The 115,343-nt window shown below is 71.7% G+C and carries 91 protein-coding genes and 2 tRNA genes (1 of these 93 only partly in view); 47 read left to right on the top strand and 46 right to left on the bottom strand.

The features are described from left to right. Together ACZ499_RS03790 and ACZ499_RS03785 are read left to right on the top strand one after the other, a co-directional pair. A protein-coding gene (locus ACZ499_RS03790) for a L,D-transpeptidase (RefSeq protein ID WP_468671881.1) crosses the window boundary here: on the top strand, positions 1-203 show its 3' end. 1,078 nt of this gene lie to the left of the window's left edge; only the last 203 of its 1,281 coding nucleotides appear in the window; its start codon lies off the left edge, out of view; it ends in the stop codon at positions 201-203. Between the two features lie 170 nt (positions 204-373). Further along, positions 374-1,123, top strand: a complete 750-nt coding sequence (locus ACZ499_RS03785) for a DUF6227 family protein (protein ID WP_468671879.1) — start codon at positions 374-376, stop codon at positions 1,121-1,123. A gap of 114 nt (positions 1,124-1,237) precedes the next feature. Here ACZ499_RS03785 and ACZ499_RS03780 read toward each other — a convergent pair whose 3' ends face one another. Next, the gene (locus tag ACZ499_RS03780; protein ID WP_468671877.1) at positions 1,238-2,776 is read right to left on the bottom strand and encodes an MFS transporter; all 1,539 of its coding nucleotides are present in this window, start codon (positions 2,774-2,776) and stop codon (positions 1,238-1,240) included. A gap of 62 nt (positions 2,777-2,838) precedes the next feature. Here ACZ499_RS03780 and ACZ499_RS03775 point away from each other — a divergent pair, with 62 nt between their 5' ends. Beyond that, positions 2,839-3,819 carry a helix-turn-helix transcriptional regulator gene (locus tag ACZ499_RS03775; RefSeq protein WP_468409822.1) on the top strand — a complete coding sequence of 327 codons (981 nt, stop codon included), beginning with the start codon at positions 2,839-2,841 and terminating at the stop codon, positions 3,817-3,819. A gap of 79 nt (positions 3,820-3,898) precedes the next feature. On the opposite strand, the gene ACZ499_RS03770 is transcribed toward ACZ499_RS03775, so the two are convergent. Beyond that, on the bottom strand, positions 3,899-4,894 hold the full coding sequence (locus ACZ499_RS03770) for a sigma-70 family RNA polymerase sigma factor (protein WP_468671874.1): 996 nt from the start codon (positions 4,892-4,894) through the stop codon (positions 3,899-3,901). 370 nt (positions 4,895-5,264) lie between these two features. Further along, on the bottom strand, positions 5,265-6,023 hold the full coding sequence (locus ACZ499_RS03765; RefSeq protein ID WP_468672096.1) for a dioxygenase family protein: 759 nt from the start codon (positions 6,021-6,023) through the stop codon (positions 5,265-5,267). 168 nt (positions 6,024-6,191) lie between these two features. Here ACZ499_RS03765 and ACZ499_RS03760 point away from each other — a divergent pair, with 168 nt between their 5' ends. Further along, positions 6,192-6,704, top strand: a complete 513-nt coding sequence (locus ACZ499_RS03760; protein ID WP_468409820.1) for a MarR family winged helix-turn-helix transcriptional regulator — start codon at positions 6,192-6,194, stop codon at positions 6,702-6,704. A 69-nt stretch (positions 6,705-6,773) separates the two neighbouring features. On the opposite strand, the gene ACZ499_RS03755 is transcribed toward ACZ499_RS03760, so the two are convergent. Continuing rightward, entirely contained in the window at positions 6,774-8,315 is a 1,542-nt protein-coding gene (locus ACZ499_RS03755; RefSeq protein WP_468671871.1) for an MFS transporter, read from the bottom strand. A gap of 91 nt (positions 8,316-8,406) precedes the next feature. Then, positions 8,407-9,063, bottom strand: coding sequence for a TetR/AcrR family transcriptional regulator (locus ACZ499_RS03750; RefSeq protein ID WP_067160152.1), 657 nt, complete (start codon positions 9,061-9,063; stop codon positions 8,407-8,409). A 272-nt stretch (positions 9,064-9,335) separates the two neighbouring features. On the opposite strand from ACZ499_RS03750, the gene ACZ499_RS03745 reads away from it, so the two are divergent. Continuing rightward, a complete protein-coding gene (locus ACZ499_RS03745) occupies positions 9,336-10,646 on the top strand; it encodes a M6 family metalloprotease domain-containing protein (RefSeq protein WP_468671868.1) in 1,311 nt (436 codons plus the stop codon). A 208-nt stretch (positions 10,647-10,854) separates the two neighbouring features. On the opposite strand, the gene ACZ499_RS03740 is transcribed toward ACZ499_RS03745, so the two are convergent. The 4 genes from ACZ499_RS03740 to ACZ499_RS03725 form a co-directional block, all read right to left on the bottom strand. Beyond that, a complete protein-coding gene (locus ACZ499_RS03740; protein WP_468671866.1) occupies positions 10,855-12,567 on the bottom strand; it encodes a class I adenylate-forming enzyme family protein in 1,713 nt (570 codons plus the stop codon). A gap of 64 nt (positions 12,568-12,631) precedes the next feature. Then, positions 12,632-14,584, bottom strand: coding sequence for an anthranilate synthase family protein (locus ACZ499_RS03735; RefSeq protein ID WP_468671864.1), 1,953 nt, complete (start codon positions 14,582-14,584; stop codon positions 12,632-12,634). After that, positions 14,581-15,240: an isochorismatase family protein gene (locus tag ACZ499_RS03730; RefSeq protein ID WP_468671862.1), complete on the bottom strand. Its 660-nt coding sequence runs from the start codon at positions 15,238-15,240 to the stop codon at positions 14,581-14,583. Before ACZ499_RS03730 ends, ACZ499_RS03735 begins: the two co-directional genes overlap by 4 nt. A gap of 203 nt (positions 15,241-15,443) precedes the next feature. Beyond that, on the bottom strand, positions 15,444-16,616 hold the full coding sequence (locus tag ACZ499_RS03725) for a 3-deoxy-7-phosphoheptulonate synthase (protein WP_468671860.1): 1,173 nt from the start codon (positions 16,614-16,616) through the stop codon (positions 15,444-15,446). A 464-nt stretch (positions 16,617-17,080) separates the two neighbouring features. On the opposite strand from ACZ499_RS03725, the gene ACZ499_RS03720 reads away from it, so the two are divergent. Next, positions 17,081-18,310, top strand: coding sequence for an IS701 family transposase (locus ACZ499_RS03720; protein WP_468671858.1), 1,230 nt, complete (start codon positions 17,081-17,083; stop codon positions 18,308-18,310). Here ACZ499_RS03720 and ACZ499_RS03715 read toward each other — a convergent pair. Then, positions 18,289-20,256, bottom strand: coding sequence for a helix-turn-helix domain-containing protein (locus ACZ499_RS03715; protein WP_468671856.1), 1,968 nt, complete (start codon positions 20,254-20,256; stop codon positions 18,289-18,291). The genes ACZ499_RS03720 and ACZ499_RS03715 overlap by 22 nt on opposite strands. 137 nt (positions 20,257-20,393) lie before the next feature. Here ACZ499_RS03715 and ACZ499_RS03710 point away from each other — a divergent pair, with 137 nt between their 5' ends. After that, entirely contained in the window at positions 20,394-21,101 is a 708-nt protein-coding gene (locus ACZ499_RS03710) for a 50S ribosomal protein L11 methyltransferase (protein WP_468671854.1), read from the top strand. 8 nt (positions 21,102-21,109) lie between these two features. Next, positions 21,110-23,200 (top strand): aminodeoxychorismate synthase component I, encoded by a 2,091-nt coding sequence (pabB, locus tag ACZ499_RS03705; protein WP_468672094.1) that lies wholly within the window; start codon positions 21,110-21,112, stop codon positions 23,198-23,200. Here pabB and ACZ499_RS03700 read toward each other — a convergent pair. From ACZ499_RS03700 to ACZ499_RS03680, 5 genes are all read right to left on the bottom strand, one after another. Next, complete coding sequence (locus ACZ499_RS03700) at positions 23,197-24,708, bottom strand: FAD/NAD(P)-binding protein (RefSeq protein WP_468671852.1); 1,512 nt, start codon at positions 24,706-24,708, stop codon at positions 23,197-23,199. The two genes, pabB and ACZ499_RS03700, sit on opposite strands and share 4 nt — an antisense overlap. A 33-nt stretch (positions 24,709-24,741) precedes the next feature. Continuing rightward, complete coding sequence (locus ACZ499_RS03695) at positions 24,742-26,124, bottom strand: FAD-binding oxidoreductase (protein WP_468671849.1); 1,383 nt, start codon at positions 26,122-26,124, stop codon at positions 24,742-24,744. A gap of 12 nt (positions 26,125-26,136) precedes the next feature. Further along, the gene (locus ACZ499_RS03690; protein WP_468671847.1) at positions 26,137-26,970 is read right to left on the bottom strand and encodes a PhzF family phenazine biosynthesis protein; all 834 of its coding nucleotides are present in this window, start codon (positions 26,968-26,970) and stop codon (positions 26,137-26,139) included. Further along, on the bottom strand, positions 26,970-27,458 hold the full coding sequence (locus ACZ499_RS03685) for a PhzA/PhzB family protein (RefSeq protein WP_385540216.1): 489 nt from the start codon (positions 27,456-27,458) through the stop codon (positions 26,970-26,972). The genes ACZ499_RS03690 and ACZ499_RS03685 overlap by 1 nt, the downstream gene beginning before the upstream one ends. Positions 27,459-27,645: 187 nt before the next feature. Continuing rightward, entirely contained in the window at positions 27,646-28,539 is an 894-nt protein-coding gene (locus ACZ499_RS03680; protein WP_468671845.1) for a LysR family transcriptional regulator, read from the bottom strand. Positions 28,540-28,677: 138 nt separating this feature from the next. Here ACZ499_RS03680 and ACZ499_RS03675 point away from each other — a divergent pair, with 138 nt between their 5' ends. From ACZ499_RS03675 to ACZ499_RS03665, 3 genes are all read left to right on the top strand, one after another. After that, positions 28,678-29,061 carry a nuclear transport factor 2 family protein gene (locus tag ACZ499_RS03675; RefSeq protein ID WP_371653242.1) on the top strand — a complete coding sequence of 128 codons (384 nt, stop codon included), beginning with the start codon at positions 28,678-28,680 and terminating at the stop codon, positions 29,059-29,061. A gap of 173 nt (positions 29,062-29,234) precedes the next feature. After that, on the top strand, positions 29,235-30,833 hold the full coding sequence (locus ACZ499_RS03670) for a DHA2 family efflux MFS transporter permease subunit (protein ID WP_468671843.1): 1,599 nt from the start codon (positions 29,235-29,237) through the stop codon (positions 30,831-30,833). 212 nt (positions 30,834-31,045) lie between these two features. After that, positions 31,046-31,118: transfer RNA gene (locus ACZ499_RS03665), tRNA-Arg, on the top strand. A gap of 397 nt (positions 31,119-31,515) precedes the next feature. On the opposite strand, the gene ACZ499_RS03660 is transcribed toward ACZ499_RS03665, so the two are convergent. Further along, positions 31,516-31,797 (bottom strand): SHOCT domain-containing protein, encoded by a 282-nt coding sequence (locus tag ACZ499_RS03660; protein ID WP_468671840.1) that lies wholly within the window; start codon positions 31,795-31,797, stop codon positions 31,516-31,518. 28 nt (positions 31,798-31,825) lie between these two features. After that, positions 31,826-32,290: a DUF6325 family protein gene (locus ACZ499_RS03655; RefSeq protein WP_468671838.1), complete on the bottom strand. Its 465-nt coding sequence runs from the start codon at positions 32,288-32,290 to the stop codon at positions 31,826-31,828. Between the two features lie 1,234 nt (positions 32,291-33,524). Between ACZ499_RS03655 and ACZ499_RS03650 the strand changes: the two genes are divergently transcribed. The 4 genes from ACZ499_RS03650 to ACZ499_RS03635 all read left to right on the top strand — a co-directional run bounded on the left by ACZ499_RS03650 (position 33,525) and on the right by ACZ499_RS03635 (position 38,947). Continuing rightward, positions 33,525-33,869 carry a carboxymuconolactone decarboxylase family protein gene (locus tag ACZ499_RS03650; protein ID WP_468671836.1) on the top strand — a complete coding sequence of 115 codons (345 nt, stop codon included), beginning with the start codon at positions 33,525-33,527 and terminating at the stop codon, positions 33,867-33,869. A 103-nt stretch (positions 33,870-33,972) separates the two neighbouring features. Further along, entirely contained in the window at positions 33,973-34,392 is a 420-nt protein-coding gene (locus ACZ499_RS03645) for an SHOCT domain-containing protein (protein ID WP_468671834.1), read from the top strand. A 368-nt stretch (positions 34,393-34,760) separates the two neighbouring features. Beyond that, the gene (locus ACZ499_RS03640) at positions 34,761-36,056 is read left to right on the top strand and encodes a cation:proton antiporter (RefSeq protein ID WP_468671832.1); all 1,296 of its coding nucleotides are present in this window, start codon (positions 34,761-34,763) and stop codon (positions 36,054-36,056) included. Positions 36,057-36,685: 629 nt separating this feature from the next. Continuing rightward, the gene (locus ACZ499_RS03635; protein WP_468671830.1) at positions 36,686-38,947 is read left to right on the top strand and encodes an arylsulfatase; all 2,262 of its coding nucleotides are present in this window, start codon (positions 36,686-36,688) and stop codon (positions 38,945-38,947) included. A gap of 27 nt (positions 38,948-38,974) precedes the next feature. Here the strand turns inward: ACZ499_RS03635 and ACZ499_RS03630 are convergent, their stop codons facing one another. Next, positions 38,975-39,298: a hypothetical protein gene (locus ACZ499_RS03630; RefSeq protein ID WP_468671828.1), complete on the bottom strand. Its 324-nt coding sequence runs from the start codon at positions 39,296-39,298 to the stop codon at positions 38,975-38,977. 620 nt (positions 39,299-39,918) lie between these two features. Between ACZ499_RS03630 and ACZ499_RS03625 the strand changes: the two genes are divergently transcribed. Together ACZ499_RS03625 and ACZ499_RS03620 are read left to right on the top strand one after the other, a co-directional pair. Then, complete coding sequence (locus ACZ499_RS03625; protein WP_468671824.1) at positions 39,919-40,143, top strand: hypothetical protein; 225 nt, start codon at positions 39,919-39,921, stop codon at positions 40,141-40,143. Positions 40,144-40,323: 180 nt separating this feature from the next. Further along, complete coding sequence (locus tag ACZ499_RS03620; RefSeq protein WP_468671822.1) at positions 40,324-40,560, top strand: hypothetical protein; 237 nt, start codon at positions 40,324-40,326, stop codon at positions 40,558-40,560. A 41-nt stretch (positions 40,561-40,601) separates the two neighbouring features. On the opposite strand, the gene ACZ499_RS03615 is transcribed toward ACZ499_RS03620, so the two are convergent. Continuing rightward, the gene (locus tag ACZ499_RS03615) at positions 40,602-41,804 is read right to left on the bottom strand and encodes a GAF domain-containing protein (protein WP_468671820.1); all 1,203 of its coding nucleotides are present in this window, start codon (positions 41,802-41,804) and stop codon (positions 40,602-40,604) included. 250 nt (positions 41,805-42,054) lie between these two features. Beyond that, positions 42,055-43,182 carry a LuxR C-terminal-related transcriptional regulator gene (locus ACZ499_RS03610; protein ID WP_468671818.1) on the bottom strand — a complete coding sequence of 376 codons (1,128 nt, stop codon included), beginning with the start codon at positions 43,180-43,182 and terminating at the stop codon, positions 42,055-42,057. 419 nt (positions 43,183-43,601) lie between these two features. On the opposite strand from ACZ499_RS03610, the gene ACZ499_RS03605 reads away from it, so the two are divergent. From ACZ499_RS03605 to ACZ499_RS03555, 11 genes are all read left to right on the top strand, one after another. Continuing rightward, positions 43,602-45,017 carry an FAD-binding oxidoreductase gene (locus tag ACZ499_RS03605; RefSeq protein WP_468671816.1) on the top strand — a complete coding sequence of 472 codons (1,416 nt, stop codon included), beginning with the start codon at positions 43,602-43,604 and terminating at the stop codon, positions 45,015-45,017. Continuing rightward, positions 45,014-45,655, top strand: a complete 642-nt coding sequence (locus ACZ499_RS03600) for an NADPH-dependent F420 reductase (RefSeq protein WP_468671814.1) — start codon at positions 45,014-45,016, stop codon at positions 45,653-45,655. The genes ACZ499_RS03605 and ACZ499_RS03600 overlap by 4 nt, the downstream gene beginning before the upstream one ends. Positions 45,656-45,712: 57 nt before the next feature. Next, on the top strand, positions 45,713-46,900 hold the full coding sequence (locus ACZ499_RS03595) for an MFS transporter (RefSeq protein ID WP_468409766.1): 1,188 nt from the start codon (positions 45,713-45,715) through the stop codon (positions 46,898-46,900). 217 nt (positions 46,901-47,117) lie between these two features. Then, positions 47,118-48,011, top strand: a complete 894-nt coding sequence (locus tag ACZ499_RS03590; protein WP_468671812.1) for a BTAD domain-containing putative transcriptional regulator — start codon at positions 47,118-47,120, stop codon at positions 48,009-48,011. A 221-nt stretch (positions 48,012-48,232) separates the two neighbouring features. After that, positions 48,233-49,549: an aspartate kinase gene (locus ACZ499_RS03585; RefSeq protein ID WP_468671810.1), complete on the top strand. Its 1,317-nt coding sequence runs from the start codon at positions 48,233-48,235 to the stop codon at positions 49,547-49,549. A 19-nt stretch (positions 49,550-49,568) separates the two neighbouring features. Continuing rightward, on the top strand, positions 49,569-50,408 hold the full coding sequence (locus tag ACZ499_RS03580) for a 2-amino-3,7-dideoxy-D-threo-hept-6-ulosonate synthase (protein WP_371653256.1): 840 nt from the start codon (positions 49,569-49,571) through the stop codon (positions 50,406-50,408). Positions 50,409-50,422: 14 nt separating this feature from the next. After that, positions 50,423-51,529: a 3-amino-4-hydroxybenzoic acid synthase gene (gene griH, locus ACZ499_RS03575; protein ID WP_468671807.1), complete on the top strand. Its 1,107-nt coding sequence runs from the start codon at positions 50,423-50,425 to the stop codon at positions 51,527-51,529. A gap of 178 nt (positions 51,530-51,707) precedes the next feature. After that, positions 51,708-52,088, top strand: a complete 381-nt coding sequence (locus ACZ499_RS03570; RefSeq protein WP_468671805.1) for a tyrosinase family oxidase copper chaperone — start codon at positions 51,708-51,710, stop codon at positions 52,086-52,088. 25 nt (positions 52,089-52,113) lie between these two features. Beyond that, entirely contained in the window at positions 52,114-53,031 is a 918-nt protein-coding gene (locus ACZ499_RS03565) for a tyrosinase family protein (RefSeq protein ID WP_468671803.1), read from the top strand. Positions 53,032-53,049: 18 nt separating this feature from the next. Further along, on the top strand, positions 53,050-54,909 hold the full coding sequence (gene asnB, locus ACZ499_RS03560; protein ID WP_468671801.1) for an asparagine synthase (glutamine-hydrolyzing): 1,860 nt from the start codon (positions 53,050-53,052) through the stop codon (positions 54,907-54,909). 1 nt (position 54,910) lies between these two features. Further along, entirely contained in the window at positions 54,911-56,593 is a 1,683-nt protein-coding gene (locus ACZ499_RS03555) for a carboxylesterase/lipase family protein (protein WP_468671799.1), read from the top strand. On the opposite strand, the gene ACZ499_RS03550 is transcribed toward ACZ499_RS03555, so the two are convergent. Further along, positions 56,559-57,530, bottom strand: a complete 972-nt coding sequence (locus ACZ499_RS03550; protein ID WP_468671797.1) for a LacI family DNA-binding transcriptional regulator — start codon at positions 57,528-57,530, stop codon at positions 56,559-56,561. The genes ACZ499_RS03555 and ACZ499_RS03550 overlap by 35 nt on opposite strands. A 137-nt stretch (positions 57,531-57,667) precedes the next feature. Between ACZ499_RS03550 and ACZ499_RS03545 the strand changes: the two genes are divergently transcribed. Continuing rightward, positions 57,668-59,557, top strand: coding sequence for an amidohydrolase (locus tag ACZ499_RS03545; protein WP_468671793.1), 1,890 nt, complete (start codon positions 57,668-57,670; stop codon positions 59,555-59,557). 768 nt (positions 59,558-60,325) lie between these two features. Here the strand turns inward: ACZ499_RS03545 and ACZ499_RS03540 are convergent. Together ACZ499_RS03540 and ACZ499_RS03535 are read right to left on the bottom strand one after the other, a co-directional pair. Then, entirely contained in the window at positions 60,326-62,074 is a 1,749-nt protein-coding gene (locus tag ACZ499_RS03540; protein ID WP_468672092.1) for an MFS transporter, read from the bottom strand. 491 nt (positions 62,075-62,565) lie between these two features. Beyond that, positions 62,566-64,968: a D-alanyl-D-alanine carboxypeptidase gene (locus ACZ499_RS03535; RefSeq protein WP_468671791.1), complete on the bottom strand. Its 2,403-nt coding sequence runs from the start codon at positions 64,966-64,968 to the stop codon at positions 62,566-62,568. Positions 64,969-65,394: 426 nt separating this feature from the next. Here ACZ499_RS03535 and ACZ499_RS03530 point away from each other — a divergent pair, with 426 nt between their 5' ends. The 3 genes from ACZ499_RS03530 to ACZ499_RS03520 all read left to right on the top strand — a co-directional run bounded on the left by ACZ499_RS03530 (position 65,395) and on the right by ACZ499_RS03520 (position 67,761). Beyond that, complete coding sequence (locus tag ACZ499_RS03530; protein WP_468671789.1) at positions 65,395-66,147, top strand: GOLPH3/VPS74 family protein; 753 nt, start codon at positions 65,395-65,397, stop codon at positions 66,145-66,147. A 335-nt stretch (positions 66,148-66,482) separates the two neighbouring features. Next, entirely contained in the window at positions 66,483-67,340 is an 858-nt protein-coding gene (locus ACZ499_RS03525) for a helix-turn-helix domain-containing protein (protein WP_358836841.1), read from the top strand. Positions 67,341-67,551: 211 nt separating this feature from the next. Beyond that, positions 67,552-67,761: a DUF397 domain-containing protein gene (locus ACZ499_RS03520; protein WP_468671787.1), complete on the top strand. Its 210-nt coding sequence runs from the start codon at positions 67,552-67,554 to the stop codon at positions 67,759-67,761. Positions 67,762-67,858: 97 nt separating this feature from the next. Here the strand turns inward: ACZ499_RS03520 and ACZ499_RS03515 are convergent, their stop codons facing one another. After that, a complete protein-coding gene (locus ACZ499_RS03515; protein ID WP_468671785.1) occupies positions 67,859-68,701 on the bottom strand; it encodes a hypothetical protein in 843 nt (280 codons plus the stop codon). An 81-nt stretch (positions 68,702-68,782) separates the two neighbouring features. On the opposite strand from ACZ499_RS03515, the gene ACZ499_RS03510 reads away from it, so the two are divergent. Together ACZ499_RS03510 and ACZ499_RS03505 are read left to right on the top strand one after the other, a co-directional pair. Next, entirely contained in the window at positions 68,783-69,565 is a 783-nt protein-coding gene (locus tag ACZ499_RS03510) for an SDR family oxidoreductase (RefSeq protein WP_468671783.1), read from the top strand. A gap of 349 nt (positions 69,566-69,914) precedes the next feature. After that, the gene (locus ACZ499_RS03505) at positions 69,915-71,480 is read left to right on the top strand and encodes a sodium:solute symporter family protein (protein ID WP_468671781.1); all 1,566 of its coding nucleotides are present in this window, start codon (positions 69,915-69,917) and stop codon (positions 71,478-71,480) included. Positions 71,481-71,495: 15 nt separating this feature from the next. Here the strand turns inward: ACZ499_RS03505 and ACZ499_RS03500 are convergent, their stop codons facing one another. The 4 genes from ACZ499_RS03500 to ACZ499_RS03485 all read right to left on the bottom strand — a co-directional run bounded on the left by ACZ499_RS03500 (position 71,496) and on the right by ACZ499_RS03485 (position 80,379). Further along, complete coding sequence (locus ACZ499_RS03500) at positions 71,496-72,623, bottom strand: ADP-ribosylglycohydrolase family protein (protein ID WP_468671779.1); 1,128 nt, start codon at positions 72,621-72,623, stop codon at positions 71,496-71,498. A 390-nt stretch (positions 72,624-73,013) separates the two neighbouring features. Then, entirely contained in the window at positions 73,014-76,442 is a 3,429-nt protein-coding gene (locus ACZ499_RS03495; protein WP_468671777.1) for a tetratricopeptide repeat protein, read from the bottom strand. A gap of 37 nt (positions 76,443-76,479) precedes the next feature. Continuing rightward, positions 76,480-79,089: a bifunctional FO biosynthesis protein CofGH gene (locus tag ACZ499_RS03490; RefSeq protein ID WP_468671774.1), complete on the bottom strand. Its 2,610-nt coding sequence runs from the start codon at positions 79,087-79,089 to the stop codon at positions 76,480-76,482. A 444-nt stretch (positions 79,090-79,533) separates the two neighbouring features. After that, positions 79,534-80,379: an LLM class F420-dependent oxidoreductase gene (locus tag ACZ499_RS03485; RefSeq protein WP_468671772.1), complete on the bottom strand. Its 846-nt coding sequence runs from the start codon at positions 80,377-80,379 to the stop codon at positions 79,534-79,536. 191 nt (positions 80,380-80,570) lie between these two features. On the opposite strand from ACZ499_RS03485, the gene ACZ499_RS03480 reads away from it, so the two are divergent. Next, positions 80,571-82,130, top strand: coding sequence for a CehA/McbA family metallohydrolase (locus ACZ499_RS03480; RefSeq protein ID WP_468671770.1), 1,560 nt, complete (start codon positions 80,571-80,573; stop codon positions 82,128-82,130). Positions 82,131-82,333: 203 nt separating this feature from the next. Here the strand turns inward: ACZ499_RS03480 and ACZ499_RS03475 are convergent, their stop codons facing one another. The 6 genes from ACZ499_RS03475 to ACZ499_RS03450 form a co-directional block, all read right to left on the bottom strand. Next, positions 82,334-83,794, bottom strand: a complete 1,461-nt coding sequence (locus ACZ499_RS03475) for an aldehyde dehydrogenase family protein (protein ID WP_468671768.1) — start codon at positions 83,792-83,794, stop codon at positions 82,334-82,336. Further along, positions 83,791-85,533 carry an N-acyl-D-amino-acid deacylase family protein gene (locus ACZ499_RS03470; protein WP_468671766.1) on the bottom strand — a complete coding sequence of 581 codons (1,743 nt, stop codon included), beginning with the start codon at positions 85,531-85,533 and terminating at the stop codon, positions 83,791-83,793. The genes ACZ499_RS03475 and ACZ499_RS03470 overlap by 4 nt, the downstream gene beginning before the upstream one ends. A 622-nt stretch (positions 85,534-86,155) precedes the next feature. After that, a complete protein-coding gene (locus ACZ499_RS03465) occupies positions 86,156-87,283 on the bottom strand; it encodes an LLM class flavin-dependent oxidoreductase (RefSeq protein WP_468409720.1) in 1,128 nt (375 codons plus the stop codon). Between the two features lie 135 nt (positions 87,284-87,418). Further along, positions 87,419-88,204: an SDR family NAD(P)-dependent oxidoreductase gene (locus ACZ499_RS03460; protein ID WP_468671764.1), complete on the bottom strand. Its 786-nt coding sequence runs from the start codon at positions 88,202-88,204 to the stop codon at positions 87,419-87,421. An 11-nt stretch (positions 88,205-88,215) separates the two neighbouring features. After that, positions 88,216-89,121 (bottom strand): LLM class F420-dependent oxidoreductase, encoded by a 906-nt coding sequence (locus ACZ499_RS03455; protein ID WP_468672089.1) that lies wholly within the window; start codon positions 89,119-89,121, stop codon positions 88,216-88,218. Between the two features lie 156 nt (positions 89,122-89,277). After that, the gene (locus tag ACZ499_RS03450) at positions 89,278-89,685 is read right to left on the bottom strand and encodes a PaaI family thioesterase (protein WP_468671762.1); all 408 of its coding nucleotides are present in this window, start codon (positions 89,683-89,685) and stop codon (positions 89,278-89,280) included. Between ACZ499_RS03450 and ACZ499_RS03445 the strand changes: the two genes are divergently transcribed. Next, the gene (locus tag ACZ499_RS03445; RefSeq protein WP_468671761.1) at positions 89,667-90,317 is read left to right on the top strand and encodes a GntR family transcriptional regulator; all 651 of its coding nucleotides are present in this window, start codon (positions 89,667-89,669) and stop codon (positions 90,315-90,317) included. The genes ACZ499_RS03450 and ACZ499_RS03445 overlap by 19 nt on opposite strands. 361 nt (positions 90,318-90,678) lie before the next feature. Here the strand turns inward: ACZ499_RS03445 and ACZ499_RS03440 are convergent, their stop codons facing one another. From ACZ499_RS03440 to ACZ499_RS03430, 3 genes are all read right to left on the bottom strand, one after another. After that, positions 90,679-91,188, bottom strand: a complete 510-nt coding sequence (locus tag ACZ499_RS03440) for a glycine-rich domain-containing protein (RefSeq protein WP_468671759.1) — start codon at positions 91,186-91,188, stop codon at positions 90,679-90,681. 143 nt (positions 91,189-91,331) lie between these two features. After that, complete coding sequence (locus ACZ499_RS03435; protein WP_468671756.1) at positions 91,332-91,649, bottom strand: hypothetical protein; 318 nt, start codon at positions 91,647-91,649, stop codon at positions 91,332-91,334. A 202-nt stretch (positions 91,650-91,851) separates the two neighbouring features. After that, the gene (locus ACZ499_RS03430; protein WP_468671754.1) at positions 91,852-92,073 is read right to left on the bottom strand and encodes a hypothetical protein; all 222 of its coding nucleotides are present in this window, start codon (positions 92,071-92,073) and stop codon (positions 91,852-91,854) included. Between the two features lie 139 nt (positions 92,074-92,212). Here ACZ499_RS03430 and ACZ499_RS03425 point away from each other — a divergent pair, with 139 nt between their 5' ends. Both ACZ499_RS03425 and ACZ499_RS03420 read left to right on the top strand, forming a co-directional pair. Beyond that, positions 92,213-93,328: a helix-turn-helix domain-containing protein gene (locus ACZ499_RS03425; RefSeq protein WP_468671752.1), complete on the top strand. Its 1,116-nt coding sequence runs from the start codon at positions 92,213-92,215 to the stop codon at positions 93,326-93,328. 432 nt (positions 93,329-93,760) lie between these two features. Further along, positions 93,761-94,165: a hypothetical protein gene (locus ACZ499_RS03420; RefSeq protein WP_468672108.1), complete on the top strand. Its 405-nt coding sequence runs from the start codon at positions 93,761-93,763 to the stop codon at positions 94,163-94,165. Here the strand turns inward: ACZ499_RS03420 and ACZ499_RS03415 are convergent. From ACZ499_RS03415 to ACZ499_RS03405, 3 genes are all read right to left on the bottom strand, one after another. Then, on the bottom strand, positions 94,106-94,306 hold the full coding sequence (locus ACZ499_RS03415) for an HNH endonuclease (protein WP_468671750.1): 201 nt from the start codon (positions 94,304-94,306) through the stop codon (positions 94,106-94,108). The two genes, ACZ499_RS03420 and ACZ499_RS03415, sit on opposite strands and share 60 nt — an antisense overlap. Positions 94,307-94,528: 222 nt before the next feature. Then, positions 94,529-94,602 (bottom strand) — tRNA-Leu (locus ACZ499_RS03410). Between the two features lie 822 nt (positions 94,603-95,424). Then, positions 95,425-96,642: an amidohydrolase family protein gene (locus ACZ499_RS03405; RefSeq protein WP_468672087.1), complete on the bottom strand. Its 1,218-nt coding sequence runs from the start codon at positions 96,640-96,642 to the stop codon at positions 95,425-95,427. Between the two features lie 376 nt (positions 96,643-97,018). Between ACZ499_RS03405 and afsR the strand changes: the two genes are divergently transcribed. Continuing rightward, positions 97,019-99,985, top strand: coding sequence for an SARP-family global regulator AfsR (gene afsR, locus ACZ499_RS03400; protein ID WP_468671748.1), 2,967 nt, complete (start codon positions 97,019-97,021; stop codon positions 99,983-99,985). Between the two features lie 304 nt (positions 99,986-100,289). Continuing rightward, entirely contained in the window at positions 100,290-100,616 is a 327-nt protein-coding gene (locus tag ACZ499_RS03395) for a hypothetical protein (RefSeq protein ID WP_468671745.1), read from the top strand. Positions 100,617-100,966: 350 nt separating this feature from the next. Here the strand turns inward: ACZ499_RS03395 and ACZ499_RS03390 are convergent, their stop codons facing one another. Continuing rightward, positions 100,967-101,692, bottom strand: coding sequence for a helix-turn-helix domain-containing protein (locus tag ACZ499_RS03390; protein WP_468671741.1), 726 nt, complete (start codon positions 101,690-101,692; stop codon positions 100,967-100,969). 222 nt (positions 101,693-101,914) lie between these two features. Here ACZ499_RS03390 and ACZ499_RS03385 point away from each other — a divergent pair, with 222 nt between their 5' ends. The 3 genes from ACZ499_RS03385 to ACZ499_RS03375 are packed head-to-tail and all read left to right on the top strand — an operon-like array spanning position 101,915 to position 104,374. Next, a complete protein-coding gene (locus ACZ499_RS03385) occupies positions 101,915-102,583 on the top strand; it encodes a DUF4097 family beta strand repeat-containing protein (protein WP_468671738.1) in 669 nt (222 codons plus the stop codon). Between the two features lie 46 nt (positions 102,584-102,629). Next, positions 102,630-103,592, top strand: coding sequence for an ATP-binding cassette domain-containing protein (locus ACZ499_RS03380; RefSeq protein ID WP_468671736.1), 963 nt, complete (start codon positions 102,630-102,632; stop codon positions 103,590-103,592). Then, the gene (locus ACZ499_RS03375; protein ID WP_468671734.1) at positions 103,589-104,374 is read left to right on the top strand and encodes an ABC transporter permease; all 786 of its coding nucleotides are present in this window, start codon (positions 103,589-103,591) and stop codon (positions 104,372-104,374) included. Before ACZ499_RS03380 ends, ACZ499_RS03375 begins: the two co-directional genes overlap by 4 nt. 316 nt (positions 104,375-104,690) lie before the next feature. On the opposite strand, the gene ACZ499_RS03370 is transcribed toward ACZ499_RS03375, so the two are convergent. Beyond that, positions 104,691-106,292, bottom strand: coding sequence for a FadD3 family acyl-CoA ligase (locus ACZ499_RS03370; protein ID WP_468671730.1), 1,602 nt, complete (start codon positions 106,290-106,292; stop codon positions 104,691-104,693). Positions 106,293-106,424: 132 nt separating this feature from the next. Between ACZ499_RS03370 and ACZ499_RS03365 the strand changes: the two genes are divergently transcribed. From ACZ499_RS03365 to ACZ499_RS03355, 3 genes are read left to right on the top strand one after another with little or no spacing between them, the layout of a single operon-like run. Further along, positions 106,425-107,567: a lipid-transfer protein gene (locus ACZ499_RS03365; RefSeq protein WP_468410064.1), complete on the top strand. Its 1,143-nt coding sequence runs from the start codon at positions 106,425-106,427 to the stop codon at positions 107,565-107,567. Position 107,568: 1 nt separating this feature from the next. Beyond that, entirely contained in the window at positions 107,569-108,012 is a 444-nt protein-coding gene (locus ACZ499_RS03360) for a Zn-ribbon domain-containing OB-fold protein (protein WP_468409691.1), read from the top strand. Next, positions 108,009-108,779 (top strand): enoyl-CoA hydratase/isomerase family protein, encoded by a 771-nt coding sequence (locus ACZ499_RS03355; RefSeq protein ID WP_468671725.1) that lies wholly within the window; start codon positions 108,009-108,011, stop codon positions 108,777-108,779. Before ACZ499_RS03360 ends, ACZ499_RS03355 begins: the two co-directional genes overlap by 4 nt. A gap of 332 nt (positions 108,780-109,111) precedes the next feature. On the opposite strand, the gene ACZ499_RS03350 is transcribed toward ACZ499_RS03355, so the two are convergent. Beyond that, entirely contained in the window at positions 109,112-109,777 is a 666-nt protein-coding gene (locus ACZ499_RS03350) for a TetR/AcrR family transcriptional regulator (RefSeq protein ID WP_468671723.1), read from the bottom strand. A 171-nt stretch (positions 109,778-109,948) separates the two neighbouring features. Between ACZ499_RS03350 and ACZ499_RS03345 the strand changes: the two genes are divergently transcribed. Beyond that, a complete protein-coding gene (locus ACZ499_RS03345) occupies positions 109,949-110,521 on the top strand; it encodes an NADPH-dependent FMN reductase (RefSeq protein ID WP_468671721.1) in 573 nt (190 codons plus the stop codon). 12 nt (positions 110,522-110,533) lie between these two features. Here ACZ499_RS03345 and ACZ499_RS03340 read toward each other — a convergent pair whose 3' ends face one another. The 3 genes from ACZ499_RS03340 to kbpA form a co-directional block, all read right to left on the bottom strand. Then, positions 110,534-111,058: a hypothetical protein gene (locus ACZ499_RS03340; RefSeq protein WP_468671718.1), complete on the bottom strand. Its 525-nt coding sequence runs from the start codon at positions 111,056-111,058 to the stop codon at positions 110,534-110,536. Between the two features lie 614 nt (positions 111,059-111,672). Continuing rightward, positions 111,673-114,009, bottom strand: coding sequence for a serine/threonine-protein kinase (locus tag ACZ499_RS03335; RefSeq protein ID WP_468671716.1), 2,337 nt, complete (start codon positions 114,007-114,009; stop codon positions 111,673-111,675). A gap of 181 nt (positions 114,010-114,190) precedes the next feature. Then, positions 114,191-114,967, bottom strand: a complete 777-nt coding sequence (gene kbpA, locus ACZ499_RS03330) for an AfsK-binding protein KbpA (protein ID WP_468671714.1) — start codon at positions 114,965-114,967, stop codon at positions 114,191-114,193. Positions 114,968-115,343 lie beyond the last annotated feature (376 nt).

The raw sequence follows: 115,343 nt of genomic DNA, 5'->3' as shown, positions 1-115,343 counted from the left end.
CGGGAACCAGCCACGGCTGTGTGGGACTCCGGGACGTCCGGGGCGCCCAGGGAGACACCCCCGCCAAGTGGTTCTTCGATCACTCGCTGATCGGTGACGTGGTGACGGTCAAGGGCTCGCCGGACAAGACGATCGCCCCCGACAACGGCCTGAACGGCTGGAACATGTCGTGGACCGAATGGCAGGCGGGCAGCGCCGGCTGACCGTCCGTCGGAGCGCGGCCCGGCGCACCGCCCCGGGCCGCCTTCCCGTCCGCTGCGAGCCGTTCCAAGCCTATGAGAATGTTTCGGCCATGCCCGCTGCGCGAAGCGCACGCAGGGGCTACGTTGAGCACCCTCTACGTGACGAACAGCTACGGCGGGGAGACGCCTTGGTGCCCAACGAGTGCGAGTACGAGACGGCCGAGGAGCACCTCGCCGGCCTGCTCGGCCGCGCGCTGAACTCGTTCGACCTGCCGGACGAGCTGGTCGAGAGCCTCGACTCGGCCCTCGCGTACACCACTTCGCTGCACTCCTCACTGCACGCCTCGGGCGGCCCCGGCCGCCCCCGGCTCAGCCGCGAGACCTACCGCCACACCTATCTCCTCCTCGACGGCGCCACGGTCACCCTCTGGGAGGTCGTGCACGGCCGGGGCAACGAGGTGTACGCGGACGAGGAGAGCGCTCTGGTGGCCGCGGCCCGGCTGCGCGAGCGGGTCCTGCCGGACCTCGCGCCCGCGTTCGCGGAGGACGGCCTGGACCCGTGCCTGACCGGTCTGGAGGCCCTCAGCGAGCTGACGCCGGTGGAACGGGCCGGGACGAGCAGGACGTACGAGGCGGAGGGCTCGGCCGACCACGCGCGGCGGCTGCTGCGCCGCGCCGAGAACCCGGACCGGCCCGGCGAGAGCGTGGCCCGCGCACTGCGCGGAGCCCTCGCCCACCGCATCACCCGGGCCCTGGGCGGAGCGGGCGGGCGCGGCGGGGCCATCCTGTACGAGCACGCGTTCCTGCTCCTCGACGGCGTCGAGCTGAGCCTGTGGGAGGTCGAGCACACGGCGACGCCGGACGGCAGCCACATGTGCGAGGTGTACGCGGCGGAGGAGTCGGCGCGGGCGGCGATGCAGCGCCGCACACGGGTCTCCTGACCCGTCCATCTCCCGACACTCGCCTCCCGTACGGCATACAAAAACGCCGGGCGGGGTGGGGGCTCTCCTTGAGGAGGCCTCCACCCCGCCCGGCGTCGTTCCACGGCCGCCGCGTCACGGGGTGAGCGCGGGCTCCTTGGTGACGTCGTCGGACGGGACCTCGTCCGCCCCGCCCTCCAGGTGCTGCTTCGGCTTGGCCGGGAGCAGGAACATCCCGACGAAGATCACGATGCAGACCGCCGTCACGACCCACAGCGAGCGCTGGAAGGCGTCCGAGAAGGCCGGGCCGATCTCGGTGAGCCGCAGGTCGTCGCCGATCGAGCCGAAGAAGACGACCGAGACCAGGCCGAGACCCAGCGCGTTGCCCATCTGCTGCACGGTGTTGATCAGGCCGGACGCCGAACCCGCGTGCTCCTGCGGGACCTCGGAGAGGACCGCGTCGGTGAGGGGGGCGACGATCAGGCCCATGCCGATGCCGAGCACCACCAGCGGCAGCGCCATCTGCCAGGGGGCGATGTCCATCCCGTAGTGGCGCGCCTCCCAGATGTAGACCAGGAAGCCGAGGGCGGTGATCAGGGCGCCCGCCTGGAGCACCTTGCGGCCGAACCTCGGCACCAGCGACTGGACGGACATGCCCGCCGCGGCCGACATGGCGATGGAGAACGGGATACCGGTCAGACCGGCGCGCAGCGCGCTCCAGCCCAGGCCGATCTGCATGTACAGCGTCCAGACCAGGAAGAAGATGCCCATCGCGATGCCGAAGGTCATCTGCACCGCGATGCCCGCCGCGAAGCTCTTCACACGGAACAGCGAGAGCTCCACCAGGGGCGAGCCGTCCTTGGCCGCCTTGTACCTCTCGTACACCACGAGCGCGCCGAAGACGACCAGGCTGCCGATCATCGAGAGGTGGCCCCACAGCGGCCAGCCCAGCTCACGGCCGCGGGTCAGCGGGTAGAGCAGCATCAGCAGGCCGAGGGTGACGAGCGCGACGCCCACGAGGTCGAGCTTGAGGGCCTTGGGCGCCTTGGACTCGGAGATGAACTTGGCGCCGAGGATCAGGCCCGCGATGCCGACCGGCAGGTTGATCAGGAAGATCGGACGCCACTCCAGGCCGAACAGGTTCCACTCGGTCAGCAGCGCGCCCAGGATCGGGCCGGAGACCGCGCCCAGGCCGATGACCGCGCCGAACATGCCGAACACCTTGCCGCGCTCCTCCGCCGGGAAGGTCGCGTGGATGATCGAGAGCACCTGCGGCACCATCAGAGAAGCCATGCCGCCCTGCAGGATGCGGGAGGCGACCAGCATCTCCGGGTTGGCCGCGAAGCCGCAGAGCGCCGAGGCGATGGTGAAGCCGGTCATGCCTATGAGGAAGAGCCGCTTGCGGCCGTGGATGTCGCCGAGGCGGCCACCGGTGATCAGACCGGCGGCGAAGGCCAGGGCGTAACCCGCGGTGATCCACTGGATCGAGGCGAAGGTCGCCCCGGTGTCCTTCTGGATCGAGGGAATCGCTACGTTGACGATGGTGACGTCGACCAGGTCCATGAAGGCCGCGGTCATCACGATGGCCAGGGCGAACCACCGTCGGCGGTCGTTCGCGGCGGCCGCCGTGCCGGGGCCCGCGGCTTCTGGGGGATTGGTCGTGGTGGAGGTCATGGAAAGAAGTTAGACCTTATGTAGGTCAGACTGCGTCCTAATTTTCCCGCATCCTGGATCTCATGACGGACACCCCGGCTCGGCTGCTCCAGCTCCTGTCCCTGCTCCAGACGCCCCGCGAGTGGCCCGGCGGCGAGCTCGCCGAGCGGCTCAGTGTCTCGCGGCGCACGGTCCGCCGGGACGTCGACCGGCTGCGCGAGCTCGGCTACCCGGTCCAGGCGACGCTCGGCGCGGACGGCGGGTACCGGCTGGTGGCCGGGAAGGCGATGCCGCCGCTGGTCCTCGACGACGAGGAGGCGGTGGCCATCGCGGTCGGGCTGCGGGCGGGCGCGGGGCACGCGGTGGACGGAGTGGAGGAGGCGTCGGTACGGGCGCTGGCCAAGCTGGAGCAGGTGCTGCCGTCCCGGCTGCGGCACCGGGTCTCCAGCCTCCAGGCCGCGACGATGCCGCTGGTGGGGCCATGGCGGGGGGACGGCGCGACCGTCGACCCGCACACGCTGACCGTGATGGCGTCGGCCGTCACCGGCACGGAGCGGCTGCGGTTCGACTACCGCAAGGGCGACGGCAGCGAGTCGCGCCGCCAGGTCGAGCCGTACCGGCTGGTGTCGACGGGGCGGCGGTGGTACCTCGTCGCGTACGACATCGAGCGCGAGGACTGGCGTACGTTCCGGGTCGACCGGGTGGAGTCCCCGTTCGCGACGGGGTCGCGGTTCGCGCCCCGGGAGCTGCCCGCGCAGAACGCGGCGGAGTTCGTGAGCCGGTCGCTGTCCCGGATGCAGCCCGAGCTGGACCTGGACGTGACGTTCGAGGCGCCCGCCGACGTGGTGGCGGCGCGGCTCGCGTCCACGATGGGCACGCCGGTGGCGCTCGGGGAGGCGCGGTGCCGGCTGCGGGCGCGGGTCACGGAGTCGCTGGAGGGGGTGGCGATCCGGCTGGCGCTGCTGGACTGCGAGTTCGCGGTGGTGTCGCCGGTCGCCCTGACGGAGTACCTGGCGAAGCTGGGCGGCCGGCTCACCCGGGCGGCGGAGCCGCAGCCGGGGTAGCGGGCACGGGCAAGGGGGAGCCCCCGGCACCAGGGGGGGAGGGTGCCGGGGGCTCGTCCGTGGGGGCTGGGAGCGGCGCTTACGCCGCCGCGTCGAAGCCCGTGTCCCTTGCCATCTTCTTCAGTTCGAGCAGCGCGTGCTTCTCGATCTGGCGGATGCGCTCACGGGTCAGCCCGTGCTCCTTGCCGACCTCCGTCAGCGTGCGCTCGCGGCCGTCGTCTATTCCGTACCGCATCTTGATGATCGAGGCGGTGCGCTGGTCGAGCTTGCCGATCAGGTCGTCGAGCTCCTCGCTGCGCAGCAGCGTGAGCACGGACTGCTCGGGGGAGATCGCCGAGGTGTCCTCCAGGAGGTCGCCGAACTGGGTCTCGCCCTGGTCGTCGACCGGCATGTTGAGCGAGACCGGGTCGCGCGCCCAGTCCAGGACGTCGATGACCCGCTCGGGCGTGGAGCCCAGCTCCGCCGCCACCTCGGTCGCCTCCGGCTCCCGGCCGTGCTCCCGGTTGAACTCGCGCTGGACGCGGCGGATGCGGCCCAGCTCCTCCACCAGGTGGACGGGGAGGCGGATGGTGCGGGACTGGTCGGCTATCGAGCGCGTGATGGCCTGGCGGATCCACCACGTCGCGTACGTCGAGAACTTGAAGCCCTTGGCGTAGTCGAACTTCTCCACCGCGCGGACCAGGCCCGCGTTGCCCTCCTGGATCAGGTCGAGCAGCGGCAGGCCCGCCCTCGGGTAGCGCCGGGCGACGGCGACGACGAGGCGGAGGTTGGAGCGGATGAAGAGGTCCTTGGCCCGGTCACCGGCGGCGACCAGGGCTTCGAGCTCCTCGTGAGAGGCGCCGCCCGCCTTGCTCTCCACCTCTCCGTCGAGGATCCGGCGTGCGTAGACACCCGCCTCGATGGTCTGGGAGAGCTCGACCTCCTTGGCGGCGTCGAGCAGCGGGGTGCGCGCGATCTCGTCCAGGTACATCCCGACCAGGTCGCGGTCGGCGATCTCCCCGGTGACGGCGCGAACACTGCTTCCCGACCCGGATCCGCTGCTGGCGGTCCGACGGGCGACGGCGCGGGTTGCCATGCGTGCTCCCTTGCTGTGTAGGTCGCGACACCCTCCCGGGTGCCCTGCATCCGATGGAAACAACGGCTGGAATCCGGACAGAATTCCCGTCCCGCCCATCGATTTTCCTGATCATGCAGTACCCTGTGCCGCCACCAGGGGCGGACGGATGCCGCGGGAATGTACAGAGGCGCAGGTCAGGCCCGGTCCCGGGACGCTCCGCCACCGGCCGCGGCCGCCGCCCGATGAGACCGGCGTCACACCCGAAACAGTTGCCTTCACCCCGGAAGAGCCCCATCCCCGTTTTCCGCTCTCCCACCCTGAAGACGACCTGCGCCGCCTTCTGGTTGCTCAGGATGTCCAAACTGCCCGAATTCTCGGGTACCCCTCCTCAGCCGAACTGCACCGACCTCTTCGCCAGCCCCATCCAGAAGCCCTCGATGACGCTGCGGACCCCGCCCAGCTCGCCCTCCGAGGCGCCCAGGGTCACGAACAGCGGGGCGAAGTGCTCGGTGCGCGGGTGCGCGAGGCGGCCCGCCGGGGACTTGTGCTCGAAGTCGAGGAGGGCGTCCACATCGGCGGCGGCCAGGGCGCGCGCTCCCCAGTCGTCGAACTCGGCCGACCATCCGGGCACCCCACCCGCATGGCGCAGCGCCGCCAGGTTGTGGGTGAAGAAGCCGCTGCCGACGATCAGGACGCCCTCGTCGCGCAGGGGCGCGAGCTTGCGCCCGATGTCCATCAGCTTCTGGGGGTCGAGCGTGGGCAGGGAGATCTGGAGGACCGGGACATCGGCGGCCGGGTACATCTCCACCAGCGGGACGTACGCGCCGTGGTCGAGGCCGCGGTCCGGGATGTCCTGGACCGGCGTCCCTGCGCCGCGCAGCAACTTCCGTACACTGTCGGCGAGTTCGGGGGCGCCGGGAGCGGCGTACCGCACCTGGTAGTAGCGCTCGGGGAAGCCCCAGAAGTCGTACACCAGCGGGATCGTCTCGACGGCGCCGAGGGCGAGCGGGGCCTCCTCCCAGTGGGCGGAGACCATCAGGATCGCCCTGGGGCGGGGCAGCCCGGCCGACCAGGCGGCCAGCTCGTCCGGCCAGACGGGGTCGTCGGCGAGCGGCGGGGCGCCGTGCGAGAGATAGAGGGCGGGCATCCGCCCCGCACCGGAACCGGAGGCACCGGCGGCGTCGGCGGCAACTGCGGAGGTGGCGGTCATGGCGGACTCCCTGTCTACTGGACCCAGTATCTACTTGAACTCTAAAGCTTTCCCTTATGCCGAGATTAGCCCGATCTTGTTCAACTTTCAAGGAGTGGCCGTACAGTGGATTCCATGACCACCACCCCCGCCGAGGAGCCGCGCTGGCTCAGCGACGACGAGCAGGCCACCTGGCGTGCCTACCTCCATGCCACCACGCTCCTGGAAGACCACCTGGACCGCCAGCTCCAGCGCGACGCCGGGATGCCGCACATCTACTACGGCCTGCTCATCCAGCTCTCCGAGGCGCCCCGGCGGCGGCTGCGGATGACGGAGCTGGCCATCGGCGCCAAGATCACCCGGTCCCGGCTCTCGCATGCGATCGCCCGCCTGGAGAAGAACGGCTGGGTGCGGCGCGAGGACTGCCCCTCCGACAAGCGCGGCCAGTTCGCGGCGCTCACCGACGAGGGCTTCGCCGTCGTGGAGCGCACCGCGCCCGGCCATGTGGCCGCCGTGCGCCAGGCGATGTTCGACCGGCTCGGCCCCGAGCAGGCCGAGCAGCTCGGGAAGATCATGCGGGTGATCGCCGAGGGCCTGCAGCCCAAGGACGCGAACGCGGACCTGCCCTGGCTCCGCTGAGCCGGACAGATCCGCGTTCCTTGCGTGTCTTGCTTTCCGCTTACGCGTCCCCCACGTAGGCGGCGGGCGTCAGTGGGCGACCACCGGGACCCGGATCTCGTCCTCGACGCCCTCGGCGTCGCCGGAGCCGGTCAGCGAACCGGTGTCCGGGCGGCCGGTGTTGATGAGGGTGACCGCGATCGCCGAGGCGAGCACCAGGATGCCGACCGCCCACCAGATGGCGCTGGTGAAGCCGTGCACCATCGCCTGGAGCTTCAGCAGCTCCACGCTCTTGGCCCCGGCGGCGTGCGAGGTGACGTACGCCGTGGTGGCCGAGGCGGCGATGGTGTTCAGGAGGGCCGTGCCGATGGCGCCGCCCACCTGCTGCGAGGTGTTGACCATGGCGGAGGCGACACCCGCGTCACGCGGCTCGACGCCGATCGTGGCCAGCGACATGGCCGGCATGAAGGCGGTTCCCATGCCGAGGCCGAGCAGGATCTGCGCCGGCAGGATCAGCCCGGCGTACGAGGTGTCGATCTGGAGCTGGGTCAGGATCAGCATGCCGATGCCGGCGGTCAGGAAGCCGGGGCCCATCAGCAGGCGCGGCGGGACCCGGGTCATCAGCCGGGCGCCGATCTGAGTGGAACCGGTGATCATGCCCGCGATCATCGGCAGGAAGGCGAAGCCGGTCTTGACCGGCGAGTAGCCCTTCACGACCTGCAGGTAGTACGTCAGGAAGAGGAAGAGGCCGAACATCGCGATGATCGCGAGGCCGAGGGAGAGGTAGACCCCGCCCCGGTTGCGGTTGGTGATCACGCGCAGCGGCAGCAGCGGGTTCTTGACCTTGGCCTCCAGGACCACGAAGGCGAGCAGCAGCACGGCCGAGGCGACGAACATCGACACGGTCAGCGTGTCCGCCCAGCCGGCCGACTCGGCGCGGGTGAAGCCGTACACCAGGGCGACCAGGCCGAGGGTGGAGAGGATGACGCCCGGGACGTCCAGCGTCGAGCGGTTGCGGGTGCCGGAGGGCTCACGGATGACGAAGTAGGCACCGGCGGCCGCGACGATCGCGAACGGGATGTTGACGAAGAAGGTCCAGCGCCAGTTCAGGTACTCGGTGAGGAAGCCGCCGAGGATCAGGCCGACGGCGCCGCCGCCGCCCGCGATCGCGCCGTAGATACCGAACGCCTTGGCGCGCTCCTTGGCGTCGGTGAACATCACCGCGAGCAGGGAGAGCGCGGCGGGCGCGAGCAGCGCGCCGAACGCGCCCTGGAGCGCGCGGGAGCCGAGCAGCATGGCCTGGCCGGTGGCCGCGCCGCCGAGCGCGGAGGCCGCGGCGAAGCCGAGCAGACCGACGACGAAGGTGCGCTTGCGTCCCCAGAGGTCGGCTATGCGGCCGCCGAAGAGCAGCAGACCGCCGAAGGCGAGGGCGTAGGCCGTGATGACCCACTGCTTGTTGCCGTCGGAGATGCCCAGGGCGGTCTGGGCGGAGGGCAGGGCGATGTTCACGATCGTCGCGTCGAGCACGACCATGAGCTGGGCGAGCGCGATGAAGGCGAGGGCCTTCCACCGACTGGGGTCAGGAGCGAGGTCCTTGGGCTGATTTTTCCGAGCCTCGACTGTTTTGGACATGGGTGTAGCCACCTTGGGACGCGATGTGCGATGAGCGGAGTGCTGAAGTACGGGTGCGGTAAGCGGAGTTACCGCCCGGCCGCGGCTTCGGTTACGGCTGGCTGAGGTCCTGCAGGGTCGCCGCCGTCCCCGGCAGCCCGGACCTCGCCGGGGCCATGAGCCCGTCGAGGAAGAGCTGGAGATGACGGTGGACGAACCGGTCCATGTTCGGGCACGCGGTGCCCGGCAGCGGCCGGGTGAGCTGGGTGAGGGCGACCATCAGATCGCCCACGTCGACGTCGTCGCGCAACTGGCCGCTGCGCCGGGCCCGCGCCATGAGGTCCCGGACGGCCTCGTCCAGTCGCTCGCGGGAGGCGTTGAGCTCCGGCAGGTCCTTGTCGAAGCCCTCGGAGAGCATCGGGCACAGGGCTCCGATGCGCTCGTCGGCCGCCGCGAACACGAACCGCCGCAGCGCGGCGAAGGCGTCGGGCTCCTCGGCGGTCGCGGTCTCCGCGGCCGTCGAGACCCGCTCCATGACCGCGAGCACCACGCTGGTGATCAGCTCGGCGCGGTCCTTGAAGTGCCGGTAGAGCGTGGCGTTGCCGATGCCCGCGCGCCGCGCGATCTCGTCGAGCGGCACCATGGCGCCCTCCTCGACGAACATCTCGCGCGCGGCCGCGATGATCCGCTCCCGGTTGCGCAGGGCGTCGGCCCGCGGCCGCGGGGCGCGACGGGGCTCCGCTGCGGTGGTCGGGGTGGCGGTGGACACGGCGTGCTCCTTCTCGTACGTACGAAGTCGTCGTCCGAACCGGAAGCGGGGAAGCTCTCCCCGTTTCGGCGGGACACAGGTGCAAACGGGGAAAGGTTCCCCGGTTATTTCCGGCCGGGCGATCTGTTTGATGTGACCTGAGTCACATATTCCTCTGGGGAAACCACACGCGCGGCCCACCCAGCGCGCGCCTGCGACACGCCCGACACAGGGTGATCGCACGAGCGCAGTCAGGAGCCGCCTGCTGCCGGTGGCCGAAGGCGAGCGTGCGCATGGAGGAGCCCGGCAGACCGCGCCGTCGGATATCCGGCGGGCCGCGCGACCCGCGCCGCCGCCGGGCCCTGGCGGGCGCGGCCCTCGCCGCCGTCGTGCTCGCCTCGATGACTTCGGGCAGCACCACCCTGGCACCCCCCTTCCGGGCGTCGGCCGGGCCGGTGGCCACCGGCGGCGAGGCGGCGCTCGGCCCGTGCCGGATCACCGCCACGCTCGGCGTGCAGATGTCGGAGGGCGTGCCCACCCCGCCCGGCTACGCCCACTCCACGGGCACGGTCCGCGCCCTCACCCTGATGATCGACTTCCCGGACGCGCAGGGCACGGAGCCCGCGCTGAGCCGGTACGCGGAGTTCTTCCCGCAGACCACCCAGTGGTTCCGCACCGCGTCGTACGGGCGGCTCGACTACCGGCCCGACATCCCCCTCCCGCAGTGGCTGCGGATGCCGCAGGCGTTCTCGGCGTACGGCATAGAGCGCGGCTCGCCGTACGAGCCGGGCTACCGGCGGCTGGTCAAGGACATCGTGGCGGCGGCCGACTCACGGGTGAACTTCGCGACGTACGACCTGGTCAACATTCTGATGTCGCCGAACGCGGGGCCGTCCGCGCTGGACACGGTGCTCTCGGTGACGTTCTCCGGGAACGAGGACGCGCCGCTCGCGGACGGCGTCCCGCTCTCCAACACGTCCTTCGTCTACAGCCGCCAGGACGACGGCTCCGGCTCGTACCGCGAGACGGGCTACCGGGTGCTGCCGCACGAGAACGGCCACGTCTTCGGCCTGCCCGACCTCTACACGCCCGAGGGTGGGGGCGCGGTCGGCCACTGGGACATCATGTCCGAGGACTGGGGCGCCAACAACGACATGCTCGGCTGGCACAAGTGGAAGCTGGGCTGGCTCGACAACACGCAGGTGGGGTGCGCGGCGGCGGGGGCGGGCGTGAGCGAGTACGTGCTGAGCCCGCTGTCGGCGCCCGGCACCGGCCGCAAGCTGGTCTTCGTACCGCTGTCGGACGAGTCCGGTTACGCCCTGGAAGTACGCAGCCGGACCGGCAACGACGAGGCGGTGTGCAAGCCGGGGGTGCTGGTGTACCGGGTCAGCACGGACGTCGACACGGGCCGGGGTCCGGTCACCGTCGCGGACAGCGCAAAGGACAGCGGGGGGTGTACCCGTCGCCCCAACGTGCACGCCGAACTCTCCGATGCGCCGTTCGCGGCGGGGGAGACGTTCACGGACCGGGAGCGGGGGGTGCGGGTGTCGGTGCTGGGGGTGGACGAGCTGGGCAACTACCGGGTGCGGGTGGCTCGGGGCTGAATTTCCCCCACCCCGCCCCTTCCCTGACCCCCCGGGGGGGGGCGTCCGTCGGCTGCGGACCGTGGTGGGTTGCTCGCGCAGTTCCCCGCGCCCCTGGAAGCGCCCCTGCGGGGCGCCCCGGAGATTGCCGCGCAGCGGCATCTAAGGGGCGCGGGGCTGTGACATTGTGCGGCTCCGCCGCGTGGGCGCGACCAGCGCCCACCGGCCCTCAGCCGACGGACGCCCCTCGGAGGGGGCAGGGAAGGGGTGGGGTGGGGGACTCCAAAGCCGCGGACACCTCCGCCCGAAGCTCCCGCTTCAGCACCTTCCCCGTCGCATTGCGCGGCAGCGGAACCGTCCGCAGCAGCACATGCGCGGGCACTTTGAACGCGGCCAGGACGCGCCCCGCATACGCCCGAAGCTCCTCCGGGGTCACAGGCGAAGCCACCTGCACCACCGCCGCCACCTCCTCCCCCAGCTCCGCATGCGGCGCCCCCACCACCGCGGCGTCCAGCACCGCCGGGTGCCCCTGCAGGACCGACTCGACCTCCACGCAGTAGACGTTCTCGCCGCCCCGGATCACCACGTCCTTGATCCGGTCGACGACCGCGACCCGGCCGTCCCGGGCCACCGCCAGGTCGCCGGTCCTGAACCAGCCTTCCACGAAGGCCTGTTCGGTGGCGGCGGGGTCGTTCCAGTAACCCCGCACGTTCGACTGGCCGCGCAGCCAGAGCTCGCCCACCTCGCCCTCCGGCACGTCGGCGCCGTCCTCCCCGACGACCCGCACCTCGGTGGTGGGCGTCGGGCGGCCCACGCTGTCCGGCCGGTCCCGGTACTCGGCTCCGAAGTTGGCCAGCACTCCCCCGCTGGTCTCGGTCAGCCCGTACCCGTTGCGCGGCTCCATCCGCTCCCCGTACCGCGCGGTGAGCCGCCCCACCAGGGTCGGCGGCGCCGTGGACCCGCCGGTGTTGAACATCCGCAGCGACTCCATCGGGTCGCCCGCCCGCTCGGCCTCGTCGAGGAGTTGCAGGGCGGTGGTGGGGACGCCCGCGTAGTGGGTGACGCCGTGCTCGCGGATCAGGGCGAGCGCCCGCCGGGCGTCCCATTTGCGCATCATGACCAGGGTGCCGCCCGACCCCATCACCGAGTAGAAGCCGCTGAATCCGGCGACGTGGAAGAAGGGGTAGGTCACCAGGGACACGGGGGCCGGGCCCTGCCCCGGAATCAGGCCCCGGCCGAGCGCCGACGCGGCCGCGTGGAAGCGCGGGTTCATCGCGGCCCCGGCCTGCGCGAGGTGCGTGGCGACGGCGCCCTTGGGGCGGCCGGTGGTGCCGGAGGTGTAGATGATCGTGGCGTCGTCGTCCGGTGAGACGGTCACGTCCGGCGGCCCTGCGGCGGGGTCGGCCTCGCCCAGGTCCTCGTACGCCTCGAATCCCTCCGGCAGCGGGCCCGCGCCCTCGAAGACCACGCCCCGCACCCGCGCCTTGCGCGCCCAGCCCTCGACCCTCGCCAGCCGCTCCCCGTCCACGAGCAGCACGCCGGGCGCGCAGTCGTCGAGCGCGTACGTGAGCTCCGCCTCGGTCCACCAGGCGTTCAGCGGCACCGCCACCAGGCCGGCCAGCTGCGTGGCCCAGAACGCGATGTGCCACTCGGGGAGGTTGCGCATGGCCACCACCGCGCGGTCGCCGGGCCGCAGCCCGTACGCCTCGACCAGCCGCCGGGCCAGCGCGGAGGCGGCCGCGAAGAACTCCGCGTAGGTGTGGGTGCCGCTCTCCGCCACCAGGAAGGGGCGGTCGCCGTACGCCCAAGTGACCTCCACGAACTCGCGCAGGGTCCGCGGGCCCCCGGCGTAGACGGGCACCCCGTCCGGCCCCCGCTCGACGGCGAAGGGCGCCCCGGGTGCGGTGAGGAGCGCTTCTGCGGCGGCGGGGGTGTACGGCACGGGGTGCCCTCCTGGGCGGCGGGTGCGGGTCGCGAGGCTCCCCCCAACATAAACGCCGTCCCTCTCAGCCTGCTCGGCGCGCCTTCCCCGCGAGCGGTCCCCCGCCGGAGCGGACCACTCCGGTCAGTGCCTCGGCGAGGATCCGTACACCGTCCTCGGTGAGCACGGACTCGGCGTGGAACTGCATCGAGGCGAAGCCCTGGCCGCGCAGCGCGTGGACCTCGCCCGTGTCCGGGTCGCGGCTGATCTCGATGACGCCGTGGTCGGGGTGGGTGAGCTTGTCGTCGGCGCTGCGGGCGGCGAACGTGTTGTAGAAGCCCACCCGCTCGTACGCGCCGAACAGGTCGATCTCCTTCTGGACACCCTGGTTGGGGGTGTCGCGGCGGGCCAGGCCGAGGCCGAGCAGGGTCGACAGGACCTGGTGGCTGAGGCAGACGGCCACGAACGGGCGCCGCTCGTCCAGGAGCCGGGTCACCGCGCCCCGCAGATGCGCGATCTTGGGGTGGGCGGTCTCCCGGGGGTCGCCCGGGCCGGGGCCCATGACGACCAGGTCGTGGTCCTCGGTCGCGTACGGCTCGTCGAAGCGACGGACCGTCACTTCAAGCCCCAGGGCGGCCAGTTCATGGCCGATCATCGAGGTGAAGGTGTCCTCCGCGTCCACGATCAGCACCCTGCGCCCGGCGAGCTCCTCGACGGGGGCGGCCCGCTGTCCGGGGTCGCGCAGCCAGAAGCGGGCGATGCGGTCGTTGCGCCGCTCCAGCGCCTCGCGCACCCGGGCGTGCCCGGCGAACCGCTCGACGGCGCCCGCACCGGGCGCGCCGGTGGCGTCCGCGTCGAGGGCGGCGAGGAGCCCGGCGGCCTTCGCCCGGGTCTCGGCGACCTCGCTCACCGGGTCGGAGTGGCGCACCAGGGTCGCGCCGACACCGATGCTGAGCCGCCCCTCGTCACTGATGTCGGTGGTGCGGATGAGGATGGCGGTGTCCATGGTGCGCCCGCCGTGCTCGTCCCGGCCGATGAGGGCCATGACGCCGCTGTAGTAGCCGCGCCCCTCCGGCTCGTACCGGGTGATCACCTTGCAGGCGCTCTCCAGCGGGCTGCCCGTCACGGTGGGGGCGAACATCGTCTCGCGCAGGATGTCGCGCACATCGTGGCCGGTGCGGCCCTCGATGAAGTACTCGGTGTGCGCGAGGCGGCCCATCTCCTTGAGGTACGGGCCGACGACCCGGCCGCCGCCCTCGCAGATCCGCGCCATCATCTTGAGCTCTTCGTCGACGACCATGTAGAGCTCGTCGGCCTCCTTGCGGTCGGCCAGGAAGGCCATCACGCCGGGCAGGTCGGGGCCCGCCGCCGGATAGCGGTAGGTGCCGCTGATGGGGTTCATCACTGCGGTGCCGCCGTGCAGGCTCACATGGCGCTCGGGGCTGGCGCCGACGAAGGTGCGCCCGCCGGTGTGCACCAGGAACGTCCAGTACGCGCCGGACTCCCGCTCGACCAGGCGCCGGAAGAACGACAGGGCGCTGTGCGGCGTGTAGGGCGTGATGTCCGCGACGAACGCGCGCTTGATGACGAAGTTGGCGCCCTCGCCGTTGCCGATCTCGCGCTCGATGACATCGCGCACGATCGCCGCGTAGCTGTCGTCGGCCACGTCGAAGCGGCCGTTGGTGAGGGTGACCGGCTCGTCGGGCAGCCGGCGCAGCGCCTCGGTGAGCGGCAGTTCGCCCTGCTCGGCCACGGACATGACGAGCAGCGGCTCGCCGTCGTCGGTGCTGGTGAAACCGCGCTCGGAGATCTGCCGGTACGGGACGACCGCCAGCACCTCGTGGCGGGCGCCGGGGCCGGGGGGCGCGTCGGGCAGCGGTATCCGGGCCAGCGCGTCGACGGCGGACACCTCGCCGAGCAGCACTTCGAGGACGTCGCGGCCCAACGTCTCGGGCCGGTGCAGCAGGGCGTACGCGGCGGGGCCCTGGGCGAGCACCCGGCCCAGGAGGTCCCGGTCCGAGGGGAGTGCGGCGGTCATCGGCCCGCCCCGTCCGCGGGGGCGAGCTCGGCGAGGACCGACTTGGCGGTGGTGACCACGGCGCAGCGCTCGGCCGCGTAGTTCAGGGCGAGGCGGTGGTACTGCTCGGAGAAGTCCGCGACCGCGTCGGCGACCAGGAAGGGCTGGATGTCGTTGGTGAACGCCTCCACGGCCGACATCAGCACGCCCACGTGCGCGTACACCCCGCAGATGATCAGCTGGTCGCGGCCGGCCGCGCGCATCCGCTCCAGCAGGTCCGACTTGAAGAACGCGCTGTAGCGCCACTTGGTGAACACCCAGTCGTCCGAGCCCGGTTCGAGCTCCTCGACCACCTGGCGGTCCTCCGGGGAGACCCGCATGCCCGGACCCCAGAAGTCCTTCAGCAGCCCGCGCTCCTGCTCGCTCATCCCGCCGGGCTGCGCGGTGTAGGCCACCGGGATCCCGGCCGCGGCGCAGCTCTCGCGCAGCAGCACGGCGTTGCGCACCAGGGTGCCGCCGGGCGACTGGTCCGCCGGGAAGGGCCGCAGGAAGTAGCGCTGCATGTCGTGGACGAGCAGCACCGCCCGGGCGGGGTCGACCGTCCAGGTCGCGGTGTTCGCGGGAAGGTCGCCCTCGGAGGGCATCGGATACGGATCGATGGAGGGCAGGCCCGCCATGGGTGGTCCTTTCGCTGTGCTCGCTGTGCCGGTACGTGCCGAGTCGCGCCAAGCGCTCCGCCGGAAGTGGGGTTCATCGGCTGCGGGCTGTCTGTGGCTGGTCGCTCCCCCAAGTTCTCGGCTCCGCTCGAACAGGGGGGACCTCCGTCGCGGCGGAGCCGCACATGTCACAGCCCCGCGCCCCTGAGGGGGCGCCGGCCGCGTCAGCCGAGCCAGGCCGAGGCCACCGAGACCGCCTGGCGCGGGTTGAGGCGCGGGTCGCAGAAGCTCGTGTACTTGTCGCCGACCTCGTGCAGCCGGTCGTGGTCGGTGACGCACTCGGTGACGTCGTCCGGGGTGGTCTCCAGATGGATGCCGCCGGCAGTGCCGCCCGCCGCGGTGACCGCGCGGTGGAACTCCACGACCTCCCGTACGACGGTCTTCACCAGCCGCGTCTTGAGTCCCTCGGGGCCGTTGACGGTGTTGCCGTGCATCGGGTCCGTCAGCCAGATCACCGGGTGGCCCGCCGCGCGCACCGCCGCCACCAGCGCCGGCAGCCGCTCCCCCACGGTGTCCGCGCCCATCCGGGCGATCAGCGTGAGGCGTCCGGGCACCCGCTCGGGGTCGAGCTTCTCGCACAGCGCCAGCAGGTCCGCCGAGGTCATTGCCGGGCCCACCTTGCAGGCCACCGGGTTGGCCACGGCCGCGAGCAGCGCCACATGGGCGCCGTCCACCTGCCGGGTGCGCTCGCCGATCCACGGCCAGTGGGTGGAGGTGAGCAGCAGACGGCCGTCGTCCTGGGTGCGCACCATCGGCAGTTCGTAGTCGAGCAGCAGCGCCTCGTGGCTGGTCCACACCGGCGCCTCGTGCCGTGCCCCGCGCGCCGGGCCGCTCCAGCCGAGCAGCTCCAGGATGCCGCGCGCCGACCGGTAGCCGGTCAGCATGCGGGTGGGGTCGGGCCTGCGTAACTCGGGGTCCGGTTCCGGGGCGTTGACCATGTGGCCCCGGTAGACGGGGAGTTCGACCCCGGCGACCGTCTCGGTGGGCCGGGAGCGGGGCTTGCCGTACTGGCCCGCCAGGCGTCCGACCCGCAGTACGGGCTTGTGCGAGGTCATCCGCATGACCCCGGCCAGCACATCGAGCAGCCCCACCTTGCGGGCCACGTCGCCGTGGCTGTTCTCCGCCCAGTCCTCGGCGCAGTCGCCGGACTGGACGATCTGGACCCGCCCGGCCGCGACCTCGGCCAGCCGCGCACGGAACTGGTCGACGTCGTCCGCCTCGACGAGCGGTGGCAGCGCGGCGAGCTCCTGCCTCACCCGTACGAGTTCCGCGTGGCCTTCCCAGTCCGGTTGCTGCACTGCGGGCAACGAGCGGAGGAACGTGTGGACGCTGTGCACCTGATACCTCCCAGGGGTGGCGTGGCACCGCTCACCCGAAGGGCGGATCAGCAAGCGGCCGGACGCCGAGCCTCGCCGACGGCGGGAGGAAAACCGAAGCGGGTTTCCGCGACTCCCGGAAATGCGGGCGGATTCTCGGCCCGACTTGACGGAGTGTCCCCTCCCGGGCCGCCGACCGGATCCGGCCGGGCGGGCCGCGGCGACTTGCGCGCGCACCGCGCGGCCCCTGACGCCGGGCCCGCGGTGGCGCAGTCACCATCGGGGCGCACCGTACCGCGTGGCGGCCCGCCGGGAACGGGCCCGCGGGCAGGGCCACAGTGACGAGCCACCCACGCGGCGGCGCGATGGGGTGCCCCCTGCACCTCGCCCGTTACGTCGAGTCCCGGCCATTCTCAAAACGGTGGCTTCGACCAGCCGCCCAAACAAAGCTGGAGGGGGTTTCGGTGAGCGTTCCCACCGGGAGTATGAGGTCTGTCTGGAATCGTCGCGCCGTGCCGGCGCAGCGGACTTCACCAGCGGTCATGCACGAGCGCGAGTTCATGCTCAGGGACATGAGCAATGTGCTGTTCGCGTCCTTACCGAGGCGGGACCAGCGGCACAAGGGGGAGCAGTATCTGCGCGGGCTGCTCACGGCGAAGGGGCGCCGGTCGATCAGGAACGTGGCGGCCTGTCTGGGTGATCCCACCCTGGAGCAGACCCTGCACCACTTCGTCTGCAACTCCACCTGGGAGTGGCAGCCGGTGCGCGAGGCCCTGGCCTGCTGGCTCGGCCAGGTGATCTCGCCGCAGGCCTGGGTGGTGCGGCAGATGTCGATCCCCAAGTCCGGCAGCCACTCCGTGGGTGTGGGCCGCAGTTTCGACCTCTACCGCAACCAGATGTTCCACGGCCAGCAGGCCTTCGGCGTGTGGTGCGCGTCGGAGGAGGCGGGGGCGCCGGTGAACTGGCGGCTCGTCCTGCCCGGAGCGGCGGGCGACGAGGAGGGTACGGCCGCCGGTGCGTCCGGCGGAAGGTCCTCCCGCCACACCGTTGAGACGCCCGAGGAGTGCGCCACCACCGCGGCGCTGGAGTTCGCGGGCCTGCACGGCGCCCCGCTGCTCCCCGTGGTGCTCGATCTGCCGGTGCGCGATCCCGGGGCGCTGGTACGGCGGTTCGGCGCGGCCGGGGTGCCGGTGCTGGCGCGCGTCGGGGCGGGCGCCCTGTTCAGCGTGGAGGAGCCCGCCCTGGCCCGGTTCGGCACGGGCCCGCTGCCGGTGCAGCGGATCCTCGACTCGGTGAAGGGGCGCCGTCAGCGGGTCGGCAGGTTCGACCCGGGCGCGCCCTCGGGCGTACGGCACGCTCCGGCGGTCAAGGTACGGGTGGGGCTGCCGGGCGGGACGCCCGTGTTCCGGGACGCCCGCGAGGGCGGGCTCGCGCTGGTCGGGGAGTGGGAGGACCAGCACCGGGCGCCCACCCAGCTGTGGCTCACCAACATGGCCGGCGTGCCCACGTCCACGCTGCTGAGCCTGACCCGGCTGGCCGACCGGGTCGGCCGGGACCTCGCGGACCACGGGGACCGGTCGGGGCTGCGGGACTTCGAGGGGCGGTCCCTGCGCGGCTGGCACTGCCATATGACGCTGGCCTCGGCGGCCCACGCCCTGGAGGTCCTGACCGCGAGCCGCAGGCGGGCCGAGGGCTACTTCCCCAAGGTGTCCTGAGGGCCGGCAACGGCCTCCCGCCGGCCGAGGACCGCCTCGCGCCGGCGGCGCAGGACGTCCCGGGCGCGCAGCAGCCGTAGCGCCAGCTGGGCTTCGGTCGCGCGCTCGGGCTGCTGCCAGCCGGGGCCGAGCAGCTCGGTGATGCGCTCCAGGCGGCGGGTCACCGTGTTGGGGTGGACGTGCAGACCGCCCGCCGCGCGGGTCGGGCTGCTGCCCGCGGCGAAGTACGCCTCCATCGTCGCCACCAGGTGCGTCATGCGCTCGGTGTCGTGGTCGAGCACCGGCCCGATGACCGAGGCGACGAACCCGTCGACGTCGTGGTCGTCGGAGAGCAGCAGCCCGAGGAAGCCCAGGTCGTCGATGGACGCGGCGCTCCCCGCGCCGTCGAGCGCGATCACCGCGTCGAAGCAGCGCAGCGCCTCCTGGTACACCTGGGCCACCGCGGCGAGCGAGGCGGCGGGCCCCGCCGAGGCCACCGTGACGGGCTCGGCGAGCAGCGGCGACAGCTCGCCGGACACCGCACGGGCGACGGCCGAGGCGTCAGTGCCGGGCAGCAGCAGCACGATGTCGCCCTCGTGCACCTTCATCAGACCGGAACTGCGGTACGCGTACGACGAGGACCACACCACCGCCTTGCCGTGCTCCCCGCCCTCCGGCCGGGCCACCACCACGACGTGCGGCGCGTCCGAGTCGATGCCCAGCTGGTGGGCCTGGCGGGCGAGTTGGCCGGGCGACTGGGTCACGGCGGTCAGCAGCCCGTCGAAGAACTCGTCGCGCAGCGGCCCCTCGGCCACGGCCGTGCTGCGCCGCATCACGAGCAGCAGCGCCGCCGTCTGACCCACCGAGCCGAGGAAGTCCCGCTCGTCCCCGGTGAGCGGCCGGTCGGTCCGCAGCAGCACCAGGCCGCGCTCCACACCCGAGCCGACGGGGGCCGCCCAGACGTTCTCCGCGAGCTCCACCGGGCCGCCCGCCGCATGCGCCTCCAGGGCGGCCTCGCGCGTCCGCGCCTCGTCGAGCCCAGGAGGCTCCCCGGCGCAGGCGAGGGTGCGCCCGCAGCCGTCGCTCACCACGAGCCCGGCGTCCAGGGTCCCGGCGGCGGCCTTCGCGAGCTCGTGCAGATCGCCGCCGCCCAGCACCAGGCCGACCAGCGCGGCCAGCGCCCCGGACAGCTGCCGGGTCCGCGCGATGGTGGCCTGCGCGCGGACGCCCGCAGCCTCCAGCTCGGCGATCTCCTTCCGGGAGCGGTCCAGGAGGCGGGCCTTCTCCAGGGCGACCGCGGCGAAGTCCGCCAGGTACCGCATGAAGCTGATCTCGTCGGGCGTGAAGTGCCGCACGACCCGGTCCGCCCCGTACAACGCCCCTATGGGCACGCCGCTCTGGCGGATCGGCACCACCATGATGGCGTGCAGCCCCTCGGCCCGTACGACCGCGTCGAGCTGCTCGCCGTGCGGGATGCGGTCGTCGTTGAGGTAGTCCGCGGTCCAGTAGGGCGCGCCCGACTCCTGCGCCATCTCGCCCAGGCCCCGGCTCTCCTCGACCACGAGCCCCACGTTGAGCGAGGTGGTGTCGCCGTCCGAACTGTGTACGTACGAGCCGCCGCCGGGCCTGCGCAGGCTGATGTAGGCCATGTCGAACCCGAGCAGTCTTCGAGCGCGGCTCGTGATGACCTTGAGCAGGGTGTCGGGGTCATAGGGGATCGTCATGTCGTGGACCGTGTTGACCAAGTCGGCCATCACCGACTCGCGCTGCCGGCGCTGATGACTGGAGGCCTGGATTTTCAGGGCGAGACGGGTCGCTCTTTCGAGTTCCTCCAGCGGCAGCCTGGGCAGGTTTTCGCGGCGGGCGCGGTCGAGCAACTCCTGAAAGTGCCCGGGGGGTGAATCCAGTGCGAGCAGTTCCAGAACGGCCAGCGCCGGGGCATCCGCTAATGCCTTGTCATCCACCATGCCGCCGCCCCCCATAGGCTCGAAACAGGGCGCAAGCCCTCATCGAACTTACGTTCCTCCGTAGGGTGGGTCAAGTTGCTGACCAGCGGAGGGCACCACCCCGAGCGGGGCCCGATGCGGAACGAATTGGGGGCGGGATGACCGAAATCAAGAACTATCTGCGATCACTGGAGCGAAGCCGTGCGGCGCTGCTGCGCGAGGACCGGCCGCGCACCTTCGCACTGGCCGGACGCGAGTGGGATCTGCTGGACGGTGTGTTCGCACCGCCGTTCTCCGCGTCGACCGGGGCGGCCATGGAGCTGCTCGGGCTCACCGGCCCGGAGCGGGCGCCCTGGCACGGCTCCCTACTGGAGGTGGGCAGCGGGACCGGGGTGATCGCCGTCTGCGCCGCGCTGGCGGGCGCCGGCCGGGTGACGGCCCTGGACATCAACGAACAGGCCGTACGCAACACGCAGATGAACGCGCACCGGCACGGTGTCGCGGACCGACTGACCGCCGTGCACAGCGACCTGTTCGACGCGCTCGGGGCCGACGAACGCTACGACACCGTCTACTGGCACTCCAACTTCGTGCTCGCCCCGCCCACGTACCGCCACGAGACGGTCCACGAGCAGGCCTATGTGGACCCGGGCTACCGTGCCCACCGTCGCTATCTCGCCGGAGCCCCGGCCTTCGCGGCCGACGGGGGGAGGGTGCTGCTGCACTTCAGCGACCGCGGGGACATCGACGCACTGCACGAGATCGCGGAGGAGTGCGGCCGCGCTCTCCATGTGCTGGGCAGCCGCAGCATCGGCGAGGGCGAGGAGACGGTCGAGCACATTCTCTACGAAATAACAGCGCCATGAAGCGAGTTGTGCGCACCCTGCTAATCGACAACTATGACTCTTTCACCTTCAATCTTTACCACTCGCTCGCCCGGGCGGGCGGCGCGGAACCGGTGGTAATCCGCAATGACGATCCGGCGTGGGATTCGGCGCGGCTCTCGGAATTCGACAATGTGGTGCTTTCCCCGGGGCCCGGACACCCCGGTCGCGCGGCCGACTTCGGCATTTGCCGGGACATCGTCGAACGCACGGAGATTCCGCTTCTCGGGATCTGCCTCGGCCACCAGGGAACGGCGCTGCTGCACGGCGCCACGGTAGGCCTTGCCCCCGAGCCGCGCCACGGCCGCACCTCTCCCGTACTGCACACGGGAGAGGACCTGTTCAGGGGTGTCCCCTCGCCCTTCGACGCGGTGCGCTACCACTCGCTGACCGTGACCGGCCTTCCGGACGCGATGGAGGCGGTGGCCTGGACGGCGGACGGCGTCCTGATGGGCCACCGCCACCGGCACCGGCCGCTGTGGGGGCTCCAGTTCCACCCGGAGTCGGTCCTGACCGAGTACGGCGATGAACTCCTGGCGAATTTCACGGAGTTGACGAGGGAGTGGCACCGCGTGCGGGGCACGGCAGCGCCCCGCGGCGCCCTGCCGCGTACCGCGGAAGCCACGAGTGCGGCGGAGCCGGACGAGGCCGCGCCGCGCAAACTGCGTGTCCTGGAAGAGCGGCTGCGCACCCGCTGGAGCGACGAGGCCGCGTTCCACCGGGTGTTCGGCCGCAGCGCCAACGCCTTCTGGCTGGACAGCAGTCGGCCCGACGGCGACGCGGGTCGCTTCTCCGTCCTGGGCGACGCGGCGGGCCCGCTCGCCCGGGTGGCCCGCGCCGACGCGCACGGCGGCACCGTCACAATGGAGTGCGCGGCGGGACGGCGGACCGTGACCGCCGACTTCCTGGACTGGCTGGATCAGGACCTGAGGGGCATTCGCGCCGAACTCCCCGACCTGCCCTTCGACTTCGCCCTGGGCTGGGTCGGCTATCTCGGCTACGAGCTGAAGGCGCAGTGCGGCGGCGAGGCCGTCCACCGCTCCGAGGACCCCGACGCCGCCCTGGTCTTCGCCGACCGCGCGGTGGTCCTCGACCACCTCACCGGCCTCACCCACCTCCTCGCGCTCGCCGAGGACGGGGACGAGGACGCGGCCCACGCCTGGCTGCGCGCCACGGCGCAGGAGCTGGAGTCGGTGGCGGGCGAGGAACTGGCCGAACCCGACGCCCCGGCCGCGCGCTCCACCATCCGGCTGCGGCACGGCCGGGACGCCTATCTGCACCTCATCGACGCCTGCCAGGAGGAGATCGCGGCGGGCGAGACCTACGAGGTCTGTCTGACGAACCAGGCGGAGGCCGCGTTCGAGGGCGACCCGTGGGAGGCGTACCGGCTGCTGCGCCGCGTCAGCCCGGCCCCGTACGGCGCACTGCTGCGGTTCGGGCGGCTCGCTGTGCTCAGCACCTCGCCCGAGCGGTTCCTGCGGGTGGACGCGGACGGCACGGCGACCTCCAAGCCCATCAAGGGCACCCGGCCGCGCGGGGCGACGCCCGGGCAGGACGCGGCGATCGTGGCGCAGCTGCGCGCGGACGAGAAGGACCGGGCGGAGAACCTGATGATCGTGGACCTGGTCCGCAACGACCTCGGCCGCAACGCCGAGATCGGTTCGGTCGAGGTGCCGCGCCTCTTCGACGTCGAGACGTACGCCACCGTCCACCAGCTGGTGAGCACGGTACGGGCCCGGCTGCGCCCGGACCGCAGCGCGGTGGACTGTGTGCGCGCCGCGTTCCCGGCGGGCTCGATGACCGGCGCCCCCAAGATCCGGACCATGCGCCTGATCGACGGTCTGGAGGCGGGGCCCCGGGGCGTCTACTCCGGGGCCATCGGCTACTTCTCGCTCTCCGGCGCCGCCGATCTGAGCGTGGCGATCCGTACGGCGGTGATCACCCCGGGCCGGGTCCGCTACGGGGTCGGCGGGGCGATCGTCGCGCTGTCCGACGCGGAGGCCGAGTTCGAGGAGACGGCGGTCAAGTCGGCCCCGCTGCTCGCGCTGACCGGCGCGGCTTTCCCGGGCCGGCGGCCTTAGCGGGTGGCGGGCACGGCTGCCTCCGGAGTGGCGGGTGCAGGGAGCGCGGCGAGGCTCGCCGCGATCTCGTCGGCGCGCCGGGTGAAGGCGGCGACGGCGCTGACGAAGTAGTACGCGCCGCGCGTCAGTTCGCCGAGGACGAAGAGGTGCTCGTCGGCCTCTCCGGACGCGCCGAGGGCCCTGCCGGTCGCCTCGTCGACCCGGATGCCGCCGTGCGGGTGGTCGGCGAGGACACCGGAGGTACGGGCCAGCCCCAGGAGCCCGCCGGCCGACGGCGGTTCGGGCCGGTAGACCGAGGTGACCGCGTTGACCACCAGATCGGCGCGGTCGTCCCCGCCGTCTTCGCCGCCCTCGTACCGCACCAGGAAGCCCTCGCCGTCCCGCTCGACCGAGGCGACCCCGGCGCGCACCCGCAGCCGCTTCTCGTCGCACAGCTCGACCAGCTTGACCGCGGTGGACCGCGGGATGGGCGAGGCGAAGCTCCACAGCCGGGAGTGCAGGGCGCTCAGCACCTGCTCCTTGTCGCTCTCGTGCAGCGCCAGCCACAGGTCCTGGCCGATGTCGATGACCGCGCGCTGGAGCAGCTGGGTGCCGATGTCGGACGAGAGGGCGTCGTCGAGCTGGCGGCGCAGCCGCTCCTCGGCGGGGGCCGGGTCCATGAGGTCGGCGGTGATCGCCGCGAAGTCGCCGCCCGCCGCCTCGACTTCCTCCCGCGCGAGCGCCGCGATGTCCGCGAGCCGCAGCGGCCTGGGCAGCGCCGCGAGCCGCTCGGCGGTCAGCACGGCCGGCCGCACGGGCGCGGCCCTGCGGCGCACCGAGGGCAGCAGTCCGGACCGGGAGGCCAGGGTGACGCGCCCCCGGTGGCCGAAGGCGCGCAGGGCCATCAGCACATCGGTGGCGATCATGCCGGAGCCGATGACCGCGATCTCGGCGTCCTGCGGGACCCCGGCCAGCGCATCCCGCAGGGGGTACGGGTCGTCGATGTAGCCGGGGGTGCCGCGTAGCCCGTACGCGTCGTCGTCGGCGCGGCCGCCGACGCACAGCACCGCGTGGTCCACCCGCACGCTTCCGCTCGCGTGACGGATGACGACGCCGTCCCCGTCGCGCTCGACGCCGGTGGCCGTCTGCTCGACCGAGCGCACGCTCCACCCGGCCGCGCGCAGCCTCTCCAGGGCCTCCTCGACCCCGTCCTCCAGGTAGTCCCCGTAGACCGGCCGGGACAGGAAGCGGTGCACACCGCGCTCGTCCGGGTGCACGGCCAGGCCCCTGGCCTCGGCCCATCGCACGCCGTGCTCCGGGTCGTTGAGGTACAGGGACATGCCGATCATCGGCCCGTTGGCGAGGACCGCCTCGGTGTCGCGCTGGTAGGCACGGCCGCGCCAGCGGCCCTCGGGCCGGTCGACGAGGACCAGCTCGCCCGGCCCGGTGAACTGCTCGGCCCGGGCGGCGAGCGCGGCCACCAGAGTCGCCCCCACGGTTCCGCATCCGATCACGCCGATGCTGGGCATGTGGTGCTCCTTTCCTGAAGCGGGGTCACGGGTTCAGCGGGCGCCGGCCGGAGCCGGGGGGATGTTGTGGTAGCCGCGGAACACGTTCCCGGGGTCGTACACGGCCTTCAGCGCGGTCAGCCGCTCGTAGTCCGCCTCGTCGTAGCAGGCCCTCAGCTGCCCGGCCGTGACGGGGCCGCCGAGCAGGAAGTTCGGCGCGACACCGAGGACCCGGTCGCCGAGGAGGGCGTAGACCCGCTCGTGTCCGGCCCGCTCGGCGGCGGCCGCGGCATCCCCCGCCCCGGGGGCGATACGGCTCAGGACCCGCACCATGAAGCGGGCGTCGCGATGGCCGACCGACGAGGGCACGGCGGGCCGGCGGGCGAGGGCGCCGCCCATGTGGTTGATCTGGACGACGCAGTTCATGCCGGAGCCCGGCCCGGTCAGCTCCAGGATGCGCCCGGCCGTCACCACGTCGAGGCTGTCCAGCAGGACGTTGGTGCCGTAGTACGCCATCGGGGTCGGCGGGTCGCGGTAGATGGAGTCCGAGTCGGTGTACGGCATCTCCGTGAGCGTGTCGAGCACGCAGGGGCCGATGGAGCGCAGCGGCGCGACCGCCGCCGCGCCGTCGGACGCGCTGCCGGTGTGGGCGATCCGGATGTGCGCGGTGTACCGGCCTCGTACGGGCACGGGCACCGCGGGCTTGTCCGGGAAGGGCACCAGACCGATCGAGGAGGTCATCTCCTCGCCCTGGCTCTCCGTCCACTCCAGCCAGGTGCGCAGGGCGTCGGGCACGTACTGCTCGGCGAAGTACAGTCCGCCGCCGTAGATCCGGGGCTGGCGGACCAGCTCCAGGTCCAGCGAGGTGACGACGCCGAAGTTGCCGCCGGCCCCGCGCAGCGCCCAGAACAGATCCGGGTCGCTTCCCGAGGTGACGTGCCGGAGCTCGCCGTCGGCGGTGACGATCTCGGCCGCGGTGATCCGGTCGGCGGCGAAGCCGTGGGTGCGGGCCAGCAGGCCGATGCCGCCCTCGACCGTGTAGCCGACCGCGCCGACGCCGAGCGTGCTGCCGGACAGCGGCGCGAGCCCGTGCAGCGCCGCCTCCCGGATCACGTCGCCCCAGGGGGTCCCCGCCTGGATCCGGGCGATGCGGCTGTCCGGGTCGACCTGGACGCCGCGCATCCGTGCGGTGGTCACCAGGACGCCGCCGGTGCGGTCGCCGGGCAGGCCGTGGCCGGTGGACTGCACCGCGAGGGGCAGACCGCGCCCGGCGGCCAGCCGGACGGCGGCGCGGACGTCGTCCGGCCCCGTCGCGCCGACCACGACGTCCGGCCGCTGGCCGAACCCGAGCTGATAGGCGGCGACTTCGTCGTCGTAACCCGCCGACTCCTGGCCGAGGACCGGACCTTCGCTCGCGATGTCCGCGGGCACGCTCACTGGACAGCCTCTCTACACATAGATCGTGCCGCGGGCGAGGACCGCACCGTGACCGCCGACGTGCACCGCGCCGACCCGGTCGCCCTCGCCCTCGGCGTTCGCGTACATGGGGGACGGCCGGCCCATCTCGACGCCCTGGAGGATCTCCAGGTCCTGGCCGTAGGCGGCGAGGCCGTGGCGCGCCAGGTGGATCGCCATCGGCCCGGCCGCGGAGCCGGTCGCCGCGTCCTCGACGACGCCGTACGCCGGGGAGAACATCCGGGACCGCCAGTGCGTGCCGGAGCCCGCGAAGCAGTAGGCCGACATGTCGGGGAAGGCGCGCAGCGCGTTGTGGTCCGGGGTCAGGGCGGAGAGCGCCTCGACGCTCTCCAGGCCGACCAACACATGCCGGGGCCCGTTCCGATAGGCCTCGACGGGCGTGACCGACGCCTCCAGGCCGAGCGCCGCGAGCAGTTCCTCCGTGTGCTCGTACGGCTCCCAGACAGGGGTGGGCTGGAGCATCCGTACGGAGGTGGCGTCGTCGTCGTGGACCAGCTCGAAGGGGATGGCGCCCATGGCGGTCTCAAGCAGCAGCCGCTCCGCCTTGCGCGGGCGCCCGATGGCGACCGCCGTGCCCAGGATCGGATGCCCGGCGAACGGAAGCTCGTTGACCGGCGTGAAGATCCGGATGCGTGCGTCGCCGCCCTGCTCGGCCGGGAGCACGAAGGTGCACTCGGAGAGGTTCATCTCCTTGGCGATCCGCTGCATCGCCTCGGCCGGAAGGTCCCCGGCGTCGAAGAACACGGCCACCGGATTGCCTTCGAGCGGGGTACGCGAGAAGGCGTCCACCACCGTGTACTCATGCATCAGGTGGGGATTCCTTCGCGCTTCACCGACGGAACCGGGATTCCCAGGGCGCGCAGCTGCTGGTTCGGGTTCATGAACTCCCGCTCCAGCTTGATCTTCCCGTTCTCGAACTCGAAGGAATGGAGGAAGTGGTTGCGGTAGTACCCCTCGGGGTAACCCGGAAAAAGGATCTTTCCTTCGCCGTCGCACTCCACCCAGAACCGGTTCGGGTCCTGCGTCTCGAAGATCTCGACATTGGTCCACACCCAGTCCGGGAAGCACTTCAGCGACCACACCGCGTGCTCGCCGAGGGTGTCGCGGCCGCGGATGGCGATGGGCTCGCCGGTGTCGGTGGTCCACAGGCCGCCGACGCCGTCCTCGGTGAACAGCAGATGGCGCTTCAGCCGGTCCTCACCGCGGCAGTTCATGTACTGCTCGACGATGGCGCGGTTGTTCCTGCGGAGCTCCGCGTCGTCCTGGAACGCCTGCGGCTGGGTGGTCTCCGACATCGCTCGTCCTCCAAGTGCTGCGTCTGCGTGTACGTGCCGGTGGCCCGGGGTCCTGTCCTGCTGCGACCCTGTTCCGGGGCCCGGCGCACTGGCAACCGAGTACCGGGGACTTTGGCAAGTACCGGCGAGAGAGCACGCGGACCTGACGGAGTCCGGCCGGCCGGTCCCGCCCGGCACCGTTCCGGTCTCAGCGCGCCTGGGGCAGCCGGGCGCGGGCGTGGGCGATGAGCGCGGCCCCGGCGGGGCTGGTCGGGCCGCCGGTGCGCCAGGCGAGGGCGAGGCTGCCGTGGATGCTCGGCCGGTCGATCTCGACGAGGTCGACCTCCGCCTCGTTGGCGCGGGCCAGCGACGCCGGGATGAGGGCCACGCCGAGGCCCCGCCCGGCGAGTTGGGCCAGGACGTGCGGGTCGGCGGCCTCGAAGGCGATGTGCGGCCGGAACCCCGCCCCCGCGCACGCCGCCTCCACGACACTGCGCAGCCCCGTCCCCTGGGTGAGGCAGATCAGGGCGCGGTCGGCGAGCTCGGCGAGGCCGACGCGCCCCCGGCCGGCCAGCGGGTCCTGGTGGCCGACGGCGGCGACCAGCGGCTCGTTGACGATGTCGTAGAGGGTGATGCCGGGCGGGCGGGTGCCGGTGCGGCCGATCACCGCGAGATCGATGCGGCCCGCGTGCAGGGCCTCCACGAGGTGCTCGGAGCTGTCCTCGGTCAGCCCGATCTCCACCCCCGAGTGCGCCTCGTGGAACGACGCGAGGAGCCCCGGCAGGTCGATGGTCTTGCCCATGGAGATGACGGTGCCGATGGTGACCCGGCCCCGTACCAGACCGCTGAGTTCGTCGACCGTCTGGCGGACCGCGGCGAGCGCGGCGAGCGCGGCCCGCGCGTGCGGCAGGACGGAGGTGCCGACCGGGGTGAGCCTGACCGTACGGCTGGAGCGGTCGAGCAGGTCGTGACCCAGCTCCCGCTCCAGTTTGCGCACTTGGGCGCTGACTCCCGGCTGGGCGACGTGCAGGGCGTCGGCCGCCTTGGTGAAGCTCGCCAGCTCGGCGACGGTGACGAAATACTCCAGCTGACGCAGCTCCATAACCGCTGATTATAGTTCGCAGAAAATGTAGATGTTGGACTTCTACATACGGACGGGCGCAGAGTGGACTCACCCGAAAAAGGGAACCACCAGAGCCGGAACGCCGACCGAGCGGCTACGTGTCGAGAGGACCGTCCGATGGCCCAACACCCCACCCAGCCGCGCGCGTTCACGTCTCCGACCACACGGGCGGTGGTCGAGGCGTTCTTCGCCCGGCAGCGCGCCGGGGACCACACGGGCCTGCTCGACCTCTTCGCGGACCGGGTCGACTTCTTCGCGCCCGGTGCCGCGAACGCCGGCGCGCTCGGCCCCGGCTCCACCCGTTCGGACATCTCCCTCTTCTTCTCGACGCTGGGCAAGGTCCTCGTACCCGACCGGGACTTCCTGGTTCTGGGCCAGGACGCGGTCGTCACCGGGTTCGCCCGCTGCGACACGAGCCTGAACCCGATCGCGATGCACTTCACGGTGGTCGGGGCGAAGATCGGCCGCTGCCACCTGACAGAGGTCAGCACGAGGCTCTGAGGTTCTGAGCTCTGTTTTCCGAGCTCCGGTCCGTGGCATTGGGCTGCGACTCCGGGCTCATGGCTCTGCCCGACACGGAGCCGCCGCACACCCCCTCCCCTGACTGGCCGTCAGTTTCCTCTCCCCCACCGCCCCGACGAGGACGGCTTCCCGGGGACGTAAAGGAGTACTCAGTGAATGCCACGACCACGGCGAGGGGCGGTCGCGACAGCCGCGCCGCCACCATCGTCATGGCCTGCGTGGGTGTGTTCGTCGCCTACCTGCCGGTCACCACGGTCTCGGTGAGCCTGCCGACGATCCAGCGCAGCCTCGGCGCCTCGACCGCCGACCTGTCCTGGGTCACCGATGCCTTCGTGCTGCCGATGGCGGCGCTGATCCTCACCGCCGGAGTCGTCGGTGACGTACACGGTCGCCGCAAGGTCTTCCAGGCCGGGCTCGCCTTCTGTGCGACAGGCGCGGCGATAGCCCTGAGCGCCGACGGTCTCGACAGCGTCGAAGTCCTGTGGGCCGGGCAGGCGTTCGCGGGGATCGGGGCCGCCGCCCTGCTGCCCGCCTCCCTCGGACTGATCAGCCACGCGGTGCCGGATCCGCGCGAGCGCTCCAAGTACGTCAGCCTGTGGACCGCGTCCCTGATGGGCGCGCTGGCCGTCGGCCCGATGATCTCCGGCCTGATCCTGGAGAACGCCGCCTGGCGCTGGATCTTCCTGGCCCCCATCCCGGCGTCGCTGCTGACCATGGCGGCGGCCGCCCGGTACGTGGCGGACTCGCGCGCCGCCGGGGCCCGCAGGCTCGACTGGCCGGGCCAGATCACGGCGGCGGTCGCGATCACGGCGCTGGTGTACGCGGTGATCGAGGGCGGCGGGGGCTCGTTCACCGAGACCCGCGTACTGGTGGCGCTGGCGTTGTCGGCGGCGTCACTGGTGGCTTTCGTCATCACTGAGCTGCGCAGCGACAGCCCCATGCTGGACCTGAAGCTGTTCCGCTCCGCCGCGTTCAGCGCCACGGCCCTGGTCGCGATGATCAGCTTCCTCGGCCTGATCGGCTTCATCTTCGTCCTCAGCCTGTACCTGGGGCAGGTGCAGCAGCTGGGCACGCTGGACGCGGGCTACCGGATGCTGATGTTCACGGTCCCCGCGATGGTGGCGGGACCGATCTTCGGCCAGATCATGCACCGGGTGTCTGCGCGGATCCTGATAACGACGGGCCTGCTGCTGGCGACAGGTTCTCTGCTCTCCCTGACGTCGATGGACGCGGACACGTCGTTCACGGCCCTGGCCTGGCGCCTGACGATCCTCGGCATCGGCTTCGGCGCGGTCTTCGCCCCGATGACGGCGACGGCGATCAACTCCGTACCGCAGCAGCTCGCGGGCATGGCGGCGGCGGGCAGCAACGCGTTCCGCCAGGTCGGGGCGGCGCTGGGCCCGGCCCTGATGAGCGCGCTGCTCACCACCAAGGTGGGCGACGCCCTGCCGGGCCACCTGTCGGACGCCGGTCTCAGCGCGGACGCGCGGCACCGGGTGACCGGCGCGGTCGACAGCGGGGGCTTCGGCGCGGTCCACGCGATCGACCTCGGCGCGGACACGCCCCGGATGCTGCACGCGTTCAGCCAGGCGTTCCTCGACGGGATCCACCTGTGCCTGACCATCTCGGCGGCGGTGATGCTGCTGGCGGCGGTGGTCAGCGCGGTCCTGCTGCGCCGCCCGCGCCCGTCGGCTGCGGCGCCGACGGCGACGCCGCAGCCTCTCCGGGAGGAGCCGGCGCTGAACCGCTGACGCGGCCGACGTATCGAAGGGGCCTGACCCCACGGCTCAGGGCCCTCCGGCGGGGCGGCGCGCTCCCGGCCTTCCTTCCCGGGAGGCGCCCACACCCCGCCCCACAGACGGCGGGCGGACCGGTACACCCCCGCACCGGCCCGCCCGCCCCCGCCGTCCCAGCGCCATCCGCTACCCTGTCCTGGGCTGCCCACCACGGGCGACCCGGACGCGCCTCCGTAGCTCAGGGGATAGAGCACCGCTCTCCTAAAGCGGGTGTCGCAGGTTCGAATCCTGCCGGGGGCACAGAGAAACACCAGGTCAGAGGCCCTTCCGTCCGGCGGACGGAAGGGCTCCTGCGCTTGCGGCACACATATGGCACACATGCCGTGCTCGCGGATGGTGGGGAGCTGTGCAGGATGCCCGCCAAGGATGAGCCGGCCCGGCGCCGGGCACGAGAAGTTGATCGACCGGCTTGAGTCGATGATGCGGGCCGCACGCAGGTCCAAGCCCTGTACGAGTCTTGGGGATACACCGAGGCCGACGAGCAACAGCCGTTCGCCGACTCCCCCGTGTACGCGGTCACGGTCAAGGACCTTCGCGGCTGAGCGCGGCGCCTTCGGCCCGCTGCCACACACCACCGGAGGAACCAGCGAAGCGGTTCCTCCGGTGGTGTGTGCAGACTTCCATCAACGGCTGGTGGTCACCCGCTGAGGATCTGACGCTTCTGGTCCTCGAACTCCGTTTCCGTCAGCACGCCCTGTGCTTTCAGTTCGCCCAGCTCCTTGAGCATGGCGATCTTGTCTTCTGTTGATGTTGATGTTGATGCTGATGCTGATGCGGCCGGAGGCTGCGCGGGTGCGGTCTGCTGTGCGTCCTGCTGAGCCCACCGGCCCGCCTGCCTCCGGGACACGCGGTTCGACACGGCCGTCGCCGTACCGGCTACGACAGCGGTGCGGGCGACGCCGCGAATGAGACCGGGCATGTCGCACCTCCTGTGATCTTCATACTGTTCACGGCCGAGTGCCGGCCGCGGCTTCCGCCGAGTCGAGTGCCGCGATGACGTCCTGTACGGGGATCCTTCCGACGGCCACCAGTCGGGCGCCGCTACGCCTCAGGGCTCGGGCGAATGGTGCGGCCCAGCGGTTCTCGTACATCGCAATGGCGGCCGTACTCCCGGGGTCGATCGCCTCACCTGCCTCTTCGATGTCGTCCTGACCGAGCAGTCCGGAAGTGGCTCCGTCGAATACGGCGAGGTTCGTGCTTCCGTCCCGGGTGAGATCCGCCATGTCGATCGCCGTGACGGAGCCGTCGGCGTCCTTGCGGACGAATGCGAGGTCGAGGATCCGGATCAGGCCCCGGTCGACCAGGTCGACGAGGTACGGAAGGGCCTCGCCGGTGGGGCTCTTGCCCGGGTACTCGACCACCAGGTAGTCGATGGGGCCCACGTCGTCGAATTCGTCGCTTTCGCTTCTCAAGGCATTTCCTCCCGATGCGGAGAACTCGGCGCCCGGCCTCGGCCGGGCGCTCCGATGCTGTGGCCGCGAGGACGAAGAGGTAAGGACCACCCCTCATCCAGTGCACCACCCGACCGGGGGATGCGCATGTTGGTCAGGGCGGCAGTTCCCCCGTACCCGAGGGCCGCCACCGGCCAGGGGTACCGCAGGCCGCGTGGCGTGGGCGGGCTGGGCACAGCTCGAACGCGTCTCCGGAAAGCGGGGCTGGAGCTACCGCTCGGAGAACTGCTCGCGGCGGCCACGGGGCGCGGGGTCCGGCTCGAAGTCGATCGCTGCTTCCCCTTCCCCGGGATGCGGGGTGGGCGGCGGACAGGACGTCCCACCGCTTGGCAATGCGCCGTCCTCACGCCCTGGTTATGGTGGCAGGAAGAGATAACGCAAAAACGCATCTCTGACCGGCTCATGGTCGGTGATGGAGCGGGTGGCGACCAAGGACCGCATCAACCGTCACCGCGGGAGCCCCCGCCCAGCGCAGGGTGGAGCCCTGCTCGCGGCCGCGAAGGCGGCTGACGAAGGTGTGTTGAACCGCCCCGCCCCAACAACTTCCTCCCTGCCAGGTGTTGGCATACGACCGCGCAATACATCCTTGGACATCCGGTATCGCCGGTCTTGGTTGTCAGACACCAGGCATGCCCTCAGGCATCACGGTCAAGCGCTCCACCAGTTCGGTGAGCCCGACGAAGACCGCGACTTCCCCACCGCGTGCCGCCTCCGAGTGTCGCCCGGACAGCCGACCGGCTGTGAGCATGCCGCGAACTCACGTCGACGCCTCGACAAGTGACACTCCAGCCGGAGCCGGCCGGCCGGCTCCGGTGTCATTCGCCCCACGTCGGGGTTGTCCCGCGCGTCGTCACTCCGCAAGCCGAAGGAAGACCCGGATGGATTCCTCTGGTGGTTCGTCGTCAGCTGCAGCAGGTCGTGACGGGCCAGGTCGTGACGGGCCGGTCGCCGGCGGTCCTGCTCCGAGCGTCGCGGAACGGGACGCGTACGAACGGCTGCGCAAGGCGGCCGGGGTGCGTCACCGGCGCCCGCGCTGTTCGACTACCGGCATCCTCGCCGCGGCCTCCGGCACAGCCGGACACCGACCGCCGGCGACCGGCCGTCATCCGCCCCGGGTGATGCAGGTCGGTATGCGTCGGGGCTCTCCAACAGACGCATGTCACCCCAACCGCCAGAACCAGGAAAGGAGCCTGAGATGGCTGAACAACCGACAGGAGCGGGCGGCGTCGCCGCCCTCGCCGAGGCGAACGCGCCTGTTTTCGAGACGCTCGTCCAGATGACGCTCGACACCTTCGAGCGGTCCGGGCTGGATCAGGAGACGTATCTGCTGGCACGCATCGCGGCTCTGGTCGCCATGGACGCCTCGCCTCCCTCGTACCTGCTCAACGTCGGCACCGCCGCGGAAGCCGGCGTGCCGCTGGAGAAGATCCAAGGAACGCTCGTGGCCATAGCCCCCGTGGTGGGCAGCGCGCGTGTCGTGTCCGCCGCCCGCGCCATCGGCGACGCCTTCGGGCTGGAACTCCCCGAAGAGGAGGGGTGACGACCGGCACGGCCGGGGCGGCGAGCCCCGGCCGGGCCCGGCAACGGCCCTTCCTCCACACGCACCGCGACCTCGGCACGGATGACACCACAGAGGAGAAGCAATGGGCAGCAATGTGAACCTGGCCTACGACTACCCGGTCCTCGGGGCCTTCTGGACGGTCATGTGGATCTTCCTGTGGGTCATGTGGGTCTTCCTTCTGTTCCGCGTCGTCGTCGACATCTTCCGCGACGACACCATGAGCGGATGGACCAAGACGGGATGGCTGGTCTTCACGATCGTCCTCCCCTTCCTCGGCGTCTTCGTCTACGTCGTCGCCCGCGGCAAGGACATGGGCAGGCGTGAACAGGAGCACGCCCGGGCCAAGTTGGAGGAGACGGAGCGCTACATCCGCGAGACCGTCGGCGCAACCGGACCGGCCAGCGAGGTGGCCCAGCTCGCCAAGCTCTCGGAGATCCGGGCGCGCGGCGACATCTCCGAAGAGGAGTTCCGCCGGGCCAAGGAGAAGGTCCTCCATACCTGATCGGGGGCTGCGAGCGGCCCATCGGACGATTTCGCCGGTCGGCTCGCAGGTCGGGTCCCTGGCAGAACCGCTCCCGTGCAGGATGCCGAGGTGCAGGCGCCCGACCACGAGGGCCGCACGTTACTTCGTGATGGGGTGATCGATGTGGGGGCGAGGGTTCATGTTCGATGTTGACGGTTCGGGCCGAGTGCGCTCGCTCGGCGTGCAGCTGGGTTCCACGGTGGTCCTGCCTGCGCGGTCCCCCCACTGCCGCCGCTACCGTCTCGCCGCGCATGGTTGCGGCGTCCCGACGGCAGCACTGGTAACCAGGACCTTGGCTGCCTCCACTACGACGGCTGCCTCCACTACGACGCGGCGGCGTGGGCTCAGTGAGTGAGAGCGCGTGGACGGAGGTGGCCGTGGCCGCCGTGACGGCGGGGTACGCCCTCTTCTCCCGACGGCTGGCCACAACCGTCCTGTCAGCGCCGATGATCTTCACCGGCGTCGGGGTGGCCATCGGCCCGATCGGGCTCGACCTGCTCAGCATGGAGCACGACGCGGGTCCCGTACTCACCCTGGTCGAAGCCGCTCTGACGCTGGTCCTGTTCACCGACGCGATGTCCGTACGCCGACGCGATCTCCGTCTCGGTGGATTCCTTCCCGGCCGCCTGCTGGGGATCGGTCTGCCGCTGACGATCGGGGCGGGCTGGCTCCTGGCCTGGCCACTGCTGCCGGGCCTGACGGTGTGGGAACTGGCCCTGCTCGGGGCCGTTCTCGCGCCGACCGATGCCGCTCTCGGCAAGACCGCGGTCTCCGATCCGCGTGTCCCCCCACTGGTGCGCGGCGGCCTGAATGTGGAATCCGGTCTCAACGACGGTATGGCGCTGCCCTTCTTCGTGCTCTTCCTCGCGGCCCTGCCCGGAACCATGGCCTCGGAGGAAGGAGCCGCCGGAGTCTTCTGGCGCGCGCTCGTGCTCAGTACCGCATGGGGCCTGGCCGTGGGAGGGCTCGGCGGATGGCTGTTGCGCTGGTCCCGGAAGAGGAACTGGACCAGTCGCGGCTGGCGGCAGACGTACGTCCTGGCCGTGGCCGCAGGCGCGTACACCCTGGCCGTCGTCACCGAGGGGAGTGGTTTCATCGCAGCCTGGGTGGCCGGCTTCGCCTTCGGCGTCTCCCTGCGGCGCAGCGCACCGGCGGACGCGTCGGCCACCGGCGGCACCACCACCGACCTCGCTGAGCATCTCGCCGAACTTCTCGCCTCCTTGAGCTTCCTGGTCTTCGGCGCCGTCCTGCTCGGGCCGACGCTGGAAGACCTCGACTGGCGGATCATCACCTATGCCGTACTGAGCCTCACGGTGATCCGGATGCTGCCCGTCGCGCTCGCCCTGGCCGGAAGCCGCCTGGCACTTCCCACGGTCGCCTACATCGGGTGGTTCGGACCGCGGGGACTCGCCTCCGTCGTCTTCGGGCTTCTCCTGGTGGAGGAACATGTCCCGGGCGTTCAGCTCCTCGGCCGGGTGATCGCGGTCACCGTCGCCCTCAGCATCCTCCTGCACGGCATGTCGGCTGTGGTCCTCGCGAGGCGGTACGGCGCATGGCACAGGAAGGCCGCCGAACGGAGACCGCATCTGCGCGAGGGCGTACTCGAGGACGGAGAAGCCGGGCACTCGTCCGCGGCACCGTAGGGCAACGGCGGGCGACGGAGGACTCATGGGCGCCGACGTCGGCAGGCACAGAAGTTCGGCGCCGGACAGGGGACGCGTTCGAGAAGGCCAAGGTCTGCGGAGCGCGGTTGGTGGGGCATGACCCTTCGGCCTTGCCGGCTGCGCGGCGGATCGGTGGCGGTGAGCCGGCGCCACGTGGACGAGGTCTTCCAGGAGGCCGGCAACTGCGATGGAAATACCGCCAAATGGCCCGCTCACTGCTCACTGGCTAGCATGGGAAGCGGAGCGGCCTCTGACACCACTCCCCACGGGCAGACCCGGCAATACCTGCCTCGGGCCCAGCCGCTCGGCCTCCGCTCGGTCTGCACCGCCGTATCCCCACACGACCCGTGACCGTTGGATGCACCGGCTCCTTGCGATGACCGGCCGCAACAGACACCCGGCGGCACATCGGACATTTTTCTCCGCAGTCAGCGACACAGCGTTCCAGTCGTCGACCTCGTACGACCGTTCCAGTCGTCGGCGTCGTACGACTGCAACGGTCGGAGGTGGTCAGGCACATGGCGACGAACGAGTACAAGCATGGGGCCGCGTTTCCCGGAGTGATCGGCCGCACGGCAGAGGAATCGACGCCCGCTTGGCCACAGCCGATGCGGGCTGTCCCGGGCACGCCGAACGTCCTGTTCATCGCGCTCGACGACACCGGATTCGGGCAACTCGGCTGTTACGGCAGCCCGATCGAAACCCCCCACATGGACGGGCTCGCCGCGAACGGACTGCTGTACAACAACATGCATACGACGGCGCTGTGCTCGCCGTCGCGTTCGTGCATCATCACCGGGCGGAACCACCACTCCAACGCGATGGCGTGTGTCACCGAATTCGCCACGGGCTATCCGGGATACCACGGCCGGATCCCCTTCGAGAACGGCTTCATCTCCGAGATGCTGGTGGAACAGGGCTACAACACCTACATGATCGGAAAGTGGCACCTGATGCCCGCGGAGGACGAGTCCGCCGCCGGTCCCTACAACCGCTGGCCGCTCGGCCGGGGCTTCGACCGGTTCTACGGCTTCCTCGGAGGCGACACCAGCCAGTGGTACCCGGACCTGGTCTACGACAACCACCAGGTGGAACCGCCCGCCACACCGGAGGAGGGCTACCACCTCACCCCGGATCTGGTGGACAAGGCCATCTCCTTCATCGCCGACGCCAAACAGGTCGCCCCGGACAAGCCGTTCTTCCTGAACTTCTGCACCGGAGCCACGCACGCGCCGCACCACGTGCCCAAGGAGTGGGCGGACCGCTACCGGGGGAAGTTCGACGAGGGCTGGGACGCCTACCGCAAGGCCACCTTCGACCGCCAGAAGCAACTGGGGGTCGTACCCGCGGACGCGCGGCTGTCCCGCCACGACCCCGACGTCCCGGAGTGGGACTCCCTGTCCCCCGACTCCCGACGCCTCGCCACGCGGATGATGGAGGTGTACGCCGGGTTCCTCAGCCACACCGACCACCACATCGGGCGGCTCCTGCAGTTCCTGAAGGACACCGGCGAGCTCGACAACACCCTCGTCATGCTCGTCTCCGACAACGGGGCCAGCGCCGAGGGCGGCGTCACCGGGACCACGAACGAGGGACAGTTCTTCAACAACGCTTCCGAGCCGATCGAGGAAAGCCTCAGGTCGATCGACGAGCTCGGTGGACCGGACACGTTCAACCACTACCCGTGGGGCTGGACCTGGGCCGGCAACACCCCCTTCAGACGGTGGAAGCGCGAAACCTACCGTGGCGGCGCAAGCGACCCGTTCGTCGTCCACTGGCCCCGGGGCATCAAGGCCCGTGGCGAGATACGCGGCCAGTACGCCCACATCATCGACATGGTGCCCACAGTGCTCGACGTACTCGGCATCGAGCCCCCGGCCACCCTCAAGGGCGTGCCCCAGTCGCCCCTCCACGGCGTCAGCTTCGCCCACACCTTCGACGACGCGACCGCGCCGACAGCGCACCGCACGCAGTACTTCGAGATGCTCGGTCACCGCGCCATCGACCACGACGGCTGGCGTGCGGTGTGTCCCTGGCCGGGTCCTTCGTTCGCCGAGGCGGACAGGCCCTTCGGAACCCCCATCACGGCACAGGAACTGGGAGAGCTGGACGCCCACCACTGGGAGCTCTACCACGTCGCCGAGGACTTCGCCGAGACCCAGGACCGCGCGGCCGACAACCGCGGCAAGCTCATCGAGATGATCTCGATGTGGTACGTGCAGGCCGGGAAGTACAACGTCCTGCCCATCGACAGCAGCGGCGTGCAGCGGGGCCTGGTGGAGCGGCCGCAGACCTCCGCACCGCGGACCGGGTACCTCTTCCGGCCCGGCACGCAGACCCTGCCCATGGCGGTCGTGCCCCGGGTGCTCAACCGCCCGTTCAGCGTCACCGCTGACGTCGAGATCCCCGCCGACGGCGCCGAAGGCGTGCTCCTCTGCCAGGGCAGCAACGTCGGGGGCTGGACCTTCTACATGAAGGGCCGCAGGCTGCACTACGCCCACAACTACCTCCGGCGCGCCCTGTACAGCGTCTCCTCGACCGAGGACGTGCCCGAAGGCCGCCACGAGCTGCGCTTCGAATTCGAACCCACCGGGGAGCCGGACTTCGCCCACGGCAAGGGCATGCCGGGCCGCGCCCAGCTCTACCTCGACCGCCGCCTGATCGGCGAGACCCAGATCCCGGTCACCACGCCGCTCATGTTCAACCCCGGCGGCATGACCTGCGGCGCCAACCCGGGCTCAGCCGTCACGGCCGACTACAGGCCGCCCTTCCGGTTCAACGGCACTCTGTACACGGTGACCGTCGACCTGTCGGGCGAGTTGATCACCGACCCCGAGAGCGAGATCCGGATGCACATGGCCCGCCAGTAGAAGCGCAGGCCCGAGGTCCGAAGCCCGTCAGACGCCGTCCCGGGGCCAGTGCAACTGGATCTCCAGCCACTGGCTCTCCTGGCGCCAGGCGTCCAGCACGGACACCAGCCGTCGGCTCAGTCCGGCCCCGGTCAGGGACCGCCACGGGCAGCCGGCCAGGAAGTCGCTCAGCACCGCGATCCGCTCGTCCTGGCGGGCGACCCGGTCTGCCCCATCGATCCGATGGGGGTCGACGGCGGCCAGCGCGCGGCGGCAGACGGCCTCGGGCGTGAGCGTCCGCCACGCATACGGGGCGAGCGCCTCGGTCACGGCAACGACCCGCTTGTCATCCTGGGCAACGAGTCTCATCATCCGAGGGCGCCTTCCACCGCGACTCCTGACCGACAGCAGCCACCACTGACCGATATGCCGCATCGCAGGTCAGCCCGTGACACACATGTGTGGCACGTCGCATAGTACGACAAAAAAGGAGAACGGCGTGCTCCTCGTCGATGGCGAGGAGGTCGACGTCAAGGGCGTCCACTTCGAGCCGGCGGCACGGATTCAGCACGCATGAGGCCGGGAAACCCCGTGAACACGCGAGAACGGTGGAGGGGTGTTTTCCCAGGCCAGACATCCCGAGGTCGGGGTTTCCGCAGGTCACAGGCCCGCCCAAGGAAAACTCCTGAAGCGGGTGCCGCAGGTTCGAATCCTGCCGGGGGCACAGTGTCTGACCAGCGCGTTCGCCCCAGTGGGGCGGGCGCGCTGTTTGTTGTAGCCATGGCAGTAACGCGGTAACGCAGTAACCGTGAATACCCCGCTCACGAAGCCGCTCGACCGCGGCCACGGCCGGAGAATCCCAGCGGATGGGCGGTTTCCTGCTGACGGCCTCGCTCGTTGAGCAAGGGCTGATCTTGTTCGGCGGTTGAGCTGTGGCAAGACGGCGTGGATCTCCGGAGCACTCTGCTTCGGCGCGAGAAGAGGAGAACTTTGTGCGTCGAATGAGCATGGCGCTTGCCCTGGCGGTGGCTGCCGGCGGGCTCGGTGTGGCGGCGGCGACCGCCCAGGCCGCCCCCGCCCCCCCTGTTCAGGGACCTCCGTTCCCCTACGCGGACTGCATCAAGGCCACGGCTCAGCACGGCTTGAGCCGGGCGTACGGCAAGTGGCACTGCGACCAGCTGGTCAAAAAGGGATGGGTCAAGCCGCCGAAGCGCTGATCGCCCTTTCGCGGGGCCACCTTCGCCGGTTGCCCCCGGGCCGCGCAGGAGCCCCAGCGCGGACAGCGGTCTCAGCGGGACTGAGGTTCCCCGGCCGACGCATCGAGCTCGCGCAGCAGCCGCACCTGGTCGAGGCAGCAGCGGGCCAGCCGCCGTGCGTGGGCGTACTGCCGTGCGAGGTTGAGCGACGAGCTGTCGGTCTCCAGTTGCCCGTACGCCTCGGTGATGCCGCGCCCCCTGGTCGGTCTGCGCAGCCTTGCCATCACCGAGGACTGGCACGCGGAGCTGTGGCTTGACGACGCCGACGCCATCGGTCTGTACATGACCGTGTGGGACACCTTGCGGGACTCAGCGGTGTACGGCTCCGAGGCCCACCGACTCATCGCCCGCGCCCGCAGCGCGCTGACCGAATCCTGAGCAGCACGCGGGCGCCGCCCGGCCCCGGCCCCGCCCCGGCCTCACGCGCAGTGGCTGTCGAAGCCCCCGACCCCCGCCGCCCCCCTCCCCACCCCCACAGCCAGCGCCACCGCCTGCGCCGCATAGGCCAGCATCCGTTCGCCCTCGGGGATGAGGGTGGTGCGGGGGCGGGCCAGGATGTGGCCCAGCCAGGTCGTGCCGGCCCAGATCGCCGCTTGCCAGGTGCCGGCGTCCAGGAGCATGGGGGTGCGGGGGGACGGGGACGGTGGGGGGAGTGGGGGCCAGGTGTCCTCGCGGCCCGCCAAGGCCCGGCCCCGGTGATCGCGAATCAGGATCTCCGCGTCGAGGAGTACGCCCACCTCCGCCGCCAGGCCCGCCACGCCCTGGCCGGAGAGGGCGAAGCCGATGATGTGGTCGCGTACCGCCTCCAGCCAGCGCTCCGTCTCGATCGTCTCCATCGCCAGCGCGCTGTGCTCCTCCAGCTTGGCCACCTCGGCGTTGTAGAGCTCCAGCCACTGGGCCTTGTCGATCGCGGCCGCCGCCAGGTCCGCCAGCGAGCCGAGGAGGGCGGCCTCGTCGGGCTCGAAGTGGCGCACGTCGCGGTGGGCCGCGTACAGCACGCCGACCGTGCCGCTCGCGTGGTGCAGCGGCAGGGCCAGTACCGAGCGGATCCCCTCGCGGGCGATCGCCGCGTCCAGGGCCGGATCGTGGTCCATACGGGTCTCGGACTGGTAGTCCGACGTCCAGAACGGGGCGCCCGTCGCCCGCACCACCGCGCCCACGCCGTGCCCGCCCGGCAGTTGCAGGCCTATGTGCAGGGATGTCGTGGCTCCTGCCGAGGCTCGTATCACCGAGTCGCCCGTACCCGTCGTCAGTAACGCCACGAACGCCATGTCCACCTGCAGCAGCGCCCTCGTACGGTGGGCCACCGTCTTCACCAGGCCGTCCACGTCGCACGACGAGGCCAGTTCGCGGGCCGTGTCCAGGAGGGCCGCCAGGTCCGCCTCGCGTCTGCGGCGGCGGTCCAGGAAGCCGTGCACCGTACGGCCCAGGCGGCCCGCCCGGTGGATGACCGCCAGTTCGTCCGCCGTCGCGCCCCGGTCGTGCGCGCGCACCAGTACCTCGTCGATGTCGTCCAATGACGCTTGCGCGGCGAGCAGTTCGAGGATCTTCAGTGCGCCCGGGTCGCCCCCTTCGCCGCCCGGCCCCCAGTGCGCCGCCGCAGCCGTCGTCCTCTTCGCCACAACAAGCCTCCCCCGGACCCGGACCCCGGACGCGTCGGCATCAGCGTTCCGCGCCCAACATATGTGCGCATTGTGTGGAGGCGGAAGGGGGAGACATGGAGATCCAGCGGGATCCGGCATTTGGTGCGCGGTCGGTGGCTGCCCGATCAGTTGGTGCCCGGTCAGTCGGTGCCCGATCAGTTGGTGCCCGGTCAGTCGGCAAGGCGCGGTCGCCCGGCCCGTGCGCGGGAGCGCCCCAGGCCTCCGCCCCTCACCCCCACACCCGCTGCTCCGACTCCTCCCCCAGCGGCGCGTAGTGCTCGGTGAACAGCTTGGCCACCAGTTCGCCGCGGCTGGACACCCGGACCTTCTCGAAGATCGCCTTCACATGGTCCCGGACGGTGTGCGGTGAGAGGAACAGTTTCCCGGCCATCTCCGCGGTGCCCAGACCGCGGGCGATGTGCTGCGTTATCTCCAGTTCGCGGTCGGTCAGTTCGTACGCCTTCACCATCAGCGGGGCGACCTCCGAGATCGACGCACGCTCGATCACCACCGCCGAAGCGCCCAGCTCGCCGTCCGCGCCGCGCAGGCAGGAGGCGTGGCAGGCCAGCCAGCGGCCGCCCTTGCTGCGCACCCGCACCCGGGCGACCCCCTTGTCCCAACCGGCCGCGATGGCACGGGCCTTGCTCGCCGTACTGTGCATCCAGGCCGGGACGGACACTCCCAGCGGGGTCGGCGTCGCGGGGCCGGGGACGATGTCGTCCAGGAGTTCGCGGGCCTCGTCGTTGACCGAAAGGAGACGGCCCGACGCGTCGAAGAGCAGCAGACCGGGGCCGGGGCCGTGGCTCGGGGTCGGCTCGGCGGACGGCTCGGTGAACCCGCGCAGGCGTCGGCCCATCGCCGCCGACAGCTCCTTGACCACCAGGGTGTCGTCCGCGCCGAACGCCGGCGCCCCCTGCGCGCGGAACAGGCTGACCTGGCCCCACGGGTGGCCGCCCACGCGCAGCACGGCGCGCAGTTCGTCGTCGAGGCCGCGCGGCGCCAGGAAGTCGCGGTAGAGCGCGCTGCGGCCGGGCAGCCCGCCGGTGGCCTCGCGCAGCCCCGCCACCGGCAGCGGGGCGCGGGCCAGATCGCGGAACAGGTTGATGTTCTCCGAGAGCAGCTCGGACTCCCAGTAGACCGAGCAGCCCTCCTCGGTGAGGTTCTCCACCCGGATCGGCGAGGTCATCATGCCCGTCACCGGGTCGGTGGCCCGCCACACCGAGGCGTCGTACGCGATGAGGCGGCGCAGCTGCTCGGAGGCGGTGGCGAACAGGGCGAGGGCGTCGGGGGCCGCGCCGATGGCCGTGAGGAGCGTGTCGATGGCGTGGGTGGTGCTCGCGTTCCTGGGCACGGTCACGGGGCCGGTACTCCTTGGCACTGCGCTGGGAATGGCGTTCGTCGGCTGCGGGCTGTCTGTGGCTGGACGCTCCCCCACGTTCCCGGCTTCGCTCGAACAGGGGGGACCCCCCATCGCGGCGGAGCCGCACGTGTCACAGCCCCGCGCCCCTGAAGGGGCGAGGTACCGCGGCGGTCTTCCACAAAGCCGCTCAGCTCGCCCCGCCTCCCGGTGCGCGGCGGGGAAGCGACGGCGACTGTCTTCGGGTGTGCCTCCACCCCGCCATCGTCCCCCACCCAACGCCGGCGCACACCCCCCTCAGTTGAGGGGGGTGGCGCCGTGCCAACACCTTGATCTCGGGATGTCGCCGCGCCCGCCCCCCGGCCGACGATGGAACAGCCGCGTCACCCCGCCCCGCGCCGAATGAGGAGGCACCCACCGTGCGATCCGCCGTCCAGCACCCCCCGCACTTCCACGCCGACCAGGTCGCCGGGCTCGCCGCCGCCGTGCGGGGGCCCGTTCTCCTTCCCGGGCAGGACGGTTACGCCGAGGAGGGCGCGGGCTTCAACACCCTTCTGGAACACCGCCCCGCACTGGTGGTGGGCGCGACCGGGGCGGCGGACGTGGCGGCGGCGGTCCGGTTCGCCGCCGGGCACGGGCTGCCGGTCGCGGTCCAGGCGACCGGCCACGGCGCGGCCAGGGCCGCCGACGGCGCGGTGCTCGTCTCCACGCGCCGGATGACCGGGCTGCGGATCGCGCCGGACCGGTCCACCGCGCGCATGGCCGCCGGGGTGCTCTGGGAGCAGGTCGTCCACGAAGGCGCGGCCTACGGGCTCGCCCCGCTCAACGGCTCGTCGCCGCTGGTCGGCGCCGTCTCGTACGCGCTCGGCGGCGGACTCGCGGTGCTGGCCCGCACCTTCGGGTACGCGGCCGACCACATCCGCGGCCTCGACGTGGTGACCGCGGACGGCGTTCTGCGCCAGGTCGACGAGGAGCGCGAGCCGGAGCTGTTCTGGGGGCTGTGCGGCGGCAAGGGCAACTTCGGAATCGTCACCTCGATGGAGATCGGCCTGATGCCGGTGCGCCGTGTGTACGGCGGGGCGCTCACCTTCGACGGGGCGATGGCCCCGGCCGTACTGCGCGCCTGGCTGGAGTGGACGGCGCTGGTGCCGCGGGAGATGAGCTCCTCGCTCGCCCTGGTCCGCTTCCCCGACGACCCGGTGCTGCCCGCCGAGATCCGCGGCCGCTTCGTCACCCAGGTGCGGATCGCGTTCACCGGCGCCGCGACAGAGGGAGCCCAACTGGTCATGCCACTGCGGGAGTTGGGGGAGCGGGTGCTCGACACCGTACGGGAGATGCCGTACACGGAGGTCGCCTCGATCCACGGCGATCCGACCGAGCCGTACACGTACCACGAACGCACCATGATGCTCGGCGAGCTGGACCGGGCGGCGGCCGGGCGGCTCCTCGCGCTGGCCGGGCCGGGCTCCGGCTGCTCGCTCGGGCTTGTGGAGCTGCGCCACCTCGGCGGGGCGCTGCGCCGGCCGGTGCGGCACGAGAACGCGGTGGGCAACCGGGACGCGCGCTACTGCCTGCTCACCGTCGCCCCCGGGCCGCGCCCGTCCGGTCAGGGGGCGGACGACCTGCTGCTCGACCGGCTGGCGCCCTGGGCGACCGGCGGCAAGTACCTCAACTTCCTGGACTCCTCGGCCGGAGAGGAACACGTACGCGCCGCCTTCACCCCGGACGCGTACGCACGCCTCGCCGCGCTCAAGGCGCGGTACGACCCCGGGAACATGTTCCGCGTCAACCACAACATCGCCCCCGCGGTACTCCCGAGCGGGGTGTCGGCGTGAGTGTCGGGGTGATCGGCGCGGGGCCCATGGGCCGGGCCGCCGCACGGCAGTTCGCGCTCGCGGGCGAGACCGTACGGCTCGCGGACCGCTCCCCGGAGCGCGCGGTACGGGCGGCGGCCGCCGCGGGCGCGGGAACCCGGGGCAGCGTCGAGGCCCACGACGTCGACAGCGTCCTGGAGGCCGAGCTCATCACACTCGCCATGGGCACCGAGGAGACCCTCGCCTTCGTCGTCCACCACCGCTCGGCGCTCGCCGGGAAGATCCTCATCGACACCACCAACCCGGTGGAGGGGGCCGGGAACGCGGCGCTCGGCCGGACCGGCCCCAGCATGACCGAGCTGATCGCCCGGGCCGCCCCGCAGTCCTCCGTCGTCAAGGCGTTCAACACCGCCTGCGCGGCCGCCCTCTTCGCCGGCCGGGTCGACGGCGCCCATCTCGACGTGTTCGTGGCGGGCGACGACTACAGCGCCAAGATCCCGGTCATCGAGCTCATCGACCGGGCGGGGCTGCGCGGCCTCGACGCGGGCGATCTGCGCAACGCGCACGTCCTGGAGCAGATGGCGCTGCTGTGCATGGAACTCATCGAGCGGCTCGGCCTGGGCCTGGGCGCCGGGATCAAGCTCCTGCCCGACGGGTGACCGCACCCCCGACAGACCGTCCCCCGACCCTTCCCCGCACATCCCCAAGGAGTCACCGTGCGTCTACGGCTACTCGTCCTCGCCCTCGGCAACTTCGCGATGGGCGTCGACACGTTCATCATCGCGCCCATCCTCGACCCCATGGCCGACGACTTCGGCGTCTCCCGCACCACCGCGGGCTGGCTGATCACCGCCTTCGCGCTCGCGTACGCGATCGGCGGACCGCTGCTCGCGGCGGCCACCGGGCACCGGCCGCCCCGCCAGCTGCTGCTCGGCGCCCTGGGCGTCTTCGCGGTCGGCAACGCGCTCACCGCCGTGGCCGGGGACTACTCCTGGGCCATGGTCGGGCGGGTCGTGGCCGGTGCCGGCGCCTCCATGTACACCGCCAACTCCCTCGCCGTGGCGCGGGCGATGGTGCCGCCCGAGCGGGCCGGGCGGGCGGCGGCGCTGGTGGTGGGCGGGCTGACCGCGGCCATCGTGCTGGGCCTGCCGCTCGGCGCCTGGCTGGGCGACCAGGCGGGCTGGCGCGCGGCCCTGTGGCTGGTGGTGGGGCTGACCGCGGTGGCGACCGCCGGTATCGCGGCGACCGTCCCGCAGCTCAAGGGGCAGGCGGCGACGACCCTGCGGGCCCGGCTCGCACCGCTGGGGCAGCCGCGCGTACTGGTCACGCTCATCGCCACCTGGCTCTGCCTGAGCACCAGTTGGACCGTCTACAACTACATCGACGAGGTGATGGACAAGGCGACCGGCGGCGACGCGGGCCGCACCTCGCTGATCCTGCTCTGCTTCGGCATCGGGGCGGTGTCGGGCAACCTCCTCACCGGGCGCCTCACCGACCGGATCGGGCCGGTGCGGACCATCACGGTCGCCGCCCCGCTCCTGGTCACCGCCGCCACGCTCACGCCGCTGCTCTCCAAGTCGCTGGCCGCGGGCATCGCGATGGCGATCGCCTGGGGCGTGTGCCACTGGATGATCAACGTGCCGCAGCAGATGCGCCTTGTGGCGACCGCGCCGCAGTCCGCTCCGCTCCTGCTCGGCCTGCACCAGAGCACGATCTACATCGGCATCAGCACCGGCGGCGTGGCCGGGGCCGCCGGGTACTCCGCCGACGGCGCCTCGGGCGTCGGCTACGCCGCGCTGACCGTAGGGGTGGTGGCGCTGGGCGTCCTCGCGCTCTCCCTGCGGATCAACCGCCCGGCGGCCGCCCCCGCGACGGCCGCGCCCGCCGCCGCTCCGGCACGGTAGACGGGCTGCTCGACGCGTACTCCACGGGCCATCTGAAATCCTTGCCGAAGACGTTCCGCCCGGCCGCCGCATCGGCCGGGCCGGAATTGCGTCCGGCGGCCGAAAAAGGCCGCCGGAGGCCGAAAAGTCTTGCTAGAACGCCGACTTGGGGAGGGCTCAGCCAATGCAGTCAGCGGGAAACCAAGCATTCACTTTCCGGATACTCGGCCCACTTGAAGTGGAATGCGCGGGCCAGAAGGTCCGCCTGGGCGGATTTAGGCAGCAGGCACTGCTCGCCACGCTCCTACTGGAAGCCGAACACGTCGTACCGGTCGAACGGCTCCTGGAGGCCATCTGGGAGGACACCCCGCCCGCCTCGGCCAAGGGGCAGGTGCGGATCTGTGTGTCCGCGATCCGCCGCCAGTTCGTCGGCGCGGGCGTGGGCGACCTCATCGAGACGCACCCCGCCGGGTACCGCATCCGGCTGCCCAGCACCGCGCTCGACCTGGCCCGCTTCGAGCACCTGGCCGCCCTCGGGCGCCGGGCGGCCCACGACAAGCAGCCCGAGCAGGCGGTGGACCTGTTCCGCTCGGCCCTGGCGCAGTGGAAGGGCCCGGTGGCCGCGGGCCTGGAGAGCAGGGTGCTGCGCCAGGCCGCCACGATGCTGCGCGAGGAGCAGCTCTCCGTGCTGGAGGAGTGCGTCGACCTGGAGCTCCAGATGGGGCGGCACCGCAAGGTGGTCGGGGAGCTGTACCGGCAGGTCGCCGAGAACCCGTACCGCGAGCAGATGTGCGGCCAGCTGATGCTCGCGCTGTACCGCTCGGGGCGGCAGGCGGACGCGCTGCGGCAGTTCCGCGAGACCCGTACGCTCCTCACGGCGGAGCTGGGCATCGACCCCGGTGAATCGCTGCGCACCCTGGAGCAGGCCATCCTGGCCGAGGACCCGTCGCTGGAAACGCCCAGCCGGCCGGTCCCCGCGCAGCCTGGCGCGGCCCCGGTCGCCTCGCTGATCCGCCAGCCCGCACACCGGGCCGTGAAGACGTCCTGGACCGATCACACGCTGGCCATGCGCACCCGGCTGACGAGTTTGCAGCAGGCGAATCTCCGCCTCCAGGCAACGTTGAAACTCTGACGAAATCCGGTGGGCGCAGTCCCCACCAGCGATTTCCGCGATGCCCCGTGCCGTCGGCACGGGGCATTTCGCATCCGGTATCGCCGCGCGCCGGTCCGCGATATCCGCGTGAAACCTGGCCGATACGCATCTCGGGGAGCGTCACCGCCGGTGGGGCCGGACGGGAAGGGCACGGGGATCCGGGAAACGGCCTCGCCGAAGCCGTAGGAAAGGACTGCTTCATGGCTCTCTCGAACGGCGGAGGTGACCCCTCGCACGCCGAACGCCCCGACCGGCGCGGGCCCGTGGTGCACAAGTACGGCGGGAGCTCGCTCGCCACGCTCAAGCAGGTCCGTGCCGTGGCGCAGCGGGTCGCGGCCGCCCGCCGCACCGGCCGCGACGTGGTCGTCGTGGTCTCGGCCCGGGGGAACACCACCGACCGGCTGCTCCGGCTGACGGAGTCCGTCGGAGCGCCCCCGGCGGGCCGGGAGACCGACCAGCTGCTCGCGACCGGCGAGAGCGCGTCCGCCGCGCTGCTCGCCATGGCCCTGCACCGCACCGGGGTGCGGGCGGTGTCCCTGGTCGGCGCCCAGACCGGCATCCTGGCGACCGGCGCGCACGGCCGGGGCGTGATCGTCGCCGTGGACACCGAGGCCATCGGCGAGGTGCTCGCCCAGGGCGCGGTCGCGGTGGTCGCCGGGTTCCAGGGGCTCACCGCGCGGCGCGACGTGATCACACTGGGGCGCGGCGGGTCGGACACCACGGCGGTGGCCGTGGCCGCCGAACTCGGCGCCGCGCACTGCGAGATCTACACCGACGTCGACGGCGTGTACACCGCCGACCCCCGGGTGCTGCCCGCCGCCTCGGTCCTGCCGGTGGTCGACGTCGACGTGATGGCCGAGATGTCGTTCGCCGGCGCCAGGGTCATGCACGCCCGGGCCGTGGAGCTGGCGGCGCTGCGGAAGGTCGACATCCACGTCAAGCACTCCGCACGGCCCGGTCCCGGGACCGTGATCGCCGCCAGGGAGGAGACGAAAGCCGACATGCTCGAATCACCGACGACCGTCACCGGAGTGGTCCTCGACGCGGACGTTGCCCGGGTGACCCTGCGCTTCGGCGCGGGCGACGCGGACGCGGCGACCGACGTCTTCGCCTTCCTCGCCCGTGAGTCCCTCTCCGTCGACATGGCGGCGCTCTCCGACGAGAGCACGGGCGTGAACATCGGCATCACCCTGCACACCGACGACGTACAGCCGCTGCGGGACTTCCTGGCCCGGCGCCCCGGGCCACCGGGCCGGCGCATGGAGTCCGACGGGGGGATCACCAAGCTCTCCCTGGTCGGTACGGGGCTGCTCAGCCGCCCGGACAGCACCGCCCGGCTGCTGCGCTGCCTCAAGTCCGAGGCGATCGCGCCCAGTTCCGTCTCCACTTCGCAGATGCGGATCTCGGTGACCGTCCCGGACGACGACGCGGTCCGGGCCGCCCGGGTCCTGCACGACGAGTTCGGTCTTGCCGCACGCAACGCCGGGACGGGGTTCACCGCGCCCGTGCCCGCCTGATCCGACAGAGGAGGTTCCGATGATGTTGCACCATTCCTTCGCACGGCAGCTGCGGCTGCGGCGGATCCATCGCCACGGCGGCGACCGGCTGCTGGTCGTCCCGCTGGACCATTCGGTCACCGACGGCCCGCTGACCGGCGGCAACCGTCTCGACCACCTGGTCGGGCAGCTGGCGGACAACGGCGTGGACGCGGTGGTCCTGCACAAGGGCAGCCTGCGGTACGTCGACTCCGCCCGGTTCGCCCGCACCTCGCTGATCGTGCATCTGAGCGCCAGCACCGTGCACGCCCCCGACCCCAACGACAAGTACCTGGTCGCCAGCGTCGAGGAGTGCCTGCGGCTCGGCGCGGACGCGGTCAGCGTGCACGTCAACCTCGGCTCCACGCAGGAGCGGCAGCAGGTCGCGGACATGGCCGCCGTGGCGGACGCCTGCGACCGGTGGAACGTGCCGCTGCTCGCCATGATGTACCCGCGCGGCCCGAAGATCACCAACCCGCGCGACCCGGCGCTGATCGCCCACGCGGCCTCGCTCGCCGCCGATCTGGGCGCCGACATCGTCAAGACCGTCTGCGCCGAGTCCATCGCCGAGATGCGCGACATCACCTCCGCGTCCCCGGTCCCCCTCATCGTCGTCGGCGGCCCCCGGGAGCCCGACGAGACCCGGGTGCTCGCCTACGTCGACGAGGCGCTGCGCGGCGGCGCCAGCGGCGTGGCGATGGGCCGCAACGTCTTCCTCGCGCCGGACCCCGGGGCCATGGCCGCCAAGGTCGCCCGGCTGATCCACCCCGTACCGCACGACCTGCCCGCGCACAGCGCGGCCCCCGAGGCTCTCGCCGTTCCGCTGACCACCGTCTCTTAAGAGGAGTTCTCCCCATGAAGCTCAGCTGGCTCGACGCCCGTTCGCTCGGCGAGGCCAAGGAGGCCATCCTCCAGGAGGCCCTGCACTACCGGCTCGAAGGCATCGTCGCGGACGACCCCGCCGACCTGGCCGACCTGCCGCCGACGATCACCAAGGTCCTCTTCCCGCAGGGCAAGCCGCTCCCGGACGGGTTCGGGGACGCGTCGGTGGTCATCGTGGACCCGGCGGCGCACGGCATCACCCCGGCCGAACTGGCCGTCAAGCACCCGGAGATCGAGTTCGGACGCTTCGTGGAGATCATCGACGCGCCCACCCTGGAGGACGCCTGCGAGTCCGCGCGCACCGAGAAGTGGAGCGTGCTGCTCTTCCGCGACCCCACCAAGATCCCGCTGGAGATCGTGATCGCGGCGGCCGCCCGGGCCACCGGCAGCATGATCACCGTCGCCCAGGACGTGGAGGAGGCCGAGATCATCTTCGGCGTCCTGGAGCACGGCTCGGACGGCGTGATGATGGCGCCCGAGGCCGTCGGCGACGCGGCCCACCTCAAGGCCGCCGCCACCGCCGACGTGCCCAACCTCAACCTCGTCGAGCTGGAGGTACGGCAGACCGAGCACATCGGCATGGGCGAGCGCGCCTGCGTCGACACCTGCACCTACTTCCGCGAGGACGAGGGCATCCTGGTCGGCTCGCACTCCAAGGGCATGATCCTGTGCGTCAGCGAGACGCACCCGCTGCCCTACATGCCGACCCGGCCGTTCCGCGTCAACGCGGGCGCGATCCACTCGTACACCCTCTCCAAGGACGAGCGGACCAACTACCTCAGCGAGCTCAAGGCGGGCAGCAAGGTCCTCGCGGTCGACATCAAGGGCCAGACCCGGATCGTCACCGTCGGGCGGGTCAAGATCGAGTCCCGGCCGCTGATCTCGATCGACGCGGTGGCGCCGAACGGGCAGCAGGTGAATCTGATCCTCCAGGACGACTGGCACGTGCGGGTCCTGGGACCCGGGGGTGTGGTGTTGAACAGCACGGAGCTGAAGCCGGGGGACAAGGTGCTGGGGTTCCTGCCGAGCGAGGACCGGCATGTGGGTTACCCGATCGATGAGTTCTGCCTGGAGAAGTAGCCGGGTGCGGCGTCGCCGTTCGGCTGCGGACCGCCTTGGGCCGGTCGCGCCCACGCGGCGGAGCCGCACCTGTCACAGCCCCGCGCCCCTGTAGGGCGCCCAGTACGGCATGACTCGGGCGTGGCGCTCGTCCCGCACCACGGGCGCCACGCCCACCCCCACCGCAGAAAGGACTCCCATGCTCAACCGCCGCGATGTGATCAAGCGGGGCGCTGTCGCCGCCACCGTCGCCACCGGGCTCTCCGGAGCCGCCGGGGTCGCCGTCTACGGCACCCGCAACGGCTCCGACCACGCCACCGTCGCCGCCGCCGACAGCGACGACCACACCGAGACCTACAAGGGCCGCACCATCCAGGTCACCCGGACCGGCGCGGACCACGCCGTCTCCATAGACGGCAAGCCGCTGCACCTGATGAAGCTCGGTGAGGGCGCCTATCTGAGCGCCCTGTGCCACTACGAGGTCGCCAAGACGCCGCTGCACGCCGCCCGCGCCGCCGTCGACGAGCTGCACGGCGCCAACCTCGTACCGCTCGGTGACGCCTCCCACCACTCCATGTGATCCCGCGAGATTGAGGAACAGGACCATGACGCACGTCCGCAGGAACCACCTGGACATGTCGCGCAGCGAGCGGCGGCGGTTCATCAAGGCCGTCGTGGAGATCAAGCGGCGCGGGATCTACGACCGGTTCGTCAAGCTCCACGTCGACGTCAACTCCCAGGACTACCTCGACAAGGACACCGGCAAGCGGGTCGGCCACATCAACCCGGGGTTCTTCCCCTGGCACCGGCAGTACCTGATGGAGTTCGAGAAGGAGCTGCGCCGGGTCGACCCGACGGTGACCCTGCCGTACTGGGACTGGACCAAGGACCAGTCGCCCCAGTCGCCCCTGTGGGCCGACGACTTCATGGGCGGCGACGGGCGGGCATCCGACGGCATGGTGATGACGGGCCCGTTCGCCTACCCCAACGGCTGGCAGCTCAAGGTCAACGTGCAGCCCGAGGGCGATGAGAACCCCGCGCTCAACGGCCACTACACCGTGGACGACCGCAAGTTCCTGATCCGCCGCATCGCCCAGAAGATGCCCTCGCTGCCCTCGCCCGAGCAGCTCCAGCAGACCATGGACCTGCCGGTCTACGACTGCCCGCCGTGGAACTACACCTCCGGCAGCCAGCCGCCGTACAACAGCTTCCGCAACCACCTGGAGGGCTACACCAACTTCGCCTGGGAGCCCCCGGCCGGGAAGCTGCACGGCGCCGGGCACCAGTGGGTGGGCGGCCACATGATGTACATCTCCTCCCCCAACGACCCGGTCTTCTTCCTGCACCACTGCTTCATCGACAAGATCTGGGCCGACTGGCAGACGCTCCACCCGGACGTGCCGCACTACCTGCCGCAGGAGCCGACCCCCGAGGTCGCCGATCCGAGCACCCCGCTGTTCCCGTGGCACACGAAGACCGTCGCCGAGGTCGTCGACCACCGCCGGTACTACACCTACGCCTGACGAGAGGGGGTCTGAGACATGTGCGGTATAGCGGGCTGGGTCGGTTACGGCCACGACGTCACGCGGCACGAGGAAAACGCCCGGGCCATGACCGCCACCATGGTCTGCCGCGGACCCGACGCGGGCGGGGTGTGGACCGGCCGGCACGTCGCGCTCGGCCACCGGCGCCTCGCGGTCATCGACATCGAGGGCGGCAGGCAGCCGATGAGCGCCGGGTTCGGCGCCGCCCCCGAGGCGGTCGTCACCTACAGCGGCGAGGTCTACAACTACCGTGAGTTGCGGGCCGAGTTGGGTGCCCGGGGCCATCGGTTCCGTACCTCCAGCGACACCGAGGTGGTGCTCCAGGCGTATCTGGAGTGGGGTGACTCCTTCGTCGAGCGGCTCAACGGCATGTTCGCGTTCGCCCTGTGGGACACCCGTACCGAGGAACTGCTCCTGGTGCGCGACCGGATGGGCGTCAAGCCGCTCCTGTACTACCCCACCGACGACGGGGTGCTCTTCGGCTCCGAGCCGAAGGCGATCCTCGCCCATCCGCTGGCCGAGCCGGTCGTCGACGCCGAGGGCCTGCGCGAGGTGTTCGGCCTGACGATGACCCCCGAACACGCCGTGTTCCGCGGGATGTACGAGGTGCGGCCCGGCAGCATGGTCCGCCTCTCGCGGCGCGGGCTGCGCAAGACGCGGTACTGGCAGCTGGAGTCGCACCCGCACACCGACGACCTGGACACCACCGTCGGCACGGTCCGCGAGATCCTCGACGACACCGTGCGGCGCCAGCTCGTCTCCGACGTGCCGCTGTGCTCGCTGCTCTCCGGGGGCCTCGACTCCAGCGCGGTCACCGCGCTCGCCGCCCGGGCACTCGCCGAGGAGGGCAGCGGCCGCATCCGCACCTTCTCCGTCGACTTCACCGGCCACGCCGAGCGGTTCGAGGCCAACGCGGTGTGGGAGGCGCCGGACGCGCCGTTCGTGAAGGAGGCCGTCGCCCACATCGGCACGGACCACGAGGACATCGTCCTCGACAACGCGCAGCTGCTCACACCCGAGGTGCGCGGCGCGGTGCTGCGCGCGCTCGACCTGCCCACCGTCACCGGTGACATGGAGTACTCGCTCTACCTGCTCTTCCAGGCGGTACGGGCCCGCTCCACGGTCGCCCTGTCCGGCGAGTCGGCCGACGAACTCTTCGGCGGCTACAGCCACTTCCACGACCCGGAGGCGGTCTCCTCGGCCACCTTCCCCTGGCACCTGCCCTACCGGCGGGCCGGCGGCCAGGACGCGCTGCGCACCACGGGCCTGTGGGACCGGCTCGACCTCGGCGCCTACATCGACCAGCGCTACAAGGAGGCCATCGGCGACGTTCCCGCCCTGCCCGGCGAGAGCCCGCAGGAAGCGCGGATGCGCGAGATCAGCCATCTGCACCTCACGCGCTTCGTCAACTTCCTGCTCGACCGCAAGGACCGGATCAGCATGGCGGTGGGCCTGGAGGTCCGCGTCCCGTTCTGCGACCACCGCCTCGTCGAGTACGTCTTCAACACCCCCTGGGCGATGAAGACGTTCGACGGCCGCGAGAAGAGCCTGCTGCGCGCCGCCACCCAGGACGTGCTGCCGCGCTCGATCGTGGAGCGCAAGAAGAGCCCGTACCCCTCCACCCAGGACGTCCAGTACGAGATCTCCCTGCGCGACCGGATCACGGCCCTGGCCTCGGGCGACTCCCCCGTACTGGACCTCGTCGACCCGAAGGGCCTGCGGCGCCTCCTTGAGCGCCCCGTGGGCTCGTACTCGATCGGCGGGCCCTACAGCGGGCGCGCGGTCATGGAGCGGCTCATCGACCTGGACGCCTGGATCCGCGGCTACGGCATCCGCTTCGTGCCCGAGGCGGGCTGAGATGCCCGGACCCGCGATGGGGCGCCGGGCGGTGCTCGCGGCCTCGGCAGCCGCCGCCGTGGCGTACGCGGCACCGGCCGCCGCCGCCCGCCCGGCGCCCGGCGACAGGCCCTCCGGCCCGGCGGTGGCCCGCACCACCGCCGGGCCGGTGGCCGGGACGCGCACCGGCGGCGTGCTGGCCTTCCGGGGCGTGCCCTACGCCCAACCCCCGCTGGGCGAACTCCGGTTCGCCTCGCCTCGCCCGCCGCGGCCCTGGCGGGAGGTGCGCGACGCCACCCGTTTCGCCCCCGCGTTCCTCCAGACCATCGACCCCGCCAGCAGCGAGGACGGCCTCTACGCCAACGTCTGGACGCCCGCCCTGCACGGGCGGCGCCCGGTCCTCGTCTACATCCACGGCGGCGGCTGGCAGGTCGGCGCGGGCAGCCTGCCGACGTACGACGGAACCCGCCTGGCGGTCCGCGGCGACCTCGTCGTGATCACCTTCAACTACCGCCTGGGGCCCTTCGGTTTCGGCTACCACGAGGAGCTGACCGACGAGGCGACCGGCGACTGCGCCAACTGGGGCCTCCAGGACCAGGCCGCGCTGCTGCGCTGGGTACGCGACAACGCCGAGGCGTTCGGCGGCGACCCGCACAACATCACCCTCAGCGGCACCTCGGCGGGCGGCGCCTCCGCCTGGCAGCTCGCCCTGCGCCCCGAACTGCGCGGCCTGGTACGCAGGATCGTCCCGATCAGCGCCTGCCACGTCTGGCAGCCTGCCACCTCCCTGACCGTCCCGGACGCACGCCGGGCGTACGAGGAGGTGGCGGCCCGGCTCGGCACGACCGTACGGGGACTGCGCGCCGCGCCCGCCGGGGCGGTCCGGGACGCCTGGAGCGCGGTCTTCAGCGGCGCCCCGGGCGGGCGGAGCGTGGGCAGCGGCCGCGAGTACCGGGGCCCGGTCGTCGACGGACGCTGGATGCGCGGCTTCGACCACGAACTGGCCACCCCCGCGCTGCCGGTCCTGTCGATCCACACCCGTACCGAGGGCTCCTTCTACACCGGGCCCGGCTCCCCGATCCCCACCCCGGCGCCCACCGACGACGCCTCGCTGCCGGACGCGGTGCGCGGGGTGCTGCTCAAGGGCGCGGCGCGGGTGCCGGACTCGCTGGTGGACGGGTGCGTGGACGCGTACAGGGCGGCGGCCGTGGCCGACGGGCTGCCGCTGGACCCGGTCTCCCTGTGGACCGACGTCTGGAGCGACGGCCTCTTCCGGTACCTGAACGTCCGCTTGGCCGAGCGGCACGCCCGTACGGGCACGGCGCCCGGATACCTCATGGAGTTCGCGCACCCGGCCCGCCCGCCGTGGTTCGGCACCCCACACGAGCACACCTCCCCGTTCCTCTTCGGCACCTACGGGATCGCCGAGAACGTCGGCGCATGCGGCGACGGCCCCGCCGAGGCCGAAGTCAGCGGCGCCTTCATGGACCTGGTGGCGTCGTTCGCGCACACCGGCACCCCGACCGCCTCCGGCACCCCGCCGTGGCCGGTCTTCTCCCCGGACCGCCCCAGCACCCTGATCCTGGGCGAGCCGGGCGGCCCCCGCACGGCGCACCCCACCAAGGCACGGCAGCTGCGGTTCTGGGACGACAGCGGGTGGGTGCCACGGCTCAGTCGGCGGGCAGCGACGACTCCCTCGGCGTGAGCCGCGCCGGAATCGTCTGCCCCGCCCCGCCGGACCCGCCCTCGACGAGGTCCACCAGGGCGCCGACCGCGGCCCTGGCCGTGCGGTGCGGGGCGAGCGTCACCGTGGAGACGGGCGGGGCGGTCGTCTCGTACGCCGGGTCCTCGCTGGCGCACACCACAAGCAGGTCGTCCGGCACCCGCAGCCCGCAGCGCGCCGCCGAGGCCAGGACGCGGTGGCCGCACGGGTCGTAGAGGCCGTGCACCGCGTCCGGCCGGCCGGGCCCGCCCAGCAGGGCGTCCAGGGTGCGCCCTTCGCGGTCGCCGAAGTCCAGCGGCACGACCCTGGGCCCGCTGCCGCGCGCCGCGCACCACTCCTCGTACGCCGCCCGGCAGCTGCGTGTGTAGTGCTCCTCGCCCGGGCCCGCGACCAGGGCGATCCGCCGTGCGCCGCGCGCCGCGAGGTGGTCCAGGACCTCGTGCGTGGTGGCCCGGTGGTCGTTGTCCACCCACGCCTCGCGTACGCCGAGCCGGGCCGGGCGGCCGTCGAAGACCAGCGGCAGGCCCCGGGAGCGCAGGATGCGGACGACGGGGTCGTCGGCCGGGCTGTCCAGGAGCACCACACCGGCGACCGGCACGGTCCGCCACAGCGTCTCGGCGGGCGCGGCCGGGAGGGCGATCAGGGCGTATCCGCGCCGGTGGGCGGCGGCCGTGGCGGCGCTGATCGCCCGGGCGTAGAACGGGATGCCGGCGAAGTCCCAGGAGAGCGTGCCGTACGTGGTGACGGCGAGGCCGAGGGTACGGGGCGGGGGCTCCCCGTAGCCGAGCGCGGCGGCGGTCGCCCGCACGCGGGCACGGGTCGACTCGGCCATGCGGCCGGTGCCGTTCAGGGCGTTGGAGACGGTCGCCGCGGACACCTCGGCCGCGCGGGCCACATCGGTGAGGGTCACTCGGGGCACGGGCTCAGCGTACGGAATCCGTCGCCGGAGCGGGAGTTCGCGGGGCAGATCGGCTGCGACGGGGCGCTGGTGGTTAAGGGATTAATCGCGAAGGGTGCGGTGGCGGACGAGCCACACTCGACACCCCAGGAGCCCCTGTGAACCCCAGCTCTGCACCCTCCCGACGCCGGCTCCTCGCGACCGGCCTGGGCGCGGCGGCCGCCGTGTCCCTGACGGCGCCCGGCACCGCGTCCGCCGCTTCCTCCGCTTCCTCCGCTTCCTCCGCTTCCTCCAAGCGGCGCTCGGCCGCGATGGTGGTGCACCACGCGCGGGTCCTCACCGGCGAGGCGCACGCCCGCGTCCAGGAGGCCGTCGCGGTCGGGCGGGACGGAAGGATACTCGCGACCGGCAGCGACGCGGCACTGCGGCGGTTCGTCGGGCGGGACACCGAGGTGGTGGACGCACGCGGGGCGACGGTCATGAGCGGCATCCACGACGGCCACGCCCACCCGCTCGGCGCGGGGGAGCGCTCCCTCCACCCCACACTGGAGGGAGCGACCCTGACGGTCGCCCAACTCCAGGAGACACTCCGGGGTTTCCTCTCCTCCGACACGGCCCACGAGCCCGACGGCTGGCTGGTGGTCGAGGACTGGAACCCGGTCGGGCTGCTCCCCGCCGGGACCGTCCCGCACCACCGCATGCTCGACTCGCTCCCGACCCGCCGCCCCATCGCGCTCATCGGCAACGACGGGCACAACGCGTGGGCCAACCAGCGCGCGCTCGACCTCGCCGGGATCACCGCCGCGACCCCCGACCCGTCCGGCGGCCAGATCGTGCACGACCCGGACGGCACGCCGGGCGGCCTCCTCAAGGACACCGCACAGGACCTCCTGACGAGGGTGATCCCGCCGCCCACCCAGGCGCAGCTCCTCGACGCCTGTGCCAAGGCGCTCGCGCAGGCGGCGGCATCGGGCATCACCACGTTCATGGACGCGTCGGTGGGCACGCACCAGCTCGACACGTACGCCGCGCTCGCCGCCGCCGGCCGGCTGCCGCAGCGGATCGTGCCCGCGCTCCTGATCGGCCCGGACCTGGCGAAGGACCCGGCGGGGGCGCTGCGTTACGTACGGGACCTGCGGACGCGGTACGGGCAGGTGCCCGGGCTGCGGTTCGGCACGGCGAAGGTGTTCCTGGACGGAGTGATCGAATACCCGTCGCAGACGGCGGCGCTGCTGGCCCCGTACCTGGACGCGGAGGGGCGGCCTACCGGCCACCGAGGCGACCTGTACGTCTCAGCCGCCGACTACGGCCGCCTGGCGACGGCCTTCGACCGGGCGGACTGGCAGCTGCACGCGCACGCGATCGGGGACCGGGCGGTACGGACGGCACTCGACGGGTACGAGACGGCGGTACGGGCGAACGGCCGCCGCGGCAACCGGCACACCGTGGCCCACCTCCAGCTCGTCCACCCCACCGACTACCGCCGGTTCGCCCCGCTCGGGGTGGTCGCGTGCATGCAGCTCCAGTGGGCGATGCGGGACATCTGGACGATGGAGGCGCTGCTGCCGTACATCGGTCCCGAGCGGCACCGGCTGATGTACCCCGCGCGCAGCCTGGAGCGCCACGGGGCGGCTCTGTCGGGCGGCTCGGACTGGCCGGTGGACCCGCTCCAGACCTGGAACCAGATCCGCACGGCGGTCGACCGCGAGGGCTCGGAGGCGGGAGAGGGCGCGCTGTATCCCGAGCTGGAGGGCCTGACCCTCGCGTCATCCCTGCGCATGCACACGGCGGGGACGGCGCACCAGCTGCGCATGGACCGGGTGAGCGGCCGCCTGCTGCCGGGCATGGCGGCGGACTTGGTGGTGCTGGACCGTGATGTGACGCGGGTGCGGATCTCTGAGGTGTCGGGGGTGAGGGTGCGGATGACGCTGGTGGGGGGCCGGGTGGTGCACGAGGGCACGGCCCCCTCGGCGCCCGCGCCGCACGCCAGGTCCCTGGCCGGGGTGCATGGCGACCGGCACGGGTCGTGCGGGTGCGGGCACGCGTGAGGGTGCGCGGGGGCGGGGTGCGTGTTCGTCTGCGGGTTCGGTGGGGGCTGGTCGCGCAGTTCCCCGCGCCCCTTTTGGGCCCGGTGTTTTTCTGCGGGTGGGCTGTGGTTGCCCGCGCAGTTCCCCGCGCACCTTTCGGCCCGGTGTTTGTCTGCGGGTCGGCTGCGGTCGCCCGCGCAGTTCCCCGCGCCCCCTCAAGGCCTGGTCGGTGGTCGGGTGCGGGCCGGCTTGGGCTTAGCGCGCAGTTCCCCGCGCCCCTAAAGGCAGAACGGGCCCTGGCCACACTTCAGCCCCTCCGGCGTGCGAGGAACGGGGCCCGGCCACATTCAGCCCCTCCGGCGCTTGAGGAGAGGGGCAGGGGCCGCAGGCCCCGTCCCTTCAGGGGCGCGGGGCTGGGACATGTGCGGCTCCGCCGCGTGGGCGCGACCAGCCACAGACGACCCGCAGACAAACGGGACCCCGGGGGCGCAGCCCCGAAGCGGGGGCGGGGGCGGGGGCGAAGCCCCAGCGGGGGCACCGGGGCACATCCCCGAGAGCGGGGTGCAGGGGGCGTAGCCCCTCTGGCGGTGCAGGGGGCGAAGCCTCCGTAAGCGGAGTGCAGGGGCGCAGGCCCGCGAGGGGGTGCAGGGGCGCAGGCCTGCGAGGGGGTGCAGGGGCGCAGGCCTGCGCCGGGAGCAGGGGCATAGCCGCGCCCAGGGGTCCGGGGGCGTAGCCCCTGGGAACCCACCTCAACCCCCACCCACCCCCGGAGGGTTGGGCGGGGCGGGGCTACTCCTCCGGGCGGAGTTCCGTCGGGCAAGCCGTCCCCCGGCGGAGGCTGTACGGGGCCGCCAAGCGGTACGTACCCGCCTTCGGCGCAAGAAGCTCCGTCCACTCGTCCCCCGCCGCATCCTCCGGCGCCTTCCACAGGCAACCGTTGGGGTTGGTGAACGTCTTGGGCGTGCCATGGGCCCGGCTCTTGGACTCCGGCGTCTCCTGCGGCGGCTCCACACCCTTCCCCTTCTCGTCGACCAGCTTCAGCCACGGCGAGTAGGGGATGCGGACGAGGACCCGCCCGGGCGCGCTCACGTTCAGCGTCCACTGGCCCTCCTCCGCGCGCAGCACCGTCGCGGGCGGGTCGGCGAGCGGGGTCGGGTCGTCGACCGCGAACAGCCGCCAGTTGGCGTTGCTCCACACTTCCTTGAGGTACGGCTGGCCCTTCTGGATCAGCTTGGCCTCCTGCTCGGCGCCGTTGGAGTCCGGCGGGCCCATGGGCAGCACCACGTAGTGGACGGCCCAGCGGCCCAGCCAGCCCCGGTAGCTCGACGAGTTCAGCGTGTCGTCGTAGAAGATCGGGTTGCGCTCCATGTCGGCCTGGCGGTTCCAGCCCCGGGCGAGGTTGACGTACGGCGCGACCGCCGAGGCCTCGCGGTGGCTGGACGCCGGCACGACCTCGACGCGCCCGCGCTCGGCGCCGACCTCCTGGAGCTGGTCCACGAGCGGCGCGAGCTCGCGGGCCCAGGACGCGGCCGGGAGGGTGCTGACGATGTCGTCGACGGCCTTGAAGCCGATCCAGAAGTTCATCCCCGCGAAGGCGATGACCAGCGCGTACCACTTGCGCGAGCGCGGCACCACGTACGGCAGGGCGGCCAGGAAGACCACGCCCGCGAAGAGCATCGCGAGCCGGGTCACATTGGACCCGATCTGCGAGTCGATGATCCAGGTGAGCAGCACGCCCACCCCGTACACCGCGGCCCCCGTGCGGACCGTCCGCCACTCCTTCGGCACCGCGAAGAGGACGACCACCGCGAAGATGAACGGCAGCGACACGGAGCCGATCGACATCGGCTGGGTGCCGGAGAAGGGGAACAGCAGGGACGAGAGCGCCACGATGGCGACCGGCGGCAGGCCGAGCGCGTACGCGCCCGGGCGGCGCCCGTTCAGGAACAGCGCGGCCGCGATCACCCCGAGGAAGAGGCCCGCGACCGGGCTGCTCGCCGTGGCGAGCCCGGCCAGCGGCGCGGCGACCGCGCCCTTGGCCCACCGCTCGGTGCGCCAGCGGTGCGGCCAGCAGAAGACCGCCGCGACCGCGCCGAGCGCGAACATCGTGCCGAGCCCGAAGGTCACCCGGCCGGACATGGCGTTGCACAGGAAGGCGAAGAGGGCCGCGAACGCGCACGGCAGCGGATTGCGGACGGCCCGCACCCGCACCAGGATCAGCGTGGTCAGCCCGGCCGACACGGTCCCGGCGATCATCATCGTCGAACGGACGCCGAGCATCGACATCAGATACGGCGAGACGACGCTGTACGAGACGGGGTGCATCCCGCCGTACCACGCCAGGTTGTACGCGGAGGCGGGGTGACGGCCGACGAACTCGGCCCAGGCGTCCTGAGCGGCGAGGTCGCCGCCGCTGTTGGCGAAGAAGAAGAACCAGAGGATGTGGCCGACCGCGGCTACGGCCGTGACGGCGTACACGGGGTGCCGGACCGCGAAGGCCCGCACCCAGGACAGCAGGTTCCGGTCGTCGGCCGACACCGGGTCCTCAGCCTTGACCGGGTCCTCGGCCCTGACCGGGTCCTCAGCCTTGACCGGGTCCTCGGTCTTGACCGGGTCCTCGGTCTTGACCGGGTCCTCGGTCTTGACCGGGTCCTCGGTCTTGACCGGGGCATCAGCCGGGCCCGATTCCTCGGTCCGGACCGGTTTCTCGTCCAGGGCCGGCTCCTCGTCCAGGAGCGGTTCCTCGTCCAGGACCGGGGCCGCGTCGAGGGGCCCGGTCAGGTTCTCTTCCCTCACCGGGTCCCTGTTCTCATCCTGTATTCGTCCGCCCTGCCGAGAAGGGCTGCTGCCGTCGGCGCGGGTGGGCGTCGGCTCAGCGGTGGTCACTGCGGCTCTCCCGCCTCACACAGTCTCAGGACGTCTCTCGCCCCATCGCTCATAGGGACGCCACCCCGCGTCCTCCAGTTGACCGAAGCTAGCACGATGGCGCCACCGGAGACCGGGGCGCCCTCGTGCTCATCGGCCCGCGATCAGCCCAAACGGGTCAGCTTCGACCCGAGGCCCGGCTCGGCGAGAGCCTTCTGGAGAGCGACCGGGGCGGAGACCTGGCCCGGGCCGGAGCCCACGGTCAGCTTGCCGACCACGGTGCCCGCCTTCGCGGAGTGCGGCAGCTTGGCGTCACTGGGAGTGAGCGAGATCGCCGCATTCAGGCTGGGCCATCCCGCGATGGTCAGGTCCTTGGTGGCGACGACCGGGGTGGTGCCGCCGAGGCCGTCGTCCACGTGCCCGACGACATCGCCCTTCTTGATGACGGTCGCCGAGGTGAGCGACTTGCGGGTGGCGATCAGGACGTCCCTGCTCACCTTGTTGACCAGGTCCAGGATCGACAGGGCCTTGTGCTGGCTCAAGACCGCGCCCACGATCGTCTGCTTGGTGCCGCCGACCTCCTTGACCGCGGCGAACAGCAGGTTGCCGCCGGCCTTGGAGGTCGAGCCGGTCTTGATGCCGATCGCGCCGTTGTACGGCATCAGCTTGTTGTAGTTGGGCCACTTCTTGCCGTGCGGGTCGATCCAGTTCTGCTGGCGGGTGATCTCGACGAGCGCCGGGTCCTTCACCAGCTCGGTGGCCAGCTTCACCTGGTCGACGGCGGTCGAGACGGTGGTGGCGTTCAGACCGGACGGGTCGGTGTACGTGGTGTTCGTCATCCCGAGCTGCTTCGCGGTGTCGTTCATCTTCTTGACGAACGCCGCCTCGGAGCCCGCGTCCCAGCGCGCGAGGAGGCGCGCCACGTTGTTCGCGGACGGGATCATGATCGCGCTGAGCGCGTCCTTCTGGCTGAGGCTTTCGCCCGCCTTGATGGTGTCGACGGTCGACTCGTCACCGGTCTTGTTGTAGCCGCCCTCCTTCTCCGCGAGCTTGTCGACGGGGACGGAGGCGCCCTTCGCGCCCGGCTTCATCGGGTGGTCGCGCATGATGATGTACGCGGTCATCGACTTGGTCACGCTGGCGATCGGGACCGGCTTCTCCTCGCCGAACCGCCCCACCGTGCCGAGGCCCGACACGGTGATCAGGCCCTGGCCCTCGCTGGGCCACGGCAGCTGCGGCGCGGCGCCGTCGAAGGTGTACTCCGGCGCCGACGTCATCTTCAGCAGGGGGTCCGGGAGCGGGCGTACGAACTGTACGACCGCAAACACGACCAGCAGCAGGATGACCAGCGGGGTCCAGATCTTGAACCGCCGCACCGCGGTGCGGACCGGGGTCTGCGGCGGGGGCGGGGTGTTGGTGAGCTCCGCGAGCAGGTCGAGCGGCGGCTTCGGCGGCAGCGGCTGCTGCCGGGTCCGCTCGGCGGCGTCGGCGTCCGGCACGGAGATGCGGGGCGAGGCGGGGGGCTTCGGCGCGGCAGGCGCGACGGCCTTCGGAGCCTCGGTCTTCGGAGCCTCGGCCTTCGGCTTCTCGGCGTCCGGGGCGGCCGGGCGTACGTCGTCGGAGCGCAGCGGTACGAACGTGCTGGCCCGCTCGGACGTCGGCTCGGCCGTGCTCGGCCGCCGGATGGCGGTGGTCGGCTGATCCACCACGGGCGGCTTGACGGCCTTGAAGACGGCGGTGGCCTGGTCGACACCGGTGGCCTTGTCGGCCTCGGGCTTGCCCGTGCTCCCGGCGCCGAGCTTGGCACCCCAGGAGGCGGCCCGGTCCTCGGGGGCGGCCTTGTCGGCGCCGGCGCCGGTGTCGGCGTCGGCATTGGCGGCGGGCTCGGGCTTGGCGTCGGCTTCCGGCTTCGCGTCGGCTTCCGGCTTGGCCTCGGGCTTCGCTTCCGACTTCGTCTCGGGCTTGGCGTCCGACTTCGTCTCGGGCTTGGCGTCCGACTTCGTCTCGGGCTTCGCGTCCGACTTCGTCTCGGGCTTCGCGTCCGGCTTGCCGTCCTGCACGGCGGCGGGCTCGGCTTCCGGCTCGGCGTCGGCCTTACGGGCCGGGGTGGGCTCGTTGCCCGCCTCGGCGGCCGGCTCGGGCGTCGACGCGCCGTCGGACGCGGGAGCGGCCTTGTCGCCGGGCTCCTGGGCCGCGGGCTCGTCGGCGTCGGAGGCGTCGTCGGAGGCGTCGTCCGCCTCGGGCGCCGCCGTCGGCGCGGGCACACTCTCCCGTACGGGCGTGGCCTCGGCGGCGGACTCCGCGTCCGCGCCCGTGTCGCCCGGCTTCTCGGCGGCCGGGGCCGCGGTGTCCGCCTTCGCGGCACCGGCACCGGACCCGGCGTCCTCGGCCGCATCCGCGTCGCCGTCCGTGGCCACCCACGCCGCCACGGCCGCCCGCAGGCGGGTGTCGCGGGACTCGTGGTCCTCCTGGCGGGGGGCGCGGAAGACCGCGGTCGCCTGGTCCACGGGGGCGGAGCCGCCGTCCGCGGCCCGGTCGGCGCCGGAGCCGTCGGCAGATCCGTTCACGGACCCGTTCGCCGAACCCTTCGCCGAACCAGCCACAGATCCGTTCGCGGAGCCGTTCGCAGCGCCGTTCGCGGATCCCTTGACGGAGCCATTGCGCTCCTGCCCGGAACCGGACGCGGCCCGGGGGCCGTCATCCGGTCCGAACACCGCCACACGGGGATCGCGTTCGCTCGGAGTCGTCTCCCCCGACGACTGCTGCTGCTTCGACCTGTCGGGGGACTCGCCCGCCACCGATGCCTCCTCAAGGCGCCCCGGGGCGCCGTCCGAACCTGTCCGAACCATCTACCAGTGTCCTGTGTGCGGGGTTGACCCCCGTGCTAGACGAGAACGACATACCTACTGGTTCCCGTACTTACCACCCAGGCGCTCTCGACAGATGAATGTGAGAGGGGTCACCCTGTCATTCATCCACGCGGGGAGGCATGGATGGGCAGGAGCCGCAGAACAATTCCGGAGGAGCTTCTGCTGCTCGCTCTGGACCCGGCCACGGGTACCACAGCGCAGCCGCAGTCGCTCGACCTCGGCCTCGCCGGAGCCCAGCTAGTGGAGCTGGCTCTGGCAGGACGGATAGCCCCAGACGGGGATCGTATCGCCGTGGTGATGGCACGGCCGACAGGAGATCCGACACTGGACTCCGCACTGGAACTGCTGCGCAGGCGCGGCAGCCCGGTCCGGGCCGTCCACTGGATCGGTGGGCCCCGACTGGGGCTCCGCCAGATTTACCTCGCTCATCTGGAGCGGTGCGGCATGGTGCATGCCGTGGCGGGCCAGATGTGCGGTGTGTTGCCGACGACTCGCTACCAAGCGACGGAGACGGCGATCAGCCGGGACATCAGGGCCCGGCTGGACAGCGCGATCCGCACCGGCGTACCGCCGGACCCGCGGACCGCGGCGCTCGCCGCACTGGCCCACGCGGTCGGACTCGGCAAGCACCTGTACCCGGGCAACGAGGGGCGTTCATCGCGCTCCCGGCTCCGGGACCTGATCAGGCACGACCCGATGGGCGGACTGGTGGCGCATGCCGTCATGGACGTCCAGAACGGAGTGGGCGCACAGCCGCGCCGCACCGCCAACGGCACCGGTGGCGGCGTCGCGGCGGGCACGCGTGCGACCGCGACGGCGCCCGGCGTTCCGATGCAGCCGCACCGCGGCAGCATGGCCCGCGCCGTGGCCCACTAGCGGCCCGCTCCGGCACCACCACACGCACCACCTCAGGCACCACGCACGCCCGCACCACCGAGCACCACGGCACCACCCCGCACCACCCGCCGCACCGACGTCCCCCTCACGACCCGGTTCGGGAGCCGCATCATGGGCGCGCGGGGCCGGCCATCGCCGGTCCCGCGCGCTTCGCGTCTTCCGGGCGTTTTGCGAGGCCCGGCGCTCGTACCCCCGGTAGCCGGCACCCCACCGTGTGTGGCCATTTCCCAGCGCGGCCAGGAACATTGGTGGCAGTCTGCAGAACGGAAGAGCAGAAGAACAGCAGAAGTGCCGCAGCCGGAGGTGCAGTTCCCGTGGCGTCCAACGTCAATCCCACCGTCAGGCGACGCCGACTGGGCCAGGAGCTCCGTCGACTGCGCGAGCTCAAGGGCATGACGGCCGAGGAGGTCGCCGAGCGCCTGCTGGTCTCCCAGTCGAAGATCAGCCGCCTGGAGAACGGCCGCCGCTCCATCAGCCAGCGCGACGTTCGCGACCTGTGCGGGGTGTACGAGGTCGAGGACCACCGCATCGTCGACTCGCTGATGCAGATGGCCAAGGACTCCCGGCAGCAGGGCTGGTGGCACGCCTTCGGCGACATCCCGTACAGCGTCTACATCGGCCTGGAGACGGACGCGGCGAGCCTGCGCGTCTACGAGTCGCTGATCGTGCCCGGACTGCTCCAGACCCGGGAGTACGCGCAGGCGGTCATCGAGGGCATGTGGCCCGAGGCCGCCTCCAGCGACATCGACAAACGGATCCAGATCCGGCTCAAACGTCAGGACCGGCTCACCGACCCGTCCAACCCGCTGCGCTTCTGGGCGGTCATCGACGAGGCACTGCTGCGCCGGGTGGTCGGCAACGAGCAGATCATGCGCGACCAGTTGCTGCACCTGGCGCACCTGAGCGAGCAGCCGCACGTGACGCTCCAGGTCCTGCCGTACGACGCGGGCGCGCATCCGGGGATGTACGGCAAGTTCGCCATCCTGGAGTTCCACGACGCCATGGACGCGAGCGTGGTCTATCTGGAGGGCGTCACCAGCGACCTGTATCTGGAGAAGGCCGCCGACGTGCAGAGCTACACCGTGATGTACGAGCATCTGAGGGCCAAGGCGCTCAGCGCCGAGCACTCGCGGGACTTCATCCACCGCGTGGTGGACGGGTACTCGCTGTGAGCGAGTGACACAAGGGACGGCTGGGCCCTCGGGGGCGGGCACCCTACACCTTGGTGTCCTCAACTGAGAAGGACCCGATGGAATATGCCATCCGGACGGGTGAACGCCCCCTGCGGCCGGTGATGTTGCGGCGTAGCGTCACACGCAGACCCGCTGGCCCTCAGCGGCCGGGCACATCACCCGGACAACCGGATCAAGCATCGGAGTCATCATGCGTGTTCAGCAGCCTGCACTGACGGACTGGACCAAGTCCTCGTACTCCGCCGTGAACGGCGACTGCGTGGAGATCAAGGCGGCGGATCGCTCGACCGTCTCCGTCCGCGACTCCAAGAACCCGCTCCACGGGAAGCTCGACTTCGCCCCCGAGACGTGGTCGGCCTTCCTCCATGACGTCAACCGCACCTCCCCGCGTGGAGTCTGACCTTCACCGGCATCGCTCCACCGCGAAGTGAGCAAGGCCCTCTCGACTGGTCCGCCGTCCTGGCCGAGGGGGCTGGTTGCTGTCCGGGCACACCCGCTCAGCGGCGCAGCCGGTCGACATGGCGGTCGGTGCCGGGCACCGTGGGGATGAAGGGCGCGGCCAGCTCGACCCGCCCGAGCCCCGATCCGGCCACCACCGCCTCCAGGTCCGCGAAGTGCTCCTGCCACACCTCGCCCGGGTCCCGCTCCAGGAACCACAGCAGCGTGAGGCGGGTGTCGACCCCCTCGACCTGCTTGACGTACGTCATCCGGTCGCCGGGCAGCGGGGTCGGCCGGAAGACCGTCACCAGCGCGGCAGGCCCGCCCGCGAGCCGGCGCGGCAGATGCCGCGACCGCAGCCACTCCACCAACTCTCTCCGCTGATCGGGCCCTTCCGCGTCGATCACCTGGAGCACCAGGCCCGCGTACGGGTGGTCGAGCGCGTGGTAGTCGCGCGGGCCCGCCGCCCCGTCGCGGTAGACGGTCGCCTCGTGGTCCTGGAAGGCGGTGAAGACGTGCGTACGGTCCTGGTAGACGCGGCCGTCCCGGTTGAGCCGCCGGTTGATGCCGACGGTCCACTTCATGTGGTCGTCGTAGCGGCCCTCGGTGATCCAGTACGTGGAGAGGTAGCACCCGGCGGTCACCGGCTGGGCGATCGCGGACTTCTCCGGGTAGCGCAGCTCCTGGAGCCCGCGGGTGGCCACCCAGCGCCGCCCCGCGAACATCCAGGGCATGGCCATGGCCCCGGCGTAGTAGTGGTCGTCCTCGTACCAGCGGTTGTACGCGTACTCATGGCCCGGGTGCGGCTCCACCATGGTGATCAGGGCGTGACCGGGGTGCACCCCGTACGGCCCGAGGGCCGCCAGCTCCGCGTACGTCCCGCTTCTCGTCTCCTCGCTCACGACGCTCCCCTTCCCTCCTGCTGCGGACCGCCCTACTCTGACGCCCCGTCAGAAGAACTGCCAGAGCCGGGAGGCGCCCAGATGCTGCTGAACGGGAAGACGGTCGTCGTGTCCGGCGTCGGCTCCGGGCTCGGGCACCAGGTGGCCGCGACCGTCGTACGGGACGGGGGCAACGCGGTACTCGGGGCGCGCACCGAGGAGAACCTCCTCAAGGCGGCCCACGAGATCGACCCCGAGGGTGCGCACACCGCGTACCGGCCGACCGACATCACCGCCGAGGAGGAGTGCGAGGCGCTGGCCGCGCTGGCGGTGGAGCGGTTCGGGCGGATCGACGCGGTGGTCCATGTCGCCGCCTGGGACAGCTACTTCGGCGGCATCGAGGACGCCGACCTCGCCACCTGGCAGGGCGTGCTCGACGTCAATCTGCTCGGCACGCTGCGGATGACCCGGGCGTGCCTGCCCGCGCTCAAGGGGCACGGCGGCTCGGTGGTCGTCATCGGCACGCAGTCGGCCATCGCCGCGCCGTCCCAGGTGCGCCAGGCGGCGTACGCGGCGTCGAAGGGTGCGCTGACTTCGGCGATGTACTCCATGGCCCGGGAGTTCGGGCCGCACCGGATCCGGGTGAACACGGTCCTGCCGGGGTGGATGTGGGGCCCGCCGGTGCAGGCGTACGTCCAGTTCACCGCGCACACCGAGCAGGTCCCCGAGGCCGAGGTGCTCGCGCGCCTGACCGAGCGCATGGCGCTGCCGGAGCTGGCGACCGACGCGGACGTGGCGGAGGCCGTGGCCTTCCTGGCCTCGGACCGGGCGAAGGCGATCACCGGCCAGTCGCTGCTGGTGAACGCCGGGGAGATCATGCGCTAGCCGGGCTGTCGCGCCAACCGTCCGGACCCACCTCACCCTCTCGGCCGCACGGGACCCGCATCCCGGGCGGCCGTTCACGTATGTACGCGTCTGACGAAGTGCTCGTTCATGGTGTGGTCCGGGTCACGGGTGCGACAACACTCCGTTCCATAAAGCGAAGGCAAAATCGTTCCACTTTGTGATCTGCGTTCACATCTATGACCGTCACAGGCCTTGACCAGCCCTCCGAACAGGCGGTTCAATCCCCGGAAGTCCCCGCTCCCGCACGGGGCCCGCTGAGCCGGACGCGCTGACGAAGAGCACCGGCAGACACCTCGATGTTCACAAGGCGGACCCCTCGGAGGGGGCTATGAACAGTCTCGACTGGGCCGTACTCATCGGCTACTTCGGCGTGATGGTCGCGATCGGCGTCTGGTCCCACAAGCGGGTCGACGACGTCGCCGACTTCTTCACGGCCGGCGGCAGGATGCCGTGGTGGCTCTCGGGCATCTCACACCACATGTCCGGGTACAGCGCGGTGATGTTCACGGGGTATGCGGGGATCGCGTACACCTATGGAGTCACCTCCTACGTGACCTGGTCCTTCCCCATCGCCGTCGGCATCGCCATCGGATCCTCCCTGTTCGCACCCCGGCTCAACCGGCTGCGTTCCAGGCTGCACGTCGCCTCGCCGCTCGAATACCTCAAGAACCGCTACAACATCCCGACCCAGCAGGCTCTCGCCTGGTCCGGAATGCTCCTGAAGATCGTCGACGTCGGCGCCAAGTGGGCGGCCATCGCGACCCTGCTCTCCGTCTTCACGGGTATGTCCATCAATCAGGGCATCCTCATCACGGGCGTCATCACCGGCATCTACTGCACGGTCGGCGGCCTGTGGGCCGACGCCCTCACGGAGCTCGGCCAGTTCGTCATCCAGCTCTGCGCGGGCGTCGCGATGCTGATCGCCGTGATGTCGAAGCTCAGCGGCTTCAGCACCCTGTGGACCGTCTGGGACAAGCTCCCGGACGCACACACCCACCCGACGGCGGGCCCGTACACGGTGACATTCCTCCTCGCCTACCTATTCATCAAGACGTTCGAGTATTCCGGCGGGATGTGGAACCAGGCCCAGCGCTACATGGCCACCGACTCGGCCCGCTCCGCGACCCGCTCGGCCCGGCTCTCCGCCGCGCTGTGGCTGGTCTGGCCCCTGGTCCTGTTCTTCCCCATGTGGTGCGCGCCGCTCCTGGTGCACGCCAAGAAGCCGGACGCCTCCGACTCGTACGCCCTGATGACCGAGAGCCTGCTGCCGCACGGTCTGCTCGGCCTGGTCATCGTCGGCTTCTTCTCCCACACGATGGCGATGTGCTCCTCGGACGCCAACGCCATCTCGGCCGTCTTCACCCGGGACATCGCGCCGGTTCTTTCGAAGGCCGCCCGTTCCTGGAGCCCACGAGGCGGGCTGCTCGCCGCGCGGCTGTCCACGGTTTCCTTCCTGGCGCTGTCGATGGCCCTCGCCACACAGATCAACTCCCCCGCGTTCAAGGACATCATCACGGTGGTCATCAAGTGGGTGGCCGGTCTGATGGGGCCGATCGCGATCCCGTTCATGCTGGGCATGCTGCGTACGTTCCGCAAGTCCGGGCCGACGGCGGCGCTCACCAGCTGGGCGGCGGGTCTGGTGGCGTTCTTCCTCGTCAACTACAACCTGGACGGCTCGGACCGTACGGGCGTGGCGCTCCAGTACCAGGTGTCGGTGCCGCTGGCGATCTCACTCGTCCTCTACACCGTGATCGGCCTGATCAAGCCGGAGGACACACCGGAGCGGGACGCGCTGCTGGCGCGGATCAACTCCGATGACGACGGCCCGGGTTCGGCGCCGGCGGCGGCGACGGTTCCGGCGCAGCCGGGCGAGCCGACGGTGAGGGAACTCTGACGGGGCTCCGCGGGGCTAGGACCGGGGGTAACGGGCCAGCCAGCCCGGGGCGTTGACCGCTGGGCCGTGCAGGGCCGGGCCCTGGGTCATTTCCATGGCGAAGTCGTCGGCCAGTTCCAGGACCGTGGAGCGGCCTTCCAGCTCGGCGAGCCAGCCGGGCGGGAGGGCGGTTTCGCCGTGCAGGGCGCCCAGGAGCGTGCCGCAGAGGGTGCCGGTGGCGCCGGAGGGGCCGTCGTGGTTGACGGCGAGCAGCAGGCCGTGGCGGATGTCCTCGCCGACCAGGGCGCAGTACACGGCGATGGCGAGCGCTTCCTGGGCGAGGTGCCCCTCGCCGAGCGAGGCGACGAGGCCGGGGCTGGGCATGCCCTGGCGTACGGCGCCGAGGGCGTGCTGGAGGGCGTCCGTGACGGGCTCGTGGCCGGGGCGCTGGGCGAGCAGGGCGAGGGTGCGCTGGACGGCCGCGTCCAGCGCCTCGCCCCGGGCGAGGCCGTGCACGATCACGGCGAAGGCGCCGGCCGAGAGGTACGCGGCGGGGTCGCCGTGTGTCTGGGCCGCGCACTCCACGGCGAGCTGGAGCACGAGCTGCGGCTCCCAGCCGACGAGCAGGCCGAAGGGGCCGGAGCGGGTGAGGGCGGCGGGGTCGCGGGCGTCGGGGTTCTTGGGCCGGTCGAGGGTGCCCATGACCTCGTCCGCGAGCCCGAGCAGACACGCGCGGGCCGGGTCGCGTCTGCTGTACAGCCACTCCTCCCTGGCGAGCCACCCGTTGTCCTTGCGCCGCTCGTCCGGCCCCCAGTCGCGCTGGGTGGCGCCCCAGCGGAGGTACGCCCGGTGGACGTCCGTCGGCGGGTGCCAGGCGCCGGTGTCGCGGCGGACCTGGGCGCGGATGAGGCCGTCGACGGTGAAGAGGGTGAGCTGGGTCGCGGCGGTGATACGGGCACCGGCCGCCTCGCCGTCGTACGGGCCGCTGACGCCCTCCGGCCCGTACCGGGTGCGGATCGCTTCGAGGGTGAGGGGGCCGGCGGGTGCGCCGAGCGCGTCACCGATCGCGCCGCCGAGGAGACTGCCGCGGACTCGGCTGCGGAAGTCCTGCTGCTCGGTGCGGCCCCATATGGACGTGGTGGGTCCGGTGGCTGCTGCGCTCATGGCGCAGCACTGTAATTGATTGGGTGCGGGCGAATAAGACCGCGCGGGGTATGGGGCGCGTCACCCTTTGAACGGTTTTTGTCCCCCGGGGCGGAGGCGGGCTACTGAGGGCTCCGCCCCCAGGCCCCGGTGCGGGGCGCAGGGGCCGGCCCCCTGTTCGTCTGCGGGGCGGCTGTGGTTGCTCGCGCCCCTACTCGGCCCGGTGTTCGTCTGCGGGCCCGGTGAAGGCTGGTCGCGCAGACGAACGGGGACCGGGGGCGAAGCCCAGGTAACCCCACCCACCCCCGTGCCGGGATCCGGGGCGCAGGGGCCGCAGGCCCCGCAACGGGGTCCGGGGGCGTAGCCCCCGGGAAAGCCACCTCAGCCCACCCCCGGCCGCCCGGCGAGGGATTACGGGGAGGGGCGGGGTGGGGGGCATCCCTCCAGGCGCGTCCATGCCCGCCCCCGCCGGAGCGACAGCGCCTCCCCCGGCCCCGCGCCGCACAACCCCAGCTCCTCCAACCCCTCCGCCTCCGCCGCCGCCTCCTCCCACGACAAGTCGCGCCGAGCCGCCAGCAGCTCGTCCGCCCGGGACCAGTCCCCCCGGGCGCACGACGCCACCAGGCCGTCGCCCTGCCAGGCGTTGGACGAACAGCCCCGGCGGCTCGCCGCCATCGCGCGGTGGAAGGCGCCCTCCTCGCCCGGCAGCGTGGACGCCACCTCCGCCGCCGGGCCGAAGTTCCCCCGCGCCCGGTGCGAGGCCGAAAGGGCGGCACCGGACAAGACCCGGCCGCCGTCCAGCAGCTGCAAGCAGTGGTCCAGGAACGGGAGTGCCGCGCCGCCCCCCACCAGGCACACCCTCGCCCGGCGCCCGTACGCCCAGCCGATCTCCGGGTCCAGTTCCAGCGCCCGGTCGAGTGCCTCCAGCGCCTCCCCCTCGCGCGAAAGCGACAGCAGCGCCGCCGCCACCGCCACGTGCAGCGCGCCCTGGCCGGGGTCGAGCGCGACCGCCCGCGTCAGGCACGCGTACGCCTCCTCGTGCCGCCCCAGCGCCCGCAGCACGTGACCCCGGCCCGCCACCGGCACCGCGTCCCGGGGGTCCTCCTCGGCCGCCGCCGCGTAGTCCGCCAGCGCTTCTTCGAAGAGCCCGGCCCGCCGGTACGCCTCCCCCCGTACCGCCCGTACACCCCCGTCCTCCGCCCCGGACAGGGCCACCGCCCGGTCCAGGTCGGCGAGTTCGGTCTCCACATCCCCCAGGTCCGCCATCAGGAACGCCCGTTCCACCAGCGGCGACGGGCTGGAATCGTGGAGGAGCACCGCGCGGTCCAGGTCCGCCCGCGCCCCCTCCACCCGCCACAGCCGCCGCCGCACCCGGCCCCGCCACGTCAGCGCGTACACATCGTCCGGAGTCGCGGCCAGCGCCCTGTCCAGGTCCTCCAGCGCGCCCTCGGGGTCGGCCAGTTCCGAGCGCAGGCGGGCCCGCATGATCAGGGCCCAGGTGTACGCGGGCTCCAGGGCCAGCGCCCTGCCGTAGTCCGCGAGCGCCTCCTCGTGGCGGCCCAGCGCCTCCAGGGACTGGGCGCGGCTGCCCAGCGCCCACGCGTACCCGCTGTCCAGGGCGAAGGCGCGGCTGTACTCCGCCACCGCCTCCTCGTGGCGGCCCGCCGAGCGCAGCAGGTCGCCGCGCTCGCCGACCACCCACGCAGGGTCCGCCGACAGCCGCTCGGCGCGCTCCAGGTCGGCCAGCGCGCCCGTCGTGTCCGCGAGGCCGCGTCGCACCTGGGCGCGGCGGACCAGCGCCCACTCATAGTCCTGGTTCAGCTCCAGGGCCCGGTCCAGGTCCGCCAGGGCGCCCTCCAGGAGGCCCATCTGGTGACGGGTCTGGCCGCGGCTGGCGGGGGCCCAGGCGTCGCCCGGGTCGAGGAGGATCGCGCGGTCCAGGTCCGCCAGCGCCTCCTCGAAGCGGCCGAGCCGGCGGTACATGTCGCCCCGGTAGCCGAGGTAGTACGCGTCGTCCGGGGCCAGTTCGCAGGCCCGGTCGAGGTCGGCGAGCGCCGCCGCGGCGCCGTCGAGCGCGCTGCGCACCACGCTGCGGCTGTAGTACGCCCGCACCCGCCCCGGGTCGAGCGCGATCGCCTGGTCCAGCTCGGCCAGCGCCTGCGCGTGGTTGCCCTCGTGGCGCAGCTCCCGGGCCCGTACGACATGGGCGCCCGCGCGGCCCTCGGCGCTCAGCCCGCCCCTGGACAGGAGGAGCGCCAGCACCTTTTCCACGCCAGCCTGTTCGTCGGCCAGCGCGGCCAGACAGTCCGCGCCCCAGCGGCGCAGCGGTTCGTCGTCGGCGTCCTCGCCCGCCTCGGCCAGGGTCGTGGCCCAGCGGCGGGCGACGGCGGGCCCGGCGTCGCAGGCGTCGACGCCGTCGCGCAGCATCTGGGCGAGCGCGGCCCCCGGCCGGGCGCACAGCAGGTGGTACGACTCCTCCTGGCGCAGCTCGCGCCACCGCTCGCCCCTCCACAAGCGATGCGCGGGAAGGGGCTCCGCGGCGGCCTCACGGCGCGCCCCGATCGCCTCGGCGAGCCGCTGGTGGCAGGCGCTCCAGCGCTGCGGCGAGCCGGTGCGCTGGACGCCGAGCATGGCCGTGCGCACCACCGCGTGGTATTGAGCACGGCCGCCGTGGTCGCTCACGAACGGCAGCGACCGAAGCCAGCCGTACAGGCCCGCCGCGTCCTCGTCGACCGCCGCCCGGAACACGTCCTCGTCGATGTGCCGGGGCAGCGCGCAGGCGAGTGCGGCCGCGCGCCGCACCGGGTCGCTCTCCCACTTCAGGAAGCGGTCGACGGCGGTGGCGCCGGGGGCGCGGGCGTCGCCGGGGTTCTCCGCGAGCGTGGACACCAGGACGGGCAGCCGGCCGGAGAGCCGCAGCACGTCGCGGACGACCTCCTCGTCCACCACGCCCTTGGCGGCGAGCAGTTGGCGGGCCTCGGTCTCGGTGAACAGCTCCAGTGGCAGCTCCGTCACCAAGTCCGCGTAGTCCGCCCAACAGCCGGGGTCCAGGCGGCGCTGGCCCGCGAGGACCACCACGACCTGGGCGGGCAGCGCCCCGTACCGCTCGGTGGTGAGCAGGTCGCGCAGCCAGGTGTCGAGGAACGGCGAGGTGCGTTCGTACGTGTCGAAGAAGAGCACGGTCCACGGCACGTCGTCGGCGATCCGCACCAGCTCCGTCACCAGGACCGGGGTGAGGACCTTCACCGGGTCCAGGACCAGCTGGACGTCCTCCTGTTTGCCGAACCGGGCACTCAGGGCCGCCCGCATCCGGTCCGCGCCCAGGGCGAGTTGATTCGCGTCGAGGCCGCCCGCGAGGACCCCTGCCCCCGGCACCATTCCGAGGCCGACCAATCCGGCCTGGGCGGCCAGTCGCAGCCCCGGCGGGGGTGGCGGTGGAGCCGGTGACGGGGGCGGAGGGGGTACCGACGGCGTGGACTCCGCCTCGTACCGCCGCTGGCGGTAGGTGGCCAGGAGGCGCTCCAGGGCCTTGAGCGGGTGGCCCTGGCGGGCGAAGTGCGCGCAGATCGCGGCGAGCGTCTCGGGGACGCTGTTGACGGCCTCGTCCGCGTAGGCCGTCGCCGCGCCGCGCTCGCGCGCGGTGTGCTCCAGCTCGCGCACGAGCGACGTCTTGCCGACCCCGGCGGCGCCGTGGACGTGGAAGACGAACCGGTGCCGTTCGTCGTCGACCGGGGTGTCGAAGTTCTCCCGGAACAGGGCGAGTTCGCCCCGCCGTCCGACGAACCCGGCCCGTCTGCGCCGCCGGATGAGCTCCTGCATCGACGGTTTGCCCGCTGCCATGGGACCAGTATGCGATCCCCTGGCGCACCCGGGCCCCTCAGTCCCCCAACACGGGGAGCAACTCGGGCAGGTGGCCGTCGGAGGCGAGGGCCGCGTCCTGCCGCTCCTGGGGCACCTCGCCGTACAGCGTGGTGCGCGGTCGGGCCGGGCGGCCCGCTGCCTCCGCGATGGCGACCAGGTCCTTGACGGAGCGGTACGAGCCGTAACTCGACCCCGCCATCCGGGAGATGGTCTCCTCCATGAGGGTGCCGCCCAGGTCGTTGGCGCCCGAGCGCAGCATCTCGGCGGCGCCCTCGGTGCCCAGCTTCACCCAGCTGGTCTGGATGTTGGTGATGTGCGGGTGCAGCAGGAGGCGGGCCATCGCCATCACCGCGCGGTTGTCACGGGTGGTGGGGCCGGGGCGGGCGATCCCGGCCAGGTAGACCGGCGCGTTGGTGTGGATGAAGGGCAGCGTCACGAACTCGGTGAAGCCCTGCCGCCCAGAATCCAGTGCAGCCTGCTGGATGCGGGAGAGCGTACGGAAGTGGCCGAGCCAGTGGCGGGGCTGGTCGACGTGCCCGTACATCATGGTCGAGGAGGAGCGGATGCCCAGTTCGTGGGCGGTCTTGACGACCTCGATCCAGGTGGCGGTGGGCAGTTTGCCCTTGGTGAGGACCCAGCGGACCTCGTCGTCCAGGATCTCGGCGGCCGTCCCGGGGATCGAGTCGAGGCCCGCCTCCTTGGCGGCGGTGAGCCATTCCCGTATCGAAAGGCCGGTGCGGGTCGCGCCGTTGACGACCTCCATCGGCGAGAAGGCGTGCACGTGCATGCCCGGCACGCGCTCCTTCACGGCCCGCGCGATGTCGAAGTACGCGGTGCCCGGCAGATCCGGGTGGATCCCGCCCTGCATGCAGACCTCGACCGCGCCCACGTCCCAGGCCTGTTCGGCCCGGTCGGCCACCTGGGAGAGGGACAGGGTGTACGCGTCGGCGTCGGTGCGGCGCTGGGCGAAGGCGCAGAAGCGGCAGCCGGTGTAGCAGACGTTGGTGAAGTTGATGTTCCGCGTGACGATGTACGTGACGTCGTCACCCACCACGTCCCGGCGCAGCTCGTCCGCGATGCGGCAGAGCGCGTCCAGGGCCGGGCCGTCCGCGTGCAGCAGCGCCAGCGCCTCGTCGTCGGTGAGCCTGGTGGGGTCGTCGGCGGCCGTGGCGAGGGCCGCCCGTACGTCGGTGTCGATGCGGGAGGGCACCATGCCGGGGGCGGCCGCCTCGCGCAGCGCCTCCCAGTCGCCGTACACCTCGTCGAAGTCGTCGCGGCGGTCGGAGGTGCGGCCGTCGGTGTCGATGGTGCGGTGCAGATCGGTGCGGCCGGTGGCGGCGAAGGCCTCCTCGGGCTCCTGCCACGGGTGGCCCTCGACCACCGCGTCGGCACGCGCCAGGCCGGTCTGCGGGTCCGCGAGCGCCCGCACGTGCGGCAGCAGCCGGGGGTCCAGCCAGGGCTCGCCGCGCTGTACGAACTCGGGGTAGACGCACAGGCGTTCGCGCAGCTCGAAGCCGGCGGCGGCCGACTCCGATGCGAGCTGCTCGATCCGCGGCCAGGGCCGCTCGGGGTTCACATGGTCGATGGTCAGCGGCGAGACCCCGCCCCAGTCGTCGATGCCCGCGCCGATCAGCCGTCCGTACTCGCTGTCGACGAGGTTCGGCGGCGCCTGGAGGCAGGCGGAGGGGCCCATGATGTGCCGCGCCACCGCGACGGTGGCGACCAGCTCGTCCAGCTCCGCGTCGGGCATGCCGCGCATCGCGGTGTCCGGCTTGGCGCGGAAGTTCTGGATGATGAGTTCCTGGATGCCGTGGTAGGACCGCGCCACGCGGCGCAGCGCGAACAGCGATTCGGCGCGCTCCTCGTACGTCTCGCCGATCCCGATGAGCAGCCCGCTGGTGAACGGCACGGACGAGCGGCCCGCGTCCTCCAGAACCCGCAGCCGGACGGCCGGTTCCTTGTCCGGCGAGCCGTGGTGCGGGCCGCCCGGCTCGGACCAGAGGCGGGTGGCGGTGGTCTCCAGCATCATGCCCATCGACGGGGCCACGGGCTTCAGGCGCTGGAAGTCGGTCCACGACATCACCCCCGGGTTGAGGTGCGGCAGCAGGCCGGTCTCCTCCAGGATGCGGATGGAGATGGCCCGTACGTAGGCGATCGTGTCGTCGTAGCCGTGCGCGTCCAGCCACTCGCGGGCCTCGGGCCAGCGGTCCTCCGGCTTGTCGCCGAGGGTGATCAGGGCTTCCTTGCAGCCGAGTTCGGCCCCCCGGCGGGCGATGGCGAGGACCTCGTCGGGGGACATGAACATCCCGTGCCCGGCCCGGCGCAGCTTGCCGGGGACGGTGACGAAGGTGCAGTAGTGGCACTTGTCCCGGCACAGCCGGGTGAGCGGGATGAAGACGCTCTTGGAGTACGTGATGACCCCCGGGCGGCCTGCGGCGTCGAGGCCCGCGTCCCGCACCCGCGCGGCCGAGGCCGCCAGGTCGGCCAGGTCCTCGCCGCGTGCCCGGAGCAGCACGGCCGCCTCGGTGGTGTCCAGCGCGACGCCGTCCCGGGCACGTTTCAGCGCGCGCCGCATCGCGTTGGCGGTCGGTGCGTCTGCCTGCGGTCGCTGCGCGCTGGAAGTCATCCCCCGAGCATACGAGCGGTCCCCGGGCGGCGGCGTGGCGCCCAGGATGTTCTCGTTCGCGCACATTTCCGGCCAAGCTCCCCGAGTGCCTCGCGTACACGGCGAGCGCCCACCGCTCGACGCCGATCGCCCACCTCTTCGGCGTGTCCCCCGGCGGCGCGGCGCACATCGTCCCGCACGCCCTTCACCCACCTCGGCGAGGGGCCCGGGCAGCGGGTGCGGGCCGAGGTCCCGCTCCAGGCCACCGGCTACGACGTGCCGGCCGGGCACCGGCCGCTGCTCGTGGTCGACGCCAGCGACCCGACCCGTTCCACGGCGACGCCGACCAGCCGCGCGCCACCATCGACATCGCGGCGGACGCCGAGGACCCGTCGTACCTGGACCTGCCGCTCGGCCGACGGCCGTGGGGGCCGGGCCCACGCCCGGGTCCCGGCTCCCACGCCCTCACACGTACGGGACCTGCACGTACGGCGCGAACTCGTCCAGCACCTTCAGTACGGCCGTCTCGTCGGCGGACGGCAGCTGGAGGACGATCTCCTCGATGCCCAGCTCCGTGTAGTGGGCGATCTTTCCGGGCGAGGGGAGCACCGCGTACGGAACGATCCGCAGCTCGTCCGGGGCGCGGCCCGCCTCCTCCCACGCCCGGCGCAGCAGCGGCAGGGAGTCGGTGAGCCCGCCGCCGCCGATCGGCAGCCAGCCGTCCGCGTACTCCGCGACCGCCGCGAACAGCTTGGGCCCGGCCGCGCCGCCGACCAGGACGCGCGGCGCCCCGTTCCGCACCGGCTTGGGATGCGCCTCGCTGGCCCGCACCGAGCCGAAGGCGCCCTCGTACGCGGTGGGCTTCTCGGCCCACAGCGCCCGCATCAGCGCCATGCGGTCCCGCACCAGCTCGCGGCGCGTGGACCACTCCACACCGTGGTCGGCGGCCTCCTCGCGGTTCCAGCCGTAGCCGACGCCGAGCGTGAAGCGGCCGCCCGAGAGGTGGTCCAGGGTGGCGGCCTGCTTGGCCAGGTCGACCGGGTCGTGCTGGGCGACCAGCGTGATGCCGGTGCCCAGGCCCAGCGACTCGGTGACGGCGGCCGCCTGCCCGAGCGCGACGAACGGGTCCAGGGTGCGGCCGTACTGGCGCGGCAGCTCGCCGCCCGGCGGGTACGGCGAGAGCCGTTCTACGGGGATGTGCGTGTGCTCCGGCAGATACAGCCCGGCGAATCCGCGCTCCTCCAGCTCGCGGGCGAGCCGGACGGGGGTGATCGTCTCGTCGGTGAGGAAGATCGTGGTGGCGATACGCATGCCCACTTCTTAGCCCCCTGCTCCCGCAGGTGCAAGGGAGCCGTCCGGGCCACCACCGCCACGGACCGGCCACGGACCGGCCACCGCCCAACCGCCGCCCCTTGCCCCGGAGTTCACGCGCGCGTACGACTGTGAGCGGACACGCACACGAACCGACAGGCACCCCTTCCATCCCGCTGGGAGCACAGGCCATGACCGGATCCGAGGACAGAGCCCAGGACGACAGCAGCGCGGACAGCAGCGCCGACCGGACCATCGGACGGCGCGGACTGTTCGTGACGGGAGCCGCCACCGCGCTTACGTTGGGAACCGTGAGCTTCGCGAACGCGGCCCCCGGCAGCGACAGCGGCACCCCCGCCGAGCGGACCCGGGTCGTCACCGGCACCCTGCCGCCCGGCGCGCCCGACTTCGTCTATCTGCCGGTGGAGATCCCGCGCGGGGTGCGCGAGATCGCGGTGTCGTACTCGTACGAGAAGGCGACGGTCCCGGCGGGCACCCAGAACAACGCCCTGGACATCGGCGTCTTCGACGAGCGCGGCACCGAGCTGGGCGGCCGGGGCTTCCGGGGCTGGTCGGGCGGCGCCCGCACCGAGTTCTTCATCCGCGCGGACGCGGCGACCCCCGGCTACCTCCCCGGCCCGGTGCGCGCCGGGACCTGGCACATCGCGCTCGGCCCCTACACGGTCGCGCCCGGGGGCCTGCCGTACACGGTGACGATCACCCTGAAGTCCGGCGAGCGGGGCAGCACGCCGGCGCCGGTGTACCCGCCGACCCGGGCCAAGGGGCGGGGCCGGGCCTGGTACCGGGGTGACTGCCACCTCCACTCCTGGTACTCGGACGGCAGGCGCACCCCGGCCGAGATCGCCGCGCTCGCCCGGGCGGCGGGCCTGGACTTCATCAACACCTCCGACCACAACACCCACGCCTCGCACCCGGCCTGGGAGGGCCTGTGGGGCGACGACCTGCTGATCCTCACCGGCGAGGAGATCACCACCCGCAACGGGCACGTGCTGGCGCTCGGCGTCGACCCGGGCACCTTCGTCGACTGGCGCTACCGCGCCCGCGACAACCGCTTCGGCCGCTTCGCCCGCGAGATCCGCCGCGCCGGGGGCCTGGTCGTCCCGGCCCATCCGCACGCCACCTGCGTCGGCTGCAACTGGAAGTTCGGGTTCGGCGAGGCGGACGCGGTGGAGGTGTGGAACGGCCCGTACACGCCGGACGACGAGGTCTCACTCCAGGAGTGGGACAACACGTTGGCGGTGGCCGGGCGTTCGGGTGGTCGCTGGGTTCCCGCGATGGGCAACAGCGACGCCCACCGCGACCCCGACCGCATCGGCGGCCCCCAGACGGTCGTCCTCGCCGACGACCTGTCCCGGGAGGCGATCCAGGCGGGCCTGAAGGCGGGCCACTCCTATGTGGCGGAGTCCTCGGCCGTCTCCCTCGCCTTCACGGTGTCGGGCGGGCGGGGCGGGCACGCGGGCATCGGCGAGCGGTTGCGGGTGGCTCCGGAGGAGCCGGTCACCGTGCGTCTGGACGTCACCGGCGCGCCGGGGTGCACGGCGGGGTTCGTCACGGACCAGGGGACGCTGTTCTCCATGCCGTTGCCCGCTTCGGGGGCGGGGGCGGTGGAGTGGCGGACCACGGCGTCGTACGCGACCTATGTACGGGCCGAGGTCCGCCACGCGCCGCTGGTGCCAGGGCTCCCGGGGCCGCTGGCCGCCTTCACCAACCCGGTGTTCCTGGGCGACTAGGAGATCGGCTCGGTTTGTCGTTCGTCGACTGCGGGCCGTCGTGGGCTGGTCGCGCAGTTCCCCGCGCCCCTTGAGTAGTACGCCGCAGCCGGAGAACATGGCTCAGCCACGGGCTTTAGGGGCGCGGGGCTGTGGCATTGTGCGGCTCCGCCGCGTGGGCGTGACCGGCCCCCACCGGCCCGCAGACGACGCACTCGGAGTGCTTAACCCGGCCAGACGATCGCCTGCAGCTCGCTGTACGCGTGCAGGGCGTACGAGCCGACATCTCGTCCCACGCCGCTCCTCTTGAATCCGCCGAACGGCGCCTCCATGTTGCGGCCGATGGTGTTCACTCCGACGCCGCCCGCGCGCAACCGCCGCGCGACGCGGAAGGCGCGGGCCACGTCACCGGACCAGACGTAGTCGAGGAGGCCGTAGTCGCTGTCGTTGGCGAGGGCCACGGCCTCCTCCTCGTCGTCGAAGGGGACCACGGCCACGACCGGCCCGAAGATCTCCTCGCGGACCACCCGCATGTCGTTGGTGCAGTCGGCGAGGAGGGCGGGGGCGACGTAGAAGCCCCGCTCCAGGGACGGCCGTTCGCCGCCCGCGACGACCCGCGCGCCTTCCTTGCGGCCGAGCTCCACGTACGACTCGACGCGGTCGCGGTGCGCGGCCGAGATCACCGGTCCCACCGCCGTGCCCGTCGCCGTCGGGTCGCCGACTTTCAAGTGGCCGATGTGGACGGCGAGTTGCTCGACGAGCCGGTCGTGTACGGAGCGGTGGACCAGGACCCGGGTCGGGGCGGTGCAGATCTGGCCGCTGTAGAACGAGAACGTGGTGCCGATGCCCATCACCGCCGACCCCAGGTCCGCGTCCTCGAAGACGATGGCCGCGCCCTTGCCGCCGAGCTCCATGAGCTGGCGTTTCATGCCCCGGCCGCACACCTCCGCGATGCGCTGCCCGACGGCGGTGGAGCCGGTGAAGCTGACCATGTCGACGTCCGGGGAGTCCACGGCCGCCTCCCCGACGGCCGGGGCCGAGCCGGTGACCACGTTCACCACCCCTCTCGGCACCCCCGCCTCCGCCAGCGCCTCGGCCATGCGGAAGACGGACAGGGGGTCCTGGGGGGCGGGTTTGACGACCACCGTGTTGCCCATGGCGAGCGCGGGCGCGACCTTGCCGGCCGGGTTGGCCCAGGGGTTGTTGTACGAGGTGATACAGGTGACCACCCCGACGGGCTGCCGGACGGCGACGGCCCCGAAGACGCCCGCCCGCCCCATCGGCCCGGCCTCGTTGATCTGCGGCGGGACGGCGCTCTCGACCGGCTCCAGGGCGCCCTTCGCGTACCGCCGGAAGCGGGCCGCGCCCACCGCGACCTGCATCCCGCGCGCGGTCGCGGTGGTGGCGCCGGTCTCGGCGCGGGCGAGTTCGGCGTACGGGGTGAACTCGCGCTGGATGACGTCCGCCGCCCGGTCGAGGATCGCGGCGCGCTCCTCGGGGGCGGTGCGGGACCAGCCGTCGAAGGCCTCCCGGGCGGCGGCGGCCGCCGCGTACACCTGCGCGCGGCTCGCCTCGGGGGCGAGGCCGACGACCTCCTCGGTGGCGGGGTCGAGGATCTCGTACTGCCCGCCGTCAGGCTCGACCCACTCACCACCGACGAACAACCTGGGCTCATACAGGCTCATTTGACGGACACCGTCCTCGTGTCACGGCCGGAGCGCAGGACCGTGCCCGGCACCGCGCCCGTCACCACGTCGTCGCGGATCGTCTCGACGCCGTTGACGCGGACCGAGACGACACCGATCGCCTTGGAGTCCAGGCGCGGGCTGTCGCCGGGCAGGTCGTGGACGAGGGTGGCCGGGCCTGCCTCGATGCGCTCGGGGTCGAAGAGGACGAGGTCGGCGTGGTATCCCTCCTCGATGCGCCCCCGCTCCCGCAGCCCGAACAGCCGCGCCGGGTCGTCGCTGAGCATCTTCACCGCCTGCTCAAGGGGGACCAGCTTGCGGCCGCGCAGACAGTCCCCGAGGAAGCGCGTGGTGTACGGGGCGCCGCACATCCGGTCCAGATGGGCGCCCGCGTCGGACCCGCCGAGCAGGACGTCCTCGTGCTGCCAGGTCTGCTGCCGCAGGGCCCAGCTGGCCGGGTCGTTGTCGGTCGGCATGGGCCACAGGACGGTCCGCAGCCGGTCGTTGGCGCAGATCTCGACCAGGCAGTGGAAGGGGTCCTGGCCGCGCTCGGCGGCGATGTCGCGCACCACGCGACCGGTGAGCCCCGCGTTGGCCCCGGAGTACGTGTCCCCGATGACGTACCGGCCGAAGTCGGCGAGTCGCCGGAAGACCCCGGCCTCCTTGCTCTTGGCGCGGCGCAGCATCTCGGCGCGTACGGCGGGGTCGCGCAGCCTCGCGATCCGCTCGGGGATGGGCAGGTCGAGTATGTCCCCCCACCCCGGGATGAGGTTGAGGGCGCAGAAGGTGCCGAGCGACATGTTCATCGGGGTGAGGATCGGCATGGTCAGCGCGACGATCCGGCCGCCGGCCCGGCGGGCGCGCTCGCTCGCGGCGAGCTGGCGCGGGACGCGCTCGGGGACGGCCGCGTCGATGGTGAGGACGTTCCAGTTGAGGGGCCGCCCGGCGGCGCCGGACATCTCCACGAAGAGATCGATCTCGTCGTCCGAGAACTGGTCCAGGCACCCGGCCACGATCGCCTCGATCTGGGTGCCCTCGTGCTGCCCGACCGCCTTGGAGAGGGCCAGGAGCTCGGCGGGCCGGGCGTGCCGGGAGGCCACGGGGTGGCCGTCGCCGTCGGAGTGGGTGGACGACTGGGTGGTGGAAAGACCCCAGGCCCCCGCGTCCATGGCGTCGTGGAGGAGGCGCAGCATCGCGTCGAGCTGCTCGGCGGTGGGCTGCCCGCCGACGGCGTCGGGCCCCATGACGTACCGGCGCAACGCACAATGCCCCACCATGAAACCGGCGTTGACGGCGATGCGCCCGTCGAGCGCGTCGAGGTACTCCCCGAACGTCGACCAGCCCCAGTCGACCCCGTCCTCCAGCGCCTTCAGCGCCATGCCCTCCACCCGGGCCATCATCCGCCGGGTGTAGTCGGCGTCCTCCGGGCGGCCGGGGTGGAGAGGGGCGAGGGTGAAGCCGCAGTTGCCGCCGGCGACGGTGGTGACGCCGTGGTTCATGGAGGGCGTGGCGTACGGGTCCCAGAACAGCTGGGCGTCGTAGTGGGTGTGGGGGTCGACGAAGCCGGGGGCCAGGACGAGGCCGTGGGCGTCCTCGCTGGTACGGGCGGTCTGCGGGGCGAGGGTGTCGGGCTCGGCGATCTCCGCGATGCGGCCTTCGTGTACGGCCACGTCGGCGGTGTAGGCGGGGGCGCCGGTTCCGTCGACGACGGTCGCGCGCCGGATCAGGTGGTCGAGCATGCTGTCCCTCTCTTCCGGCTCCTCCGGAGCGTGGGTGTGCCCCGGCCGGGGGTCACGCGCGGCGGGCCGCCGCCGGGGTGGCCTCCGGCCGGGGTGGACGGGGCGAGCGGTCCGGGAAGACGCGGGCCCCGCGTTCCTTTTTGGTGGGTTCACCCGGGGGCTGCGCCCCCGGCTCCCCCTTCGGGGCTCCGCCCCGGGGTCTCCGTTCGTCTGCGGGCCGTCCTCGGCTGGTCACGCAGTTCCCCGCGCCCCTCAAATGCCGCTGCGCGGCATCCCGTGGGCGCCCCGGAGGGGTGCACTTCTAGGGCGTGTTTCGAAAGTAGCGTCGTCCGCCCGAAGGGCGGGCCCGGCGGCGTCTGGTGCGTGCGATCGCAAGGCGGAGGGTCGCCCCGATACTGGTTGTATCGGGGTGATCCCGACAACGCGGCGAGCGTGCGTGCCAGACGCCGCCGGGCAGACGGGACTTTCGAAACACGCCCTAGGGGCGCGGGGAACTGCGCGAGCAACCCCCACCGGCCCGCAGACGAACACCGGGCCGAAAAGGGGCGCGGGGCTGTGCCATCGTGCGGCTCCGCCGCGTGGGCGCGACCAGCCACGGACAGCCCGCAGCCCGGGAACCCGCTCAGGCGCCCGCAGCCTCGCGGAATCGGGTCGTACGGTGCACCGGATCCGTATCGATCTTCGGAATCACATGCTCCCCGATCAGCCGGATCGTGTTCATCGTGTCCTCGTAGGGCACCCCGATCGGCAGCCCGAACGACAGCTGATCCGCCCCCGCCTGCTCCCACCGCTTGCACTGCCGCGTGACCTCGTCAGGATCGCCGCAGATCATCAGCTCCTCGGCGATGAGGAGTTCGATGATCTCGGTCGTGTACTCGGGCAGCAGCTCGGGCCACTCCGGCACACCGTCGGGCCGCGGGAACGTGTCGTGGTAGCGGAACACCAGCGACTGGAGCCGGTTCAGCCCGCCCGCCGCGGCAATGGCCACCGCCTTGTCGTGCGTCTCGGCGCAGATCGCCGTCGACGTCACCATCACGTTGTCGTTGACGAAGTCGGAGATCGGCTCCGCCTCCCGTATCGCCGTCTTGTACTGCTCCAGGACCCACTCCATGTCCGAGACCTTCTGGACGGAGAAGCCGAGGACGCCCAGGCCCTTCTTGGCGGCCATGGCGTACGACGACGGGGACCCGGCCGCGTACCACATCGCCGGGTGCGACTTCCCGTACGGCTTGGGGAAGATCTTGCGCGGCGGCAGCGACCAGTGCTTGCCCTGGAACCCCACGTACTCGTCCTGGAGCCACATCTTGGGGAACTCCGCGATGGTCTCCTCCCAGATCTCCTTGGTGTGGTTCATGTCGGTGATGCCCGGCATGAACCCCAGGATCTCGTGGGAGCCGGCGCCCCGCCCCGAGCCGAACTCGAAGCGCCCCTCGCTGAGGTGGTCGAGCATCGCGACCTTCTCCGCGACCTTGACCGGGTGGTTGACCGGCGCGAGCGGGTTGAAGATGCCCGAGCCGAGGTGGATGCGCTCGGTGGCGTGGGCGAGGTAGCCGAGGAAGACCTCGTTGGCCGACAGGTGCGAGTACTCCTCCAGGAAGTGGTGCTCGGAGGCCCAGGCGTACTTGAAGCCGGACTTGTCCGCCTGGATGACGTATTCGGTCTCCTCCATGAGCGCCTTGTGCTCCGCCTGGGGGTCGACCGACGAGCGTGCCACGGGCACGTATCCCTGTACAAACAGCCCGAATTCCAAGGAGGTTCACCGTCCCTGTCCGTCGTCGCCAATTTCTGAACCTGATTTAATCTGACACACCGTCAGATAGGTCGATGCTGCGACTGTTCCACCGGGCCACCGCCCCGTCAATACCTGACACCACGTCAGACCTCGTCAGAACAGGCTCACCCCCGCCAGCCAGCCCCCGTCGATCACGAACGGCTGGCCCGTGATGTACGCGGAGTCCTCGCTGGTCAGGAAGAGCGCGAGCGCCGCGACCTCCTCCGGCCGGCCGATCCGCCCCAGCGGCACCAGCCGCTTGTAGAGCTCGGCCACCGCCTCCTTGGCCTCCTCGGGGTCGGCCGTCGGGTCGAGGGCCGCCGGGTTGGTCATCGGGGTGTCCACGGCCCCGGGGCAGACCGCGTTCACCCGGATCCCCTTCGCCGCGAGCTCCACCGCCGCGACCCGGGTGAGGCCGAGGATGGCGTGCTTGGTGGCGGCGTACGCGCCGACGTACGCCATGCCGGTGAGCGCGGTGTACGAGGCTGTGTTGACGATGGTGCCGCCGCCGGCCGCCTCGATCTCGGGCGCCGCGTACTTGATGCCGAGGAAGGCACCCACCTGGTTGACCTGGATGATCTGCTGGAACTCCTCCAGGGGGGTGGCGACGAGCTCGTTGAAGCGGAGGATGCCCGCGTTGTTGACGAGGCCGTCCAGGTGCCCGAAGGCCTGTTTGGCGAAGACGACGGCGGCGACCCACTCCTCCTCCCGGCTGACGTCGAGGTGGACGAACCGGGCCGACTCCGCGCCCAGTTCCTTGGCCACGGCCTCGCCCTGGTCGTCCAGCACGTCCGCGAGGACCACCTTGGCGCCCTCGGCCGCGAAGAGCCGCGCCTCCTGCTCGCCCTGCCCGCGCGCCGCGCCCGTGACGAGGACGACCCGCCCGTCCAGCTTGCCCATGTCCGTGCTCCCTAGGTGAGGTGTGGGGCCACATCGGCGGCGAACGCCGCGATCTGATCGATGAGTTCGGCGCGGCCGCGGGAGCGGAAGCGCAGCTGGATCTGGCGGACGCCGAGCGCGGCGTACTCGCGCAGGGAGTCGGCGAGGGCGTCGGGCTTGCCGCTGAGGGTGCGGCGCCCGAGGTCCCAGCGCGCCTCGCCGACGTACAGGGGCTCCGCGATGGCGCCGACGCAGAAGGGCCCCTCGATGCCGTTCCTCTCCCGCAACTCCCTGATCCGGGCTATCTGGTGGGACAGTTTGTGACGGGGGTCGCCCTGCGGCAGCCAGCCGTCGCCGCGCAGGGCGGCGCGCCGGACGGCGGCGGGCGAGGATCCGCCGACCCAGATGGGCACGCGCTCCTGCGCGGGCCGTGGACGCTGCCCGAGGTCCTGGAAATGGAATCGCCGACCGTGGAACTCGGGGAACTCCTCCGGCCCCAGCGCGGCTCGCAGCGCGTCGATCGTCTCGTCGAGCACGGCCCCCCTGCCCTCGAAGTCCGCCCCGAGGACCTCGAACTCCTCCTGTACGTGACCGGCCCCCACACCGAGGACCAGTCGGCCGCCGCTGAGGTGGTCGAGGGTCGCGTACTGCTTGGCGGTGAGGAGGGGGTGGCGCAGGCCGACGACTGCGACGTGGCTGAGGAGGAGGGTGCGGGTGGTGATCGCCGCGAGGTAGGCGAGGGTGGCGACGGGGTCGTACCAGGTGGTGCCCATCGCGCCCGCGAGCCGGCGGGGGATGGCGACGTGGTCGCAGGTGGCGAGATAGTGGAAGCCCGCGCGGTCGGCGGCCCGCGCGATCTCGGCGAGGTCGTCCGGGGTGGCGCCGGCTTCCCAGGGTTCGGCGTAGAGGGTGCTCTGGGACTGGATGGGGAGCTGCATCCCGTACACGAGCGCGTGCGCTGGCACCGGGCCTCCTTGACGTGGGCGGACCGTACGTACACCTGACGGCCCGTCACGCAACCGCCGTGCCCAGCTTGCTATCTGACGTGCCGTCAGGCAAGGCCGGGGACGCGGGGGCGTCCTTGGCATCCGGGGCTACCCCAAGAGGGCGTAGACGGTACTGGCCCGGGCGGCGGGCTCGTCCGCGCCCTCGGCGGTGAGCGTGATCTCCGCGAACGCCATGCGCTTGCCGAGCTTGGTGACGCGCGCGTCGACGAGTACGTCCGCGCCGACGACGGCCCGCTGGAAACTGGTCGACTGCTGGACGGTGGTCATGGGCCCGTAAGTGCCCCGGGCGGCGGAGACGGCGATGACGGTGGCGGTATCGGCGGCGGCCATCATGGCCTGCCCCGACATCCCTCCCCCGTCCCGCGCCAGCCGCGCGTCCCAGGGCAGCCGCAGCACGGCATGCGCGGCGCCGACCTCGACGACGACGAGGTTGAGGTCGAGGACCCAGGGGGCGAAGTTGTCGGTGAGGATCTGCTGTGCGGTCTGGGGGTTCATGGGGGGATGGTGGGGGGTGGCCGGGGGCACGTACAAGGGCGCCGGGCGCTTCGCCTGCGGGTCGTGTGTGGCTGATCGCGCAGTTCCCCGCGCCCCTTCTTGGACCGGTGTTCGTGTGCGGGCCGCGTGTGGCTGGTCGCGCGGTTCCCCGCGCCCCTGAAGGGGTTCGTCGTTGTCTGCGGATCGTGCTGGGTTGCTCGCGCCGTTCCCCGCGCCCCTTGAGTGCCGCTGCGCGGCATCCCCTGGGCGGCCCGGAGGGGCGCTTCCAGCGGCGCGGGGAACTGCGCGACCAGCCGAGGACGGCCCGCAGACAAACGGAGACCGGGGTGCAGGGGCCCCGCAGGCCCCGCCCGGGGGTCCAGGGCCGCAGGCCCCTGGAGAGCCGCCTCCCCCACCCCCGGAGGGTTCAGGGAAGCCCCGATGCTACGGACATCAAGGCAAAGAAGTGCAAAGCGGGCGACCGCATCCCGTCCGAAGCGGAGTTGTGCGCGCGGTTCAAAGTTGCGCGCGAGACCGCCCGCCGAGCGGTGCGGGTACTCAGGGAACGCGGGCTCGTCCGAACTGAGTGGGGTAAGGGCACGTTCGTTGTCGGTCCGGGCGAGTCGACGAACAAAGACGCCGAGACTCAGTAGCCATCAGGACTGAACGAAGGGAAGCCCGCTCACCGCCACCGAGGGACAGATGAGCGGGCCACGCTGCTGGCTCAGTCTTCCGACAAGTTGCAGGAAGCGCACCCGACGTTGAACGGTTTACCTGTCTCAGGGGCGACCGTGAGGGTCACCCCGAGACCGTGCGGACAGAATCGACGGGGGCGCCTTCCGGGGCGCCTTTCGACCCGAAGCCGCTGCCAGCTCCCCAGTAGCTTGCTGTACCGAGGGTCATCCCATCTGCGGAGCGCTCCGCCTTCTTCGCTCACTGCAGTTCCCTCCTGACGGACCGTAGTCAACTGTAGAGCGGCACCAGCAAGTTGGGGACAATCCCGCCGCAGGTCACTCAGACGGCTTGCGGCGGAGCCGAGCAGCCCGACCCTCCCTCGGTGCACTCGCTGTGCATGCAGTCGGCGGACACCAGTACCTCCGTCTGCGTTTCCTTGGCCCACAGGTACAAGTCCGGGACGTACCCCGCGCGTTCGATAGCGCTCAGCGTCCGGATCACCGTCGCTTCGTCGTGCTGCTTCGTCGCCGGGGTCTCCGGTACGTGGTGGACGAACCTTCCGAGTTCGTCCGTCAGCCGCATATAGGCGCGCGTGTCCTGGATCAGGGCATGCCATCCCTCGTCGACGATCCGTGAAGGCCGAAGGGCGAGACCGGGCGTCTTGTTGCCCGCCGCTGCCGCCACGAACTTGAGGGCTTCATCGACGATTCGCCCTGCCAGAGCTTCGTTGATGTCTGGGTTGGCGCGCTGCACCATACGCATGGCACCTTCGAAGCTCTCGTCTGCGATCAGTTGCCGGGCACTCGGCTTGAGGTCGCCGGCTGGTGCTAACTCGCTGACAACGGTCATCGGGTTGCCTTCCATTCGATGGGTTGGTTGGACCGTCCCGGTCCTGTAGCGGAGCCTGTGCACGGGGCCGGGACGGGGCTTGGGAGTGGTGAGCGGATTCCGAACGGCCGCCAGGGTGACGCCCAGGTGCACAAAGGCGCGTCTCACGTCTCCGCCCGCGCGTGCTCGACGGGGCCCTTGGCCGCCCGCTCCAGCGCGTTGACCGCAACACGGCGGGCCTGTTCCTGCGCGTTGTTGAGGACGACACACGCCATGTCTTCCAAGCGGCGCGCGAAGATCGCATGACCCGTCTCGGCGGTGTGGGACATCAGCGCCACCGCCCCCGCCTCAAGGTCCGGAGTCGGAGCCAATTCCCAGCGACACCCGCCGCCGCTCATGCAGCGGGCCGTCATAGTCACCTCGCCGTCAGGGTGGCGCAGCACCTTGTAGACCACCGCGCGCAACGTGCTGCGAACGCTCACGGCCGCCCCGCTCTTAAGATCCGGGCGCGCAGCCGATCCAGCTCGTTCGGCGGGCGAGACACTCCGGTCTCCCACGTATGCCCACCCTTGAGCGGCGCCAACGTGACCAGGCGCGTTTCCGCGTCCCACGCCACGGCTTCCCCGAGCCGCCCCGCCGCCGTGTCCTTCACCAGCGTGCCCGGTGCGGGCACCCACTGGGCGCTCACCGCTGCACCGTTCTTACCGGGCGCGTCCACACCTGCGCCCGCCGCGTCTCGTCGGTGGTCAGCGGACGCAGGGCGCAAGGGGCCACGGCCCACTCAGCACCACCACCCGGCGGAACGAGGTACGCCGATCCCTCGAACATTTGGCGCACCTCGCCGATCCGGCCGGTTGCCGTGTCCACCGCGTACGCGCCTGTGATTGGGGTCCAGTTGTCAGCCATGGTTTCTCGCCGTCCCTCTGGTCGTGCCGGGATCGTCCCGCCCAGCCGCCTGACTGCGTAGGGGCATCTCTAGGGGCAAGTCGCTAATGCGGCCTGTCCACCACCCGCCTAGGGGCAGCTGTGGGGGCAAGATGGGCCCATGGCCATCGGGGAACTGATCGCAGACCTTCGGAACGCTCGCGGATGGAGCCAGGGGCGGCTAGCGTCGGCGATCAACGACGCCTTCGGGACGAATCTCGATCGGGAGTATCTGAGCCGTTGGGAACGTTCCAAGGTCACGCCTGGCCCGTTCTATCTGCGGTGCATGTCCGCAGTCCTCGACGTGCCCCTAGCAGTGCTTGAGGGTGAAGTGAAGCGCCGTACGTTCCTGACCGATGCAGCCGGAGCCGCCATAGCCCCTGTCGTGGCCTCAGACCTGCTGTCCGCAGGGTTCGCCGCCCGCCTGTCCGGCGGTCCCACAGCGGATGCCTGGGAGGCCAAGCTGGACACGTACGGTACCGAGTACATGAGTTTGGGCGCTGCCGACATTCAGCGGCGGGTCAGCGCGGAATTGGTTACCGTGCAGCAGCAACTCGACGCACCCCAACTCTGGTCTGTGGCATCCCGGTTAATGACCCTGTACGCCAAGACGTTTCCGGGGTCGGACGGCTCCAAGGCCGTCCACTGGTACCGCATGGCGGCTAAGGCCGCCGACCAGTCCGGAGACGAGGCAGTGCGCGTGTGGGTCCGGGGTCGCGCGGCTATTGCCCTGGGCTACGAGGGGGCATCCCTCGGCGTTGCTGACATGCTGGCCGATCAGGCAATAGCGATCAGCGACAAGCCATCACTTGGGCTACTGAATGCCGTCTTCGGCAAGGCCCATGCAGCGGCGATCCACGGAGACCACAACACTGCGCGGAAGCTCTTGGAGCAAGGCCGACGAGTCTTCGACAAAACGGGCTCGTACGAACAGACCAGCGACTACGCCGTGCCCTGGTGGCGAGTCAACGTCTTCATCTCACTCCTTGCCGCCCGGCTCGGGGACGAGAAGACGGCCATTGAGGCACAGGATGCGGCACGGACAGAACTGCCCCGGACGCTACCCCGATTCGCCACTCACCTTGAAATGCACCGGGGGCTGATGATCGCCCGGTCCGGGGACAGTGCGGGAGGGGTGACTTACTCGCGGGCCGCTCTGGAAGCCCTGCCCCCCGAAAAGCACTCCCTGACCCTCCGGCTCCTCATGGCAGAGGTAGAGGGCCGACCAGTGCACTGAGCCAGCGGCCACTGGGAGACGCCAACCTCCTAGCGAGCTGATGGTGAACCTAGGTAGCCCAAGTAACGGTCCCGTAAAGTCCCGTTACTTCCGCCGAGGCGCTGCCACGATGGGCGCACTCACGCGTAGTAGATACATCCTGGGGGGGCCATGAGTGCTGATGGCGGAAGCGCCGGAGATCATGGCGATACGGGTACCAGTCAAACTTGGAGGAGAATTCTTCGCTCGCCCACATTTATTGGGTGAGTGGCGAATGCATTGGCCGTGACCGCAGTCGTTGTTCCTCTAATCCTAACGTCTGATTCCCCAGGACCATCCCATCCTGCTTCTCCCACCAAGACGGCTTCGTCCCGCTCCAGCAGCCCGAGCAGTGGGGAGCCGCAAGGTCCAGCTCCCAGCCCCACCATCGACATCCGAGAGAATGACCGGTTCATGACGGGGATATATGATGTATCCCTGCTGCAACAGGGAGCGTTGGATATCGACGGAAGGGAGGTGGCTACGTATGCAAACAGCAGTACCGACATCGTCCACATTGCGGGACTTTTGAGGAAGTATCCAATACAGGGCAGGATCGACGAGGGCGTAAAGTTCGGGATCATCACTAATTCCGATATCCCATATTGTTCAACGCGAGCAAAGCTCTCGAGCGGCATCATCGTTAACTCTCTCGGATATGACAAAAGTCTTTGTGTTCAAACAAATGAAAGCCGCTGGGCGCTGGTGCAGATAGCATTTCCGCGAAGCAGTCAACTTCTTAAACTCCGTGTTGGATTTCTAAGGAATTCTCAACCGCTCGATAAGTACTTTCCTTCGCTGGAGCCCGAGTCGCCCTGATTCCGCCCCGAACTCCGTAGCTGTCTTGAGCTGGTGGCACTCGTGGCACAGCACCTGAACGTTGCTGTCTATGTCCTCGCCGCCGAGGGACAGCGGGCGCACATGATCCACGTCCACTCCGTCCGCAGGGAAGGTGCCCATGCACCAGTCGCACCAGGCCGAGCCCCGTTCCTGTACGCGTCGGCGGAGCCGTGCCGCAGCGTCGAACCGCTTTGTTCGTCGCCTACCGCATGCTCGTCGGGCGCGGACACTTGCCCGACCCTCGTAGATGGTGTGGTGCGTCTTGCAGCGCCCACGGTTTGTGGCGGGTTCGGTGCAGTCGATACAGCGCATGTGCGTCCCCTGGTGCTCGTTGTTGTCGAGTGCCCGCCCCCGGACTCGAACCGGGAACCTTCGCGGTCTAAGCGCGACGCCTCTTGCCGTTGGGCTAGGCGGGCTGGTCGTCGCCCTTGCCGTGAAGCGGGACAACGTGGGGACTGCACGGCTTCAACCCCTTCGACGCGCCCTGGGGGGCGGGTTACTCATGGGCGGTGCAGTCCCCGCACGCGTTGCCTCACGACTCCGGCAGACCACCCCGGTAACGCGGGGTGCGTGGTGCACGGGCAACGCTGGTGAGAGAGTCGGGCACTCGGACCGCCGGGTATCCCCCTTGGGGTGGGTGCGCGGTAACCCGCTCTCACTCTGTTGTGGGGACCAGCAGATTCCCGCCAGGTCTGCCCATGACGGAATGACGGTTCTAGGGATCTTTCTGGTTTTTCTTAGAAAACTAAGAGAAAAATAGAAACAGGCCCTGAACCGTCATACCGTCATGACTGCGCCCATTGGTGGCCCTCGCCGGCAACGCTGGAGCGCCGCGCGGCCCGCTGCGTGGCTGTGCGCGGGCATGGGAAAGCCCCGGCGGTCCGAGGGGACTACCGGGGCGGTGCGGACTGGTCGTACTGCATTTTCGGGCTCTAGGAACCTGTCATGCACCAGCCCTACCTCGCCGAAGTCGATACCGAGGGCTGCCGCCGCGATGTCGTCGGCCTCGCGCTGACGCTCGGGGCTCGTCGTCTCATCCGTCCGCACCGACAGACGGATGCACCGGACTCCGCGCAGGGTCTCGGTAGCGTGAATTACTGCTGTAGGCGTGCTGGTCTCCATACCCTCTGTGGAGACCAGCGAGTTCCCCGTGGCGCTGACCAGCGCAGATATCGCCATGACCCGATCACTCCAGAACACTCAGTCCGGAGCACCGGGAAGGGGCGGGGTGGGGGGAATCACCCCAGCCACAATCCATCCGCCCCCAGCGACAGGAGCTCGATCGCGTTCCCCCGAACGATCCGCTCCACCACATCCCCCCGAAGATGCGCCATCTGCGCCTCCCCCACCTCCTTCGACTTCGGCCACGTGGAGTCCGAGTGCGGGTAGTCCGTCTCGTACAGGACGTTGCCCACTCCGATCGCCCCCAGGTTCCGGAGGCCGAACGCGTCGTCGAAGAAGCAGCCGTAGATGTGCTCGGCGAAGAGTTCGGACGGGGGGCGGTGGACCTTGTCCGCGACTCCGCCCCAGGCGCGGTTCTCCTCCCAGACGACGTCCGCGCGCTCCAGGATGTAGGGGATCCAGCCGATCTGGCCCTCCGCGTACATCACGCGCAGCCGCGGGAAGCGTTCGAACTTGCCGCTCATCAGCCAGTCGACCATCGAGAAGCAGCAGTTGGCGAAGGTGATCGTGGAGCCGACGGCCGGGGGCGCGTCCGCCGATGTCGAGGGCATACGGGACGACGAGCCGATGTGCATCGCTATCACCGTGCCCGTCTCGTCGCACGCCGCCAGGAACGGGTCCCAGTAGTCGGTGTGGATGGAGGGGAGGCCGAGGTGCGGGGGTATCTCGGAGAACGCCACCGCACGTACGCCCCGCGCCGCGTTCCGCCGTACCTCCGCCGCCGCGAGGTGCGCGTCCCAGAGGGGGATCAGGGTCAGGGGGATCAGGCGGCCCCCGGCCCGCGGGCCGCACCATTCCTCCACCATCCAGTCGTTGTACGCCCGTACCGACAGCAGCGCCAGCTCCCGGTCGGACGCCTCCGTGAACGTCTGGCCGCAGAAGCGGGGGAAGGTGGGGAAGCAGAGCGCCGACTGGACGTGGTTGACGTCCATGTCCGCGAGCCGCTCCGGGACGCTGTACGAGCCCGGCCGCATCTGCTCGTACGTGATCACTTCCAGACGGATCTCGTCCCGGGAGTATCCGACTGCCGTGTCCAGCCTTGTCAGCGGGCGGTGCAGGTCCTCGTACACCCACCAGTCGCCGACCGGCCCCTCGTCCCCCGGCGCACCCATGACCGGAGCGAACTTGCCGCCGAGGAAGGTCATCTCCTTGAGGGGGGCGCGGACTACGCGCGGGCCCGAGTCCCGGTACTTCGACGGGAGCCGGTCCTGCCAGACGTGCGGCGGCTCCACCGTGTGGTCGTCCACCGAGATGATCTTCGGGAAGCTCTCCACGGTCTCCACAGTCTTCATGGTCTCCATGGCACTTCACCGTAGACCTGATCTGACGATCCGTCAGCTAGCTTGACAGGTGCGCTTCGGTCTCTTCGTTGCTCGACCCCGGCATGGCCCCGGCGGATACCGCCGCCCCGCAACCCGTATACCGGTCACGCCTCGGCCACCCACCCGTCACTCGTCGGCCATTCGCCCCTCCCTCCCCGCCCGCGACGCCTGCCCGTCCCCCGGACAGGGTCGTGGACATGCGCTGGTGACCTGTAACGAAAGTGTGCAGAGGCCCTGTGCGGAGCGTCACCCGTAGCTGACGCGCATGCCATGGACAGGGCAGACTGGCACGGGCATTACCAGCGCTACGGGGGCACAGGGGGTCGCTATGGACCGAAACGGCGAGCCGCGCATTCCGGAGCAGCGGGCTCCGGTCCTGGCAGCGGACGCCGGCCAGGCCGCGGACACCACCGGCCTGCGCTTCGGCGTGCTCGGACCCGTACGCGCGTGGCGCGGGCCCGACGCCCTGCCGTCCGGCTCGCCGCAGCAGCGCGCCCTCCTCGCCGCGCTGCTGCTGCGCGACGGCCGCACGGCCACCGCCGCCGAGCTGATCGACGCCATCTGGGGCGACGAGCCGCCCTCCCAGGCCCTGGCCGCGGTACGGACGTACGCCTCGCGACTGCGCAAGGCCCTGGGGCCGGGCGTCCTGGTGAGCGACGCCGGCGGATACGCCATCCGGCTCTCCTCCGGCATCCTCGACCTCACCACTGCCCAGGAGCTGGCCGCCGAGGCCGAGAAGGCGCGGGCCGCCGGCGACCAGGCCAGGGCGCGCGAGCTGCTCAAGGCCACGCTCGCGCTGTGGGCCGGCGAGCCGCTCGCCGGGATCCCCGGCCCGCACGCGGACACCGAGCGGACCCGGCTCGTCGAGTGGCGGCTCCAGCTCACCGAGGCGCGGCTCGACATGGAGCTGGATGCCGGGTGCCACGCCGAGGCCGTCTCCGAACTGACCGCGCTCACCGCCGCGTACCCACTGCGCGAGCGGCTGCGGGAGCTGTTGATGCTCGCGCTCTACCGCAGCGGACGCCAGGCCGAGGCCCTCGCCGTGTACGCGGACACGCGCAGGCTGCTCGCCGACGAGCTGGGCGTCGATCCGCGCCCCGAGCTCTCCCGGCTCCAGCAGCGGATCCTTCAGGCCGACGAGGACCTCGCCCGGCCCGCCGAGGCGCCCGCCGCCCCGGCGCCCGTCCGCGCGGCCCAGCTCCCCGCGTCCGTCCCCGACTTCACCGGGCGCGTCTCCTTCGTCCAGGAGCTGTCGGCGCGGCTCGCCACCGCCGACACCACCGTGATGGCCGTCTCCGCGCTCGCCGGGATCGGCGGCGTGGGCAAGACGACGCTCGCCGTGCACGTCGCCCACACGGCCCGCCCGCACTTCCCCGACGGCCAGCTGTACGTGGACCTCCAGGGCACCGGGCCGCGCGCCTGCGAGCCGGAAGCGGTGCTCGGCGCGTTCCTGCGGGCGCTCGGCACCCCCGACGCGTCCATCCCCGACTCACTGGAGGAGCGCGCGGCCCTGTTCCGCTCCACGCTCGACGGCCGCCGCGTCCTCGTCCTGCTCGACAACGCGCGCGACGCCGCACAGGTGCGCCCCCTGCTGCCCGGCACGGCGGGCTGCGCCGCCCTGGTCACCAGCCGCATCCGGATGCTGGACCTGGCCGGGGCGTATCTGGTCGACCTGGACGTGATGTCGCCGGAGGAGGCCCTCCAGCTCTTCACGAAGATCGTGGGCCAGGAGCGGGTGAGCGCGGAGCGCCAGTCGGCGCTCGACGTGGTGGCCGCCTGCGGCTTCCTGCCGCTCGCGATCCGTATCGCCGCCTCCCGGCTCGCCTCCCGCCGCACCTGGACCGTCTCGGTCCTCGCCGCCAAGCTCGCCGACGAGCGGCGCCGCCTGGACGAGCTGCAGGCGGGCGACCTCGCGGTCAAGGCCACCTTCGAACTCGGCTACGGCCAGCTGGAGCCCGCCCAGGCCCGCGCCTTCCGGCTGCTCGGCCTGCCCGACGGCTCGGACATCTCACTGGCCGCCGCCGCCGCCGTACTCGACCTGCCGCTCCAGGAGACCGAGGACCTGCTCGAATCCCTCGTCGACACCAGCCTGGTGGAGTCGGCGGCCCCCGGCCGCTACCGCTACCACGACCTCGTACGGCTCTACGCGCGTGCATGCGCCGAGCGCGACGAGGACCCGCCGTCCGAGCGGGCCCCGGCCATGTCGCGGCTGCTCGACTTCTATCTGGCCACGGCCGCCCGGGTGTACGCGATCGAGCGGCCCGGCGACCGGCTGGTGGAGCACCTGGCGCCGACCCAGTACCCGGGGCTGCCGTTCGCCGACGGGCACGCGGCGGTGGACTGGCTGTACGCGGAGGCCAACTGCCTGCTGTCGTGCGTCCACCAGTGCGCGGGCGACCCCGCGCTGCTGCGGCGCGCGGTGGACCTGCTGTGGGCGGCGAAGGACCTCGCCGAGTCGGGGGCCAACTCGCGGCAGTACGAGACCACCGCGATCGCCGTCCGCGACGCCGGGCACGACAGGAGCGACGCGAGCGCCGAGGCGCGGGCCCGGCTCGCGCTCTCCACCGTGCTGCTCGTCTCCGGCCGCTTCGAGCAGGCCGACGAGGAGGCGCGGCTCTCCTCGCTGCTCGCCAACGAGGCCGGCGACCCGATGCCGGCCGGGGCCGCGCCCAACGACCGCGGGATCATCGCGTTCTACCAGAACCGCCACGCCGACGGCGAACGCTTCCTCCAGGAGGCGATCGACAACTACCGGGCCGACGGCAACCGGCCGGGCGAGGCGAGCGCGCTGTGCAATCTGGCGCGGATCCACGTGAACATGGGCCGCACGTCCAGCGCCGTCGAACTCGCCCAGCGCGGGCTCGACATCTTCAGCGAGATGGGCCTGGCCCTGCGGGTCGCCAACGGCCGCTTCGCACTGGGCATCGCCCTGACGCGGGCCGGCCGCCTGGACGATGCCCTCTCCCAACTGGGCCAGGCCCTCCAGGTCTTCCAGGACAACCGCCAGCGCCTGTGGGAGGGCACCACCCACTTCCGTATCGCCGAGGCGCACTTCGCGGCGCGGCGCCCGGCCCGGGCGGCCCAGCACGCGGAGCAGGCGCTGGCACTGCGCTGCATCGGCGGTGAGTGGATGCGCGGCAACGTCCTCACCACGCTGGGCCGCGCCCTGGACCAGCTGGGCCAGGCCGACCGGGCCCGCGCGTGCTGGCGCGAGGCGCTGGCCATCTACGAGTCGACGGGCGCGGCGGAGGCCAAGGACGTACGGCAGTTGCTGAGCCCGATGGCGGCGGCGTAGCGAGGCGGCGCAGCGCGAATTTCCCCTGTTCACAGGGGTGTTCGTGGGGGCTTCCCCGGGCGTGGAACCGTAGGTACCGAGGTGGCTGTCCAAGCTGTTGCCGATGCCGTTTAGCCATCGTTTATCGCCCCTCGGCACTCTCTTACTCAACGATCCGCCGTGTCGGGGGGCAGGCGGGTCGACGGTGGGCCTCCCCGCTAACGTGGACGGCCCTTGAAGTGCCCGTCCGGCGACCCTCGGGGGAGCCGCCGGGCGGGCACCGTTCACAGCACGACATGCAGCAAACTCAGGGGAGCTGAACACGATGAGTGACGGAAACAAGCCCGAGATCGGCGACACCACGACGCAGGAGAACCACGCGGGGAGCCCGGCCTCCGGAACGGGTACGGGCACGATCCGCCCGATGGAGAACCACGCGGGCCTGGCGGCTTCGCTCGGTGGCGACGCCAAGATCAAGCCCCTTGAGAACCACGCGGGCCTGATCGGTGGCGACGTGGTGAAGCCGCTGGAGAACCACGCCGGGGTGATCGGCACGGGCGGCCCGATCAAGCCCATGGAGAACCACGCGGGCCTGATCGGCAGGGACGTCCTCAAGCCCCAGGAGAACCACGCGGGTTCCGAAGAGGCCTGAGTACCACTGCTGGGCGGGGGCCGGCCGCGGCGACGCGGAGGGGGGTTGTCGCGGCCGGCGACTTACGGGGGACCACGGGGGACCACGGGGAACCACCGGGCCACGGGGGAACGGGGGCACGGGGGAAAACGGGGGAACGGGGGAACGGGGGATCGTCGGGGGCGCGTACTTGGGGGTGCGCGTCCCCGACGGGGGGAGCAACGGGGGACGTACGGGGGGCACGGGGGAAGTTACGGGGGAACGGGGGAAGTACGGGGGAAACCAAGCGCCCCGCGGCCGGACGTGCCGCGGGGCGCTTGGTTTTCGGCGTCTGGTGTTTGGTGTTTGCCGTTTCGCAGGACGGGGTCGGCTCAAGGCGAGGGCGTTTCGGCCTTCGTGTGGAGGACCTCGCGGGCCTGCTCCGCGGCGCGTATGAGGCTCTCACTGACGAAGTCCAGGAAGCGGGCGACGTTCTCCAGGCGGACGGCGGCCGGGGTTTCGGGCCCGAGGACACCCACGCCCTGCCGTGCGATCTCGACGATCTGGGCGTTGGACCGGACGCTGGCCATCATCGACTGGTACCAGATGTCGTCGTCGATGACGTAGCGCTCGCGGCGGCGTTCGTCGCGTTCCCGGCGGACCATGCCCTGGCTGTCGAGGAACGCGACCGCTTTGGAGACGGACGCCGGGCTGACCTGGAGGCGCTGGACCAGTTCGGACGCGGTGAGGCTGCCCGCGTCGGTGAGGGTGAGGCAGGCCATCACCCGGGACATCATCTTGGGCAGGCCCGAAGCCATCATGACGGTGGTGAGCGCCTCCTCGTACTCGCGCACCGCCTCGGCATCGCGCCCGTAGGCCTGCGCCGGCGCCTCCGGGTCCCGGGGCGCGGATTGCGTACGCCGGTGGGCGCGGCGTTCGGTGGCGCGGTGGGCCAGGTCGGCGCGGTAGGCGGTGGGGCCGCCGTTGCGCATCACCTCACGCGTGACCGTCGAGGTGGGGCGGTCGAGCCGTCTGGCGATCTCCGCGTAGGCGAGTCCGTCGGCCAGTCCCAGCGCGATCTGCTGGCGTTCCTGCTGGGTGAGCCTGCCTCCCGGCATCGCGGTCTCCTTCGTGGTCCTTGATGGCGCGAGCATAGCGTTCACTCCCAATTCATTGCAACGAGCGACATGGCCGTTGTTGCATTAGGGCCGAGGCCATTGCAACGATTTTCTAGCTCTGACCTGCACTTATGGCAATTCTTCGCAACGAGCTTGTTGCCCGATCCATGAACGCAACGTAGCTTTTCCCTCATCGGAAACGACGAACCGAAGGAAAGAACAATGCAGAAGTTCAACACCACCGCCCCGATCGCCGCCGTCCTCGACATCCCCGCGGGACGCATCCGGTTCATCGCCGCCGACCGGGCCGACGCCACGGTCGAGGTCCTGCCCGCGAACGCCTCGGACGGCCGCGACGTGAAGGCGGCGGAGCAGATCACGGTCGGGTACGGCGACGGCGTCCTGCGGATCGAGGCCGCACCGGCGAAGAACCGGCTCCTCGGCAGGTCCGGATCCGTCGAGGTGACGGTCCAGCTGCCCACCGGCTCCCGTATCGAAGCGAAGGCCGCCGCCGCCGAGTTCCGGGGCGTCGGACGGCTCGGCGACGTCGTCATCGAGGGCGCGAACGGCTCGCTCAAGCTCGACGAGGCCGCGAGCGCCCGCCTCGCCGTCCTCGACGGCGACGTCTCGGTCGGCCGCCTGGGCGGTCCCGCGGAAATCAACACCCAGCGGGGCAGCATCCACATCGCGGAGGCCGTGAGCGGCACGGTCACCCTGAGCACCCAGCAGGGCGACATCACGGTCGGCGCCGCCCGCGGAGTCTCCGCCTCCCTGGACGCCGGCACCGCGTACGGCCGGATCCAGAACGCGCTTCGGAACACCGACGGCGCCGCCGGCCTGAACATCCACGCGACCACCGCCTACGGCGACATCGCCGCCCGCAGCCTCTGACCGCTCACAGCCTCCAACCGCTCGCAGTCTCTGAAGGAGCCCCATCGTGACCAACTCGGCCATCGCGGCGAACGGGCTGCGCAAGTCCTACGGCGACAAGGTCGTGCTCGACGGCGTCGACCTCGCCGTCCCCGAAGGAACGGTCTTCTCCCTGCTCGGCCCGAACGGCGCCGGCAAGACCACCGCCGTGAAGATCCTCTCCACCCTCATCCCCGCCGACCCCGGCACCGGCGACATCCGCATCGGCGGCCACGACCTGGCCGCCGCCCCCCAGGCGGTGCGCCGCGCGATCGGCGTCACCGGCCAGTTCTCCGCCGTGGACGGCCTGATCACCGGCGAGGAGAACATGCTCCTGATGGCGGACCTGCACCATCTGTCCAAGCGGGAGGGGCGGCGGGTCGCCGCCGAGTTGCTGGAGCGCTTCGATCTGGTGGAGGCAGCGAAGAAGCCCGCCTCCACCTACTCCGGCGGTATGAAGCGCCGTCTGGACATCGCCATGACGCTGGTCGGCGCCCCGCGGATCATCTTCCTCGACGAGCCGACCACCGGCCTCGACCCCCGCTCCCGGCACAACATGTGGGGGATCATCCGCGAACTGGTCTCCGACGGCGTCACCGTCTTCCTCACCACCCAGTACCTGGACGAGGCCGACGAGCTCGCCGACCGCATCGCGGTACTGCACGACGGCAAGATCGCCGCCGAGGGGACGGCCGAGGAGCTGAAGCGGCTGATCCCCGGCGGGCATGTCCGGCTCCGCTTCACCGACGCGTCCGCGTACGGGAGCGCCGCCTCCGCTCTCGGCGAGGTCAACCGGGACGACGAGGCGCTGTCACTCCAGATCCCCAGCGACGGGAGCCAGCGCGAACTGCGCTCCCTCCTCGACCGGCTGCACTCGGCCGGCATCGAGGCGGACGAACTGACCGTGCACACCCCCGACCTCGACGACGTCTTCTTCGCCCTGACCGGCAGCGCCAAGGTCCCCAACCAGCCCAAGGAGTCCGTCCGATGAGCTCTCTCCCCCTCGCCGTCCGCGACTCGAAGACGATGCTGCGCCGCAACCTGCTGCACGCGCGCCGCTACCCGTCCCTCACCCTGAACCTGCTGCTCACCCCGGTCATGCTCCTGCTGCTCTTCGTCTACATCTTCGGAGACGTGATGAGCACGGGCATCGGCGGCACCGACCGCTCCGACTACATCGCCTACATCGTCCCGGGCATCCTGATGATGACCATCGGCGGCACCGTGATCGGGGCGGCGGTGTCCGTCGCCACCGACATGAACGAGGGCATCATCGCCCGCTTCCGTACGCTGGCGATCCACCGCGGCTCCGTCCTCATCGGGCACGTCGTCGGCAGCGTGCTGCAGTGCATCGCCAGCGTGGTCCTCGTCGGCGCCGTCGCCGTGGCCATCGGCTTCCGGTCCACGAACGCCACGGCCCTGGAGTGGCTGGCCGCGTTCGGACTGCTCGTGCTCTTCGCCCTGGCGCTCACCTGGATCGCCGTCGGCATGGGCATGGCCAGCCCGAACGCCGAGGCCGCCGCCAACAGCGCGCAGCCGCTGATCCTCCTGCCCCTCATCTCCAGCGCCTTCATCCCGGCCGACACGATGCCGGGCTGGTTCCGGCCGATCGCCGAGTACCAGCCGTTCACCCCCGCCATCGAAACCCTGCGCGGCCTCCTGCTCGGCACCGAGATCGGCAACAACGGCTGGCTGGCGGTCGCCTGGTGCGTGGGCCTCGCGGTGCTGGGCTACTTCTGGTCGACGGCGAAGTTCAACGGGGAGGGGAAGTAACGGCGATGGCCTGCGGAACGGTGACGTCGGGGGCAGGGACAGGCCGCAGACCTCACCAGGGGGCAAGGGCCGCAACCCGCAGACCTCACCAGGGGGCAGAGGCCGCAAGCCCGCCCTTCAGGCGCGGGGGCAGGGAGCGAAGCTCCCGCCCTTCAGGGGCGCGGGGAACTGCGCGACCAGCCACAGACGACCCGCAGACGAACGGGTCCGGGGCGGAGCCCAGTCGCAGGGTGCAGGGGGCGGAGCCCCCGCCCAGGGGTGCACGGGGCGGAGCCCCCGGGAAACCCACCTCAACCCCCACCCACCCCCGGAGGGTTCAGGCAACGGGTGGGGTGGGGGAAAACTCCCGAAGCACCCCCTTCACCACCTTCCCCCCCGCATTCCGCGGCAACTCCCCCAAGAACCACACCTCCCGCGGCACCTTGAAGTTCGCCATCTCCCGCCGCGCCCACGCGATCAGCTCGTCCGCCGTCAGGGCGGACCCGGCCCGCCGCACCACGAACGCCTTGCCCACCTCTCCGAGGCGCGCGTCCGGCACCCCCACCACCGCCACGTCCGCGACCTCGGGATGCAGACCGAGCACCTGCTCGATCTCGGCGGGGTACGCGTTGAACCCCCCGACGATGAACATGTCCTTGATCCGGTCGGTGATCCGCAGGTTGCCCGCCGCGTCCAGGACCCCCACGTCCCCCGTCCGCAGCCACCCGTCCCCCGTGATCGCCCGCGCCGTCTCCGCCTCGTCCTCGAAGTACCCGCGCATCACGTTGAACCCGCGCACCAGCACCTCCCCCGGCTCGCCCGGCGCCGCCAGGACCCGTACCTCCGTACCGGGTATCGCCCGCCCGGACGTGGACGCGATCACCTCCGCCGGGTCGCCTCGGCGGCACATCGTGACGATGCCGCTCGCCTCGGACAGCCCGTACGCGGTGAGCACCGTCCCGATCCCCAGCTCCGTCCGCAGCCGCTCGACGAGCCGCAGCGGGACGACCGCCGCGCCGGTCACCACGAGCCGCAGCGCGGACAGGTCGTGGGCGGTGCGCGCCGGGTGGTCGAGGAGGGACTGGTGGAGCGTGGGCGGGCCCGGCAGTACGGAGATGCGCTCGGCGGCGATGTTCGCCAGGACCGTCTCGACGTCGAACACCGGCTGCGGCACCATCGTCGCGCCCCGCATCAGACAGGCGATGATCCCCGCCTTGTACCCGAAGGTGTGGAAGAACGGGTTCACGATCAGATAGCGGTCGCCCTCGCGCAGGCCCGCCAGCTCGCTCCAGATGCCGTAGGCCCGCAGCGTCTGCGCGTGCGTGATCACCGCACCCTTGGGGCGGCCCGTCGTGCCGGAGGTGAAGACGATGTCCGAGGGGGCGGAGGGAGCCACCGAGTCCGCCCGCCCTCGCACGTCCGCCGCCGGAACGCCTTCCCCTCCCGCCAGGAAGTCCTTCCAGGTCCAGAAGTCGTCCGGCGCGTCCTCCGCCAGGACCACCACCTGTTCCAGATGCGGCAGTCCGGGCAGGGGCCCCGCGCCCTCGCCCTCGGCGGCGGCACGCCGCAAGGTGGCAACGTACGACGTGCCCAGGAACGTTCCCGTGATGAACAGCAGCTTCGCCCGGCTGCGTTGGAGTACGTACGCCGCCTCCGCCCCCTTGAACCGCGTGTTCAGCGGTACGAGCACCGCCCCGGCCGTGACCGCGCCGAGCGCGGAGACGACCCAGTCCAGGGTGTTGGGCGCCCACACCGCGACGCGGTCGCCGCTCTCGACCCCGGCCGCCATACAGGCCGCCGCCGCCCGTTCGACCCGCTCGCCCAGCTCCGCGTAGGAGACGCGGGCGCGGCCCTCGACGACGGCCTCGCGCTGCCCGTACCGCTCGGCCGCGTCCCGTACGAGCTCGGGGACGGAGCCCCACTCCAGGTCTCCCCGCATGGCAAACCCTCCCACCCGCAACAGCGGTCGACACGGTAGCTGACTACCCGTCAGATTAGCTGTACCCTTCCTCGCTGTCAGCAGCAATTCAGCGGCAATGGCGCACGGCGATCGCGGAGGTGGCGGGTGTCGATGCTCAAGGACGCGACGGCAATCGCGGGCATAGGCCAGACGGAGTTCGCCCGCCGACTCGGCGACTCCGAGAAGAAGTTGGCCTGCCGGGCCATCCTCGCCGCGCTCGACGACGCCGGGATCTCCCCCTCCGAGGTGGACGGCTTCGCCTCGTACACGATGGAGGAGACCGACGAGGTGGAGGTCGCCAAGTCCATCGGCGCCGGCGACGTCACCTTCTTCGGCAAGGTCGGCTTCGGCGGCGGCGGTTCGTGCGCCACCGTCGCCCACCTCGCCGCCGCCGTCGCCACCGGCCAGGCGAACGTGGGGGTCGCCTGGCGCTCCCGCAAGCGCGGCAGCGGACCCCGCCCGTGGACGAACACGGCGGTCCAGCTGCCCACCCCCGCCCAGTGGACGCGCCCCTTCGGGCTGCTGCGGCCCGCCGACGAGATCGGCATGCTGGCGCGGCGCTATATGCACGAGTACGGCGCCACCCGCGACCACCTCTTCAACGTCGCCCTCGCCTGCCGCAACCGCGCCAACCAGAACCCGGCCGCGATCATGTACGAGCGGCCGCTGACCCGCGACATGTATATGACCTCGCGCTGGATCAGCGAACCGCTCTGCCTCTTCGACAACTGCCTGGAGACGGACGGCGCGCTCGCGTGCGTGATCGTCTCCGCCGAGCGCGCCCGCGACTGCCGCCACCGGCCGGTGTACGTGCACTCCGCCGCCCAGGGCCTGCCGGCCCAGCACCACGGCATGGTCAACTACTGGAACGACGACCCGCTGACCGGCCCCGCCTGGACCGCCGCCCGCCACCTGTGGAAACAGGCCGACTTCGGCCCCCAGGACGTCGACGTCGCCCAGATCTACGACGCGTTCACCCCGCTCGTGCCGCTCTCCCTGGAGGGCTACGGCTTCTGCGGCCGGGGCGAGGGCGCCGCCTTCACCGAGGGCGGCGCCCTGGAGATCGGCGGCCGGCTGCCGCTCAACACGGGCGGCGGCGGCCTGAGCGAGGCGTACGTACACGGCTTCAACCTCATCAACGAGGGCGTGAAGCAACTGCGCGGCACCTCCACCGCGCAGGTTCCCGACGCCGCGACCTGCCTGGTCACGGCGGGCGAGGGCGTGCCCACGTCCGCGATTCTGCTGAGGAGTTGAGATGCCGGCCCCGGTGACCGACGACGACGGCGCCCCGTTCTGGGAGTACGCCGCCCGAGGCGAACTGCGCGTCCAGGCGTGCGCCGCCCCCGACTGCGGACGGCTGCGGTTCCCGCCCCGGCCGTGCTGCCCGCACTGCCACTCCTTCGACAGCGAGTGGCGCAGGATGTCCGGGCGCGGCCGCATCTGGTCGTATGTGTTCCCCCACCCGCCGCTCCTGCCCGAGTACGCGGCCCAGGCCCCCTACAACGCGGTGGTCGTCGAACTCGTCGAGGACCCGCTGATCCGCCTGGTCGGCAATGTGGTCGCCGAGCCGGACGCGCCGCTGGACTCGGTGGCGCCGGAACGGCTACGGATCGGGGCGCGAGTGCAGGTCGCGTTCACGCGGATGTCCACCGAGGCAGACGGCATGACCGTCCCCCGCTGGCTCCTGGAGCGCACATGACGCTGGAGGTCGTACGGGACGAGAAGACGGGCGTGGCCGTCGTCACGCTGAACCGCCCGCACAAACACAACGCGATCGACCTCGACACGGCGGCCGGACTGTCCGCCGCCTGGCGCGGGTTCCGCTACGACGACACCGTACGGGCGATCGTGCTGACCGGGGCGGGCGACAAGGCGTTCTGCACGGGCATCGACCGCGCGGCGCGGGTGCCGCAGCCGTCGTCCCCGTACTCGGTCGACGACCCCCTCCTCACGATCGGCCCGAAGGCGAACGACCTGTGGAAGCCGGTGATCGCGGCGGTGCGCGGGATGGCGTGCGGCGGGGCGTTCTATCTGCTGGGCGAGGCGGAGTTCGTGATCGCCGCCGAGGACGCCACGTTCTTCGACCCGCACACGACGTACGGAATGGTCAGCGCGTACGAGTCCGCCTACCTGGCCACCCGCATGCCCCCCGGGGAGGCGGCCCGGCTCGCCCTGATGGGCACGGCGGAACGGCTCTCGGCGCGCAGGGCGTACGAGACGGGCCTGGTCAGCGAGGTCACGGCGGCAGGCGAGGAGGTGGCGGCGGCGCTGCGCTGCGCGGAAGTCCTGTCCTCCTACCCCACGGAGGCGATCCAGGGCACGGTCCGAGCCCTGTGGACCACCCGAGCCCCCACTCTCGCCCAGTCGTTCGCCCAGGCCCCACAGCTGATCGCGCTGGGGAACCTTCCGCCGGAACGGCAGGCGGAGTTGTTCGGGGGCAGGGGTGGGGGGTTCAGGGTGAGGTGATTCGTCTGCGGGTGGGTGGGGGCTGGTCGCGCAGTTCCCCGCGCCCCCTTTGTCGCCCGGTGTCCGTCTGCGGACCGTGGTGAGTTGCTCGCGCAGTTTCCCGCGCCCCTGAATGCGCCCCTTCGGGGCGCCCAGGGGATGCCGCGCCGCGGCATTCAAGGGGCGCGGGGCTGTCACATCGTGCGGCTCCGCCGCGATGGGGATCCCCCCTGTTCGAGCGGAGCCGAGAACTTGGGGGAGCGACCAGCCCCCACCGGCCCGCAGCCGACGAAACAGGCCGCCCGCCAGAGGGCTTTCGGGAAGGGTGGGATGGGGACTCCCCGCCGGAGGCGCTACCCGCTACCCACCCCGTACCGCGCCAGGAACACATCCACCCCCGCCACCACGAGCGCCTCCACGTCGTCGTGGGACGGGGCGTACTCGGGGTCGAAGGTCTTCGCCAGTTGCGGGATCGCGATCGTCGCGCCGACCAGCTGCTTCACCGCCAGCTCGGGATCCGGCACGGCCAGCTCGCCGCGCCGCGTGAGCTCGGTGAACGCCTCGACCAGCGGCGCGTTCATCGCCGCGTAGCTGCGCCGGAACCACAGCCGCCCCAGCTGCGGGAAGCGGTCGACCTCCCCGATCACCAGCCGCCGCAGCCGCACGATCCGTTCGTCGAGCTGGATCAGCGTCCATTCGAGCTGCACCTCGATCAGCGCCGAGCGCAGGTCGACGGCCCGGGTGAGCGCGATGCCGTGCGGCTCCAGCTCCTCGTACGCACCGTTCAGGACCGAGCCGATGACCGCGAGGAACAGCCGCTCCTTGCTGCCGAAGTGCTTGTACACCGTCGGCTTGGACACCCCCGCGCGCGAGGCGATCGCGTCGACCGACACCGCGCTGTACCCCCCGGCCAGGAACTCGGCCAGGGCCGCCTCCTCGATGGCCCGCCGCTTCACCTGGGAGACGCTCACGGCCTCCGGGATCACCGGAATTCCGTACGCGTCCACGTCCTCGCTCATCACTCTCGCCTCCGTCGCCGCCTCCACTGTCCGCCTCAGTATGCCCCGACTGAACCGTGCAGAAGACTAAACCACACGGTGTAGTTGCATGACTGAACTGAACGGTTTAGTGTCATCACATCGCCGCAGGGGCAACACCCGCCTCGGGGCGCACACTTGGGAGGGAAACCAATGAGCGACTTCAAGATCCTCGGCATCTCGGGCAGCCTGCGCGCCGACTCGCACAACAGCGCCCTGCTGCGGGCCGCCCAGAAGTTCCAGCCCGGCGGCCTGGACATCGAGATCTACGAGGGCCTGCGCGACATCCCCCCGTACGACCTGGACCTGGACACCCCCGAGAACCGCCCGGCGGTCGTCGCCGACCTGCGCCGCCGCATCAACGAGGCCGACGGCGTACTGATCGCGACGCCCGAGTTCAACTACTCGATCCCGGGCACGCTGAAGAACGCCATCGACTGGGTCAGCACCGACTGGACCAAGCGGGAGGGGCTGCCGCTGCGGCACAAGCCGATCGCGATCATGGGCGCGGCGCCGACCAACTTCGGCACCGTCCGGGCCCAGTTGGCGCTGCGTCAGGTGTTCGTCTGGACCGAGAGCGACGTCGTGATCAAGCCGGAGGTCCAGGTCTTCCGTGCGCACGAGCGGTTCGACGAGAACGCCAACCTGGTCGACGACATGACCGTGTCCATGCTGCGCGACCTGCTGGCCGCGCTCAAGGGCAAGGCGGAGAAGAACCGGGGGTGATGCCGGCGGGCGTCAGCTCCACTCCATGACCCGCACCACGCGGCATTCCTTGACCTTCGCGATGCGCGACGGCAGCGCCATCGGCACCTTCACGCTCTCCGTCGCCCCCGCACCGAGGGTGACGAAGGCGGAGCCCGTGTCGACCGTCTCGTCGGCCGCGCCGAGGAAGGCGACCTCCAGGCGGTAGCGGTGGCTGCCGCTCGCCAGCGGGTCGCCGCTGACCCGTACGGTCGCGGAAGTGACCGCCGGGCGCTTGCCCTTGGCGGGCGAGACGCAGGTGACGACGGTCCCCGTGGCGGTGGCCGAGGGGGACGGCGTCGGGCTCGGGGTGTAGGACCCGGAGCTGGATCCGGAGCTTGAGCCGGACCCTCCGGTGCTGTCGTAGTCGTCGTCGTGGCGGTACCCCGAACCGCCGTTGCTCTTGTGGGAGTTGGAGCAGCCGCCTCCACCGCCACTGCTCTTTCCGTGGCCGTGGCCGTGCCCGGAGAACCCGGTCAGTGCCAGCACCACTCCGGCCAGTACGGCCGTGAACCTCATCCGTCGACGGAACACGTGCCCTACCCCCCGTAACGAAGCCTGCCGAAGACCGCCGACACCGTAACAGGAGGGGCGGGCGGGGTTTCGGCCTGCCCGGGGCGGGGTTCGGTGCGGAGTCCTTCGGTCCGCGCGGTCCGGCTCTTGGGTGATTCCGGGCGGAAACCGCGCGCATCGCCCGTCTCGGCCCGGACAAATGGCTCGGGTCGGGCTGCGTCGGCGTGCGGGGCGGCGTACGGCGCAGCGAAGGACTGCCAGGACTGCCACACGATCTCCTCGGCGTGCACGTCGTACTCCCACAGCCCCGCTGGCAGGGGGGCGGGGTGGGGGGTAGCGTCTTGAGCGAGAGCCGGGGTGGCTCTCTGTCCGGCGCGCTTGCCCGGGCCCGTGTCATCCCGCGCTCGTGAACGACGGCCGCCGTTCCAGCCCCTTCCGTGCCGGGTGCGACGGCCGTCCCGGGGTGGTTTTCCCCCACCCCGCCCGTTCCCTGAAGCCCTGGGCGGGCGGCCGGGTGGCGGGCTGAGGCGGTCTCCCGGGGGCCAAGCCCACCGAACCCCGCAGACAAACCCCGCCCCCACCGCCCCGCGGACGAACACGGAACCCGGGGCGAAGCCGAATCACCTATGCGCCCCCGACGTCGCCGTCCCCTTCACCGCGTCCAGCGCGTACACGCAGCGATCCTTGCTGCACGCGTACACCACCCCGTTCCGCGCCACCGGCGAGCCCGTGATTTCCCCGCCCGTGGCGAGCTTCCAGCGGAGTTGGCCCCCCGCCGCGTCCAGGGTGTAGAGGCAGTGGTCGGCCGAGCCGAAGTGGATGCGGCCGTCGGCCACCACCGGTGTGCCCACGACCTCCGCGCCCGCCGCGAAGCGCCACTTGGGGGTGGAGGTGACCGCGTCCAGGGTGTACAGCGCGTTGCCGCTGCCCACGTGGATGTTGCCGTCCGCCACCAGGACCGGCTCGATGGACTGGCGGGACTCGGTGGCGATGCGCCAGCGGTCCTTGCCGGTGGCCGCGTCCAGCGCGTACACCGTGCCGAGGTAGTCCGCCAGGTACACCCCGCCGCCCGCGACCGCCGGGCCCGGCGCGAAGGTCGGCGGGCAGAGGAAGACCGCCGGGGCCTCGAAGTGCCAGCGGACGTGGCCGCTGGAGATGTCGATCGAGAGGACGCGCGTGCCCGCCGAGACGTAGACGTAGCCGTCCTGTGCCGGGGCGAGGCGGACCGGGACTCCGCCGCACGACGCCGCGTCGCCCACCGGGTACGACCAGCGCTCGACGCCCGTACGCGCGTCGAGGGCGCGCAGCCGCGCGTCCTGCCACACGTACACCGTGCCCTCGTGGATCACGGGGCCGGCCTCGGGGGTCTCGAAGTCGCTCTGGGCGCCGGTGATCTCCCACAGCTTCTCGCCGTTCGCTGCCTCCCAGGCCTGCACCCCGCCGCCCCGGGTCGCGGTGACGATCGTGCCCCGGTCCGCCTTGAGGGCGTAGACCCAGGCGTCGGTCGGCAGGCGCCACAGCTCGCGGCCGTCCGTCGCGTCCAGCGCGTACAGCGTCGGACCGTCGGAGGCGTGGATCCGGCCCGCCTCCACGGCCATCGCCCACGCCACGTCCCGCGTCTTGAACTGGCGCCGGCCGCTGCCCACGTCCAGCGCGTGCACCTCGAAGGAGGTGACGTAGAGCAGGTCGCCCGCCACCGCAGGGGTGCCCCAGACGTCGTTCGACATGCGGAAGCGCCAGGGCCGCCAGCGGCCGGGCGGCTCGGGCGAGCTGGCCGGGGCCGGGACGGGCGGCGCGGCGGCCGGAGCCCCGTTCGCCGGGGGCCGGTCCGGTCTGCCCAGGGGGCCGCCGGCCGGGACTCTGACCCACCCCGTGGCGGGGCTGGCCTCAGAAACCGCCTGCGCCCCGTCCATGACCCGGGGCCCGGGACCGATCGGCACCTTCGCCCCGGCCAGCCGCACAGGCCCGTCCGGCACGGCCTCGGGCAGCGAGGGCTGGTACGGCGGCTGGTAGGGCGGGCGCGACGGCGGCGAGGGGGCCACGGGCTGCGCGACCGGCTTGGCCCGGCCGCCGCCCCGGCGCTGCTCGATCATCGCCACCGAGCGGTCGGGCAGCCATGCCGACGCGGTGCCGCTGTCGTCCGAGCCGCCGAAGAGGTGCGGGGCGAGCTGCGACTGGAGGTCCTCGGGCGAGGGCCGCAGCCCGGCCTCCATCTTCATGCAGGACTCGATGAGCGGCCGCAGCTCGTCCGGCAGTCCGGTCACGTCCGGGCCCTCGCGCAGCAGCATGAAGACGGTCTCGACCGGGTTGGCGCCGTGGAAGGGGGCGTGGCCGGTCGCCGCGAAGACCAGCGTCGAGCCGAGCGAGAACACATCGCTGGCGCCGGTCACGCTGCGCGAGTCCTTCGCCTGCTCGGGCGACATGTACGCGGGCGTGCCCACGGCCACGTTCGTCATGGTCAGGCGCGTGTTGGAGACGCCGGACGCGATACCGAAATCGATCACCCGGGGGCCGTCCTCGACCACCAGGACGTTGGACGGCTTGAGGTCGCGGTGGACCAGGCCCGCCCCGTGGATGGACTGCAGCGCCTCGGCGATGCCGGCCGCGAGCCAGCGCACCGCCTGGGCCGGGAGCGGCCCGCACTCGTTCACTATTTCCTCTAGCGAGGGCGCCGGTACGTACGCGGTGGCCAGCCACGGCACGGCCGCGCGCGGGTCGGCGTCGACCACGGCCGCCGTGTAGAAGCCGCTGACGGCCCGGGCCGCCTCCACCTCGCGGGTGAAGCGCACCCGGAACAGCTGGTCCTCGGCGAGCTCCGTGCGCACCGTCTTGATCGCCACGCGGCGGCCGGACGCCGAGCGCGCCAGATAGACCAGCCCCATGCCCCCGGCACCGAGCCGTCCCAGCACCTCAAAGGGGCCGATCCGCCTCGGGTCGTGCTGCGTCAGCTGCTCCACTTGCCTGCCACCTCCCCGTACGGGCCTTAAGTATCAACGCGTCGCAACAAGGCCCCGTGCAGCGTCTCACGCGGCACCCCGATTCTTCCTGCCGGAGGCGCCCGGTGGCCAACCCAAGCACGGATCGGGATGTCTCATCCCGATCCGGACATCCCCCGCCCGTTCCGCCTGGAGGGGCGGGTCAGTCCTTCTGGAGGATGGCGAAGCTCGCCCCCTGGTCGTCGGTGAGGACGGCCATCCGTCCGTGGGCCATGTCGAACGGCACGGTGGTGACCCGGCCGCCCAGGTCGGCGCAGGCCGCGGCCGTGGCGTCGCAGTCCCCCACCGCGAAGTACACCAGGAAGTGGTCGGGCATCTCGGCGGGGAAGGTGTCCCCTATGAGGCTGCGGCCGCCGAAGGCCGTGTCTGGGCCGGGCTCGGAACCCGCGGGTGACCAAGTGCGGAAGTCGTCGTCCGTGCCGTCCAGGTCCCGGCCCTCGAAGCCGAAGACCGCCTCGTAGAAGCGGTCGGCCTGGGCCGTGTCCCGGGTGTACACCTCGGTCCAGCAGAAGGAGCCCGGCTCGCCGCTCATCTCGAACCCCGTGTGCTGAGCGGCCTGCCAGAGGCCGAAGACCGCGCCGCCGGGGTCGGCGGCGACCGCCATCGTCCCGTACGGAGGAACCTCCACCGGGTCCCTCACCAGCTGGCCGCCCGCCGCCCTGATCCGCACGGCGAGGCCCGCGGCGTCGGGGGTCGCGAAGTAGACGCCCCAGGCGGTCGGCATCCGGCCGTCCCTCTTGGGGACGAGGGCGGCGACGCGCTTTCCCCCGCTGAAGGCGTTGGTGTAGTACCCGTACCGCTCCTCGGCGTCGTCGTCGAAGGTCCAGCCCATCAGTGCGCCGTAGAACCGCTTGCCCGCCGCGAGGTCGGACAGCGTCGCGTCGGCCCAGCACGGCGCGCCTTCCGGAAATCCGCCCATGCGCCTGGTTCCTTCCTGGAGTGGCCCCGCCCGGGGTGCCGCTACGCGGTGAAGCTAACGGCCCCGGCCGCTCCCCGCAGCGGCATAAATCGAACAAATGATCCGCTTTGCCCCCACTCTAGGCGCCCGCGCCCTTTTCCCGCACGGGTTGTCCACAGAGCGTGTCCACAGGCTGTTGATAACACCATTCGAGTGGCGGACGAGCGCTCGACATCCGGTCTGCGCCGGGTCCGGTGGCGGGGCCCGGCCGCCGGGCCCCGCCGGGGCGGGGGGGGGGGCCGCCCCCCCCCCGCCGCCCCCCGCCCTCACACCCCCAACCCCCGCTTTCGGCGGAAGAAGCCCACCTCAAACCCCCCCCAGTAAAATTAAAGCACCA

This window comes from Streptomyces sp. NPDC031265 (assembly GCF_055570295.1).
Note: the sequence above shows the minus strand (reverse complement) of the source record. Positions and strands in the feature narration are given on the sequence as shown.

Bases quoted from the DNA above. Each gene is read 5' to 3' on its own strand.
- ACZ499_RS03780 (WP_468671877.1), bottom strand. From the start codon at position 2,776: ATGACCTCCACCACGACCAATCCCCCAGAAGCCGCGGGCCCCGGCACG.
- ACZ499_RS03775 (WP_468409822.1), top strand. From the start codon at position 2,839: ATGACGGACACCCCGGCTCGGCTGCTCCAGCTCCTGTCCCTGCTCCAG.
- ACZ499_RS03770 (WP_468671874.1), bottom strand. From the start codon at position 4,894: ATGGCAACCCGCGCCGTCGCCCGTCGGACCGCCAGCAGCGGATCCGGG.
- ACZ499_RS03765 (WP_468672096.1), bottom strand. From the start codon at position 6,023: ATGCCCGCCCTCTATCTCTCGCACGGCGCCCCGCCGCTCGCCGACGAC.
- ACZ499_RS03755 (WP_468671871.1), bottom strand. From the start codon at position 8,315: ATGTCCAAAACAGTCGAGGCTCGGAAAAATCAGCCCAAGGACCTCGCT.
- ACZ499_RS03745 (WP_468671868.1), top strand. From the start codon at position 9,336: ATGGAGGAGCCCGGCAGACCGCGCCGTCGGATATCCGGCGGGCCGCGC.
- ACZ499_RS03735 (WP_468671864.1), bottom strand. From the start codon at position 14,584: ATGACCGCCGCACTCCCCTCGGACCGGGACCTCCTGGGCCGGGTGCTC.
- ACZ499_RS03730 (WP_468671862.1), bottom strand. From the start codon at position 15,240: ATGGCGGGCCTGCCCTCCATCGATCCGTATCCGATGCCCTCCGAGGGC.
- ACZ499_RS03720 (WP_468671858.1), top strand. From the start codon at position 17,081: ATGAGGTCTGTCTGGAATCGTCGCGCCGTGCCGGCGCAGCGGACTTCA.
- ACZ499_RS03715 (WP_468671856.1), bottom strand. From the start codon at position 20,256: ATGGTGGATGACAAGGCATTAGCGGATGCCCCGGCGCTGGCCGTTCTG.
- ACZ499_RS03710 (WP_468671854.1), top strand. From the start codon at position 20,394: ATGACCGAAATCAAGAACTATCTGCGATCACTGGAGCGAAGCCGTGCG.
- ACZ499_RS03700 (WP_468671852.1), bottom strand. From the start codon at position 24,708: ATGCCCAGCATCGGCGTGATCGGATGCGGAACCGTGGGGGCGACTCTG.
- ACZ499_RS03690 (WP_468671847.1), bottom strand. From the start codon at position 26,970: ATGCATGAGTACACGGTGGTGGACGCCTTCTCGCGTACCCCGCTCGAA.
- ACZ499_RS03685 (WP_385540216.1), bottom strand. From the start codon at position 27,458: ATGTCGGAGACCACCCAGCCGCAGGCGTTCCAGGACGACGCGGAGCTC.
- ACZ499_RS03680 (WP_468671845.1), bottom strand. From the start codon at position 28,539: ATGGAGCTGCGTCAGCTGGAGTATTTCGTCACCGTCGCCGAGCTGGCG.
- ACZ499_RS03675 (WP_371653242.1), top strand. From the start codon at position 28,678: ATGGCCCAACACCCCACCCAGCCGCGCGCGTTCACGTCTCCGACCACA.
- ACZ499_RS03660 (WP_468671840.1), bottom strand. From the start codon at position 31,797: ATGCCCGGTCTCATTCGCGGCGTCGCCCGCACCGCTGTCGTAGCCGGT.
- ACZ499_RS03650 (WP_468671836.1), top strand. From the start codon at position 33,525: ATGGCTGAACAACCGACAGGAGCGGGCGGCGTCGCCGCCCTCGCCGAG.
- ACZ499_RS03645 (WP_468671834.1), top strand. From the start codon at position 33,973: ATGGGCAGCAATGTGAACCTGGCCTACGACTACCCGGTCCTCGGGGCC.
- ACZ499_RS03635 (WP_468671830.1), top strand. From the start codon at position 36,686: ATGCGGGCTGTCCCGGGCACGCCGAACGTCCTGTTCATCGCGCTCGAC.
- ACZ499_RS03630 (WP_468671828.1), bottom strand. From the start codon at position 39,298: ATGATGAGACTCGTTGCCCAGGATGACAAGCGGGTCGTTGCCGTGACC.
- ACZ499_RS03585 (WP_468671810.1), top strand. From the start codon at position 48,233: ATGGCTCTCTCGAACGGCGGAGGTGACCCCTCGCACGCCGAACGCCCC.
- ACZ499_RS03580 (WP_371653256.1), top strand. From the start codon at position 49,569: ATGATGTTGCACCATTCCTTCGCACGGCAGCTGCGGCTGCGGCGGATC.
- griH (WP_468671807.1), top strand. From the start codon at position 50,423: ATGAAGCTCAGCTGGCTCGACGCCCGTTCGCTCGGCGAGGCCAAGGAG.
- ACZ499_RS03570 (WP_468671805.1), top strand. From the start codon at position 51,708: ATGCTCAACCGCCGCGATGTGATCAAGCGGGGCGCTGTCGCCGCCACC.
- ACZ499_RS03565 (WP_468671803.1), top strand. From the start codon at position 52,114: ATGACGCACGTCCGCAGGAACCACCTGGACATGTCGCGCAGCGAGCGG.
- asnB (WP_468671801.1), top strand. From the start codon at position 53,050: ATGTGCGGTATAGCGGGCTGGGTCGGTTACGGCCACGACGTCACGCGG.
- ACZ499_RS03555 (WP_468671799.1), top strand. From the start codon at position 54,911: ATGCCCGGACCCGCGATGGGGCGCCGGGCGGTGCTCGCGGCCTCGGCA.
- ACZ499_RS03530 (WP_468671789.1), top strand. From the start codon at position 65,395: ATGGGCAGGAGCCGCAGAACAATTCCGGAGGAGCTTCTGCTGCTCGCT.
- ACZ499_RS03520 (WP_468671787.1), top strand. From the start codon at position 67,552: ATGCGTGTTCAGCAGCCTGCACTGACGGACTGGACCAAGTCCTCGTAC.
- ACZ499_RS03510 (WP_468671783.1), top strand. From the start codon at position 68,783: ATGCTGCTGAACGGGAAGACGGTCGTCGTGTCCGGCGTCGGCTCCGGG.
- ACZ499_RS03505 (WP_468671781.1), top strand. From the start codon at position 69,915: ATGAACAGTCTCGACTGGGCCGTACTCATCGGCTACTTCGGCGTGATG.
- ACZ499_RS03500 (WP_468671779.1), bottom strand. From the start codon at position 72,623: ATGAGCGCAGCAGCCACCGGACCCACCACGTCCATATGGGGCCGCACC.
- ACZ499_RS03495 (WP_468671777.1), bottom strand. From the start codon at position 76,442: ATGGCAGCGGGCAAACCGTCGATGCAGGAGCTCATCCGGCGGCGCAGA.
- ACZ499_RS03490 (WP_468671774.1), bottom strand. From the start codon at position 79,089: ATGACTTCCAGCGCGCAGCGACCGCAGGCAGACGCACCGACCGCCAAC.
- ACZ499_RS03485 (WP_468671772.1), bottom strand. From the start codon at position 80,379: ATGCGTATCGCCACCACGATCTTCCTCACCGACGAGACGATCACCCCC.
- ACZ499_RS03480 (WP_468671770.1), top strand. From the start codon at position 80,571: ATGACCGGATCCGAGGACAGAGCCCAGGACGACAGCAGCGCGGACAGC.
- ACZ499_RS03475 (WP_468671768.1), bottom strand. From the start codon at position 83,794: ATGAGCCTGTATGAGCCCAGGTTGTTCGTCGGTGGTGAGTGGGTCGAG.
- ACZ499_RS03470 (WP_468671766.1), bottom strand. From the start codon at position 85,533: ATGCTCGACCACCTGATCCGGCGCGCGACCGTCGTCGACGGAACCGGC.
- ACZ499_RS03460 (WP_468671764.1), bottom strand. From the start codon at position 88,204: ATGGGCAAGCTGGACGGGCGGGTCGTCCTCGTCACGGGCGCGGCGCGC.
- ACZ499_RS03455 (WP_468672089.1), bottom strand. From the start codon at position 89,121: ATGCAGCTCCCCATCCAGTCCCAGAGCACCCTCTACGCCGAACCCTGG.
- ACZ499_RS03450 (WP_468671762.1), bottom strand. From the start codon at position 89,685: ATGAACCCCCAGACCGCACAGCAGATCCTCACCGACAACTTCGCCCCC.
- ACZ499_RS03440 (WP_468671759.1), bottom strand. From the start codon at position 91,188: ATGACCGTTGTCAGCGAGTTAGCACCAGCCGGCGACCTCAAGCCGAGT.
- ACZ499_RS03430 (WP_468671754.1), bottom strand. From the start codon at position 92,073: ATGGCTGACAACTGGACCCCAATCACAGGCGCGTACGCGGTGGACACG.
- ACZ499_RS03425 (WP_468671752.1), top strand. From the start codon at position 92,213: ATGGCCATCGGGGAACTGATCGCAGACCTTCGGAACGCTCGCGGATGG.
- ACZ499_RS03420 (WP_468672108.1), top strand. From the start codon at position 93,761: ATGACGGGGATATATGATGTATCCCTGCTGCAACAGGGAGCGTTGGAT.
- ACZ499_RS03415 (WP_468671750.1), bottom strand. From the start codon at position 94,306: ATGGGCACCTTCCCTGCGGACGGAGTGGACGTGGATCATGTGCGCCCG.
- afsR (WP_468671748.1), top strand. From the start codon at position 97,019: ATGGACCGAAACGGCGAGCCGCGCATTCCGGAGCAGCGGGCTCCGGTC.
- ACZ499_RS03395 (WP_468671745.1), top strand. From the start codon at position 100,290: ATGAGTGACGGAAACAAGCCCGAGATCGGCGACACCACGACGCAGGAG.
- ACZ499_RS03390 (WP_468671741.1), bottom strand. From the start codon at position 101,692: ATGCCGGGAGGCAGGCTCACCCAGCAGGAACGCCAGCAGATCGCGCTG.
- ACZ499_RS03385 (WP_468671738.1), top strand. From the start codon at position 101,915: ATGCAGAAGTTCAACACCACCGCCCCGATCGCCGCCGTCCTCGACATC.
- ACZ499_RS03375 (WP_468671734.1), top strand. From the start codon at position 103,589: ATGAGCTCTCTCCCCCTCGCCGTCCGCGACTCGAAGACGATGCTGCGC.
- ACZ499_RS03370 (WP_468671730.1), bottom strand. From the start codon at position 106,292: ATGCGGGGAGACCTGGAGTGGGGCTCCGTCCCCGAGCTCGTACGGGAC.
- ACZ499_RS03365 (WP_468410064.1), top strand. From the start codon at position 106,425: ATGCTCAAGGACGCGACGGCAATCGCGGGCATAGGCCAGACGGAGTTC.
- ACZ499_RS03360 (WP_468409691.1), top strand. From the start codon at position 107,569: ATGCCGGCCCCGGTGACCGACGACGACGGCGCCCCGTTCTGGGAGTAC.
- ACZ499_RS03355 (WP_468671725.1), top strand. From the start codon at position 108,009: ATGACGCTGGAGGTCGTACGGGACGAGAAGACGGGCGTGGCCGTCGTC.
- ACZ499_RS03350 (WP_468671723.1), bottom strand. From the start codon at position 109,777: ATGAGCGAGGACGTGGACGCGTACGGAATTCCGGTGATCCCGGAGGCC.
- ACZ499_RS03345 (WP_468671721.1), top strand. From the start codon at position 109,949: ATGAGCGACTTCAAGATCCTCGGCATCTCGGGCAGCCTGCGCGCCGAC.
- ACZ499_RS03340 (WP_468671718.1), bottom strand. From the start codon at position 111,058: ATGAGGTTCACGGCCGTACTGGCCGGAGTGGTGCTGGCACTGACCGGG.
- kbpA (WP_468671714.1), bottom strand. From the start codon at position 114,967: ATGGGCGGATTTCCGGAAGGCGCGCCGTGCTGGGCCGACGCGACGCTG.